This is a genomic window from Curvibacter sp. Hmag1.1, assembly GCF_059769165.1.
The window spans coordinates 281,538-394,818 of the sequence record NZ_JBMBGX010000002.1 but is presented as its reverse complement, the minus strand read 5'-3'; the positions used below and the strand labels follow the sequence as shown (position 1 = coordinate 394,818).

At 55.5% G+C, this 113,281-nt stretch carries 106 protein-coding genes, 6 tRNA genes and 2 pseudogenes; 64 read left to right on the top strand and 50 right to left on the bottom strand.

Annotated elements, in window-relative coordinates; all coding sequences use genetic code 11:
- Positions 1–10: 10 nt before the first annotated feature.
- Complete coding sequence (locus tag ACOAP0_RS02305) at positions 11–952, bottom strand: LysR substrate-binding domain-containing protein (RefSeq protein WP_087494302.1); 942 nt, start codon at positions 950–952, stop codon at positions 11–13.
- A gap of 111 nt (positions 953–1,063) precedes the next feature.
- On the opposite strand from ACOAP0_RS02305, the gene ACOAP0_RS02300 reads away from it, so the two are divergent.
- The 4 genes from ACOAP0_RS02300 to ACOAP0_RS02285 all read left to right on the top strand — a co-directional run bounded on the left by ACOAP0_RS02300 (position 1,064) and on the right by ACOAP0_RS02285 (position 3,747).
- Positions 1,064–1,765 (top strand): pirin family protein, encoded by a 702-nt coding sequence (locus ACOAP0_RS02300; protein WP_498375764.1) that lies wholly within the window; start codon positions 1,064–1,066, stop codon positions 1,763–1,765.
- A 66-nt stretch (positions 1,766–1,831) separates the two neighbouring features.
- Complete coding sequence (locus ACOAP0_RS02295) at positions 1,832–2,365, top strand: flavodoxin family protein (RefSeq protein WP_087494300.1); 534 nt, start codon at positions 1,832–1,834, stop codon at positions 2,363–2,365.
- Positions 2,366–2,476: 111 nt separating this feature from the next.
- Entirely contained in the window at positions 2,477–2,926 is a 450-nt protein-coding gene (locus ACOAP0_RS02290; protein ID WP_428984456.1) for a hypothetical protein, read from the top strand.
- A gap of 14 nt (positions 2,927–2,940) precedes the next feature.
- Entirely contained in the window at positions 2,941–3,747 is an 807-nt protein-coding gene (locus tag ACOAP0_RS02285; protein WP_498375765.1) for a DUF2145 domain-containing protein, read from the top strand.
- A 4-nt stretch (positions 3,748–3,751) separates the two neighbouring features.
- Here ACOAP0_RS02285 and ACOAP0_RS02280 read toward each other — a convergent pair whose 3' ends face one another.
- Both ACOAP0_RS02280 and ACOAP0_RS02275 read right to left on the bottom strand, forming a co-directional pair.
- The gene (locus ACOAP0_RS02280; RefSeq protein WP_498375766.1) at positions 3,752–4,507 is read right to left on the bottom strand and encodes a sulfurtransferase; all 756 of its coding nucleotides are present in this window, start codon (positions 4,505–4,507) and stop codon (positions 3,752–3,754) included.
- 9 nt (positions 4,508–4,516) lie between these two features.
- Positions 4,517–4,960 (bottom strand): hypothetical protein, encoded by a 444-nt coding sequence (locus tag ACOAP0_RS02275; protein WP_498375767.1) that lies wholly within the window; start codon positions 4,958–4,960, stop codon positions 4,517–4,519.
- A gap of 106 nt (positions 4,961–5,066) precedes the next feature.
- Here ACOAP0_RS02275 and dnaE point away from each other — a divergent pair, with 106 nt between their 5' ends.
- The 4 genes from dnaE (at position 5,067) to ACOAP0_RS02255 (ending at position 11,120) form a co-directional block, all read left to right on the top strand.
- The gene (dnaE, locus tag ACOAP0_RS02270) at positions 5,067–8,636 is read left to right on the top strand and encodes a DNA polymerase III subunit alpha (RefSeq protein WP_498375768.1); all 3,570 of its coding nucleotides are present in this window, start codon (positions 5,067–5,069) and stop codon (positions 8,634–8,636) included.
- An 86-nt stretch (positions 8,637–8,722) separates the two neighbouring features.
- Complete coding sequence (locus ACOAP0_RS02265) at positions 8,723–8,965, top strand: FeoA family protein (protein WP_498375769.1); 243 nt, start codon at positions 8,723–8,725, stop codon at positions 8,963–8,965.
- Between the two features lie 15 nt (positions 8,966–8,980).
- Positions 8,981–10,855 carry a ferrous iron transporter B gene (gene feoB / locus ACOAP0_RS02260; RefSeq protein WP_498375770.1) on the top strand — a complete coding sequence of 625 codons (1,875 nt, stop codon included), beginning with the start codon at positions 8,981–8,983 and terminating at the stop codon, positions 10,853–10,855.
- A 4-nt stretch (positions 10,856–10,859) separates the two neighbouring features.
- Positions 10,860–11,120, top strand: coding sequence for a DUF6587 family protein (locus ACOAP0_RS02255; protein WP_498375771.1), 261 nt, complete (start codon positions 10,860–10,862; stop codon positions 11,118–11,120).
- Positions 11,121–11,205: 85 nt separating this feature from the next.
- Here the strand turns inward: ACOAP0_RS02255 and tolA are convergent, their stop codons facing one another.
- From tolA to ACOAP0_RS02205, 10 genes are all read right to left on the bottom strand, one after another.
- Entirely contained in the window at positions 11,206–12,246 is a 1,041-nt protein-coding gene (gene tolA / locus ACOAP0_RS02250; RefSeq protein WP_498375774.1) for a cell envelope integrity protein TolA, read from the bottom strand.
- 21 nt (positions 12,247–12,267) lie between these two features.
- Positions 12,268–12,702 carry a biopolymer transporter ExbD gene (locus ACOAP0_RS02245; protein WP_498375775.1) on the bottom strand — a complete coding sequence of 145 codons (435 nt, stop codon included), beginning with the start codon at positions 12,700–12,702 and terminating at the stop codon, positions 12,268–12,270.
- A gap of 18 nt (positions 12,703–12,720) precedes the next feature.
- On the bottom strand, positions 12,721–13,416 hold the full coding sequence (tolQ, locus tag ACOAP0_RS02240) for a protein TolQ (protein ID WP_498375776.1): 696 nt from the start codon (positions 13,414–13,416) through the stop codon (positions 12,721–12,723).
- A 10-nt stretch (positions 13,417–13,426) separates the two neighbouring features.
- The gene (locus ACOAP0_RS02235) at positions 13,427–14,617 is read right to left on the bottom strand and encodes a pyridoxal phosphate-dependent aminotransferase (protein ID WP_498375777.1); all 1,191 of its coding nucleotides are present in this window, start codon (positions 14,615–14,617) and stop codon (positions 13,427–13,429) included.
- A gap of 17 nt (positions 14,618–14,634) precedes the next feature.
- Entirely contained in the window at positions 14,635–15,168 is a 534-nt protein-coding gene (gene nusB, locus ACOAP0_RS02230; protein WP_498375778.1) for a transcription antitermination factor NusB, read from the bottom strand.
- Positions 15,168–15,635, bottom strand: a complete 468-nt coding sequence (gene ribH, locus ACOAP0_RS02225; RefSeq protein WP_087494287.1) for a 6,7-dimethyl-8-ribityllumazine synthase — start codon at positions 15,633–15,635, stop codon at positions 15,168–15,170. The genes nusB and ribH overlap by 1 nt, the downstream gene beginning before the upstream one ends.
- Positions 15,636–15,655: 20 nt before the next feature.
- A complete protein-coding gene (ribBA, locus tag ACOAP0_RS02220) occupies positions 15,656–16,771 on the bottom strand; it encodes a bifunctional 3,4-dihydroxy-2-butanone-4-phosphate synthase/GTP cyclohydrolase II (RefSeq protein WP_087494286.1) in 1,116 nt (371 codons plus the stop codon).
- A gap of 153 nt (positions 16,772–16,924) precedes the next feature.
- Positions 16,925–17,326, bottom strand: coding sequence for an RNA-binding S4 domain-containing protein (locus ACOAP0_RS02215; protein WP_498375780.1), 402 nt, complete (start codon positions 17,324–17,326; stop codon positions 16,925–16,927).
- Positions 17,327–17,337: 11 nt separating this feature from the next.
- Positions 17,338–18,750, bottom strand: coding sequence for a sensor histidine kinase (locus ACOAP0_RS02210; RefSeq protein ID WP_498375781.1), 1,413 nt, complete (start codon positions 18,748–18,750; stop codon positions 17,338–17,340).
- 1 nt (position 18,751) lies between these two features.
- The gene (locus tag ACOAP0_RS02205) at positions 18,752–19,426 is read right to left on the bottom strand and encodes a response regulator transcription factor (protein WP_498375782.1); all 675 of its coding nucleotides are present in this window, start codon (positions 19,424–19,426) and stop codon (positions 18,752–18,754) included.
- A 110-nt stretch (positions 19,427–19,536) separates the two neighbouring features.
- Between ACOAP0_RS02205 and ACOAP0_RS02200 the strand changes: the two genes are divergently transcribed.
- The 7 genes from ACOAP0_RS02200 (at position 19,537) to ACOAP0_RS02170 (ending at position 26,958) form a co-directional block, all read left to right on the top strand.
- Positions 19,537–20,499 (top strand): Bug family tripartite tricarboxylate transporter substrate binding protein, encoded by a 963-nt coding sequence (locus ACOAP0_RS02200; RefSeq protein ID WP_087494282.1) that lies wholly within the window; start codon positions 19,537–19,539, stop codon positions 20,497–20,499.
- Positions 20,496–21,005, top strand: a complete 510-nt coding sequence (locus ACOAP0_RS02195; protein ID WP_087494281.1) for a tripartite tricarboxylate transporter TctB family protein — start codon at positions 20,496–20,498, stop codon at positions 21,003–21,005. Before ACOAP0_RS02200 ends, ACOAP0_RS02195 begins: the two co-directional genes overlap by 4 nt.
- On the top strand, positions 21,005–22,501 hold the full coding sequence (locus ACOAP0_RS02190) for a tripartite tricarboxylate transporter permease (protein ID WP_087494280.1): 1,497 nt from the start codon (positions 21,005–21,007) through the stop codon (positions 22,499–22,501). The genes ACOAP0_RS02195 and ACOAP0_RS02190 overlap by 1 nt, the downstream gene beginning before the upstream one ends.
- A gap of 208 nt (positions 22,502–22,709) precedes the next feature.
- Complete coding sequence (gene modA / locus ACOAP0_RS02185) at positions 22,710–23,438, top strand: molybdate ABC transporter substrate-binding protein (RefSeq protein ID WP_498375783.1); 729 nt, start codon at positions 22,710–22,712, stop codon at positions 23,436–23,438.
- Positions 23,439–23,447: 9 nt separating this feature from the next.
- Entirely contained in the window at positions 23,448–24,140 is a 693-nt protein-coding gene (modB, locus tag ACOAP0_RS02180; protein WP_498375784.1) for a molybdate ABC transporter permease subunit, read from the top strand.
- Positions 24,137–25,231: a molybdenum ABC transporter ATP-binding protein gene (gene modC / locus ACOAP0_RS02175; RefSeq protein WP_498375785.1), complete on the top strand. Its 1,095-nt coding sequence runs from the start codon at positions 24,137–24,139 to the stop codon at positions 25,229–25,231. Before modB ends, modC begins: the two co-directional genes overlap by 4 nt.
- 98 nt (positions 25,232–25,329) lie before the next feature.
- Positions 25,330–26,958 carry a GGDEF domain-containing protein gene (locus ACOAP0_RS02170; protein WP_498375786.1) on the top strand — a complete coding sequence of 543 codons (1,629 nt, stop codon included), beginning with the start codon at positions 25,330–25,332 and terminating at the stop codon, positions 26,956–26,958.
- A gap of 21 nt (positions 26,959–26,979) precedes the next feature.
- On the opposite strand, the gene ACOAP0_RS02165 is transcribed toward ACOAP0_RS02170, so the two are convergent.
- From ACOAP0_RS02165 to ACOAP0_RS02150, 4 genes are all read right to left on the bottom strand, one after another.
- Complete coding sequence (locus tag ACOAP0_RS02165; RefSeq protein ID WP_498375787.1) at positions 26,980–27,618, bottom strand: LysE family translocator; 639 nt, start codon at positions 27,616–27,618, stop codon at positions 26,980–26,982.
- Positions 27,619–27,633: 15 nt separating this feature from the next.
- Positions 27,634–27,846, bottom strand: coding sequence for a SlyX family protein (locus ACOAP0_RS02160; protein ID WP_481873107.1), 213 nt, complete (start codon positions 27,844–27,846; stop codon positions 27,634–27,636).
- A 155-nt stretch (positions 27,847–28,001) separates the two neighbouring features.
- The gene (gene hemH / locus ACOAP0_RS02155; protein WP_498375788.1) at positions 28,002–29,105 is read right to left on the bottom strand and encodes a ferrochelatase; all 1,104 of its coding nucleotides are present in this window, start codon (positions 29,103–29,105) and stop codon (positions 28,002–28,004) included.
- A 28-nt stretch (positions 29,106–29,133) separates the two neighbouring features.
- Positions 29,134–29,448: a helix-turn-helix domain-containing protein gene (locus ACOAP0_RS02150; protein ID WP_498375789.1), complete on the bottom strand. Its 315-nt coding sequence runs from the start codon at positions 29,446–29,448 to the stop codon at positions 29,134–29,136.
- A gap of 60 nt (positions 29,449–29,508) precedes the next feature.
- Here ACOAP0_RS02150 and ACOAP0_RS02145 point away from each other — a divergent pair, with 60 nt between their 5' ends.
- A complete protein-coding gene (locus tag ACOAP0_RS02145; RefSeq protein ID WP_498375790.1) occupies positions 29,509–30,228 on the top strand; it encodes an HAD family hydrolase in 720 nt (239 codons plus the stop codon).
- Positions 30,229–30,237: 9 nt separating this feature from the next.
- Here ACOAP0_RS02145 and ACOAP0_RS02140 read toward each other — a convergent pair whose 3' ends face one another.
- The 4 genes from ACOAP0_RS02140 to hpnC form a co-directional block, all read right to left on the bottom strand.
- The gene (locus ACOAP0_RS02140; protein WP_498375791.1) at positions 30,238–32,649 is read right to left on the bottom strand and encodes a penicillin acylase family protein; all 2,412 of its coding nucleotides are present in this window, start codon (positions 32,647–32,649) and stop codon (positions 30,238–30,240) included.
- 95 nt (positions 32,650–32,744) lie between these two features.
- The gene (hpnE, locus tag ACOAP0_RS02135) at positions 32,745–34,034 is read right to left on the bottom strand and encodes a hydroxysqualene dehydroxylase HpnE (protein ID WP_498375792.1); all 1,290 of its coding nucleotides are present in this window, start codon (positions 34,032–34,034) and stop codon (positions 32,745–32,747) included.
- Entirely contained in the window at positions 34,031–34,870 is an 840-nt protein-coding gene (hpnD, locus tag ACOAP0_RS02130; protein WP_087494271.1) for a presqualene diphosphate synthase HpnD, read from the bottom strand. The genes hpnE and hpnD overlap by 4 nt, the downstream gene beginning before the upstream one ends.
- Positions 34,871–35,091: 221 nt before the next feature.
- Entirely contained in the window at positions 35,092–35,958 is an 867-nt protein-coding gene (hpnC, locus tag ACOAP0_RS02125) for a squalene synthase HpnC (RefSeq protein WP_498375793.1), read from the bottom strand.
- Between the two features lie 122 nt (positions 35,959–36,080).
- On the opposite strand from hpnC, the gene ACOAP0_RS02120 reads away from it, so the two are divergent.
- From ACOAP0_RS02120 to ACOAP0_RS02065, 12 genes are all read left to right on the top strand, one after another.
- A complete protein-coding gene (locus tag ACOAP0_RS02120) occupies positions 36,081–37,247 on the top strand; it encodes an efflux RND transporter periplasmic adaptor subunit (protein WP_087494270.1) in 1,167 nt (388 codons plus the stop codon).
- 7 nt (positions 37,248–37,254) lie between these two features.
- Positions 37,255–40,404, top strand: a complete 3,150-nt coding sequence (locus ACOAP0_RS02115; RefSeq protein ID WP_498375794.1) for an efflux RND transporter permease subunit — start codon at positions 37,255–37,257, stop codon at positions 40,402–40,404.
- A 112-nt stretch (positions 40,405–40,516) separates the two neighbouring features.
- Positions 40,517–40,603 (top strand) — tRNA-Leu (locus ACOAP0_RS02110).
- A gap of 66 nt (positions 40,604–40,669) precedes the next feature.
- On the top strand, positions 40,670–41,980 hold the full coding sequence (gene tig / locus ACOAP0_RS02105) for a trigger factor (RefSeq protein WP_087494268.1): 1,311 nt from the start codon (positions 40,670–40,672) through the stop codon (positions 41,978–41,980).
- Between the two features lie 134 nt (positions 41,981–42,114).
- Positions 42,115–42,744, top strand: a complete 630-nt coding sequence (gene clpP / locus ACOAP0_RS02100) for an ATP-dependent Clp endopeptidase proteolytic subunit ClpP (RefSeq protein ID WP_255413700.1) — start codon at positions 42,115–42,117, stop codon at positions 42,742–42,744.
- A gap of 103 nt (positions 42,745–42,847) precedes the next feature.
- The gene (gene clpX, locus ACOAP0_RS02095; RefSeq protein WP_498375795.1) at positions 42,848–44,113 is read left to right on the top strand and encodes an ATP-dependent Clp protease ATP-binding subunit ClpX; all 1,266 of its coding nucleotides are present in this window, start codon (positions 42,848–42,850) and stop codon (positions 44,111–44,113) included.
- A 146-nt stretch (positions 44,114–44,259) separates the two neighbouring features.
- Entirely contained in the window at positions 44,260–46,695 is a 2,436-nt protein-coding gene (gene lon, locus ACOAP0_RS02090; protein WP_498375796.1) for an endopeptidase La, read from the top strand.
- Between the two features lie 81 nt (positions 46,696–46,776).
- Positions 46,777–46,852, top strand: a tRNA-Gly gene (locus ACOAP0_RS02085).
- Between the two features lie 69 nt (positions 46,853–46,921).
- A tRNA-Cys gene (locus ACOAP0_RS02080) sits at positions 46,922–46,995 on the top strand.
- A 70-nt stretch (positions 46,996–47,065) separates the two neighbouring features.
- A tRNA-Leu gene (locus ACOAP0_RS02075) sits at positions 47,066–47,158 on the top strand.
- A gap of 15 nt (positions 47,159–47,173) precedes the next feature.
- Positions 47,174–47,800 carry a DUF6806 family protein gene (locus ACOAP0_RS02070; RefSeq protein WP_481873118.1) on the top strand — a complete coding sequence of 209 codons (627 nt, stop codon included), beginning with the start codon at positions 47,174–47,176 and terminating at the stop codon, positions 47,798–47,800.
- Between the two features lie 116 nt (positions 47,801–47,916).
- Positions 47,917–49,155, top strand: coding sequence for an HD-GYP domain-containing protein (locus tag ACOAP0_RS02065; RefSeq protein WP_087494248.1), 1,239 nt, complete (start codon positions 47,917–47,919; stop codon positions 49,153–49,155).
- Between the two features lie 89 nt (positions 49,156–49,244).
- On the opposite strand, the gene ACOAP0_RS02060 is transcribed toward ACOAP0_RS02065, so the two are convergent.
- From ACOAP0_RS02060 to ACOAP0_RS02050, 3 genes are read right to left on the bottom strand one after another with little or no spacing between them, the layout of a single operon-like run.
- Positions 49,245–50,519: an acyl-CoA dehydrogenase family protein gene (locus ACOAP0_RS02060; protein ID WP_498375797.1), complete on the bottom strand. Its 1,275-nt coding sequence runs from the start codon at positions 50,517–50,519 to the stop codon at positions 49,245–49,247.
- A 39-nt stretch (positions 50,520–50,558) separates the two neighbouring features.
- Complete coding sequence (locus tag ACOAP0_RS02055; RefSeq protein ID WP_498375798.1) at positions 50,559–51,644, bottom strand: phosphotransferase family protein; 1,086 nt, start codon at positions 51,642–51,644, stop codon at positions 50,559–50,561.
- A gap of 33 nt (positions 51,645–51,677) precedes the next feature.
- Positions 51,678–52,397 (bottom strand): Crp/Fnr family transcriptional regulator, encoded by a 720-nt coding sequence (locus tag ACOAP0_RS02050; protein WP_087494245.1) that lies wholly within the window; start codon positions 52,395–52,397, stop codon positions 51,678–51,680.
- A 161-nt stretch (positions 52,398–52,558) separates the two neighbouring features.
- On the opposite strand from ACOAP0_RS02050, the gene ACOAP0_RS02045 reads away from it, so the two are divergent.
- Positions 52,559–54,673, top strand: coding sequence for a type IV pilus assembly protein FimV (locus ACOAP0_RS02045; protein ID WP_498375799.1), 2,115 nt, complete (start codon positions 52,559–52,561; stop codon positions 54,671–54,673).
- A 25-nt stretch (positions 54,674–54,698) separates the two neighbouring features.
- On the opposite strand, the pseudogene ACOAP0_RS02040 reads toward ACOAP0_RS02045, so the two are convergent.
- Together ACOAP0_RS02040 and lexA are read right to left on the bottom strand one after the other, a co-directional pair.
- Positions 54,699–55,705: pseudogene (locus ACOAP0_RS02040) on the bottom strand (D-2-hydroxyacid dehydrogenase family protein).
- Positions 55,706–56,103: 398 nt separating this feature from the next.
- Positions 56,104–56,778 (bottom strand): transcriptional repressor LexA, encoded by a 675-nt coding sequence (gene lexA / locus ACOAP0_RS02035; RefSeq protein WP_087494241.1) that lies wholly within the window; start codon positions 56,776–56,778, stop codon positions 56,104–56,106.
- Positions 56,779–56,883: 105 nt separating this feature from the next.
- Here lexA and ACOAP0_RS02030 point away from each other — a divergent pair, with 105 nt between their 5' ends.
- On the top strand, positions 56,884–57,864 hold the full coding sequence (locus ACOAP0_RS02030) for an asparaginase (RefSeq protein WP_498375800.1): 981 nt from the start codon (positions 56,884–56,886) through the stop codon (positions 57,862–57,864).
- Positions 57,865–57,906: 42 nt separating this feature from the next.
- Here ACOAP0_RS02030 and adk read toward each other — a convergent pair whose 3' ends face one another.
- The 6 genes from adk to ACOAP0_RS02000 form a co-directional block, all read right to left on the bottom strand.
- Positions 57,907–58,563: an adenylate kinase gene (adk, locus tag ACOAP0_RS02025; protein ID WP_087494239.1), complete on the bottom strand. Its 657-nt coding sequence runs from the start codon at positions 58,561–58,563 to the stop codon at positions 57,907–57,909.
- Positions 58,564–58,687: 124 nt separating this feature from the next.
- Positions 58,688–59,467, bottom strand: coding sequence for a 3-deoxy-manno-octulosonate cytidylyltransferase (gene kdsB / locus ACOAP0_RS02020; protein ID WP_498375801.1), 780 nt, complete (start codon positions 59,465–59,467; stop codon positions 58,688–58,690).
- A gap of 2 nt (positions 59,468–59,469) precedes the next feature.
- Positions 59,470–59,652 carry a Trm112 family protein gene (locus ACOAP0_RS02015; RefSeq protein ID WP_087494237.1) on the bottom strand — a complete coding sequence of 61 codons (183 nt, stop codon included), beginning with the start codon at positions 59,650–59,652 and terminating at the stop codon, positions 59,470–59,472.
- On the bottom strand, positions 59,633–60,688 hold the full coding sequence (lpxK, locus tag ACOAP0_RS02010) for a tetraacyldisaccharide 4'-kinase (RefSeq protein WP_498375802.1): 1,056 nt from the start codon (positions 60,686–60,688) through the stop codon (positions 59,633–59,635). The genes ACOAP0_RS02015 and lpxK overlap by 20 nt, the downstream gene beginning before the upstream one ends.
- A gap of 3 nt (positions 60,689–60,691) precedes the next feature.
- Entirely contained in the window at positions 60,692–61,117 is a 426-nt protein-coding gene (locus tag ACOAP0_RS02005) for an ExbD/TolR family protein (protein WP_087494235.1), read from the bottom strand.
- Positions 61,118–61,126: 9 nt separating this feature from the next.
- The gene (locus ACOAP0_RS02000; protein WP_498375803.1) at positions 61,127–61,753 is read right to left on the bottom strand and encodes a MotA/TolQ/ExbB proton channel family protein; all 627 of its coding nucleotides are present in this window, start codon (positions 61,751–61,753) and stop codon (positions 61,127–61,129) included.
- A 212-nt stretch (positions 61,754–61,965) separates the two neighbouring features.
- Between ACOAP0_RS02000 and xseA the strand changes: the two genes are divergently transcribed.
- The 3 genes from xseA (at position 61,966) to ACOAP0_RS01985 (ending at position 66,372) form a co-directional block, all read left to right on the top strand.
- On the top strand, positions 61,966–63,267 hold the full coding sequence (gene xseA, locus ACOAP0_RS01995; protein WP_498375804.1) for an exodeoxyribonuclease VII large subunit: 1,302 nt from the start codon (positions 61,966–61,968) through the stop codon (positions 63,265–63,267).
- 46 nt (positions 63,268–63,313) lie between these two features.
- Complete coding sequence (locus tag ACOAP0_RS01990) at positions 63,314–63,895, top strand: superoxide dismutase (protein ID WP_087494233.1); 582 nt, start codon at positions 63,314–63,316, stop codon at positions 63,893–63,895.
- A gap of 239 nt (positions 63,896–64,134) precedes the next feature.
- Positions 64,135–66,372 (top strand): NADP-dependent isocitrate dehydrogenase, encoded by a 2,238-nt coding sequence (locus tag ACOAP0_RS01985; RefSeq protein ID WP_498375806.1) that lies wholly within the window; start codon positions 64,135–64,137, stop codon positions 66,370–66,372.
- Between the two features lie 101 nt (positions 66,373–66,473).
- Here ACOAP0_RS01985 and ACOAP0_RS01980 read toward each other — a convergent pair whose 3' ends face one another.
- A complete protein-coding gene (locus ACOAP0_RS01980) occupies positions 66,474–66,932 on the bottom strand; it encodes a DUF192 domain-containing protein (RefSeq protein WP_498376109.1) in 459 nt (152 codons plus the stop codon).
- A 174-nt stretch (positions 66,933–67,106) separates the two neighbouring features.
- On the opposite strand from ACOAP0_RS01980, the gene icd reads away from it, so the two are divergent.
- The 3 genes from icd (at position 67,107) to clpA (ending at position 71,252) form a co-directional block, all read left to right on the top strand.
- Positions 67,107–68,360 (top strand): NADP-dependent isocitrate dehydrogenase, encoded by a 1,254-nt coding sequence (icd, locus tag ACOAP0_RS01975; RefSeq protein ID WP_313866905.1) that lies wholly within the window; start codon positions 67,107–67,109, stop codon positions 68,358–68,360.
- 147 nt (positions 68,361–68,507) lie between these two features.
- Positions 68,508–68,864 carry an ATP-dependent Clp protease adapter ClpS gene (gene clpS / locus ACOAP0_RS01970; protein ID WP_087494229.1) on the top strand — a complete coding sequence of 119 codons (357 nt, stop codon included), beginning with the start codon at positions 68,508–68,510 and terminating at the stop codon, positions 68,862–68,864.
- A 78-nt stretch (positions 68,865–68,942) separates the two neighbouring features.
- On the top strand, positions 68,943–71,252 hold the full coding sequence (gene clpA, locus ACOAP0_RS01965; protein WP_498375807.1) for an ATP-dependent Clp protease ATP-binding subunit ClpA: 2,310 nt from the start codon (positions 68,943–68,945) through the stop codon (positions 71,250–71,252).
- A 53-nt stretch (positions 71,253–71,305) separates the two neighbouring features.
- Here the strand turns inward: clpA and ACOAP0_RS01960 are convergent, their stop codons facing one another.
- Positions 71,306–71,821, bottom strand: a complete 516-nt coding sequence (locus ACOAP0_RS01960; RefSeq protein WP_498375808.1) for a DUF1499 domain-containing protein — start codon at positions 71,819–71,821, stop codon at positions 71,306–71,308.
- 94 nt (positions 71,822–71,915) lie between these two features.
- Here ACOAP0_RS01960 and ACOAP0_RS01955 point away from each other — a divergent pair, with 94 nt between their 5' ends.
- Positions 71,916–72,842: a patatin-like phospholipase family protein gene (locus ACOAP0_RS01955; RefSeq protein ID WP_498375809.1), complete on the top strand. Its 927-nt coding sequence runs from the start codon at positions 71,916–71,918 to the stop codon at positions 72,840–72,842.
- Between the two features lie 186 nt (positions 72,843–73,028).
- On the opposite strand, the gene ACOAP0_RS01950 is transcribed toward ACOAP0_RS01955, so the two are convergent.
- Positions 73,029–73,574, bottom strand: coding sequence for a phasin family protein (locus ACOAP0_RS01950; protein ID WP_498375810.1), 546 nt, complete (start codon positions 73,572–73,574; stop codon positions 73,029–73,031).
- Positions 73,575–73,871: 297 nt separating this feature from the next.
- Between ACOAP0_RS01950 and ACOAP0_RS01945 the strand changes: the two genes are divergently transcribed.
- The 6 genes from ACOAP0_RS01945 (at position 73,872) to ACOAP0_RS01920 (ending at position 80,140) form a co-directional block, all read left to right on the top strand.
- Positions 73,872–74,315 (top strand): acyl-CoA thioesterase, encoded by a 444-nt coding sequence (locus ACOAP0_RS01945; RefSeq protein WP_498375812.1) that lies wholly within the window; start codon positions 73,872–73,874, stop codon positions 74,313–74,315.
- Positions 74,312–75,007: a nitroreductase gene (locus ACOAP0_RS01940; protein ID WP_498375813.1), complete on the top strand. Its 696-nt coding sequence runs from the start codon at positions 74,312–74,314 to the stop codon at positions 75,005–75,007. Before ACOAP0_RS01945 ends, ACOAP0_RS01940 begins: the two co-directional genes overlap by 4 nt.
- Positions 75,008–75,114: 107 nt before the next feature.
- On the top strand, positions 75,115–76,365 hold the full coding sequence (gene pncB / locus ACOAP0_RS01935; RefSeq protein ID WP_498375814.1) for a nicotinate phosphoribosyltransferase: 1,251 nt from the start codon (positions 75,115–75,117) through the stop codon (positions 76,363–76,365).
- Positions 76,362–77,360 (top strand): 2-hydroxyacid dehydrogenase, encoded by a 999-nt coding sequence (locus tag ACOAP0_RS01930; protein WP_498375815.1) that lies wholly within the window; start codon positions 76,362–76,364, stop codon positions 77,358–77,360. Before pncB ends, ACOAP0_RS01930 begins: the two co-directional genes overlap by 4 nt.
- 132 nt (positions 77,361–77,492) lie before the next feature.
- Entirely contained in the window at positions 77,493–78,902 is a 1,410-nt protein-coding gene (locus ACOAP0_RS01925) for a DNA recombination protein RmuC (protein WP_498375816.1), read from the top strand.
- The gene (locus tag ACOAP0_RS01920; RefSeq protein WP_498375818.1) at positions 78,899–80,140 is read left to right on the top strand and encodes an MFS transporter; all 1,242 of its coding nucleotides are present in this window, start codon (positions 78,899–78,901) and stop codon (positions 80,138–80,140) included. Before ACOAP0_RS01925 ends, ACOAP0_RS01920 begins: the two co-directional genes overlap by 4 nt.
- Here the strand turns inward: ACOAP0_RS01920 and ACOAP0_RS01915 are convergent.
- The 3 genes from ACOAP0_RS01915 to earP form a co-directional block, all read right to left on the bottom strand.
- The gene (locus ACOAP0_RS01915) at positions 80,122–80,991 is read right to left on the bottom strand and encodes an LOG family protein (protein WP_498375819.1); all 870 of its coding nucleotides are present in this window, start codon (positions 80,989–80,991) and stop codon (positions 80,122–80,124) included. The genes ACOAP0_RS01920 and ACOAP0_RS01915 overlap by 19 nt on opposite strands.
- Positions 80,992–81,128: 137 nt before the next feature.
- On the bottom strand, positions 81,129–81,683 hold the full coding sequence (gene efp / locus ACOAP0_RS01910; protein WP_087494218.1) for an elongation factor P: 555 nt from the start codon (positions 81,681–81,683) through the stop codon (positions 81,129–81,131).
- Positions 81,684–81,801: 118 nt separating this feature from the next.
- The gene (gene earP, locus ACOAP0_RS01905) at positions 81,802–83,010 is read right to left on the bottom strand and encodes an elongation factor P maturation arginine rhamnosyltransferase EarP (protein WP_498375821.1); all 1,209 of its coding nucleotides are present in this window, start codon (positions 83,008–83,010) and stop codon (positions 81,802–81,804) included.
- 47 nt (positions 83,011–83,057) lie between these two features.
- Here earP and uvrC point away from each other — a divergent pair, with 47 nt between their 5' ends.
- The 7 genes from uvrC (at position 83,058) to ACOAP0_RS01870 (ending at position 89,910) form a co-directional block, all read left to right on the top strand.
- Entirely contained in the window at positions 83,058–85,028 is a 1,971-nt protein-coding gene (gene uvrC / locus ACOAP0_RS01900) for an excinuclease ABC subunit UvrC (protein ID WP_498375822.1), read from the top strand.
- A gap of 19 nt (positions 85,029–85,047) precedes the next feature.
- Positions 85,048–85,623 carry a CDP-diacylglycerol--glycerol-3-phosphate 3-phosphatidyltransferase gene (pgsA, locus tag ACOAP0_RS01895; protein ID WP_087494215.1) on the top strand — a complete coding sequence of 192 codons (576 nt, stop codon included), beginning with the start codon at positions 85,048–85,050 and terminating at the stop codon, positions 85,621–85,623.
- A 246-nt stretch (positions 85,624–85,869) separates the two neighbouring features.
- A complete protein-coding gene (locus tag ACOAP0_RS01890) occupies positions 85,870–86,142 on the top strand; it encodes an HU family DNA-binding protein (protein WP_066709320.1) in 273 nt (90 codons plus the stop codon).
- A 16-nt stretch (positions 86,143–86,158) separates the two neighbouring features.
- Positions 86,159–86,234 (top strand) — tRNA-Val (locus ACOAP0_RS01885).
- Between the two features lie 64 nt (positions 86,235–86,298).
- Positions 86,299–88,221, top strand: coding sequence for a SurA N-terminal domain-containing protein (locus ACOAP0_RS01880; protein WP_498375824.1), 1,923 nt, complete (start codon positions 86,299–86,301; stop codon positions 88,219–88,221).
- A gap of 38 nt (positions 88,222–88,259) precedes the next feature.
- Positions 88,260–88,335: transfer RNA gene (locus tag ACOAP0_RS01875), tRNA-His, on the top strand.
- 123 nt (positions 88,336–88,458) lie between these two features.
- Positions 88,459–89,910 (top strand): tyrosine-type recombinase/integrase, encoded by a 1,452-nt coding sequence (locus tag ACOAP0_RS01870; RefSeq protein WP_498375826.1) that lies wholly within the window; start codon positions 88,459–88,461, stop codon positions 89,908–89,910.
- Between the two features lie 350 nt (positions 89,911–90,260).
- On the opposite strand, the gene ACOAP0_RS01865 is transcribed toward ACOAP0_RS01870, so the two are convergent.
- Positions 90,261–90,494 carry a hypothetical protein gene (locus ACOAP0_RS01865; RefSeq protein ID WP_498375828.1) on the bottom strand — a complete coding sequence of 78 codons (234 nt, stop codon included), beginning with the start codon at positions 90,492–90,494 and terminating at the stop codon, positions 90,261–90,263.
- Positions 90,495–90,772: 278 nt separating this feature from the next.
- Between ACOAP0_RS01865 and ACOAP0_RS01860 the strand changes: the two are divergent.
- From ACOAP0_RS01860 to ACOAP0_RS01835, 6 genes and pseudogenes are all read left to right on the top strand, one after another.
- Positions 90,773–90,958: pseudogene (locus ACOAP0_RS01860) on the top strand (transposase); the annotation flags it as partial.
- A gap of 240 nt (positions 90,959–91,198) precedes the next feature.
- Positions 91,199–92,896 carry a site-specific DNA-methyltransferase gene (locus ACOAP0_RS01855; RefSeq protein WP_498375829.1) on the top strand — a complete coding sequence of 566 codons (1,698 nt, stop codon included), beginning with the start codon at positions 91,199–91,201 and terminating at the stop codon, positions 92,894–92,896.
- A 12-nt stretch (positions 92,897–92,908) separates the two neighbouring features.
- On the top strand, positions 92,909–95,626 hold the full coding sequence (locus ACOAP0_RS01850; RefSeq protein WP_498375830.1) for a DEAD/DEAH box helicase: 2,718 nt from the start codon (positions 92,909–92,911) through the stop codon (positions 95,624–95,626).
- Positions 95,627–95,655: 29 nt separating this feature from the next.
- Complete coding sequence (locus tag ACOAP0_RS01845; protein WP_498375831.1) at positions 95,656–97,656, top strand: ATP-binding protein; 2,001 nt, start codon at positions 95,656–95,658, stop codon at positions 97,654–97,656.
- Positions 97,657–97,863: 207 nt separating this feature from the next.
- Positions 97,864–98,451: a KwaA family protein gene (locus ACOAP0_RS01840; RefSeq protein WP_498375832.1), complete on the top strand. Its 588-nt coding sequence runs from the start codon at positions 97,864–97,866 to the stop codon at positions 98,449–98,451.
- Positions 98,448–99,380, top strand: coding sequence for a Kiwa anti-phage protein KwaB-like domain-containing protein (locus tag ACOAP0_RS01835; RefSeq protein ID WP_498375833.1), 933 nt, complete (start codon positions 98,448–98,450; stop codon positions 99,378–99,380). Before ACOAP0_RS01840 ends, ACOAP0_RS01835 begins: the two co-directional genes overlap by 4 nt.
- Positions 99,381–99,402: 22 nt before the next feature.
- Here the strand turns inward: ACOAP0_RS01835 and ACOAP0_RS01830 are convergent, their stop codons facing one another.
- The 4 genes from ACOAP0_RS01830 to ACOAP0_RS01815 all read right to left on the bottom strand — a co-directional run bounded on the left by ACOAP0_RS01830 (position 99,403) and on the right by ACOAP0_RS01815 (position 102,272).
- Positions 99,403–99,732 (bottom strand): hypothetical protein, encoded by a 330-nt coding sequence (locus ACOAP0_RS01830; RefSeq protein ID WP_498375834.1) that lies wholly within the window; start codon positions 99,730–99,732, stop codon positions 99,403–99,405.
- A gap of 23 nt (positions 99,733–99,755) precedes the next feature.
- Positions 99,756–100,430 (bottom strand): hypothetical protein, encoded by a 675-nt coding sequence (locus ACOAP0_RS01825; RefSeq protein ID WP_498375835.1) that lies wholly within the window; start codon positions 100,428–100,430, stop codon positions 99,756–99,758.
- A 97-nt stretch (positions 100,431–100,527) separates the two neighbouring features.
- Positions 100,528–101,859, bottom strand: a complete 1,332-nt coding sequence (locus ACOAP0_RS01820; protein ID WP_498375836.1) for a hypothetical protein — start codon at positions 101,857–101,859, stop codon at positions 100,528–100,530.
- A complete protein-coding gene (locus tag ACOAP0_RS01815) occupies positions 101,856–102,272 on the bottom strand; it encodes a plasmid mobilization protein (protein WP_498375837.1) in 417 nt (138 codons plus the stop codon). Before ACOAP0_RS01815 ends, ACOAP0_RS01820 begins: the two co-directional genes overlap by 4 nt.
- 490 nt (positions 102,273–102,762) lie before the next feature.
- On the opposite strand from ACOAP0_RS01815, the gene ACOAP0_RS01810 reads away from it, so the two are divergent.
- Entirely contained in the window at positions 102,763–103,092 is a 330-nt protein-coding gene (locus ACOAP0_RS01810) for a hypothetical protein (RefSeq protein ID WP_283225472.1), read from the top strand.
- Between the two features lie 110 nt (positions 103,093–103,202).
- Here the strand turns inward: ACOAP0_RS01810 and ACOAP0_RS01805 are convergent, their stop codons facing one another.
- Positions 103,203–103,676 carry a hypothetical protein gene (locus tag ACOAP0_RS01805; protein WP_498375838.1) on the bottom strand — a complete coding sequence of 158 codons (474 nt, stop codon included), beginning with the start codon at positions 103,674–103,676 and terminating at the stop codon, positions 103,203–103,205.
- Between the two features lie 416 nt (positions 103,677–104,092).
- Between ACOAP0_RS01805 and ACOAP0_RS01800 the strand changes: the two genes are divergently transcribed.
- The 6 genes from ACOAP0_RS01800 to ACOAP0_RS01775 all read left to right on the top strand — a co-directional run bounded on the left by ACOAP0_RS01800 (position 104,093) and on the right by ACOAP0_RS01775 (position 109,844).
- On the top strand, positions 104,093–104,836 hold the full coding sequence (locus ACOAP0_RS01800) for a LemA family protein (protein ID WP_498375839.1): 744 nt from the start codon (positions 104,093–104,095) through the stop codon (positions 104,834–104,836).
- Positions 104,833–106,554, top strand: a complete 1,722-nt coding sequence (locus tag ACOAP0_RS01795) for an MAG1210 family protein (RefSeq protein ID WP_498375840.1) — start codon at positions 104,833–104,835, stop codon at positions 106,552–106,554. The genes ACOAP0_RS01800 and ACOAP0_RS01795 overlap by 4 nt, the downstream gene beginning before the upstream one ends.
- A gap of 252 nt (positions 106,555–106,806) precedes the next feature.
- The gene (locus ACOAP0_RS01790; protein ID WP_498375842.1) at positions 106,807–107,166 is read left to right on the top strand and encodes a ParB N-terminal domain-containing protein; all 360 of its coding nucleotides are present in this window, start codon (positions 106,807–106,809) and stop codon (positions 107,164–107,166) included.
- A 628-nt stretch (positions 107,167–107,794) separates the two neighbouring features.
- Positions 107,795–108,892, top strand: a complete 1,098-nt coding sequence (locus tag ACOAP0_RS01785) for a hypothetical protein (RefSeq protein WP_498375843.1) — start codon at positions 107,795–107,797, stop codon at positions 108,890–108,892.
- A gap of 203 nt (positions 108,893–109,095) precedes the next feature.
- Positions 109,096–109,395, top strand: coding sequence for a hypothetical protein (locus ACOAP0_RS01780; protein ID WP_498375844.1), 300 nt, complete (start codon positions 109,096–109,098; stop codon positions 109,393–109,395).
- Between the two features lie 74 nt (positions 109,396–109,469).
- Positions 109,470–109,844, top strand: coding sequence for a hypothetical protein (locus ACOAP0_RS01775; RefSeq protein WP_498375845.1), 375 nt, complete (start codon positions 109,470–109,472; stop codon positions 109,842–109,844).
- Between the two features lie 23 nt (positions 109,845–109,867).
- Here ACOAP0_RS01775 and ACOAP0_RS01770 read toward each other — a convergent pair whose 3' ends face one another.
- The 4 genes from ACOAP0_RS01770 to ACOAP0_RS01755 form a co-directional block, all read right to left on the bottom strand.
- Positions 109,868–110,194, bottom strand: a complete 327-nt coding sequence (locus ACOAP0_RS01770; protein ID WP_498375846.1) for a hypothetical protein — start codon at positions 110,192–110,194, stop codon at positions 109,868–109,870.
- 131 nt (positions 110,195–110,325) lie between these two features.
- Positions 110,326–110,691, bottom strand: a complete 366-nt coding sequence (locus ACOAP0_RS01765; protein ID WP_498375847.1) for a helix-turn-helix domain-containing protein — start codon at positions 110,689–110,691, stop codon at positions 110,326–110,328.
- Positions 110,692–110,763: 72 nt separating this feature from the next.
- The gene (locus tag ACOAP0_RS01760) at positions 110,764–111,129 is read right to left on the bottom strand and encodes a hypothetical protein (RefSeq protein WP_498375848.1); all 366 of its coding nucleotides are present in this window, start codon (positions 111,127–111,129) and stop codon (positions 110,764–110,766) included.
- 11 nt (positions 111,130–111,140) lie between these two features.
- Positions 111,141–111,476: a hypothetical protein gene (locus ACOAP0_RS01755; protein WP_498375849.1), complete on the bottom strand. Its 336-nt coding sequence runs from the start codon at positions 111,474–111,476 to the stop codon at positions 111,141–111,143.
- A gap of 213 nt (positions 111,477–111,689) precedes the next feature.
- Between ACOAP0_RS01755 and ACOAP0_RS01750 the strand changes: the two genes are divergently transcribed.
- A complete protein-coding gene (locus ACOAP0_RS01750) occupies positions 111,690–112,208 on the top strand; it encodes a hypothetical protein (protein ID WP_498375850.1) in 519 nt (172 codons plus the stop codon).
- A gap of 280 nt (positions 112,209–112,488) precedes the next feature.
- Here ACOAP0_RS01750 and ACOAP0_RS01745 read toward each other — a convergent pair whose 3' ends face one another.
- On the bottom strand, positions 112,489–112,695 hold the full coding sequence (locus ACOAP0_RS01745) for a hypothetical protein (RefSeq protein ID WP_498375851.1): 207 nt from the start codon (positions 112,693–112,695) through the stop codon (positions 112,489–112,491).
- Between the two features lie 57 nt (positions 112,696–112,752).
- On the bottom strand, positions 112,753–113,148 hold the full coding sequence (locus tag ACOAP0_RS01740; protein ID WP_498375852.1) for a type II toxin-antitoxin system YafO family toxin: 396 nt from the start codon (positions 113,146–113,148) through the stop codon (positions 112,753–112,755).
- Between the last annotated feature and the right edge of the window lie 133 nt (positions 113,149–113,281).

Genomic DNA, 113,281 nt, shown 5'->3' with positions numbered 1-113,281 from the left:
CGTAAATCGTTTATGAAGTGCGGTGTTCCGATATCAGTGCGGCCCGCGTGGTTTCACTCTCCAGCTGATTCAGCCACCACTGCAAAGCATTGCCCTGATTCACTGTTTTGGACAGGCGCCAGGCATAGTGCAGCGGCACCGTGCGCTGGGGTCTTTCTGTTTTTTTGACTACCAAGCGGCCGGTGGTGATGTAACTATCGGCCATGCAGCGGGGCAGGTTGCCGCCGCCCAGCCCGCGCAATTGCGCGTCCAGCTTGGCCTGCATGGTGGGCACGGTAAAGACGTCCTGGCCGCTGAGCAGGCCGTAGGTCTGGCCCGCTCCGCGTTGGATGGAGTCCGCCACGGCCACGGCGCGGTGCTTCTGGATCACGTCATCGGTCAAAGGCTCGGGGGCATCGGCCAGAGGGTGGTGGGGGGCCACGGCATACACAAAAGTCATGCTGCCCAAGGGTTTGCTGTGCACGCCCGCAGTGCGCGCAGAGTCGGGGCCCACACCCAGGGCCAGGTCGGCCTGCCCGGTGAGTAGCGCCTCCAGGGTCCCGGAAAGCGTTTCTTCCCGAATCCGAATGCGGGTAGGGGGCGATTGGCTGAAAAAGCTCTCGCACAGCTCCATAACCACCGGTTTGGAAATCACCGTGTCGATGGCAATGGTCAGTTGCGGCTCCCAGCCAGTGGCCACACGCTTCACACGGTTGGCCACGGCGTCAATTTCTTCCAGCAATCGAGCGCCCTCGCGCAGCAGCTCCGCCCCGGCCGCGGTGAGCTTGGCCTGGCGTGAGCTGCGGTCATACAAGAGTACGTCCAAGGCGTCTTCAATCTGGCGCACCCGGTAGGTCAGGGCGCTAGGCACCATGCCCATCTCGCGGGCGGCTGCGGCGAAGCTGCCAGCCTCTGCGATCGACTGCAACATGGAGAGTGCGTCGGGGGTGAGGAAGTCACGCGCGGTTTGCATGGTCGATGCCATTAAGTTGAGTTTTTTTGAATGATGCCATCAAACGGCATGGATGGAAATCGAGCGCCCGGGGCCTAAAGTTCAACCCATACGAGACCAGAGGCACATCACATGTTGACCGTACGCAAATCGCAGGACAGAGGCTATGCCGACCACGGCTGGCTCAAGTCTTTTCACAGCTTTTCGTTCGCCGGGTACTACGACCCCGCGCACATGGGCTGGGGCAATCTGCGCGTCATCAATGAAGACCGCATCGCTCCCGGCACCGGCTTCGGCACGCATGGCCACCGCGATATGGAGATCATCAGCTACGTCATGTCGGGCAACCTGGCGCACAAAGACAGCATGGGCAATGTCAAAGGCATTCCACCGGGCGATGTGCAGCGCATGAGCGCAGGCACCGGCGTGATGCATAGCGAGTTCAACCACGCCCCCAACGACACGACCCATTTCTTCCAGATCTGGATCGAGCCCAATGTGACCGGCATTCCGCCAAGCTATGAACAAAAGACATTCGCCGCAGCCGACAAGCAAGGCACCCTGAAGCTGGTGGCCTCTCCGGATGGTGCGGAGGGCAGCGTGGTGATTCACGCCGACGCCAAGCTGTACAGCGGTTTGTTGGATGGCGCCGAGGCAGCAAGCCTGGCGCTGGACCCCGCCCGCAAGGGCTATGTGCAGGTGCTGCGCGGTTCGGTATCGGTGAACGGCACGCCCCTGCAGACCGGTGATGCTGCGTTGCTCAGCGCCGAAAGCACCTTGGTGCTGGACGCGGCGCAGGATGCAGAAGTCCTGGTTTTTGATCTGGAAGCCTGATTTTTTTTCTGGTGTCCGCAAGTTGCGGGCATCTTTCTTTGAGTCTTTTTACCTAGGAGTTAACAAATGGCAAAAGTAGCAGTCGTGTTCCATTCCGGTTACGGTCACACCCAGCGAGTAGCGCAATTCGTGGCAGAAGGCGCCAGCGCCGAGCTGATCACCATCGACGCCAATGGCGACATCACCGATGCCCAGTGGGCCACTCTGGATGCGGCAGACGCTGTGATCTTCGGTTCCCCCACTTACATGGGTATGGCTTCTTGGCAGTTCAAGAAGTTTGCCGATGCATCCAGCAAGCGTTGGTTCACCACCGCCTGGAAAGACAAAGTGGCTGGCGGCTTCACCATTTCTGCAAGCCCCAGCGGTGACAAGCTGTCCACCATCCAGTACTTCATCACCCTGTCTCAGCAGCACGGCATGATCTGGGTCGGCCAGCCTGCCATGAACGACGGCACCATCAACCGTATCGGTTCCAACTCCGGCGTGATGGCCCAAGTCGGTCCTACCAGCCCTGCAGAAGACATTCCCCAAGGCGATCTGGACACCGCCAAAGCCTACGGCGCACGCGTGGCATCCATTGCCGCCAAGCTGAAGGCCTAAGGTTTTTCAGACTTCTCCGGTCTGAAAAGCTTGAGCCCGCTTCGGCGGGCTTTTTTGTGTCCGCCGGAAAATTGCGTAAGCTGTGGGCTTTCAGTCAACTGGAGTTCCGTTTTGAAGATCCGCTTTGCTACCAAAGTAATAGCTGCTTGCGCAATTCTGGCGGGCGCTAGCACGCCTTTTTATGCCTATTCACAGACTGACGCTTCTGCGTTCAGTGCCATCAGTGCCATGCCTGTGGCTTCTGTGGTCGGGGCCAGTGCGGGTGCGGTAGTCGCCATTCCCGTCGCGTTTTCTACGGCGGGAGCAGTGTTGGTGGTGAAGGGCGTGGAGGCCTCTGCCAAGGGCACGGTCTATGTGCTGGAGCGTATGTCCGATGGCGCGCGGGCCAGCGTGGAGGTCTCGGGCAAAGCAGCTTCCGGTGCCTCTGCGGCCGTGGGCACAGTCGTGTTTGTCAGCGTGATCAGCACCGGCGTGGTGTTGTCCGTTGCGGGCAAGGTGATCGCCTTTATCCCCAACGAAATCGGCAAGGCCCTGTTGCACAACGAACGCGTCAGCCAGTGAGCCGCCCGAGCTCCATGCAGCGTTGCCTGGCTGCCGGCCTGCTGGTTGTTTCTTTTGCGGGTCAGGTACAGGCCGGCCGCGCTTGTAATGAGCCGCAGGACCTGAAGCCTGAGATCGTGGAGAAGTCCATGACCTTGGCCTGGAAGACACTACAGGCCCTGGATGCCAGCGGAGCCAAGGTGGTAGTCATGGCGCGCGCCGGGCAGGACCTGAGCAAATACGGTGTGCGTTACTCGCACCTGGGGTTTGTGTACCGGCAGGACACCGCGGATGGCGGGCATGTGTGGCGGGTGCTGCACAAACTCAATCTGTGCGGCACAGCGGAATCTGCCATCTACCGGCAGGGGCTTGGCGAGTTCTTTCTGGATGACCTCTGGCAATACGAAGCAGCCTGGGTCGTCCTCAGCCCGCAAGCCCAATCCGCGATGCTGAGAGTGCTGCAGGATGCGCAGCAGTCCCTGGTGCTCCACCAGCCGCGCTACAACATGGTGGCGTATCCGTGGGCAGAAAAGTACCAGCAGAGCAACCAGTGGGCGATCGAAACACTGGCCTTTGCGATGACGGCCGGCACTGCAGAGCCGGTGACCAGCCGCGCTCAGGCGCAGAGCTGGTTACAGCGCGCCGCTTACCAGCCTACGACCCTGACGATCACCCCTTTGGTGCGCCTCGGAGCGCGCATGACCAAGGCGAATGTGGCCTTTGATGACCACCCGGATGAGAAGCGCTATTCCGACCGCATAGAAACCGTGACGGTGGACTCTGTGTTTGCCTGGCTCAAGCGCACCAATCTGTCCGCTGGCGACCCGGTGGTGCAGCGCTAGCCGCTCAGGCTTCGCTGTTGTGCTGCAGGCCGGTCGCCTGCAGATCTGCACCGAGTGCCCGGCGCTCATCGAATACAAAGCAGCCGCCCTTGTAGTGACTGCCGTCGGTTTCCTCGAAGTATTTGAGGATGCCGCCCTCGAGCTGGTAGACGTGCTCCAGGCCTTCTTCACGCATCAGGATGGCCGCTTTTTCACAGCGGATGCCCCCGGTGCAAAAGCTGACCACGGTTTTGTCTTTGAGATCGTCCAGGTGCGCCCGGAAGGCGTCCGGGAATTCGGTGAACTTGGTGATGCGCCAATCGATGGCGCCATCGAACGTGCCTTCATCGACTTCAAAGGCATTGCGCGTATCCAGGGTGACCACCGGGCGGCCATTGTCATCATGCCCCTGGTCCAGCCAACGTTTGACGGTGGCGGGTGCCACCGAGGGCGCGCGGCCATCGGCAGGCTTGATGGTGGGGTGGTTCATGCGGATGATTTCACCTTTGACCTTCACCAGCATTTTCTTGAACGGCTGGGTATCTGACCAGCTTTCCTTGGGCGCGATATCCGCAAACCGGGGGTCTTGCTGGAGCTGGCTGACAAAACTCCGTACATCATCCGCCGGCCCGGCGAGAAACAGGTTGATGCCTTCTTCAGCCAGAAGAATGGTGCCTTTGAGCTGCAGGGCCTGTGCCCGGGCCAGCAAAACCTCGCGCAAGGCCGCAGCATCCGGAAGCGGGACAAATTTGTAGGAAGAGATGTTCAGTACGGTGTTCACCGTCTGATTTTAATTGCCTGCGTCCGGGCCAGCGGTATCCGGCAATTGCAGCTGGGTCTGTATCCAATCCTTGGCGCTTTGGCTGTCGGTAAAAACGCGGGAGGCGATCACGCCATCCAACAGGGTGTCAAACCGGCTGCGCAGCAATGAGGCTCCCTCCACGTGCGGTGCGATCACAAAGGCCACCGCTTTGAGGCGGGAGCCGGCCGGGCGGTTGGCGTAGTCTGCACGTGTCTGGGCATAGATGTCCTGCCCATAGACCAGCGTGTCATGCATGTGGTTGATGATGCCCCAGGGACCGGCGCCGTTCAGGGCCGTCACCTGCTCCTTCATCTGGGCGGCAATCAGGGCCCGCATTTCGGCATTCCAGTCGCCATGCATATGCACAATCAAGATGCCGGGCGCGAGCTCGACCAGGGCGGATCCATGCGGATTGAATAAATGGCTTGTCACGGGGTTCGAAGAGCTTTTTTCAGCGTACCAATGCGGTGCTTCCATTGTGGCGCAGAAGCAGACCCTTCCCCAAGGTCTGCCGTCAATCGAAAACTACAATGACCGGATGTTTGTACACCTGCGCCTTCACACTGAGTTTTCTGTCGTCGACGGAACCACCCGGATCGACGATGTCATCAAGATGGCGGCCAAAGACGGCCAGCCTGCGTTGGCCATCACGGATCTGAACAACCTGTTCGGAGCGATCAAGTTCTACAAAGGCGGCCGTGGCAAGGGCGTCAAGCCGGTCATAGGCGCAGAAATTGTTCTCGAAGGCCTGGGTGGCGACGCCACAGCCGTCACCCGCATCATTTTGCTGGTGCAGAACAAGCAGGGCTACCTGAACATCTCGGAGCTGATTGCCCGCGCCTTCACGCAAAACGTGGTGAAGAACCAGGCCGTCATCAAGATGGCTTGGCTCAAAGAGCTGAATGAAGGCCTGATTGCGCTCTCCGGTGCACAAGCCGGGCCGGTGGGCCAGGCACTGGTGCAGGGCGACACCGCCCGCGCGCACGATGTGGCGCTGCAATTGGCGGGAGTGTTTCCGCATCGTTTTTATATCGAGCTGCAGCGCGCGGGCCGCGCCGACGACGAAGCGCATGTGGTGGCTGCGGTGAAGCTGGCCGCCCGCATGAAACTGCCGGTAGTGGCGACCCACCCCATCCAGTTCGCGGAGCAGGACGACTTTGAGGCGCACGAAGCCCGCATCTGCATTGCCGATGGGGAGATTCTGAGCAACCCCAAGCGTGTACGCCGCTTCACCCGCGAGCAGTACTTCAAGAGCGCAGCCCAGATGGAGGCGCTGTTTGCCGACATTCCGTCTGCCATTGCCAACACCATGGAGATCGCCAAGCGCTGCAGCCTGACGCTGGTGCTGGGCAAGCCGCAGTTGCCCGCCTTCCCCACGCCATTGGTCAACGGCCAGCGCATGACGCCGGAAGAGTACTTCCGATACGCCTCCTTCGAGGGGCTCAAAGAACGCATGGTGCACCTCTACCCCAACGAGCAGGAGCGCGAGGCCGAAATGCCGCGCTACGTGGAGCGCCTGGAGTTTGAGTTGGGCACCATTTTGAAAATGGGTTTCCCGGGCTACTTCCTGATCGTGGGTGACTTCATCAACTGGGCCAAAAACAACGGTTGTCCGGTGGGCCCGGGGCGTGGCTCCGGTGCGGGTTCGCTGGTGGCGTATGCGCTGAAGATTACCGACCTGGACCCCCTGCGCTACAACCTGCTGTTTGAGCGCTTCCTGAATCCTGAACGGGTATCCATGCCTGACTTCGACATTGACTTCTGCCAGACCAACCGGAACCTGGTGATCGACTATGTGAAGGATAAATACGGCAAAGACGCCGTGAGCCAGATTGCCACCTTCGGTACCATGGCTGCCCGCGGTGTGGTGCGCGATGTGGGCCGTGTGCTGGACATGAGCTACACCTTCTGTGACGGTATCAGTAAGCTCATCCCCAACAAGCCGGGCACCAACGTCACGCTGCAGTTGCCACCCACCGATGGCAAGAAGAGCGACAAATATGTTTACGCCACCGAGGCCGAGCCCATTCTGGCGGAGCGCGAGGCCAAAGAAGAAGACGTCAAGACCCTGCTGGAGATGGCCCGCAAGCTCGAGGGCATGACCCGCAACATCGGCATGCACGCCGGGGGGGTGTTGATTGCGCCGGGCAAGCTCACCGACTTCTGCCCGCTCTACCAGCAGCCCGGCAGCGAGTCCGCGGTGAGCCAGTACGACAAGGACGATGTGGAGGCCATCGGTCTGGTGAAGTTCGACTTTTTGGGCCTGGCCACACTCACCATCCTGGAAATTGCCGCCGAGTTCATCCGCAAGCGCCATCCGGGGCAGGAAAAGTTTGCCTATGAAAACCTGCCGCTGGACGACCCCAAGGTCTACAAACTGTTCAGCGAAGGCAAAACGGAAGCAGTGTTCCAGTTTGAAAGCCGCGGCATGCAGGGCATGTTGCGCGACGCCAAGCCCAGCCGCCTGGAAGACCTGATTGCCCTGAACGCCTTGTACCGCCCGGGGCCCATGGACCTGATTCCAAGTTTCGTGGCACGTAAGCACGGGCGCGAGCAGGTGGAATATCCGCACCCTGCGGTGGCCGAGATGCTCTCCGAGACCTACGGGATCATGGTCTACCAGGAGCAGGTGATGCAGACGGCCCAGATTCTGGGCGGCTATTCACTGGGTGGCGCCGACTTGTTGCGTCGCGCCATGGGCAAGAAAAAGAAAGAGGAGATGGACGAGCACCGGGGCATTTTCCGCGCCGGTGCGTTCAAGACCCACGGAATCCCCGAAGAGAAGGCCGATGAGGTTTTCGATTTGATGGAGAAGTTCGCAGGCTACGGCTTCAACAAGTCGCACGCGGCTGCCTACTCTTTGCTGGCCTACCACACCGGCTGGATCAAGGTGCACTACACCGCCGAGTTCTTCTGCGCCAACATGACGGTGGAAATGGATGACACCGACAAACTCAAGGTGCTGTTTGAAGACGCCGAGAAGATGGGCCTGAGCTTTGAGCCGCCCAACATCAACCGCGGCAACTACCGCTTTGAACCTATCTCCAACAAAGAGATTCGATACGGGTTGGGCGCCATCAAGGGCACCGGCGAGCAAGCGATCCTGGCCATTGTGGCCGCGCGCGAGGGCAGGGGGCCGACCGAGGAGGCCGGGCCGTTCAAGAGTCTGTTTGACTTCGCCCGCCGTGTTGACCGCACCCGCCTGAACAAGCGATGCGTGGAAGCGCTGATCAAGGCAGGTGCTTTTGACACCCTGCATCTGAACCGGGCCGAGCTGGTGGCGTCCATGGACCGGGCGTTTGAATTTGCGGCTGCGTCTGCGGCGAATGCCAATCAGGTCGGCTTGTTTGACATGGGCGGGGATGATGACCATGGCTCCAGCACGCAGGAGCCTGATCTGGTGGAAGTCATGCCGTGGGGCGTCAAGGAACGCCTCACGCAGGAAAAGACTGCGGTGGGCTTTTATCTGTCAGGCCATTTGTTTGACGAAGTGGCGACTGAAGTCCGCAAGTTTGCCAAGCGTCCGATTGAAGAGTTGCAGGACTCGCGCGAGCCGCAGTTGCTGGCCGGCATCGTGACCGAGCTGCGGGTGATCAACGGGCAGCGCGGCAAGCTCGCCTTGTTCAAGCTGGACGACAAGTCCGCCATGATCGAGGCACGCGCCAGCGAAGCCTTGCTCAACACCTACAAAGACCTGCTCAAGGACGACGAACTCATCATCGTCGAGGGCAAGGCCATGCCGGACCGCTTCTCGGGCGGCATGCAACTCACGGTGCAACAGATCTGGAGCCTGGAGCAGGCCCGCTGCCGCTTCGGCAAGTACCTGCGCGTACCCGTGCAGTTGGATAGCAAGAACCGCACGCCGGACGTTGCCGCATTGGTGCGCGAGTTTCCGGCCGTGCGCGAGCAAACCGAACATGGCGAGCTCGTGAGGGGCTTGTCGGTCCGTTTGCAGTTGCTCTGTCAGGCCGGTGAAGACGCCGCCGTCCAGCAGGCGGCGGCTGAATTGCACTTGGGCGAAAGTGCCAAGTTCTACCCCACGGATGCGGCTCTTGCGAGCTGGCGCGCACAAGCGTCCGGGGGCGCCGCAGTCATAGCTTACGACTGAAGCTTGCCAATCTAAATGAAGTACAATCTCATTTAGATTGGTGCCGGTGTCGCTTTGGCGTGTGCCGGATTCTCCCGAGGTCAACTATGTTTTTGTCTGATCTGGCCCCCGGCCAGCGTGCGGTGGTTCAAGGCTTGGTGGCCGCCACGGTGGATATCCATGCGTCTGTTTTGCGCCGCTTGGCCGATCTTGGCTTTATCGCCGGGGAGCCTCTGCAACTGTTGCGACGGGGGCCCGGTGGTCGTGAGCCACTGGCCGTGCAAATCGGCGAAACCATGTTTGCGTTGCGGCTGGTCGAAGCCCGATGCATCCAGGTTGAATTGCAATAAGGGCGAACTGACCCCATGAGCGCTATCACCTACAAAACCATTGCCCTGGTCGGCAACCCGAATTGCGGCAAAACCGCCTTGTTCAACCTGATGACCGGTGCCCGACAGAAAGTGGCCAACTACGCCGGTGTCACGGTGGAGCGCAAGGTGGGCAGCCTGCGCTTGAAAAATGGCCAAACCCTGTCTGTTGTCGACCTGCCGGGTGCCTACAGCCTAAGCCCCGCCACTCCCGATGAAGAAGTGACCTTGCAGGTGATTGAAGGCCGCCGCCCCGGCGAAGCTGCTCCCGACGTGATCGTGGCGGTGGTCGATGCCACCAACCTGCGCATGAACCTTCGCCTGGTGCTAGAGCTATTGCGCATGGGCCGCCCGGTGGTTGTCGCTGTCAATATGGCCGACGTCGCCCGAGCCCAAGGACTCAAGCTGGACTTGCAGCGCCTAGAGCTGGAGTTGGGTTGCCCGGTGGTGGAAACCATCGCAGTGCAGCAAAAAGGTCATCTGCAATTGGTGGAGCTGCTCGAGGCCCGCTTCGAGGCCTATCTGTCCACCCAGCGGCCGTCTCTGGGGATGCCTGCGCCAGCCTCGCCGGAGGCGCTGCAACGGGACGTGCGTCGCATTCTGGCCGCGGTGCTCAGCGGTAACGAGAGCCGAGGTCGCTTTCAGCACCGCTTGGATGCAGTGGTCATGCATCCGGTCTGGGGATTAATGGTTCTGGCAACAGTGCTTTTTTTGATCTTCCAGGCCGTGTTCAGCTGGGCCGCTTACCCCATGGACGCGATCAAGGAACTGATGGCGGTGGCAGGGGAGTGGACCTTGGCACAAATGCCGGAGGGGCCTTTGCGCAGCCTGCTGGTGGACGGTGTGATTGCCGGCGTAGGCGGTGTGCTGGTGTTCCTGCCGCAGATTCTGATTTTGTTTTTCTTCATCCTTATGCTGGAAGACTCTGGCTACCTGCCTCGGGCCGCCTTTTTGCTGGACAACGTCATGGGCAAGGTCGGCCTTTCCGGGCGGGCCTTCATTCCTTTGCTTTCCAGCTTCGCGTGTGCAATCCCCGGCATCATGGCCACCCGTACCATTGCCAACTGGAAAGACCGGCTGGCCACCATCATGGTGGCGCCCTTGATGACTTGCTCGGCCCGTCTGCCGGTGTACGCACTGCTGATTGGCGCCTTTGTGCCGGAGCGCACGGTGGGCTGGTTTGACCTGCGGGGCCTGACCCTGTTCGGCCTGTATGTCGCCGGTGTGCTCTCGGCCATGGCGGTGGCCTGGGTTTTCAAGCGGGTGTGGATGAAGAGTAGCTACCAACCCTTGATGCTGGAATTGCCGCCCTATCGCGTGCCCAGTGTGCGCAACCTGGGCTTGGGCTTGTGGGAGCGGGCACGTATATTCATGCGCCGAGTGGGCGGCATCATCTTTGCGCTGATGGTCTTGCTCTGGTTCCTCTCCACCTATCCGGCACCTCCCGCAGGCTGGACCGAAGCGCAGGGGCCCGCCATTTTGTACAGCGCGGCCGGCATGATGGGTCAAGCCTTGCAGCATGTGTTTTCCCCCTTGGGCTTCAACTGGCAGATTTCGATTGCGCTGGTACCCGGCATGGCGGCGCGAGAAGTGGCCGTGGGTGCTTTGGGTACGGTGTATTCGCTCTCAGCTGCTGACAACGCGATGGCGGATGCGCTCTCGCCGGTGATCGCGCAAGGGTGGTCACTGGCTACGGCCTACTCGCTGCTGGCTTGGTTTGTGTTCGCGCCTCAGTGTTTGTCGACGTTGACTGTGGTGCGCCGTGAGACCAACTCCTTACGCTACCCGCTGCTGATGGCGGCGTATCTGTTTGGGTTGGCTTATGCCGCAGCCTTTGCGACCTACCGCACCACGTTGTGGTTGGGAGCCTGAGGTCATGCTGTGGCAAAACCTGGTGGTGGCGCTGGTGGTGATCGTGGCATTTGTCCATGCACTGCGGACCTTGTTGCCTGCAGGGTGGCGTAGCCGGTGGTCTTTGCTGATGCTGCGTTTGCCCTTGCCGGCGGGCGCACGTCGTTGGTTGCAGACCAATTCTTCCAGTTCTGGGTGCGGAGGCGGCTGCAGTGGATGCGGGCCCGCAACGCCGGCCACCCCGGCTGAGAAGCCAGTTACTTTCTATCGCCGGACAAAACACTGATCCCCTTTGGGGTATCAGTGAAAAGTGCCTCTGGCTCATGTGGAATATGCGTGAGCAGCTATAAAATTTATAGCGATCTTGGGGCTTATTGCCCGACCAAGGTCTGGGGCGAAATGACGATGATCATCGGCGACCAGACCTTGCCGTCATCCAACGGAAGCTTGCGGGTCTTGTCGATGGCGTTTTCAGCCGCGTCATCCCATGCTTTGTTGCCACTGCGCTTGGTAATCCGCTTGCTCAAAATTTCGCCGTTGGAAGCGAGCGTGACTTCAATCTCGGTTTTCGGGTTCCCGACGATGGTGTCGGTGAACGTAATGTTGGGCTTCACTGCAGATTGAATACGGCCGCTGTAACTCGCTCCCGGCCCCGAGCTCTTGGCTGCGGTGCCAGTAGAGTTAGCCGATCCGCTGCCTGCTGCGCCGGCCAAGCCGGTCAGACGGTTGAGCTGCTGCTGGCGCTCCTGCTCTGCACGTTTGGCTTCCTCTTTGGCGGCCTTCTCGGCCTTTTGCTTGGCGGCTTCGGCCGCTTTGGCTTTGTCCGCAGCTTCCGCCTTCTTGGCTTTCTCAGCCTTGTCCGCCTTCTCTTTGGCTTCGCGCGCGGCTTTGTCCTTGGCGAGTTTGTCTCTTTCCTGCTGTTCCTTCAGCTTGGCTTGCGCGGCGCGCTCTTTGTCGAGCTTTTCTTTGGCGGCCTGTTCCAGCTGGCGCTTTTCCAGTGCCTTGCGCTCCAGTTCCTGCTTGGCCTGCAGCTCTTTGGCTTTTCGCTCTTCAAGCTGGCGCTCTTTTTCCTTGGCTAAAGCGATGTCGGCTTTGCTCGGGGCCTCAGGCACTGCTTGCTTGACCACGGGTGGTGGCGGTGCGGGCGGCCCAGGCAGGGGCTTGACTTCGGGCTGGGGCGCAGTTTCAGGCTCGGGTGGTGTTTCTTCCAACGGCGGAGGCGCGGCCTCCTGGGGAATGGTGGACCACAATTCAGCTTCTACAGTGGCAGGGGGGAGCTCCCGCTTCCAGGCCACACCGATGGCCAACACCGCCACCAGCGCTGCATGGGCAAGCAGTGCCAACACCAAGGCACGCAACATACCCGGCGTGTGCGGCGGTGCGAATTCCTGGCGGGTGTCTGCGGCGGGCATATCCGGAAGTCAGGTGGCTGATCAGTTCGCCAACTGGACCGACAGGCCCACACGTTGGATACCGGCGCGCTGCAAGGTGTCCATGACCTTAACCACGCTTTCGTATTTCACGTTCTTGTCTGCGCTGATGACCACGGCAGAGCTGGCGGCCGCCACACTGTCTTTGGCGCCTTGCGCCTGCTTCACGGTGGCAGCCAGGTCTTTGAGTAGCACCGTGGAGGTTTGCTCTTTGACCTTGACCTCGAGTGCCTCGGTCTTGGTCAACACCACCTGGATGATCTGATCGGGCTGGCGTGCAGCTTTGCCTACGCTGGGCAGGTCGATCATGCTCGGAGTGATCAGCGGGGCGGTCACCATGAAGATGATCAGCAGCACCAACATCACATCGATGAAAGGCACCATATTGATCTCATTGATGGTGCGACGACCCCGTCCACGACCTGCGACTGCTGGCATGTTGCTTCCTCGGTCTGCTTAGCGGGCCGCGGGTGCGGGTTGGGCACTGACGTTGCGCTGCAGGATGTTGGAGAACTCTTCGATGAAGGTTTCCTGCTGAATGGCGATGCGGTCCAGATCGCGCGCAAACCGGTTGTAGGCCACGACTGCAGGAATGGCGGCAAACAGGCCGATGGCCGTTGCCACCAGCGCTTCAGCGATGCCGGGGGCCACGGTAGACAACGTCACTTGCTGCAAAGACGCCAATCCGGTGAAGGCGTGCATGATGCCCCACACAGTGCCGAACAAGCCCACATAGGGCGACACAGAACCGACCGATGCCAGGAAAGACAGATTGCTCTCCACCTCGTCCATTTCGCGCTGGAAGCTGGCACGCATGGCGCGGCGGGCGCCGTCCATCAAGGTGCCTACATCGCTCACACGGCGCTCACGCAGCTTCTGGAATTCGCGCATGCCGCTGGCAAAAATGCGTTCCATCGGTCCACAGGTTTGGGCATTGCGGCTGGCGGCGTTGAACAGGTCGTTCAGGCTGGAGCCGGACCAGAACTCGCGCTCAAAGGCCTCGTTCTGGGTTTTGACCCGTTTGAGCGAAAACAATTTGCGGAAGATGGCAGCCCAGCTGGCAATGGAGACCATCATCAGTAGCGCCATCACGGCTTGCACCACGATGCTTGCGTTCAGAACCAGGTGCAGGATGGAAAGGTCTTGATTCATGGTGTTTTTGCTAAACGGTTGACAGCATCGCACGCAAACGCTGCACGGCTGTTTCCAATTGTTTCATGGAGCTTGCGGTGGAGAAATGCACAAACTGTGCCGTTTGTGCTGTGCCGAAATCGCGCCCGGGAGTAATCGCTACATGGGCGCGGTTCATCACTTCAAACGCGAACTCCCAGCTGCTCTTGAGCCCCAGTTTGGCACAAAGTTCCGAACAATCGGCCCACACGTAAAACGCGCCATCCGGCTCCACCGGCACGCCAAAACCCAGCTCGCGCAGGGCAGGGATGAAGTAATCCCGCCGGGCCTTGAATTCAGCGCGGCGGGCCTCGTAAAGCGCAATACTTTCGGGTTCGAAGCAGGCGAGTGCTGCATGCTGCGCAATCGTGCTGGGGCAGATGAAGAGGTTCTGGGCCAGGCGTTCGATCACGAGCACCAGCGAGGGGGGCACCACCATCCAGCCCAGGCGCCAGCCGGTCATGTTGAAGTACTTGCTGAAGCTGTTGATGCTGATGATCTGGTCATCAATCGACAGCGCGGTGTGCCCGAACTGGTCGTCGTGGCTGAGGGCCAGGTAAATCTCGTCGATCAGCGTAATGCCGCCTTTGGCCCGCACCACGGCATGGATGCTACGCAACTCGTCCAGGTGGATGGACGTGCCGGTGGGGTTAGAGGGGGAAGCCAGCAACACGCCACGGGTACGCGGACCCCATGCGTTCTCTACTTTGGCGGCGCTGAGCTGAAAGCGTTCTTGTGCGCTGGTTTCCAGCAACACGGCCTTGCCCTCTGCAGCGCTCACGAAGTGGCGGTTGCAGGGGTAGCTGGGGTCCGGCATGAGCACTTCATCGCCTGGCTCGATCAGCGCCAGGCAAGCGAGGTGCAAGGCGGCTGAGGCTCCGGCGGTTACCACAATGCGGTCTGCCGCAATGTCTACCCCAAAGCGACTCCCGTACCAAGCGCTGATGCGCTCGCGCAATGCGGGCAGGCCGGTGGCTGCGGTGTATTGGGTGACGCCATCCCGTATGGCCTTTTCCGCAGCGGCCTGCACCATTGGCGGCGCGGTGAAGTCCGGTTCACCGATATTCAGAAACACCAAGGGCGCATCGGTGTGCGCCACTTGTGCGGCCAGGGCAGAAGCTGCCTTGGCAACCTCCATCACATAAAACGGCTCAATGTTCTGTGCGCGTGAGGAAATGTGCATGCGGGCAGTTCTGCGGATCAGGCTGGTTTCTTGTTACGTTCAGCTTCAATTTCGATAGCGCGCAGCTGCGGTGCAATGCCGTTCAACACGCCGTTGACGTATTTGTGGCCGTCTGTGCCGCCGAACTCTTTGGCAAGTTCTATGCATTCGTTCAGCACCACGCGCCATGGCACGTCCAGGCAGTGCTTCATCTCGTAGGCACCGATCCACATGATCGCGTGCTCGATGGGCGAAATCTCGCTCATGGGGCGATCAAGCGCCGGGGTGATGAGGGCATCCAGGGCTTCTGCTTCAGCTACACAGCCATGCAACAGAGCGTCAAAGTGAACGGCGTCTGCCTTGCTGAAGCCGGCGAGATCTCGGGTGAAGGGATCAATGTCGTCTACCGCGTTCCGCCCTACCAGGCTCTGGTAAAGACCTTGCAACGCAAATTCGCGCGCGCGGGTGCGATTGGACTTGCTGGCGGCCTTGCGTGCGCCGGTGGCGGTCAGGCCGGTGCGGCTCTGACGGGGGGGGCGCTTGGCCGCAGAGTTGCTAGGGGTATCACTCATCAGATGCTCTCCAGCAGATTGGCCATTTCGACAGCGACTTGTGCCGCATCGCGGCCTTTTTCGGTCTGGCGGGCAATGGCCTGTTCCATGTTTTCGGTGGTCAGGATGGCGTTAGCCACGGGCAACTGGTAGTCCAGCGAAATGCGGGTCACACCGGCGCCGGATTCATTAGCCACCAGTTCGAAGTGGTAGGTCTCGCCGCGGATGATGCAACCCAGTGCGATCAATGCGTCGTACTTGCCTTTTTCCGCCATGGCTTGCAAGGCCACAGGCACTTCCAGCGCGCCGGGTACGGTGACGTGGTCGATGTCTTTGTCAGACACCCCCAAGGCCAGCAGTTCGGTCTTGCAGGCCTTGGCCAGCGCATCGGTGATGTCCGCATTGAAGCGGGCCTGCACGATGCCGATGTTGAGTTTTTTGCCGTTCAAACGGTCGGAGGCTGCGGTGCCTTTGTCTGCGCCAAACATGGGTGGTTCCTTGATTCGAATTATTTGCTGATGTAGCCGGTGATTTCCAGGCCGTAGCCGGTCATGCTTGGCATGCGACGGGGGCTGCCCATCAATTGCATTTTTTGCACACCGCACTTGAGTAGGATCTGCGCGCCAATACCGTAGGTGCGCAGATCCATGCGACCGCGTTCGGGTGCCTGGGATGCGCGTGCCGTGCCCTCAAACTGGTCCAGAAGCTGAGCACCGCTTTCGCCGCAGTTGAGCAAGACCACGACACCTTTGCCTTCTTGGGCAATATGGGCCAGTGCCGCATCCAGGCTCCAAGAGTGCATGCTGCGGTTGACCTCCAAAGCGTCCAGAACTGAGAGGGGCTCGTGAACGCGGGCCGGCACCACGGTCTCAGCGGTCCACTCGCCTTTGACCAAGGCCAAATGAACGCCCTGGCCGGTGCTGTCTTTGAAAGCATGGGCAGTGAACTCGCCATAAGCGGTTTTCAAGGGGCGTGTACCCACCTGTTCGATCAGCGACTCCATTTGGCTGCGGTGCTGAATCAGATCCGCAATCGTGCCGATCTTCAGGCCGTGCTCTGCAGCGAACAGCTGCAAGTCGGGCAGGCGGGCCATGGTGCCGTCGTCTTTCATGATCTCGCAGATCACCGCTGCAGGGCTGCAGCCGGCCATGGCGGACAGATCGCAGCCTGCTTCGGTGTGGCCGGCGCGCATGAGTACACCGCCGTCCACCGCTTGTAGGGGGAAAATGTGACCGGGTTGCACCAGGTCCGTAGCTACTGCGTTTTTGGCTACGGCTGCCTGCACGGTCTTGGCGCGGTCGGCTGCCGAGATGCCGGTGGTCACGCCTTCCGCGGCCTCAATAGATACCGTGAAGGCGGTGCTGTACACGGTGCCATTGCGTGCTGCCATGGGAGGCAGCTTCAAGTGTTCACAGCGTTCACGGGTGAGAGTCAGGCAAATCAGGCCACGACCGAACTTAGCCATGAAGTTGATGGCTTCCGGCGTGACATGGTCTGCTGCCAACACCAGATCGCCCTCGTTTTCGCGGTCTTCCTCGTCCACCAGAATGACCATGCGCCCGGCGCGCATGTCGGCAACGATGTCTTCAACGGGGGAGATGGGCACGGGGGAGAGGGAGGTCATGCAGAAGGGCTTTCCAAAACTCGTTCTAAGGCGGGGCCCTGAGGATGCGGCGCTCCTGCAGGATGCACGGTACCTCAGTAGTAACCCCCGATTATCGCCGCTTTCACCCATCTGCCCGCGCAGGCCTGCAGTGAGCCGGCTGCAATAGGGGTATCAGTCCAGCGAGGCGCTCCAGCGCTCGTTCCAACCGGTTTGCAAGGCGCGCCGGTCCCGTTTGGTGGGGCGTCCGCCTGCAATCGTATGCGCGGGCTCCGGACTCAGGCGCTGTTGTTCTGCGGCTGCCAGGCGTTGTTGAACGCTTTCCGGGGTTTCGGCATACATCAACTGCGCCACCGGTGCCGGCCCGCGTTGCTCGCTGATTTGCAGTACTTCGACGGTGCGCTTGACCTTGCCCTGCCAGATGGTGAGTGTGTCGCCGGCTTTGACCTCTTTGGCCGGCTTGACATCCCGGCCTTCCCATTGCACCCGTCCCAGATTGACTTCATCCGTGGCGAGTGAACGAGTTTTGAAAAAGCGGGCCGCCCACAGCCATTTGTCGATCCGGGTGCTTTGCATGCAGGTGTTGTTCAGGACAGGTGGACGGGCAATCGTACACAAGCATCCAGACCTGTGCAGGCGGTACCGGAATACCGGTTGTTGAGCTGGATGGTGCCGCCCAATGCAATCACCATTTCGCGGGTGATCGTGAGGCCCAATCCCGACCCCGAATGGGCGCTACCAGCTGCAAAGGGCTGGAAGAGGCGCATTCGCAATGCCTCGGAAATGCCGGGGCCGCTGTCCGAGATGGTCAATTCGGCCTGGCCGTCTTCCTGCTGCAAGTGGATGTGCAAACGGCCTCCCTCCGGGGTCAGTCGGATCGCGTTGTGGATCAGATTTCTGGCCATCTCCCGGAGCATCCACTCATGGGCACGGACCGGACAGGGCTCGGTAACCAGTTCAAAGTCCAGGTTTTTTTCGGCGATCAAGGCGGAAAGGTCGAGTGCGATGGCCCGCACAGGTTCGGCCCAGTCCATGGCGGCGAAGTCCTGTTGCTGGCGCACTTGCTCCACCTTGGCGAGCGACAACATCTGATTTGCCAGCTGGGTGGCACGGTCGACAGTGGCTTCTATTTCTTCCAAGCCTTGCCGAGCAGGGACGTCCCCCCGCAAGGCGGATTGCACTTGCACCTTGAGCACAGCTAACGGCGTGCGCAGCTGGTGGGCAGCGTCGCGCACAAAGCGCTTCTGGTGGTCCAGCAAGTGCTGTAGCTTGTGCATGACATGGTTGGTAGCCACGGCCAGTGGCTGGATTTCGAGCGGGAGTTCTGCCGCCGGGAGGGCCGTCAGGTCGTCTTCGCTGCGTTGCTCCAGCTCTTCACTTAACTGGCGCACAGGCCGGGTTGCCCGGTCCACCATAAAAAGTACGACGCCCGTGATCACGGTGATGAGGATCAGCTGCCGCTGCAAGGTGTCCAGGAGGATCTGCCGTGCGAGTGTATGGCGCAGTTCCAGCGTTTCAGCGACCTGCACCATGGCCATGGTGCGTTCCCGCCCGCTGGCAACCGGCTGCAACAACACGGCCACCCGCACATCATCGCCGCGGAAAGTGTCGTCATAAAAGTCCACCAAGGCGGCATAGGGGCCTTGGGAAGGTATCTTGCCGGTCCAGATGGCCAGGTCTTGCTCGCCATCAACCCATTGCCCCTGGGCGTTGGAAACGCGGTAACTCATTCGGCTGCGGTTATCAGCTTCAAAAGCTTCCAGTGCCGAGTAGGGCACCTGGGCGCGCAGGCGTGCATCACTCCCGTGGCCTTCAATATCGAGCAGCTCACCAATCGCTTTGGCCGATGCGAGCAGGGTCCGGTCATAGGCCGTGTTCACAGCAGACAGGGCCTGCCGGTACAGGCTGATGGTGTCAACCGCCACAAAAAGCAGGATGGGGATCAAAATGCCCAGCAACAGGCTTTTGCGCAGCGACGGTGTGGTGCCGGTGGCTGCCATGTCACTCAGCTTTGAGCAGGTAGCCCAGCCCGCGCAAGGTAACCAGGCTCACCCTGGTGGCGGTCAACTTTTTGCGCAGGCGGTAGACCACGACTTCGATGGCTTCGAACTGCACATCGGCCTGCCCGGGAAATACCACTTCAAACAGGCGTTCCTTGCTGACCGCATGGCCGGGACGGGACATGAGCGCGCCCATCAGTGCCAGCTCTTTGGGCGTGAGGTCCATCACCTGGTGCCGGTGGTAGATGGCGCCACTGATCCGATCCAGACGCAGTTCACCCACCTGCAGGTCGCTGCTTTGGGGGGGCGGGTTGTCAGCGTTGCGACGGTGCAAAGCCCGGACACGGGCTTCCAGCTCATCGAGGTCAAATGGCTTGGGCAGATAGTCATCCGCGCCGGCATTCAGTCCCAGCACCTTGTCCCCCACGGTGCCGCGCGCGGTGAGTATGAGCACCGGCGTGCGCAGGCCGTTGCGGCGGGCCTGCTTGAGCACATCGAGACCATCGACCCCCGGCAGGCTCAGGTCCAGCACCACCACATCCGGTTGCAGTTCGGTCCATCGCTGCAGGGCCACCGAGCCATCGCTGCAAACGTCTACCCGCATCTGCGCGCGCACCAGACTGCGCTGCAGCGTGGTGTGCAGTGCGGGGTCGTCTTCAATCAAAAGAAGGTGCATGGAACGAAGCGGGGCGCGGGTTTTACGGGTTTCCCCTAGGGTTTTTGGACAGCCGATTGACAGCCACGGCCCGCATCATAGGGCTTGCAATCAACCATAGGAGACTCCCCATGCGTCGCGATACCTTCCTCAAATCCATGGCCGTGATGGCCGCAGCCGGTGCCTTGCCCATGACGGCACGCGCAAGTGCCAACTTGAAAATGATGATTCCAGCCAACCCAGGTGGCGGTTGGGACGGTACAGGCCGCGCCTTGGGCAAAGCCTTGATTGACGCCAAATTGGCTGAAACCGTGCAGTACGACAACAAGGGTGGCGCTGCCGGCGTGATCGGTTTGGCGCAATTTGTGAACTCTGCCAAGGGCGACCCCAACGCACTGATGGTGATGGGCGCTGTGATGTTGGGCGGCATCATTACCGGCAAACCAGCGATTTCCCTGGACAAGGCAACTCCCATTGCCCGCCTGACCAGCGAATACAACGTGTTTGTGGTGCCTGCTGATTCCCCCTTCAAGACCATGAAGGACGTTGTCACCCAGATGCAAAAAGACCCCGGCAGCGTGAAGTGGGGCGGCGGTTCCCGCGGATCCACAGAGCACATCTGCGCGTCCATGCTGGCAACCAAGGTCAACGTGGACCCCAAGAAAGTCAACTACGTTGCCTTCCGTGGCGGCGGCGAAGCAACAGCAGCCATTTTGGGTGGCAACGTGTCGGTGGGTGGCAGCGGCTATAGCGAGTTTGCCGAATACATCACCGCCGGAAAGATGCGCGCGATTGGCGTGACATCCGAGAAGCGTTTGACCGGCATCAATGTACCGACCATGCGTGAGCAGGGCTACGACGTGGTTCTGGGCAACTGGCGCGGTGTGTATGGCGCGCCCGGCATCACTCCTGAGCAACGCGCTGCATTGACAGACATGATCATCAAGGTCACCAAGAGCAAGGGCTGGGCCGAAGCGCTGGAGAAGAACGGCTGGATGCCGGCCGTGTTGACCGGCAAGGCGTTCGACGATTTTGTGGATAGCGATTTCGCCAGCTTGCGCGGCATCATGCACCTGTCCGGAATGTTGTCATGACCCCAGCGCTGAAAGCGCGGCAGGAAGCTGCCGTTGCATTCGGCGTTCTGCTCCTGGCCCTCGGGCTGGGGGCAGGCGCTTGGATCATTCCTTCCGAAGCCGGCTACGCCGGTATAGGGCCTGATTTTTTGCCTTGGGTTGTTTCGATCGCATTGTTTTTGTGTGGGGGCTCCCTGTTGCTGGAAGTCCGCAGAGGCGGCTTTCTCGACATGGACGATGAAGAGGACAGCCAACCTGCCTTTTGGCCGGGTTTCATCTGGATGTCTGTCGGCTTGCTCGTGAATGCAGCGCTGATCACCACCATCGGGTTTATCTTCAGTTGTACCTTGTGTTTTGTGTTTGCCGCGCGAGGCGCGCGCCTGGCACAAGGGCAGGCCGTAGGCGGATACCGGACCTGGGTGACCGACGCCGTAGTGGGCTTGCTGATCGCGACGCCGGTGTTTTGGATGTTTACCAAGTTTCTGGCCATCAATTTGCCAGGTTTGACGCAGGGTGGATGGCTTTAATGGAAATCTGGAATCAACTTCTTCAAGGGTTTGCGACGGCGGGTACGCCGGTGAACCTGCTTTGGGCCTTTGTAGGTTGTGCGCTCGGTACCGCAGTGGGCGTATTGCCTGGCATCGGACCCGCCACGGCAGTAGCCATGCTGTTGCCGATTACCACTCAGGTTGAAGCGACGGCCTCCATGATCTTCTTCGCCGGTATTTACTACGGCGCGATGTATGGCGGCTCTACCACGTCGATTTTGCTGAATACTCCCGGCGAGACCTCCAGTATGGTGACCGCCATGGAGGGCAACAAGATGGCCAAGAGCGGGCGTGCGGGTGCTGCATTGGCAACTGCTGCGATCGGCTCGTTTGTGGCCGGCAGTATTGCGACTGTCGTGGTGACCTTGTTCGCGCCCTTGGTGGCTGAATATGCGGTCAAGCTCGGCCCGCCTGAGTACTTCTGCTTGATGTTGTTGGCTTTCACCACGGTGAGTGCCGTTCTGGGACAGAGCACCTTAAGAGGCCTCACGGCTCTGTTCCTCGGTTTGGCCATTGGCCTGATCGGCATGGACCAGATCACCGGCCAGGCGCGCTACACCGGCAACATGCCGGAGTTGCTGGACGGAATTGAAATCGTACTGGTTGCGGTGGGTCTGTTCGCCGTGGCGGAGGCGTTGCACTTTGTATTGTTCGAAGGCAAGGTCGTTGAGACGGAAAACAAGTTGAGCCGTGTCACTATGACGGCCCTCGACTGGAAGCGTTCCATTCCGGCCTGGTTGCGGGGGGCCGCGATCGGTGCACCCTTCGGTTGCATCCCTGCCGGTGGAACAGAAATTCCGACCTTCCTGAGCTATGCCGCCGAGAAGAAACTGGCCAAGGGTGACAACCTGGCTGAGTTCGGCACCAAGGGCGCTATCGAGGGGGTTGCTGGTCCCGAAGCTGCCAACAATGCCACGGTGACCACCGCCTTGATTCCGTTGCTGACCTTGGGTATTCCGGTATCCAACACCACGGCTGTGTTGCTGGGTGCTTTCCAGAACTACGGGATTCAGCCCGGTCCGCAACTGTTCACCAGTTCATCGGCTTTGGTATGGGCACTGATCGCCTCCTTGTTCATCGGGAACGTCATGTTGCTCGTGCTGAACCTGCCCATGGTGGGTTTGTGGGTGAAGTTGCTCAAAGTGCCCAAGGCCCAGTTGTATGCCGGCATTCTGATTTTCGCTACCGTGGGTACCTACGGCATGCGCCAAAGCGCGTTTGACCTGGTCTTGCTGTATGCCGTTGGCGTACTGGGCTTGGTGATGCGTCGCTTCAGTTTCCCGACCGCGCCGGTGATTGTGGGCATGATCCTGGGCCCCTTGGCAGAGGCGCAGCTGCGCAACGCCATGTCCATCGGTGAGGGCAGTGCCATGATCTTCTTGCAGCGTCCGATGTCGGTGTTTTTGCTGCTGGTCGTGTTGACCGTGTTGGTGTTGCCACGCGTGCTTAAACGCTTTCAAAGCAAGGCAGTCTGAAGGTTATTCAATGGCTAAATAAGCTGCTGGCGCCCATCTGATGTGCGCGGACAGCTATCAAAATAGTAGCGATCGAACGGGGCATCTTGGTGCCCCGTTTTCTTTGGGCCTGAGCCATAGAGGCTTGATGCCGGCACCTTCGCAAGATGCGCTTGGCGGATGCTAATCTCTATCCATGGCAATGAAATGGAATTCAGCTTGGCTGCGCATGGCACTAACGACTGTGTGTTGCACCTGCAGCGTGGGCGCATACGCTGATACCGTGACGGTTGCGGTGGCTGCAAATTTCAGCAGCACGGCGCAGAAGATTGCATCGGATTTCTCGCGTGCATCAGGCCACGAGGTCAAGCTGGTGCCAGGTGCCACCGGCAAACTGTACGCACAAATCAAAAACGGTGCCCCCTTCCATGTGCTCCTTTCCGCGGATGATGAAACGCCTTCGCGATTGGTCAAAGAGGGCGGGGCGCTGGCCTCCAGCCAGTTCACCTATGCCACGGGGCGTTTGGTGCTTTGGAGTGCGCAGACCGGCTTGGTGGACAACCAGGGACAGGTACTGACCACCCCTTTCACGCGTTTGGCCATCGCCGACCCTAAATTGGCGCCTTATGGCGCTGCAGCGATGGAGGTGCTTGCAAAACGGGGTCTGCTGCCGTCGGTGCAAACCCGCCTTGTGCAGGGGGAGAGCATCGCCCAGACCTACCAGTTTGTGGCAACAGGCAATGCACCGCTGGGCTTCGTTGCGCTGTCCCAGGTCATGCGCAATGGCCAGATAGAGCAAGGTTCGGCCTGGCGCGTTCCCGCAGAGTTGCACCAGCCCTTGCGCCAAGATGCGGTGTTGTTGCAGGCAGGTGTCGGCCAGGCTGCCGCTGTCGCATTTCTCGACTACTTGCGCAGCGACGCCGCCCGCAAGGTCATGCAAAGCGCCGGCTACGAATAGGCCTCCGCGATGCCCGAATTTCCACTTACGCTGGACGATGCGCACGCCATTTGGCTGACGCTCAAACTGGCCACGGTCACGACAATCCTGTTATTGGTGTTGGCGACCCCGCTGGCCTGGTGGTTGGCCCGTTCCGGCTCGCGCTGGAGCGGCTTGGTGGGGGCCATGGTGGCTTTGCCGCTGGTGTTGCCGCCCACCGTGCTGGGCTTCTACTTGCTGATCAGCATGGGGCCACAGGGTTGGGTGGGACAGTTCACGCAGTGGTTGGGTGTAGGACTGCTGCCTTTTACCTTTGCGGGACTGGTTGTGGGCTCCGTGCTGTATTCGCTGCCGTTTGCGGTGCAGCCTCTGCAGAATGCGTTTGAGGCTTTGGGAGACCGTCCCTTGGAAGTGGCCGCCACATTGCGTGCCTCACCGTGGGATACCTTCTGGCATGTGGTGTTGCCCTTGTGCAAACCGGGTTTTCTGACCGCTGCGGTATTGAGCTTTGCGCATACGGTCGGGGAGTTCGGGGTGGTCTTGATGTTGGGTGGCAATATCCCCGAATCCACCCGCGTGGTGTCCACGCAAATTTACGGGCATGTGGAGGCTTTGGAATACACCCAGGCCCATTGGCTGTCCGGCGGCATGGTGGTGTTCTCCTTGGCTGTCCTGCTGCTGCTGGGCTGGCTCAATCCGCGCGGGAGCAGGTTGCGCACATGAACGTCATGCCTCACCGCATCGCGCTGCAGATGCACAAACCCGGCTTCGAACTGGACGTGGATGTGCAGCTGCCAGCCCAAGGCATCAGTGTTCTCTATGGGCCTTCCGGGTCGGGCAAGACTACGCTGTTGCGTTGTATTGCTGGGCTGGAACGTGCGAGCCAGGCAAGGGTCCACATACAGGGTCAGGCGTGGCAAGACGATGCCCAAGGCCTTTTTCTGCCGACCTGGAAGCGTCCACTGGGCTATGTGTTCCAGGAGGCCAGCCTCTTTGCCCATCTCGATGTGGCCGGCAACCTGGAGTTTGCACGCCGCAGGGCCGCACCGCCGCGCCAGGGCAGCGCCCTGCTGACGACGGAGTTCGCCGTCCGTACGCTCGGGCTGGAGCATCTGCTGCATCGGCGGACCCCTGAGCTTTCGGGTGGCGAACGTCAGCGTGTGGCCATCGCCCGCGCACTGGCCACCAACCCGCAACTGTTGTTGCTGGATGAACCCTTGGCATCACTGGACGAGGCGCGCCGCTTCGAAGTACTGCCGTGGCTGGAACGCTTGCGGGATGAGTTGCAGATACCCATGGTCTATGTGTCTCACGCAGCGGACGAAGTGGTTCGATTGGCCGATACCTTGGTAGTGCTGGAGCAGGGCCGGGTTCGGGCTTGCGGCCCGCTGCAGGAGGTTCTGGCGCTCACCGAGCCTTTGATTCGCATGGGTGGCGATGTGTCCAGCCTGGTCGTGGGGCAGGTGGAGGGGCATGACAAAACATGGCACTTGACGAAAGTCCGCCTCACTGGTGGCAGTTTCTGGTTGCCGGATTCGGGTCTCGCAGTGGGGCAGACCGTGCGCCTGCGGGTACTGGCGCGCGATGTCAGCATTGCAACGCGCATGCCCACCGATATGAGCATTCAAAACGTGGTGTCCTGCACCGTATCCGAAGTGTTATCTGACCAGCACCCCGCGCAAGCGCTGGTGCGGTTGGACTGTCAAGGCACACCCTTGTGGGCGCGTCTGACCCGGCGCGCCGTGGATCAGTTGGCGCTGCAGCCCGGTCAGTCTGTGTGGGCACAAGTAAAGGCAATGGCTTTAGTCCGCTAGCGCGCAGGTTGCAAACACTTGCAAATTTCACCCGTTCGGGGGATGACAGTCTAGGCTCGCGGACCTACGCTGTCCGGTTGACTGCTCACAGCCTTGTAATGCCCCCAACCACCCCCACTCCGTTCGAAGCTCCGCACAGTACCTTGCTGCACCAAGCGCAAGCGGCATTGCAACGCGGGGATGTGGATTACAGCCAAGCTTTGTCCAAAAGCGCCTTGTTGCATGCACAGCGGCGAAGCGATGCGGGTGGCCAAGCCAGAGCTTTGCTCTACCTCGCACAGGGGGACCGGCAGATGTCCCGCATGCGGCGTGCGCGCGAGACGGCACAGCGCGCGGTCTACCTTTTCCAAACCGAGGGCGATGCCACCGGAGAGGCTGAAGCACTCACCACTTTGTCCCATGTGCTGAGCACCATGGGACATAGCGGCGAAGGCGTGGAAGCGGCTTTGTTGGCCATTAAACTTTGCGAAGATCGTGATCCGATCGGTGAAGCCCTGGCACGCAACTACTTGGGGGTGGCATATGCCCACAGCCAGAGTTTCGACAAGGCAGCTGAAGCCTTGTTCCAGTCCATCCGGCTTCTGGAGGCTGAGGCGTTGTGGCCTGAATCCTGTTTGCCGCGCTTCCATTTGCGTGCGGCAGAGTTGCAGCGCTGTTTCTTTGACCGCTACTACCACGGCGCTTTTTTGACGCTGGAGCGATTGCAAGCGACCCGAGACTTGCCTGAGCTCGCCACTTCTTCGGCCAGCAACGTACGTGCTTTGCAATGCCCCTACCGGAAAACCCGAGCGTTGTTGGAGTTGAGCTTCGGATTTGAGAGCTGTTGGTCCGGCGATCTGGAGGACGCTGCACGGCGCGCCGATGCCGTGTGCGCCAGCGCGGAGAAAGGCACGGACCAACCCTCTGTGCGATTGATGGAGATCTGGCTCCGGGCCGAGATCGCTTGGGCGCAGCAGGATTGGCTGAATGCCGAGTCTCATGCGCAGCGCTTGCAGCAGTTGGCTTTGCGGGCCGAAAACGAGCACCTTCGTGCCACCTCTCACTTGCTATTGGCGCAGCTTTATTCGGCGCAAGCCAAAGATGCACTCGCGCAAACCCAGCTGCGTCTGTTGAAAATGCAAGAGACCCATCTTCGCAATGAAAGTCTGCACAGTCGGGAGGAACGGGTGGAGTGGCAGCTACGTGCCCGTGCCGTTCATGCGGCAAGCAGGCAACTCGAGCTGGAAGCGCGGCGTCTTGAACAACTGGCTTTGCAGGACGCGTTGACAGGTCTCTACAACCGTCGTCATCTGGAACAGATGGTGCCCGGCATTCTGGCGCGGGCGCACGAGAGGGGCCTTACTCCCGCCATGGCCTTCGTAGATGTGGACCACTTCAAACAGGTGAACGATCGCTTTTCACACCGCGTGGGGGATGAGGTGCTAAAGGCTTTGGCCCACATTCTCAGCAGCTTTGTGCGGGAGGGCGATGTGCCGGTGCGCCTGGGCGGGGATGAATTCGTGGTGGTGTTCACCCATGTGGATGCCCACAGTGCGCAAGCCTTGGTCGCCCGCATTCACAAAGCGGTGAATGAATCCGATTGGGGCCATCTGCGCGATGGTCTGGAGGTAACCGCCAGTTGCGGATTGGCTCTGGCCCAGCCCCAGGACACGCTGGAGTCCTGGTTGCACCGCTGCGACTTGTCGATGTACGTGGAAAAAGACTCCCGGCATCAGGACTTGGCCTGACGCCGTTCGCGTGCAGCGGGCTTAGCTTTTCGCAGCCGCCATCAGTGCCGCAAAGCCTACAAACACGCCACCGGTCAGCCGGTTAAAGGCGCGCATAACGCTAGCGCGGCGCAGGTAGTTGGCGAGCTTTTGTCCGCTGGCGGCATAGACAAAGTACCAGGCCACTTCCACCACCGCAAAGGTGCTCAGCAAAATGCCGAACTGGGGTATTTGCGCGGCTTCGGGGTTCAAAAACTGTGGAAAGAATGCGGCTGCAAACAAAATGGCTTTGGGGTTGCTGGCTGCCACCAGGACGCCTTGCCGGTATTGCGCCCAAAAACCGGTGGGGCCTGAAGTCAACGTGGCTGGCGCAGTCGAGCCCTCGGGCTGGTCCTGCACGGGGGAGCGCCAGCACTGCACACCCAGGTAGGCGAGGTAGGCGGCGCCCATCAAACGCAAGGCTTCAAACACCGCCGGAAACGCCTGCAATAGCGCCCCCAGTCCGGCCGCAGATAGGCTGAGCATTAACATCAATGATGTCATGCAGCCCACCATATTGACAACTGCTGCGCGCATCCCGTCACGCGCGCTGGTGCTCATGATCAGCAGCATGTTGGGGCCGGGCGTGGCAGACACCACAAACGTCATCATGACAAACAACCACCAGGTGTGAAGCGACATGAGGAAAATCCTATTTCAATAATGCGGGGGCAACTCATCGCGCAGGTTGCGCGCGGTGCCGGGTTCGGGTGCTTGCTGCCGCAGGTGCGTGAGCTCACGGATCAGCAGATCGATCTGCTCCTGCTGGCGGATGATGATCTTGTCCAACTGGTCCAGCGTGTCTTCGAGGTAGCTCGCCTTGATCTCCAGATCGTTCAGGCGTTGTTCATTGCGGTCGTTCGGTTCCATGCAAGTATTGGACACCAAGTCAGGAGGCCTGCCGCGATTCACCTGGATGAATCGCTTTGCTCCTGATTTGATAGTGCCTTGCGCATATTCCACGGGCGCCATAGGCCAAAAATGCCTTAAATCTCCGGGTTGGTGCACCCGGGCCATTTCCGCTTTTACTGCTTGGCGCCCAGTTCCAGCGCGGCCTTGCGGGAAAGCTCCCGCTCTACCGGGTCCTGCCGCTCCAGAGTGGGCCAGCCACTCAGGTGGGTTTCGGTGATCTTGCACAAGGCGGTGATCCACTCGGGATCATCGTTCAGGCAGGGGATGTAGTGGAACTCTTTGCCACCTGCGTGCAAAAAGGCTTCGCGGGCTTCCATGTTGATTTCTTCCAGCGTCTCCAGGCAATCGCTGGTGAAGCCGGGGCAGATCACGTCCACTCGCTCCACACCGGCTTTGCCCATCTCGATCAAGGTGGGCTCGGTGTAGGGCTCCAGCCACTTAGCGCGGCCGAGGCGGGACTGGAAGGTCACCTTGAACTCGTCCTTGCGCAGGCCCAGCGCCTCAGAAACCAGGCGTGCTGTCTTGAAGCATTCGCAGTGGTAGATGTCGCCCAAGTGCAGGGTGCGCTCGGGCACGCCGTGAAAGCTCATCACCAGCTTGTCGGGGCGACCATGGGCCTTCCAGTGGCGCTGCACGCTGGCCGCCAAGGCGGCGATGTAGCCGGGGTGGTCGTGGTAGTGGTTCACAAAACGCAGCTCGGGGATGGAGCGGGTTTGCTGGCCCCAGGCGTACACCGCGTCAAACACGCTGGCGGTGGTGGTGGCGCTGTACTGCGGATAGGCCGGAACGATGAGTACGCGGGTATAGCCTTCCGCCTTCAGCGCGCTGAGCTGGGAGGGGATGTTGGTGCTGCCGTAGCGCATGGCCCAGCGCACTTTGACCTGATGGTTGCGCTGACCCAGCCAGCCTTGCAGCAGCTTGGCCTGCTTCTCAGTCCAGACCTTGAGGGGCGAGCCCTCCGCAGTCCAGATGCTGGCGTATTTGGCTGCCGACTTGGCGGGCCGGAAGCGCAGGATGATGCCGTGCAGGATCAGCAACCACAGCAGGCGTGGAATCTCCACCACGCGGTGGTCGCTCAAAAACTCGGCCAAGTAGCGGCGCACGGCCGGGGTGGTGGGCTCATCCGGGGTACCCAGGTTGCACAGCAGCACCGCGGTGCGGGCTTCCTGGCCATGGGTGTAGGCGGGTTCGGGAGAAAAAGGGGAAGGGAGTGCCATGGGGGTGATTGTCCGGTAGCTGGGGTTTTCAGGCAGCGTCGGGGTTTTTGGCGGCGTCGGGTGCCTGGGGCTCTCTGGGCACCAGTTGCAAGGTGGGGTGCTGGCCGGTGAGCAGCAAAAACATGGCGAACACCGGTCCTTGCATATTGCGTTCATCGGTGGGGCTCTCCAGCGCCTGCCAAGTGCGCGACTGCACGCCACCCCGGCTGCCCGTTTGCAGCGAATAGCCCATCAGTTCAGCTGCCTGTGCCTGGTTCAAGCCGGCGGCCAGCCGCGCGGCTTTGAGCTGTTCGCCGGAGGGAACCGGCATCGAAAGTGGAATCAACGGGGTTGTGGTGGGCATGGTGGGCAAAAGCGGGAAGGGCACAATGGGATGAATGACACTCCCTATAGTAGCCGCCTCATGCCTAGCCGCCACCTGCTGAACCTGAGCGATATCCGCGCCATCACCCTCGACCTGGACGACACCTTGTGGCCGGTCTGGCCCGCCATTCACCGGGCGGAAGACGTTCTTCACCATTGGTTGTTGGCGCATGCGTCGCTCACTGCCGCGCTCTATGCCGACCCGCACCAGCGCCGCATCTTGCGGGCGGATACGGAGGCCCAGTGGGCCGACCACGCGCATGACCTGAGCGTGCTGCGGCGCGAGTCCATCCGCCTGGCCTTGCAGCGCGCGGGCGAGAACCCTGCGCTGGCGGAGCCGGCGTTCGAGGTGTTTTTCGATGCGCGCATGCAGGTCGAGTTGTTTGAAGATGCCATTCCTCTGTTGGAGGCCATGTCCGCCCGCTGGCCGGTGGTGGCGGTGTCCAATGGCAATGCGGATGTGAATCGCGTGGGCATAGGGCAGTACTTTGCGGCCAGTGTGAGCGCGCGCGATGCGGGGGTGGGCAAGCCCGATCCGAAAATTTTCCACGCTGCCTGTGATGCAGTGGGCGTGCAGCCCTCGCAGGTGCTGCACATCGGCGACGACGCTGCACTCGACGTGCTGGGTGCCCTGGGCGTCGGCATGCAGACGGTGTGGGTGAATCGCGAAGAGCACGTCTGGACCTACGACCAGCACCCGCATGTCACCGTGGGCAGCCTGCAGGAACTGCAGGACTTGCTCAGCGGCGACCGTACTTAAGAACTCCCGTCAGCGCGCCGGCCGCAGCACCAGAGTGCTTTCGGTGTGGGCGGCGATGTCTGCTTCGTCCAGCCACATGCGCACGTATTCGCCCTTGGCGTATTTCTCCGCCTGGTCCGCGTAGTGTTTGTCGGGCCACACGCCGCTCTGGCCCAGCGGATTGATGCCCACAGCTTTGCCGGCATCTGCAAAGTCAATGACCCGCCGCGTCGAGGGCCCATAGGTCACCGCCCAGGGGGCAGGGCCGATGGAGCCTGACAGGTTGTTGGGGGTTTCGCGTCCTCCGGGGACCGGGAAAGGCCCCACGTTAAAAATCTTGTCCAGGGGCTTTTGGCGCCCCAGAGGGTGGCCGTGCGTGAGTGTGTGGGAAGAGCCCCAGCGCCAATCGAGCAGGCTGGTGCCGTACAGGCCTTGCAAATGCTTGAGCGTGTTGGACCATGCAATCCGCACCGTCTCAAAATGGCTTTCTTTGGCGGATGTGCCCACGTCATCCCACCAGGGTGAATTCGGGTCCGCCACCAGCAGGGGCAAGGCAAAGTCCAGCGCGCGGGACTGGCGCAGGTTCTCAAACTGCACCGGGCCCAGCTCATCGGAAAAGGCTGCTTTCGACAGCTCGTACATCATCTGGGTGAACAGGGTGGCGGCGATGCTGTCTTCGGTGTAGGCGCCATCCCATTTGGTCAGCGGCTCCATGAAGGCTTTGTCATTGGGGTCGGTGACCACCGCAGCCATCACGGGCAACAGGTTGCGCAGGATGCGCGGGCCGTAATTGTTGGTAACGTCCAGCTGCAGCTTGCGGGCCTCCGCGCTGTTCCATTTGACGTCCGGAGTTTTGAGCAGGGCGTCCAGGCGCTGGGCACGGTCGGGCAGGTTGTAGTAGCCCGGCACCGGCACGCCGCTTTTGGGTTGGGGCTGGTGGTTGGCCGACATGATGTAGCCCCGCGTCGGGTTTTCCTCTTGCGGGTTGAACTGGAACGCGTAAAAACCCGGCTTTTGGTCTTCGCCCTTGGCGGCATCCAGGATAAAGGTGGGGTTCACCCCCTGCGGACGCTGGGGCAGCAGGCCGGCTGCCCACCAAGCAATGTCGCCTTTGGCATTGGCCCAAACAATGTTCAGGCCGGGCGCGTGGATCTTGCTGGCGGCATTGCGGGCCTTCTCCAGGGTGTCGGCACGGTTGAGTTCATAAAACGCCTGTTGCACCGGATTCTCGGTGGTTAGAAAAGCCCACCACATCGAGATGGGAGTGGCGCCCAGGCTGTCTTTGAATGCGTCGTTGATGACCGGGCCATTCGGTGTGCTGCGCAGGCTGATGCGCACCGGAGGTTCCCCCTTGACCTGAATAAGTTCAGACCGGGTGCCCATGTCGACCCACTGGCCTTGGTGCCAGACCTGCTGCGGGTTGTCGGGATTGACCTTTTCGGCAATCAAATCGATGTCGTCGTTCTGGAACATCGTCAGGCTCCAGCCGAAATCCTGGTTGTGACCCAGGAGCGCCGTGGGGTTGAGCGCCTGAAAGTGGCCGAACAACTCAAACCCTGGGCTGCTCAGGTGGGCCTCGTACCAGACGGCGGGCGCGGAGAAGGCAATGTGCGGGTCCCCCGCCAGCAGCGGGCTGCCGGACTCGGTGCGCTTGCCTGAAATGGCCCAGGCATTGCTGCCCTCCAGAAGCGGAATGCCCCCCAGTTCGGTGGCTTGCAGGCTGACGGCGGCGATGCGGTTCAGGCTGTTCCAGTCGCTGTCGCTCAGGCGTGCACTACCGGCAGTGAGTGGAGTGATCACCCCCTCGGGGTGCCAGTCAATGTCAAAGGCGCGCAGGTAGTTGGGGCCCAATTTGTCGCGGATAAATGTCATCACCGGTTCATTGCGGAAGGCGGCAGCAAAGCTGTAGGCCAGGTAGCCTCCCACGGCATAGGTGTCTTCCGGGGTGAAGGGGTGCGGGGTGATACCCAGAAGGTCAAATTCCAGGGGAACGCGGTGCTTGTCCTGGTACTGATTGATGCCGTCCAGGTAGTTCAACAAAGCCTGGTTGGCCGGCGTGCTGCGGTCCATGGCCGCCACCACTTTTTTGGCGTGCTCCCGCAGGCCCAGCGTGCGGAACAGCTTGTCAACCTCCAGCAACTTGGGGCCCAGCACCTCGGCCAATTCGCCGTTGGCCAGGCGGCGCACCATCTCGAGCTGGAACAGGCGGTCCTGGGCGTGTACATAGCCCAGTGCGCGGTAGAGGTCGGCCTCGTTCTGGGCGCTGATGTGGGGCACGCCGCGCTCGTCATAACGCACCGTGACCTTGTTGCCCAGGTCAGTCAGCTCGATGACGCCGCTGCGTACCGGTTGCTTTTGGTACAGATACCACCCGCCCAAGCCGCCTGCGGCCAGCAGCAACAGGGCCAGCAGCAGGCCCACCAGTTTCAATGCCAGTTTCACAATCAGTCTCCAGATGCTGTGGCTGCCAGTCTAGCGCGCGAAGCTTTGCCCCCAGAAGAGGGTTGTCGCCCAAGTGGCGGCACCCCCGTATTGGATCAAGCGGTGCCGATGGACTCTGCGGCCGCCACGCCACTGCGGATGGCGCCTTCCAGCGTGGCGGGGTAGGGGCCAGCTACGTAGTCGCCGCAGGCCCAAAGGCCCGGGGCTACAGCTTGACCGGGGCGCTGTAGCGCGGGTGTGCAGGCAAAGGTGGCACGTTTTTCGATCACCGTTTGCACAGGTGCGAGTTCCAGCCCCAGCTGCGTGCGGGCCTGTGCCAACACCTGACGCTCCAGCGTCTCTTTGTCGCCGTTGCTGGCACTGACCACAAAAGCGAGCAGGCCACGGGTGCCATCGAGCTGGCCGCGGTCAAACACAAACTGGGCCGGGTGGTCCGCGTCATCGCGCAGCGCCACCATGGGTCGGCTCAGGGCGGCGTTGGGCGCGTAGGCATAGACGGTGGCAATGGCTTCGAACCGCAAGGCTTCGGCCGTAGTTGACCACTGCCGCAAGCTATCTGCTATGGTTTCAGGAGCTGCTCGCGCAGATTCCATGAGCGCAGAGGCCGCATTTGACGATGATGTGGCCCAGATGACGGCGTCAAATGCTTCGCCGTTCACTTGCCAGATGTTGTCGTGTTGAAGGCTTGTCACCCGCATACCGGTGCGCAGCTCTCCACCTCGGTTGACCAGCCACTCTGCCGCGGCGGCTGGAAACATGCTGGAGAGATCGCGTGTGGGCAGCAGCAGGTTGGAGCTACCGCGCCCGCCGAACAGCGAGTCGCGCAGCACGGTCAGAAAGACCTGGCCACAAGCCCGCTCGGCGGGGGTGTTGAGCGCCGAGACGCACAGCGGGGCTATCAACGTGGCATTGATGGTGGGGCTGAGGGTGCGGCACAGGTCCGCCACGCTGGTACCGGTTGCGCATTGGAAGCCCGCGAGTTGCCAGCCCACCGAAGCCCGAAGCAGGCTCCAGCGGTCGGCCCAGGTCCAGCCACGGGCGGTGGCGATGCCCGCCAGCGCGTCCAAGGGGCTGGGCCACATTGGCAAGGCCAGGCCTTCGCCGTCGGCAAAGCGCAAGTCCAAGGGCAGGCGCTGCAGGTGGGTGGCGAGGTCTGCGCCCACAGTGCGCATCAGCTCCAGGGTGCGGGTGTAGGCGCCAATCAGGATGTGTTGGCCGTTGTCCAGCACCACGGGCGTGCCGTCCGGCAATGTGCCGTTCAGGGCTCTGGCGCGCCCACCGACTGCGCGGGCTGCTTCAAAAACGATAGCGCGGTGCCCGGCGAGTGTCGCCGTCACTGCAGCCGCCATCCCGGCCCAGCCGGCGCCGACGATGGCGGTTCTCATAATCTTCCGAGCGCCTGCACCTTCCACGCCAGCCAGAACTTGCGCAGCGGGGTGAGGCTGACGCGCTGGTGCAGCACCTGGAAGTTGTCGCGCTCAATCTCGGTGAGCAAGGCGCGGTAGATGCTGGCCATCATCAGGCCGGGCTTCTGCGTGCGGCGGTCGGCGGCAGGCAGCAGAGCCAGTGCCTCGTCATACAAGCCTTGGGCGCGCTGGGCCTGAAACTTCATCAGCGCCACAAAGCGGTCGGAGTAGCTGCGTTTGAGGATTTCGTGGGCCTTCACATCGAACTGCTGAAGCTCATTGACCGGCAGGTAAATGCGGCCGCGCATGGCGTCTTCGCCCACATCGCGCAGGATGTTGGTGAGCTGCAGGGCCTGGCCCAGCTTGTGGGCGTACTGGGTGGTTTGCGGGTCGGTCTGGCCGAAGATGCCGGCTGCCACTTCACCCACCACGCCAGCCACCAGGTGGCAATAGCGTTGCAGGCCGGGGTAGTCGAGGTAGCGGGTTTGCTCCAGGTCCATTTGGCAGCCATCAATCACGGCCAGCAAGTGGCGGGCTTCGATGTTGTAGGCAGCGGTGTGTGGCATGAGCGCCTTCATCACCGGGTGGGTAACCGTGCCGTTGAAAGATTGCTGAACTTCGGAGCGCCACCAGGCGAGTTTGGTGGCAGCCACTCCGGCGTCGACCATGTCGTCCACCACATCGTCCACCTCACGGCAGAAGGCATAAAAGGCGGTGATGGCGGCGCGGCGCGGGGCAGGCAGGAAAAGAAAGGCGTAGTAAAAGCTGCTGCCGGACGCAGCGGCTTTTTCCTGGACGTATTGCTCTGGGGTCATGGTGGGTATTGTCGTTGAGGCCACGCGCAAACTTTTGGACGCGTCGAGTGCCCTTCTTAGGCGTATGTGGTGGCGCAGACAAGAGGCGGGCTGTGCGCTTTGCTCCGTGTCCCCCGCCCGCTGCGCGGGCTCCTCCTTGACCTACGCAAAACGCACAGCCCGCCTCTTGTCAGCATGGGCACTCATGGGTGGCAGTCAGCAGCTGAACCAGTGCCTTGCATTCACATCCACAAAGCCCGCCACACCATGACCCCGTAATCCCACGCATACAGCTTGGGGCGGCGTTCCAGGGTGCGGTAGTTCATGGAGGCGATCTTGTTCAGAATGCGCAGGCCGCCTTGCACCACTAGGCGCAACTCCCAGCCGGCGCGGCCGGGCAGGCGGTGTACCAAAGGAGCACCTTTTTGCATGCTGGCGCTGGCCAGCTGTGCGCAAGAAGCTATCAATTTAGTAGCGTTTGGGGTCTGCTTGCGCGCCAGAATATCCGCCTGGCTCACGCCGAAGCGCTCACAGGCGTCCTGCGGCAGGTAATAACGGCCACGGGGAATGTCCACACTCAGGTCCTGCCAGAAGTTGATCAGTTGCAGCGCGGAGCAAATGGCGTCGCTCATTTCCAGCGACTCTGTGTCCTGCACGCCGTAAAGGTGCAGCAGCAGGCGGCCCACCGGGTCGGCGGACCGGCTGCAGTAGTCCAGCAGTTCGGCGTGGTCGCGGTAGCCGGTGCCGTCACGGGTCTTCTCGGTGTCTTGCACAAAGGCGTCCAGCAGGGCGTGTAGCAGATGGGCGGGCAGGCCGTGGGCGTTGCGCTGGGCACGCAGCGGGCCGAACACCTGCGGCCAACGGGCCAGTGCCTCGGGCGCGTCATCCAGGCCGCTGCGGTAGAGCGCGAGCTCGGCCAGGCGCTCGTCGGCGCTGGCGTCACCTTCGTCGGCAATGTCGTCTGCGGTGCGGGCAAAGTGGTAGATCGCCGCAATCGGCGCGCGCAAGTGGGGCGGGCACAACACCGAGGCGACAGGGAAATTCTCGTAATGCGTGATAGGGGCGGCGACTGGGGCCAAAGGAGCAGCGGAATCGGGCAGGGCGGGCATGGGCGGCATTGTGCCTGCAGCTTGACAAAGCCCCGTGCGCCGCTTAAATTACTAACCAACTGGTCATTAACTTGTCATTCAAGCTTTTTGGCCCATCCGTCCAACCTCACTCCGCTGTCACCATGTCTCCTCACAAACTACTTCTTGCCACGCCGGTTTTGCTCAGCGCCTTGCTGTTGACCGCCTGTTCCAAGCCTGCGCCTTCTGAGGAGCCGGTGCGTGCTGTCAAGCTGATGACGGTGGGTGTGGGCAGCATCCAGTCGAGCCTGGAGTTTTCTGCCGATGTGCGGGCACGTGTGGAGTCCCGGCTGGGGTTCCGGGTGGGCGGCAAAGTGGTGCGCCGCGCTGTGGAGCTGGGGCAGACGGTCAAAGCCGGGCAGGTGATCGCCCAGTTGGACCCGCAAGATTACAAGTTGGCGGCTGACGCCGCTCGCGCCCAGGTGGCCGCAGCCCAGACCAACCGCGACCTCGCAGCCGCTGACTACAAGCGCTACAAAGAGTTGCGCGACCAGAACTTCATCAGCGGTGCCGAGCTGGAGCGTCGCGACACGGCCCTCAAAGCCGCCCAGGCCCAGCTGGAGCAGGCGCAGGCCCAGCTCAACAACCAAGGCAATCAGGCCGGCTACACCACGCTGGTGGCCGATGTGTCGGGCGTCGTGACGGCAGTGACTGCAGAAGTCGGCCAGGTGGTGGCTGCAGGTACACCGGTGGTGCAGATTGCCCAAGATGGTCCGCGCGATGTGGTGTTTTCTGTGCCTGAAGACAAAGTGGCTTTGATCAAGCAAGGCTCCAAGGTGGATGTGCGCGTGTGGGCGAGCAAAACCCAGGTGGAAGGCACGGTGCGCGAAGTCGCTGCCAGCGCCGACCCGGTGACCCGTACCTTCACCGTGAAGGTGGCACTGGAGGCTAAAGATGCCTTGCCCTTGGGTAGCACGGTGTCGGTGTCGCCCAAAGCCCTGGACCGCGGTGCGGTGCAAGTGATCAAGCTGCCAACCTCGGCACTACTGAAGGCGGGCGAGGGAAGCAGCGTGTGGGTACTGGACAGCGCGACCATGACAGTCAAACCCCAGCCCGTAGTGGTGGCGACGGCAGATGGCAATGACGCCGTCATTACCCAGGGCCTGATGCCCGGCATGCAGGTGGTGGTAGCAGGGGTGCACGTGCTGTCACCCGGCCAGAAAGTCTCCATCTACAAGGAAAAAGGCGCAGTAGCGCCCGCCCCATCTGCGCCAGCAGCTATGGATTCTGTAGCGCCTTCCGCCGCAGCGGCCTCTGCTGCGGGCAAGTGAGGTCGCCATGAACCAAGAACCAAGCAAGGGGTTTAACCTCTCCAAATGGGCGCTGGACCATTCCGCGCTCACCCGCTATTTGATGATCGTGCTGATGCTGTTGGGCGCTGCCGCCTACTTCCAGCTCGGCCAGGACGAAGACCCGCCATTCACCTTCCGAGCCATGGTCGTGCGTACCTACTGGCCCGGTGCCACCGCCCAGCAAGTGGCGGAGCAGGTGACCGACAAGATCGAGCGCACGCTGCAGGAAGTGCAGTACGCCGACCAGATCCGCAGCTACTCCAAGCCCGGCGAGTCCCAGATCATTTTCCAAATCAAGGACTCCAGCAAAGGCAGTGATGTTCCCAACGTCTGGTACACGGTGCGCAAGAAGATCGGCGACATGCGCGGCACCTTGCCGGGCGGGGTGGTTGGTCCGTTTTTCAATGACGACTTCGGCGATGTGTATGGCGTGATTTACGCGCTGGAAGGCGACGGCTTCAACTATGCCGAGCTCAAGACCTTTGCCGACGATGTGCGCCAGCGCCTGCTGCGCGTGCCCGATGTGGCCAAGGTGGAGCTGTTCGGCGCGCAGGACGAAAAGCTCTACATCGAGATTTCACAGAAGCGTCTGGCCCAGTTGGGGCTGGACTTCAACCAAGTGCTGGCGCAACTCGGCCAGCAGAACGCGGTGGAATCCGCCGGTGCAGTGCAGACCCCGCTGGACGTGGTGCAAGTGCGTGTAGGCGGCCAGTTCAATGCGGTCGCGCAGTTGGCTGACATGCCGATCCGCGGCGCCAGTGGCAACCAGTTCCGCCTGAAAGACATTGCCACCATAGGCAAGGGCTATGTGGACCCACCGTCCGTCAAAGTGCACCACCAGGGCAAGGAAGTGATTGCGCTGGGCGTATCCATGGCCAAGGGGGGCGACATCATCGCCCTCGGCCACGCGCTGGAAAAAACGTTCGTAGGCATAGAGAAATCCTTGCCTGCCGGTATCAAGCTGGTGCAGTTGCAGGACCAACCCAAGTCGGTCTCCACCTCGGTGAACGAGTTTGTACGGGTGCTGATTGAGGCGGTGGTGATTGTGCTGGCAGTGAGCTTTATCGCTCTGGGCCTGCACAAGCGGCCCGGTAACCACCCTGTGTGGAAGCGCTGGATCCTGGACGTGCGTCCCGGGTTGGTGGTGGGCATCACGATTCCATTGGTGTTGGCCGTGACGTTCCTCGGCATGTACTACTGGGGCATCGGCCTGCACAAGATTTCGCTGGGCTCGCTCATCATTGCGCTGGGCCTGCTGGTGGATGACGCCATCATTGCCGTGGAAATGATGGTCCGCAAAATGGAAGAGGGCTACGACAAGGTGCGTGCAGCGACGTTTGCCTATGAAGTGACCGCCATGCCCATGCTGACCGGCACATTGATTACGGCAGTGGGCTTCCTGCCCATCGGTCTGGCCAAGTCGGTCACCGGCGAATACACCTATGCCATCTTCGCGGTGACAGTGCTGGCGCTGATCCTGAGCTGGTTTGTGTCGGTGTACTTTGTGCCTTATTTGGGCAACTGGTTGCTCAAGAGCCAGCCGCACCATGCCGGCGAATCTGTCCATCAGGAGCACTTTGACACTCCGTTTTACAACGCTTTCCGCCGCACAGTGAACTGGTGCGTGCAGCATCGCTGGACGACGATTGGTGCCACCATTCTGGTGTTCGCATTGGGTATCGTGGGTATGGGCAAGGTGCAGCAGCAATTCTTCCCGGACTCCAGCCGCCCTGAGGTTTTGGTGGATATCTGGTTCCCCGAAGGCACTTCGTTTGCCAACAACCAGGAAGTTACCCAGCGCGTGGAAGCCCGCCTGATGCAGGAGGCCGGTGTGGCTTCGGTGAGCACCTGGATCGGTTCGGGTGTGCCGCGTTTTTACTTGCCGCTGGACCAGGTGTTCCCGCAAACCAACGTGTCGCAGTTCATCATCATTCCGGTGGACTTGAAAGTGCGTGAGTCCTTGCGGGTGAAGTTGCCGGCTTTGTTGGCCAGCGAGTTCCCCGAGGTGCGTGGCCGCGTCAAGCTGCTGCCCAACGGTCCGCCCGTGGCCTATCCGGTGCAGTTCCGGGTGGTAGGCGGTGATCCGCTGGTTCTGCGTGATCGGGCGGACGAAGTCAAGGCCGCCATGCGCCAGAGCCGCAACACCCGTGGTGTGAACGACAATTGGAACGAGTCCGTCAAGGTTTTGCGCCTCGAGGTCGACCAGGACAAGGCCCGTGCATTGGGTGTCAGCAGCCAGAGCATTGCCCAGGCCGCCAAGACCTTGTCCACCGGCACGACCGTGGGTCAATACCGTGAGGGTGACAAGCTGATCGACATCGTGCTGCGCCAGCCACAGGATGAGCGCAACGCCATCACCGACATCGCCAATGCCTACCTGCCCACCAGTAGCGGCAAGTCCATCCCGATCACTCAGATCGCCAAGCCGGTGTTCACATGGGAGCCCGGTGTGATGTGGCGCGAGAACCGGGATTACGCAATCACGGTGCAAAGTGACATCGTTGAAGGAATGCAAGGCGCAACCGTGACCGCGGAGTTGCTGCCCCAGATGAAAGCGCTGGAAGCGCAATGGGCCACCAAAGGTTTCAATGGCTATCGCATTGAAGTGGCCGGCGCGGTGGCAGAGAGCTCCAAGGGCTCTGCATCCATCGTGGCGGGTGTTCCCATCATGCTGTTCCTGACGTTTACGCTGCTCATGCTGCAGCTGCAGAGCTTCAGCCGGTCGCTGCTGGTATTCATTACCGGGCCTCTGGGGATTGCAGGTGTCGCCGGTGCGCTGATCTTGTTGGGGCGTCCGTTCGGATTCGTTGCGTTGTTGGGGGTGATTGCCTTGATGGGCATGATCCAGCGCAACTCGGTGATCCTGATTGACCAGATCGAGCAAGACAGGGCTGCGGGCATCCCGGCTTGGGACGCCATTGTGGAATCTGCGGTGCGCCGTCTGCGCCCCATCGTGCTCACCGCCGCTGCTGCGGTGCTGGCCATGATTCCGCTGTCTCGCTCTGTGTTCTGGGGCCCTATGGCGGTTGCGATCATGGGCGGCTTGATCGTAGCTACCGTGCTGACTTTGCTGGCTTTGCCGGCCATGTATGCAGCGTGGTTCCGGGTCAAACGCGAGATTCCTGCCGCAACTTGAAAAGAAGGGGCCCGCTTGCAGGTTAAAATAGCGGGTTGACCGATTTCAAACGGGAAGTCGGGGCTTGGCAGACGGGTTCTGCACGGCTCTCGGCTCCCGTGTTTTGTTTTTAGCGCGGGTGGCGAAATTGGTAGACGCACCAGGTTTAGGTCCTGACGGTGGCAACACTGTGGGGGTTCGAGTCCCCCCCCGCGCACCAACCTTACATGGCATCCCAGCGATGCCGCAGGTGAAATCCCTGCCATACCAACATTAGGAGTGAACGATGGCCGTTACTGTAGAAACTCTGGAAAAGCTGGAGCGCAAGATTACGTTGACACTGCCCGTGGGCGTGATCCAGACCGAAGTTGACAGCCGTCTGCGCAAGTTGGCCCGCACCGTGAAGATGGACGGTTTCCGTCCAGGCAAAGTTCCCATGAATGTCGTGGCCCAGCGCTATGGCTATTCGGTCCACTACGAAGTGATGAACGACAAAGTGGGCGAGGCTTTTGCCACTGCCGCTAACGAAGCCAAGCTGCGTGTCGCTGGCCAGCCTAAGATTTCCGAGAGCGAAACATCTCCTGAAGGTCAAATGGCTTTTGATGCGATTTTCGAAGTCTTCCCTGAAGTCAAGATCGCCGATTTGGCGGGTGCCGAAGTCGAAAAATTGACTGCGGACGTGACAGACGAAGCCATCGACAAGACCATTGAAATCCTGCGCAAGCAGCGCCGTACCTTTGCCCAACGCGCACAAGACACCGCGGCCCAAGACACCGACCGCGTGACCGTGGACTTCGAAGGAAAAATCGACGGCGAACCCTTTGCTGGCGGTAAGGCTGCAGACTTCCAGTTCATTCTGGGCGATGGCCAGATGCTCAAGGAGTTCGAAGACGCTACCCGTGGCATGAAGTCCGGCGAAAGTAAGACTTTCCCCTTGGCCTTCCCTGCGGACTACCATGGCAAAGACGTAGCCGGTAAGACCGCTGACTTCCTAGTGACCCTAAAGAAGCTCGAAGCCGCCAACCTGCCTGAAGTGGATGGCGCATTGGCGAAGTCTTTGGGCATTGCCGACGGCACCGTGGAAGCGCTGCGCGCAGACATCCGCAAGAACCTGGAGCGTGAGGTCAAGCACCGCCTGCTGGCTCGCAACAAACAAGCAGCGATGGATGCGTTGGTTGCCAAGGCTGAGTTGGACTTGCCCAAGTCCAGCGTGCAAGCTGAACTGGACCGCATGGTGGAAAACGCACGTGCTGACTTGAAGCAGCGCGGTATCAAGGACGCCGACAAAGCTCCGATTCCAGACGATATTTTCCGCCCACAAGCTGAGCGCCGTGTGCGTTTGGGTCTGGTGGTGGCTGAGCTGGTTCGCTCCAATGACTTGGCTGCCAAGCCTGAGCAAATCAAGGCCCATGTGGAAGAGTTGGCTGCCAGCTACGAGAAGCCCGCTGACGTGATCCGTTGGTACTACGGCGACAACCGTCGCATGGCTGAAGTCGAGGCCGTGGTCATTGAAAACAACGTGACCGAATACATCCTGTCCAAGGCCAAAGTGACTGACAAGTCCGTGTCCTTCGACGAATTGATGGGCCAGAACTAAAGCAAAGCGCAGGCGCAAACTTTGCGTCGCAGCGAAATGGGGCTTGCGCGGGACTTGCAGTCCTGCGTTTAAGCCCCATTTGCATTTTTGTCTGTCTTTTTCTGTACAGTTACACCCTACATTTTGGAGAGCTTATGAACGTGAAATACGGAATGTCCGGCGCAATGGAAACCCAGGCTCTGGGAATGGTGCCCATGGTCATCGAGCAATCGGGACGTGGTGAGCGTTCATACGACATTTATTCCCGTTTGTTGAAAGAGCGGGTGATTTTTCTGGTGGGGCCCGTCAATGACCAGACTGCCAATCTCGTGGTAGCTCAGCTGTTGTTTCTGGAAAGCGAAAATCCCGACAAGGATATTTCTTTCTACATTAATTCGCCCGGCGGCTCTGTGAGCGCCGGCATGGCGATTTACGACACCATGAACTTCATCAAGCCCGACGTGTCTACCTTGTGCACCGGCATGGCCGCGAGCATGGGGGCATTTCTGTTGGCTGCCGGCGCCAAAGGCAAGCGCTTTTCGCTGCCGAATTCCAAGGTCATGATTCACCAGCCTTTGGGTGGTACACAAGGCCAAGCAACAGAGATTGAAATTCACGCTCGTGAAATCCTGAAGACCCGCGAACAACTGAACAAGATTCTGGCGGAGCGCACCGGCCAACCTTTGGAAAAGATTGAGCGCGATACAGAGCGGGACTATTACCTGTCTGCAGACGAGGCCAAGGAATATGGCCTGGTCGATCAGGTGATTGCAAAACGCCCCTGATTACGGCGGGCCAAGCGCCCACCTGAGCGGTGCCTTTCCGACGGACAGGCACCGTTTTCATTTGGTTATCATTGCTTAACTTAGCGAAAAAAGGCAGACATCCATGGCCGAAAAAAAAGGCTCAACCAGCGAAAAAACCCTGTACTGCTCTTTCTGTGGCAAGAGTCAGCATGAGGTGAAGAAGCTTATCGCTGGTCCGTCCGTCTTTGTGTGTGATGAGTGCATCGATTTGTGCAATGAGATCATCCGTGACGAGCTACCGGCGACCACCGAAAACAAGGAAGGGCGCAGTGACCTGCCCACGCCCGCAGATATCAAGGCAAACCTCGATAACTATGTCATCGGCCAGGAACCTGCCAAGCGCACTCTGGCGGTGGCGGTGTACAACCACTACAAGCGCCTCAAGCACAAGGAAAAAGCCAAGAAAGATGATGTGGAGCTCGCCAAGAGCAACATCCTGTTGATCGGCCCCACTGGCTCGGGAAAGACGCTGTTGGCCCAAACACTGGCGCGCATGCTGGATGTGCCCTTTGTGATGGCTGATGCAACCACCTTGACCGAAGCGGGTTATGTAGGCGAGGACGTGGAGAACATCGTTCTGAAGCTGCTGCAGAGCTGCAACTACGACGTAGAACGCGCCCAGCGCGGCATTGTCTACATCGATGAGATCGACAAGATTTCACGCAAATCCGACAACCCCTCCATCACGCGCGATGTGTCGGGCGAGGGCGTTCAACAAGCTCTGCTGAAGCTGATTGAAGGCACCATGGCCAGTGTTCCGCCGCAGGGCGGACGCAAGCATCCGAACCAGGATTTCGTGCAAATTGACACGACCAACATCCTGTTCATTTGCGGCGGTGCGTTTGCGGGCTTGGAAAAGGTGATCGAGAGCCGCACAGAGTCTTCGGGTATCGGTTTCGGTGCTGCGGTAAAGAGCAAGCAACAGCGTGCATTGACAGAAGTTTTCAAAGAGGTTGAGCCTGAGGATTTGATCAAGTTCGGCTTGATTCCCGAGTTAGTGGGGCGTATGCCTGTGGTGGCAACCCTCGCTGAGCTCACTGAAGAAGCCTTGGTTCAGATCTTGACCGAGCCCAAGAATGCCTTGGTCAAGCAATATGCCAAGTTGTTGGCGATGGAGGGTACGGAGCTGGAGATCCGTCCTGCTGCCCTGAAGGCCATCGCCAAGCGGGCTTTGATCCGCAAAACTGGTGCCCGAGGCTTGCGATCCATCCTTGAGCAATCGCTCATTGACACTATGTATGAGTTGCCCAATGCGGGCAACGTTGAAAAAGTAGTGGTGGACGAATCCACCATCGAAGAAAACAAGCCTCCATTGCTCGTTTATCGCGAGTCTGCCAAGAAGGCGTAGCTGGAATGGCCCCCAATAGCCTGATAAGCAAGGGTTTTGGGGGTATTCAATCCCACTTGTGGGGTTGCCCGGTTTTTCATAATCGGGTTGTGCTTGAAATCCGGGCTTTGCAGTCCATATTCCACAGGTAACGTAAAGGTTTTCCTATGTCCGGCCATATTCCCTTGCCTGCAATCCCCTTAGAACTGCCTCTATTGCCTTTGCGCGATGTGGTGGTCTTTCCTCACATGGTGATTCCGCTATTCGTCGGGCGCCCCAAGAGCATCAAAGCCTTGGAAGCAGCCATGGAGGCAGAGCGCCGTATCATGTTGGTGGCCCAGAAGGCGGCTGCCAAGGATGACCCGGTAGTTTCAGACATGTTCGACGTGGGGTGTGTGTCAACCATCCTTCAAATGTTGAAGCTGCCTGATGGCACTGTCAAAGTGTTGGTCGAAGGGCATCAGCGCGCTACCGTCAACCAGATCTCTGAAGGTGAACTGCATTTCACAGCGAACGTTACCCCTATTGAAGTGCCTGCTGAGGCGACGGACGTAAGCCGTAAAGCCGGTAGTGAAGTGGAGGCGCTGCGTCGTGCCGTGATGCAGCAGTTTGACCAGTACGTCAAACTCAACAAAAAGATTCCTCCGGAAATTCTTACTTCCATCTCCAGCATTGACGACCCTGGTCGCTTGGCTGACACCATTGCTGCGCATCTACCACTCAAGCTGGACAGCAAACAAGCCATTTTGAGTCTGCCTGAGGTCAAAGACCGCTTGGAAAATTTGTTTGAGCAGATCGAACACGAAGTCGACATATTGAATGTTGACAAGAAGATCCGCGGTCGGGTCAAGCGCCAGATGGAAAAGAACCAGCGCGACTTCTATTTGAATGAGCAAGTCAAGGCGATTCAGAAGGAGTTGGGCGAGGGTGAAGATGGCGCAGACATCGAAGAGATCGAAAAAAAGATCAAGTCTGCCAAGATGCCCAAGGAGGCGTTGAAGAAGGCCGAAGCCGAGTTGAAGAAACTCAAGCTGATGTCTCCCATGTCTGCAGAGGCGACGGTGGTGCGCAATTACATTGAAGTGCTGACCGGCCTGCCTTGGACTGCAAAAACCAAGATCAAACACAACTTGGCGAATGCCGAGAACGTGTTGAATGAAGATCACTATGGCCTCGACAAAGTCAAGGACCGCATTTTGGAATATCTTGCTGTTCAACAGCGAGTCGACAAGGTGAAGGCGCCCATCCTGTGTCTGGTAGGCCCGCCCGGAGTAGGTAAGACCTCCTTGGGTCAAAGCATAGCTAAGGCCACAGGCCGCAAATACGTACGTATGGCCTTGGGCGGTATGCGCGATGAGGCGGAGATCCGCGGTCATCGGAGAACTTACATTGGAGCGATGCCAGGAAAGGTTCTTCAAAGCCTTTCCAAGGTTGGTACACGTAATCCATTGTTCCTGCTCGATGAAATCGACAAGCTGGGCACGGACTTCCGTGGCGACCCCAGCAGTGCGTTGTTGGAGGTGTTGGATCCAGAGCAGAACAACAAGTTTGGCGACCACTACGTAGAAGTGGACTACGACTTGAGCGACGTGATGTTTGTGGCGACTTCCAACTCCATGAACATTCCACCGGCGTTGCTGGACCGTATGGAGGTGATTCGTCTGTCGGGTTACACCGAAGACGAGAAGACCAACATTGCCATCACGTATCTGTTGCCCAAGCAGATGAAAAACAACGGTGTGAAGGATGCGGAGCTCTCTGTGTCTGAGGATGCTGTGCGCGACATTGTTCGCTACTACACACGTGAGGCGGGTGTCCGATCTTTGGAGCGCGAGCTGTCCAAAATTTGCCGCAAGGTCGTCAAGGGCCTTTTGCTCAAGAAAATGCAGGCGCAAGTGGTCGTGACCGCGGAGAACTTGAATGATTTCTTGGGGGTGCGTCGCTACACCTATGGTCGCGCTGAAGAGCAAAACCAGGTAGGCCAAGTGGTGGGACTCGCATGGACTGAGGTCGGTGGAGATTTGTTGACGATTGAAGCTGCTTTGACTCCCGGTAAGGGTGTCATTACCCGCACCGGTTCATTGGGTGATGTGATGAAGGAGTCTGTGGAGGCTGCGCGCACTGTCGTGCGCAGTCGCGCTCGTCGCTTGGGAATCAAGGATGAAACTTTTGAGAAGAAAGACATCCACATTCACGTACCTGATGGCGCAACACCTAAAGACGGTCCGAGCGCCGGCGCAGCGATGGCTACTGCTTTTGTATCTGCGCTAACTGGTATTCCTGTCCGCGGTGATGTTGCCATGACTGGAGAGATCACCTTGCGAGGTGAAGTCACCGAGATCGGTGGCTTGAAAGAAAAATTGCTTGCTGCTTTGCGCGGTGGAATCAAGACGGTTTTGATCCCTGAGCAGAATGCCAAAGACTTGCAGGACATTCCCGAAAACGTGAAGAACGGACTCGAGATAGTGCCTGTACGTTGGATCGACCAAGTGCTTGAGTTGGCTCTGGAGTCACAGCCGGTTCCCTTGCCTGACGAAGAGCCGGTGCCTCCTTCGGTGCAAGCGGTTTCTCCGGACGCCTCTGCGCCCGCTGTGAAGCATTGAACGTCTGTCGGGGTAATGCAAAAAGTTTTTTGACTTTGCCCCGATAGCTTGAAAATAACGCTATAATTTGAGGCTTGAAACGCGGGAATAGCTCAGTTGGTAGAGCGCAACCTTGCCAAGGTTGAGGTCGAGAGTTCGAGACTCTTTTCCCGCTCCAATTCCGAAAAAGGGAAGCGCCTGCTTCCCTTTTTTATTCCTCTCCCTAGGTTGAGGAAACTGAAAAGTCGGCGCGGTAGCAAAGCGGTTATGCCCCGGATTGCAAATCCGGTTAGTCCGGTTCGACTCCGGACCGCGCCTCCAGATTTATCTGGTCGAAATGCCCTGTCAGCCTCGGTTGGTGGGGCATTTTTGTTTGACAATAGACACCCGTGCCTGAGTGGTGAAATAGGTAGACACATCGGACTTAAAATCCGCCGCTTCGTGAATAACGGGCGTACCGGTTCGATTCCGGTCTCAGGCACCACCCGAAAAGAGTCTTATGTCACGATTCAACGCCACGTTTGAAATTCACGTTCACGGTCAGATCGTGTTGCGGCCCGAGGTTACTTACATCCAGCTGCAGGAAGCGCTTAAGCCGCTATGGCGATACGCTGGTGCCAAATCACTCGCAGACGGTGCAAAAAGCAGCTACGAAGATGAGCCGGGCATTCAGATGGACGCCCAGGAGCATGTTTTGCGTATGTGCTGGACGGTCCCCGGTGATGATGATTTCCGTCAGACGCTGGATGAGGTTTGTATGAACCTCAATGAAGTCGCCTCGTCAGGTGCTGCGATTGAGATCACTTTCTATGATGCTGAATTCGACGAAGAAGACGCTGCGCCCGGCACGGAGTCTCGCGACGATTTTGTGATGCTCTTCGTTGGGCCGGATCCGGCCGCCATCATGCAGGTCCAGAGGGACATTCTTGTGCAGGATATGGTGAATTTGATGGAGCGGCATTTCGATGGCTCCGAATTGAGCGGTGTTGTTGCTGAGATCGACAAACTGTTTTCCCAGCGTTTTGACGATCTGGTGAATTCACTGGAAATTGGCAAGCCGCCCCGCGGCTCCGGCGGCCCATCCAGTGGGCACGGTGGCGGGCGTAAACCCCGGCATTTGCATTGACGCAAATCATGTGCGTCCTGTAGTTTTTTCAGTGCATGGCCTATACTGAAACCCGGCGGAAACAGTTGTCACAACAACGCTCACTCGCACACTCGTTGGTGCATTAGCAGGCCTTTATGCTTAAGAAAATTGCAGTTGAGCAGCTCGTTGTAGGAATGCACCTGAAGGAGTTTTGTGGCTCCTGGATGGAACATCCATTCTGGCGGTCCGGCTTCGTCATTACCGATCCCAAAGACATCACCACCATCCGGGCAAGTGCCATTCGCGAGGTATGGATCGACTGCGGCAAGGGCCTTGACGTCGCGGTGGGTGAAACCGCTGTTTCCGAATCGGATTCTGAAGAGCAGGTAGAGGCGGAATTGCGGGAAGCCGTTTCGTCAAGTCGGGATGTTGCACCTCTCTCGGTGCAAGAAGAGTTGGCGCGGGCGGCAAAGATCTGTCATCAGTCCAAGCAGGCAGTCCTTTCGATGTTCCAGGAAGCCCGCATGGGAAAAACGGTGGACACCGGTGGAGCCAAGCAGCTGGTTCAGGAGATTACGGATTCAGTGACCCGCAACCCGGGAGCATTGATCAGTCTGGCACGCTTGAAGACTGCGGACGACTATACATACATGCACTCGGTGGCCGTATGCGCCATGATGGTGGCGCTGGCCAAGCAGTTGGGTTTGAGTGAAGAGGAAACCCGCTCTGCAGGGATTGCCGGCCTCATGCACGACCTTGGTAAAGCCGCAATGCCCATGGATGTATTGAACAAGCCAGGCAAGCTGACTGATGCCGAGTTCGCAATCATCAAGAAGCACCCGGAAGAAGGTTATCGCTTGTTACAAACAGGCAATGCAGTGGATCCCATGGTGCTGGATGTGTGTCTGCATCACCACGAGAAGGTGGACGGGTCCGGCTACCCGAAAGGCCTGAAGGGTGAGCAGATCAGCCTGTTTGCCAAGATGGGTGCAGTGTGCGACGTCTACGACGCGATTACCTCCAATCGCCCCTATAAGTCGGGTTGGGATCCTGCTGAGTCCTTGCGGAAGATGGCGGAGTGGGCGAGCGGCCACTTTGACGGCAAGGTCTTCCAGGCGTTTGTCAAAAGTTTGGGTATCTATCCCATCGGTTCATTGGTGCAGCTGAGTTCCGGTCGCTTGGGGGTGGTGGTGGAGCAGACGGCCAAATCTTTGACGACGCCCTGTGTCAAAGTCTTTTACTCCACCAAATCCCATATGCGTATCGTTCCCGAGATCGTGGACCTGTCCCGCCCCGGGAATTCCGACAAGATCGTCAGCCGTGAGGACCCGGCGAAATGGAAGTTCCCTGATCTCGATGAGCTGTGGTCCGGGATGCCCAATTCCCCTTGGTAATTCGACATCAAATCGCCTTCTAGCGCCCGCGCGCTGTGCGTGGGCAGCTATAAAAAAAAGAGCATCCGCAATTGGATGCTCTTTTTGTTTCAGCAGCCTCGGGTGATGGGCATCTCCACCGGCTTGGGATTCACGGCGTATTTGCCCAGCTCCAGTTTCGCAATGGCATTGCGGTGCACTTCGTCCGGGCCATCGGCAAACCGGAGCGTGCGCGCACAGGTATATGCATAGGCCAACGGGAAGTCATCACACATGCCACCGCCGCCATGCGCCTGCATGGCCCAATCAATGACTTCGCAAGCCATATTGGGAGCGACGACTTTGATCATGGCAATTTCATTCTTGGCGAACTTGTTTCCGCCCATGTCCATCATCCAAGCTGCTTTCAGCGTCAACAGCCGCGCCATATCGATCTTGCAGCGGGCCTCTGCAATGCGCTCCTGTGTCACGGTCTGGGCTGCCACCGGCTTTCCGAAAGCAATCCGGCTGCTGGCGCGTTTGCACATTAGTTCCAACGAGCGTTCGGCCAAGCCGATCAAGCGCATGCAATGGTGGATGCGACCGGGTCCGAGGCGCCCTTGGGCGATCTCAAAGCCGCGTCCTTCACCCAGCAAGATGTTGCCGACCGGCACACGGACGTTGTCAAACACCATTTCCATGTGGCCGTGTGGCGCGTCGTCGTAGCCGAAAACGTTCAATGGGCGCAATATTTTGATGCCCGGGGTGTCTGCCGGCACCAGTACCATGCTTTGTTGCGAATGGCGCGGGGCATCAGGGTCCGTTTTTCCCATAGTGATGTAGATCGCGCAACGAGGATCACCAGCCCCTGAAATCCACCATTTGCGACCGTTGATGACGTATTCATCGCCTTGGCGTTCGATGCGCGTCTCGATATTGGTGGCATCGCTGGACGCGACTGCCGGTTCGGTCATTGCAAATGCTGAACGGATTTTTCCGTCCATCAGCGGCTTTAGCCAGCGCTGCTTGCTCTCTTCCGAGCCATACCGGGCAATCGTTTCCATATTGCCGGTGTCAGGTGCCGAGCAGTTGAACACCTCGCTGGACCACATGACCCGTCCCATGATTTCGGCCAACGGAGCGTATTCTTGGTTGGTGAGTCCAGCACCATGAAAACCAGCCGCTTCGGCACTGTCGACTGGCAAAAACAGATTCCACAGCCCTGCTGCCTGCGCTTTGGGTTTGAGTGTCTCTATGGTTTGCAGTGGTGTCCAGCGCTTGCCTGCGGCAGTGTTGGCCGCGATTTCAGCGTGGTACGCACTTTCGGCGGGGTAGATGAACTCATCCATGAAGCGCAGCAATCGTTGTTGCAACTCTTTGGTTTTGGGCGAATAGTCAAAGTCCATGGTGTCTCCGTTGGGAATCTGTCGGGGGAAGTTTGGGTTTCAGCTGCGGGATGCAAAGCTCCAAGCCAGTTGCGCCAGGGGCTTGGCACCAGCTGCGGAGCTCACGGCTTGTGCACTGGATGCTGTTCCCGCTTCAACCCGTTTGGCGATGCCTTGCAGGATGGCTGCAATGCGGAACATGTTGTAGGCCATGTAGAAGTTCCAGTCCTCCTTCAATTGATCAGGAGTAGCCAGACCCGTGCGTTCACAGTACTTCGCGATGTAGTCCGACTCGGAGGGGATTCCGAGATCTGCGTGATCCAGTCCACCAATGCCCCGGAAGGCGCCAGGTGGAATGTGCCATGTCATGCAGTGGTAGCTGAAGTCTGCCAGCGGGTGGCCCAGAGTGGAAAGCTCCCAGTCCAGCACCGCCAAAACCTTGGGATCTTCAGCGGAGAACATCAAGTTGTCCAAGCGGTAGTCACCGTGAACAATGCTGACCATGGATTCATCCCGAGCCATGGGTGGAATATGGGAGGGGAGCCACTCCATCAAACGGTCCATTTCCGGAATGGGCTGCGTGATGGATGCGACGTATTGCTTGCTCCACCGGCCAATCTGGCGTTCGAAGTAGTTCCCGGGTTTGCCGTAACTTGCCAACCCTTTTTCGGCAAAAGGCACGGTGTGAAGCGCCGAGATCACACGGTTCATTTCGTCGTAGATGGCAGCGCGTTGCGCACGGGTCATGCCGGGCAGAGATTGGTCCCACAGTACCCGGCCTTGCATGAACTCCATGACGTAAAAAGCTCGCCCGATGATGGTTTCGTCTTCACACAAACACAGCATCACCGGAACCGGTACAGCGCTGTCCTTGAGCCCCTGCATCACCGCATATTCACGCTCGATGGCATGGGCGGAAGGAAGGAGCTTTGCAGAAGGCCCGGGTTTGGCCCGCATGACATAACTTCGCTGGGGCGTGTTGAGCTTGTAGGTGGGATTGGATTGGCCCCCCTTGAACATTTCGATAGCCAATGGCCCGGCGTAGCCCGGAAGATGTTGGAGCAGCCATTGATGCAGGGCTGCCTCGTCCAGGGCATGCGAGCCTGACACACTGCGTGTGCCTACAAAATGATCGAATTCACTCATGCACGTGCAGTGTGTAGTTTATGGAAAAAAGGGTTAACTGTCGGACTCGATGACCCGCATGAGCGCAGCCCGATCCCGGATGACCAGGCCACCCGGTTCTATGCGAATGGCCTCTTCGCGTTCCATGGCTTTGAGCTCCTGGTTGACGCGTTGACGTGAGGCACCCAGCAACTGCGCAAGTTCCTCTTGGGCCAACTGAAGACCGATGCGAACCTCGCTGCCGTCGCTCAGCGAAGGAACGCCATAGCTGCGCACCAAATGCAAAAGCTGTTTGGCGAGCCTCGCCCTGAGTGGCAGGGTGTTCAGGTCTTCGACCAAGCCGTACAGTTGCCGAATACGTCGCGCGTGCAGACGCAGCATTGCTTCGTAAAGCTCGACATGGGTCGCCAGTATTTTCTTGAAGTCTGCCTTGGCGACGCACAGAACCGTGGTTTCCCCATGGGCATATGCATCGTGTGTGCGCCGGTCCCCGTCGAAAATCGACACATCCCCGAACCAGATGCCAGGCTCGACGTAGGTCAACGTGATTTGCTTTCCAGAGATGGAAGTCGAACTCACCCGCACAGCCCCTTTCGCGCAGGCGATCCACTCTTCCGGTGGTTCCCCGCGAGCAGCGATCAGGTCGCCGTCTTTGAAGCGTTTGACAAATGCGCATCGAAGGATGTCGTGTTTGAGTGAAGGTGAAAGCGTTGAAAACCAGCGCCCACCATTGATGGCAGAGCGTTCTTCGATAGTAAGAATGGGTTCGTCCATAGCCTGTCTTTTGCGTGACTGAATTCGGAAGCTGCAGGTGGGAATTGTCACCCCGGGGACCGCCGCGCGGAGCATTTGTTGTCTCGTTGGCGTCTGGGGGGGGTGGGGGCCCATTCTGCTCTGCCATTCGCCCCGACTTTGTTCTTTGGGCATCTCGTTTTTTGACCGCGGGTCTGCTTGAAGAACCTTCGTTGAGGGGCAGTTTTCCCTCTTATTTCATGGCGCGAACCTTGCAGGGAGATGTGCGAGAATCATTTGTAACAATGAAGCCCGTATTCAAATTCAAATCTTGCGCATTCGCGGCCATGTTGCTTGTCTTGTCGATGAGCAGCAACGCACTCACATTAGGCCGTGCGAAAGGGGCGGCCATCGTTGCTCAGCCACTCATTCTTTCCATCTCCCTATCAGCGGCCCCTGACGAGGATGTGTCTGATCTTTGCTTCGAGGCAGATGTCTTTTATGGCGAAAACAAAGTGGAAGGCGGCAAGGTTTCTGTCAACAGTGAGCCCGCTGTGGCAGGGCAAACATGGCAGGTTCGCATCAGTTCCAAGCTCCCCGTCGATGAGCCGGTAGTTACTGTTTATTTGCGCTCAACCTGCGGCGCTAAAGCGTCACGTCGATATGTATTGTTGGCTGATGTGGCTTCAGAAGTCTTAACCGGTTCCACTGTTAACAACGCATCTACCGCGATAAGTCCTCCTGCAAGACCTGCGCAAATCGATATCCTTCCCCAAGCTCCGGCCCGTAACTCGTCTGCGCCTTTGGTGGGCAAAGAAGGGGTGAGATCAACTCCCAAGGCCCAAGTCAGCGCAAGTAAGTCGGCTTCTCAGTCCACGGCGCTGGTAGCCAAGCCAAGCCCGTCCGGTAAAGCAAGGCTCAAGCTTGCCCCACTTGACCTTTCGGTTGAGCGTGATCCCACATTGAAGGCGACCCCCGAGCTGCTCAGCACACCGACGGAGGATGCGCAGAAACGCGGCGAGGCCGCTGCCCTCTGGCGCGCGCTCAATCTCACTCCGGAGGATGTACTTCAAGACGCTGCGAGACTCAAAAGTTTGGAGGCCAGCATTCAGAAGTTGAGCGAGGCTTCTGGGCAGAACCAACGCCAGGTCAAAGATTTGAGCGAGCGCTTACAGCGCGCAGAGAGCGAGCGTTATTGGAATCCCGTGGTGTTCGGGCTAGGCGCCTTGATCCTGCTGATGGTAGGTGGGGGCTTTTGGATCATTCGCCGTCAGCAACGGGCGGCAGAGGGTAGTCCTTGGTGGCGGGGTGAGGCGGGGGCGATTTCGGGCCCCGAGTCTGCATTCAAGCCGGATGCTGAAGTTGCCCAAGGGCTGGATGCCGTTCCAGAGCCCATCAGTCAAGCCAATGTGAGCGTCGATACCGCTGTTCCCAAAGTCACAGCACCACCGAAAGCCCTCGGCGTAGATCTTGAGCTTGATTTTGACTTGCCATCAGAAAAAGCGGTGCAGGGGTCTGTTTCTCAGGATGTGGCGGCTACACCAGTGTTGCAAAGCCCCAGGTCATCGCGGTTGATGGGTTTGCGTGATTTCTCCAACAGCCTGTCGGGTAGCCTCCGCGCGATAAACACCCAAGAGATGTTGGACATCCGCCAGCAAGGCGAGTTCTTCATGACCTTGGGGCAGTACGAGGATGCCATTGAACTTTTGGAGGGGCATGTTGCTGATTCGGTCGACTTCAATCCGCTGGTGTGCCTGGATCTGCTGAAGATATTCCACACCTTGAGCCGGAAGGACGAATTTGACCGCTACCGCGAAGAATTCAACGCCGTGTTCACCGGGCAAGTTCCGGGTTACAGCGACTTCCTGAAGTCAGGTGAGGGCCTGGAGGCCTATCCTGAGTTATGCGCGCACCTGGTGAAGCTATGGCCTTCTCGAGAGGCTCTCGACTTCCTGGAAATTTGTATGGTGCGTCAACCCGATAGTGCGGCCCATCTGGAGTTCGAGCTGGACGCTTTCAAAGAGTTGTTGTTGCTTCACGCGATTGGTAGCCGTCTGGTCAATGCATTGGACGGTGCACCAGCCGCATTCAGTGCGAGCAAGGTTGCAGCCAAGGACGTTCCGGCACAAGCTACCTCCACGGGTCCGATTGAGGTTGCGTTGCCTACCATTAAGCAAACTTCCCAAGAAGTGGACCTTGAGTTGGACATGCCGGACATGCCGGACATGGTCCTGGTACCGGACAGCCCAGCGGCGGACAATCTGATTGACTTTGATATCTCCGGAATTGCACCTGCGACGGGTAAACCTCCGCGTTGAGTGAATCCTTGGGCCAGCCGTTGCTTTAACGACGGACCTGTAAAGCGCCTGGATTGATGATGTTGGACGGTGTTCCCTTGATGTAGTTGACTACGTTATCGAAGGCGGCGCCGAAGTACAGCTCATAGCTGTCCTGCTCCACATAGCCGATGTGTGGCGTGCAAATACAGTTTTCCAAGCGCAGCAAAGCGTGACCTTGAAGAATGGGTTCTGCTTCAAACACATCGATGGCAGCCATTCCCGGCCGCCCACGGTTCAAGCCGCCAATCAATGCATCGTTTTCTATCAGCTCAGCGCGTGACGTGTTGACTAGCAACGCAGTTGTCTTCATGCAAGCCAAATCAGCTGATGTCACGATGTTTCGGGTAGCGTCGTTCAGGCGCAAATGCACAGAGACAACGTCGCAGTGCGAGAAAAAAGACTCCCTGTCTGCAGCAGCTGCGTAACCATCAGCTGCTGCCTTCTCGCGGGAGCTTTCACTTCCCCAAACTACGACGTGCATTCCAAATGCTTTGCCATAGCCCGCAACGAGTTGACCGATACGGCCATAGCCCCAGATCCCCAGTGTTTTACCGCGCAGAACGCTGCCGATACCGAAGTTGGGCGGCATAGAACCGGCTTTCAAGCCGGACTGCTGCCAGGCGCCATGCTTTAAGTTGCCAATGTATTGTGGCAAGCGACGCATCGCCGCCATGATGAGGGCCCATGTGAGTTCTGCAGGAGCGACTGGTGAGCCTACGCCTTCAGCGACGGCGATGCCTTTTTCGGTGCAAGCCTGCACATCCAGATGCCCCCCACTTTGCCCGTTTGGGCGATCAACTTCAGCCGGGGTAGCTTGTCGATGAGGGCGCGGGTAATCTGTGTACGTTCCCGGATCAGGACGATGATGTCTGCGTCCTTCAAGCGGACGGAGAGTTGCCCAAGTCCTTTGACGGTGTTGGTGTATACCTTAGCCTGGTAGGCGTCGAGCTTAGAGGCGCAATTCAGCTTGCGCACTGCATCCTGGTAATCGTCAAGAATCACTATATTCATAGACGACATTGTGCCTTGCGGTGACGCAAGGGTGCGGGATTGACTGTCCGGCTGTTCAGGCGGCTTCGCAGGCAGCGAGGCGATCAAGCTCCGCGCATACATCTGCCATGCGACCTGAAATCACCATACGTCCCACATTGCCGCGGGAGTGCCCGCGTTCAATGACTCGCACGATACGCAAAGGGGTCGGCTTTAAGGGTGAGAGGGCGTTGGCGCCCGTGCGGTATGCGTCAGCTGCTACAAAGGGGATAGCATTTTGTGCCGCATGTGTCGGGCTTTTGTGATTTACGGCTGTGTGGTACCGGGATTTTGGGTGATCTCCGGCGAGCCACTTCAGCGGAAGGACGCATTCCAGCAGACTGAAGGCGAGGGTACTTATGGTCATGGTTCGCTCCCGTTCACATCAACATGGTGTTACGAATCAGGCCTACGGCGAGACCTTCAATTTCAAATGGTTCACCCGGTTCAACCACGATGGTTTGGTAGTCCGGATTTTCAGCATGGAGCTCGATAAGGTGCTTGTTGCGGCGGAAACGTTTGACCGTTACTTCTTCCCCCAAGCGGGCCACGATGATTTGTCCATTCTTGGCATCCTTCGTAGCCTGCACCGCCAGCAAATCGCCGTCCATGATGCCGGCATCACGCATGGACATGCCGCGTACCTTCAGCAGGTAGTCCGGTTGACGCTGAAACAGGCTGTTCTCCACGTAGTAGGTTTGATCCACATGCTCCTGGGCAAGGATGGGTGAGCCGGCTGCTACACGTCCGACCAGAGGAAGCGCCAATTGCGCAAGGCCTGGCAAGGGTAGTGAGAATTGCTTCAGCCGTGATTCCTGAATGGAGCGCAACGCATCGCTCTTGAGCCGGATACCGCGTGAGGTACCACTCACAAGTTCGATAACACCTTTGCGCGCCAGGGCCTGCAAATGCTCTTCGGCCGCATTGGCGGATTTGAAGCCGAGCTCACTGGCAATCTCTGCACGCGTGGGCGGCGCACCCGTTCGGGCGATAGCGCTTTGAATCAGATCAAAAATCTGTTGCTGGCGGGCAGTGAGTTTCGGACTTTCAAGCATACTGGCTCCTTGAGTTCTGGATGGGGCTGTGTGTCTATACACACTGTTTTCTTATCCAGTAACTGTATTTTCAACCAGTTTTTTGATTTTGGCAAGCGAGGGTGTATGACTTCCAGAAAAGTCGTGGTTTTGGGCACAGGGGGCACGATTGCCGGTCGGGCGAGCAGTGGTTCGGACAATGTGGGTTACAAAGCCGGCGAGGTGAGCGTTGCCGATTTACTGGGGGCTGTGCCGGGGATGTCCGACCGCCTGCAGGGCTGTGATCTCGTTAGCGAGCAAATTGCGCAAATAGATAGCAAAGACATGGAGTGGTCCGTGTGGTTGGCTTTGCAGCAGGCCTGTGTGAAGCACCTTTCCGATCAGTCTGTAGCAGCCATCGTGATCACCCATGGAACGGACACCCTAGAGGAAACGGCTTTTTTCCTTCATCTCTGCCTCTCCGGGGTGGGGCGTGGCAAGCCCGTGGTCTTGACTTGTGCCATGCGACCCGCAACTGCGTTGACTCCGGATGGTCCGCAAAACATTCTGGATGCTGTCACTGTAGCTTTGGATTCCCGCAGCACTGGAGTGCTAGCGGTTTGTGCGGGTGCTGTGCACGCGGCACAACATGTCCAAAAAGCCCATACCTACCGCGTCGACGCTTTTGATTCCGGTGATGCGGGGCCAATGGCATGGGTGGAGGAGGGGCGTGTGCGCTGGTGTCAGTCCCCTTTGCCTGCGGAAGGAAAACCCAAGTCGGTGTTTGCACTCGATACAGGGGCAGTGCAGGCCCCGCGGGTTGAAATCGTGATGAACTATGCCGGCGCGGGTGATTCACTCGTGAATGCATTGTGCGCAACGTCTGCAGCTGCAGCGTCACCCTTGAAGGGCATAGTGGTTGCAGGCACAGGTAATGGCACGGTGAATGCAAGCATGCGATCTGCCTTGGAGCATGCTGCGGCAAGTGGCATTCAGATCGCGCTGGCCAGCCGGTGTTCCAAGGGTGGGGTCGTACGCAGCGGCGCTTTGCCGCAGGGTTTCAGGACCTATCCCGGCCTTTCGGCGGTCAAGGCAAGGGTGCAATTAATACTGGAGCTGTTGACGTAAAAAAAGCCGCTTGCGCGGCTTTTTTTTGCGAGAGGTCCATGCTTATTTGGACAGGGCTTCCAGAACGCGTGCAGTGATATCGCCTACATCGCCCATACCACTGATGGCACGGTAGCGTGGTGCAGCCGCAGGCTCGTTTTTTGCCCAAGTGGAGTAGTACTCCACTAAAGGTCGGGTCTGCGCGCTGTAGACCTCCAAGCGTTTTTTGACAGTTTCTTCCTTGTCGTCATCGCGCTGGATCAGGGGCTCACCGCTTACGTCGTCCACGCCTTCCACCTTGGGCGGATTGAATTTCACGTGGTAGGTACGACCCGAAGCCGGGTGGGAGCGGCGGCCGCTCATGCGCTCGATGATGGCCTCGAATGGCACATCGATTTCCACCACGTAGTCCAACGCAACACCGGCTGCCTTCATCGCGTCGGCTTGGGGAATGGTGCGGGGGAAGCCGTCAAACAGGAATCCGTTGGCGCAATCAGGTTGGGTCAGGCGCTCTTTCACCAGGTTGATGATGAGTTCATCACTGACCAGCCCGCCAGAGGCCATGACGGCTTGGGCTTGCAGGCCCAAGGGCGTGCCGGCTTTCACGGCGGCACGCAGCATGTCGCCGGTAGAGATTTGGGGAATCCCGTACTTTTGGCAGATGAAAGTTGCTTGCGTACCTTTGCCAGCGCCTGGTGCGCCCAACAGAATCAGTCTCATGAATACCTCGGATTGAATGAAAAGCCAGCGCGTCTCCGTGGGCGCCTTGTTCAGCGCGCTCTTTTATGACGGGCGATTAGCTCAAGAGAATATCACGCCCTCACCGGCATCAAACTTACAGACGCTACACAGCCATGGAGCCTTTGTCTTGGATCAGGCGGCGCACCCGCTCCAGGTCTTCCGGGGTGTCTACACCGGGGCCGGGTGCCGTAGGACTGACGTGCACCGCAATGCGGTGGCCGTGCCACATGGCACGCAGCTGCTCCAGCGCCTCCACCACTTCGATGGGGGCCTGGGGGAGGGTGGGAAATGTCTTCAAAAAGCCCACGCGGTAGGAGTAGATCCCCACATGGCGCAGCGGAGCCGGATCGGGCAAAGTGTCAATGCCATTGGCAAAACCATCACGCCACCACGCGATAGGCGCGCGGCTGAAGTACAGGGCCAAGCCGCTGGCGTCGGTGACCACCTTCACCACATTGGGATTCTTGAAGTCAGCAACGTCGTGGATGGCATGCGCGGCGGTGCCCATGGTGGCATGCGGGTGGGCCTGCAGGAGGTCGGCCACTGCGGAGACCAAGCCGGTGTCGATCAAGGGCTCGTCCCCCTGCACATTGACTACAACAGAATCATCTGAGAGCCCGAGCAAGGCGCAGGCTTCTGCCAAGCGGTCACTACCGGAGGGATGATCCACCCGCGTCAGCAGGCATTCAATCTGGTGGGATTCACATGCCGCAACAATGCTGGCGTCGTCGGCGGCCACCACCACACGGATGGATGCATCGAGTCCCGCTTTGACGCGCTGTGCCACGCGCACCACCATAGGCAGGCCCGCGATGTCCACCAGAGGCTTATTGGGCAGCCGGGTAGACGCCAATCGGGCGGGGATGAGGACCGTGTAGGTCATGTTCAGGCGTCCAGTTCCGCGTCAGTCAGCACCCGCGCCTCGTTTTCCAGTAGTACGGGAATGCCATCCCGTACCGGGTAGGCCAAGCGGGCGCTGCGCGAAATCAGTTCTTGCTTCTCGCGGTCAAATTCCAAAGGCCCTTTGGTGACGGGGCAAACCAGCAATTCAATGAGTCGTGTGTCCATGGGGGGATGATACCGGTGGAGTGTGCTGCGGCAGGAGCGCTTGGTCCATTGCCGCCAGAAACGACGGGGGCAAGGTTTGTAGCAAAGGCACGGCCCATGCGTCCGGACGGTGTCGCCACAGTTTGGTTGCGTCTTTTTCTGTGCAAATAAGCACTTCGCGCCCGTCAGATTTGCGCGAGTAGCTATCAAAATCATAGTGATCTGGTAGCCCCTCAGTTGTCTGGAGATCCAACCCCTTCGCTTGCAGCATCCTGAAGAAATTGTCCGGCTGCGCAATCCCCGCAATCACGTGAAGAGGAGTCCCGGATTGCCGGAGCGCATCGAGCGCTATGGTTTGTCCGTGTCCATTGATGGCGGTTTCCGATAAGGCACGCGTTGCCAAGTGCCCTTCTAGGTCGGACTGACCGGTCTTCAACACCATCAGTCCTTGGGTGGATTGCCCGGCTGCGGTCACGGGTGTGCGGGGCCATGGTTGCCGCAACATGCCTGCGGGAAGCAAACGTCCATTGCCCAAGCCGCGGGAATCAAATACGCAAACTTCCAGGTCACGAAAGAGCCGGTAGTGCTGCAAGCCGTCGTCACACACGATGTGGGTAATGTCCGGATGGGTCTGCAGTAGCAGCTTGCCAGCTGCGACGCGGTTGCGCGCCACCACCACAGGAACACCGGACGATCGCCACAACAGCAAGGGCTCATCGCCCACATCGTGGGCTGTACTGGCGTCTGCGACCACGGTGGGTGACTGGTGACTGCCGCCATAGCCTCGAGAAATGATGGCGGGCTTGAAACCCAGGTTTTGAAGGTGGGCTATCACGCCCAGCACCGTGGGGGTTTTGCCGGCCCCGCCCGCGATCACATTGCCCACCACGATCACGGGAACCTGCAGCTTTTCGCTGCGTTTCAGACCGGTGGCGTAGGTCCAGCGATGCACCGCCGTCAGCGCTCCGTAGATCCATGAAATCGGAAGCAGGGCAGTACTCAGTACGCCGCGGCCTTGCCAGGCCCGTGTGATAGCTGCTTGCAGCGCTGCTGCCATGCTCTATTTGCCGGCGTTGCCGGAAGACTGGGTCGCGAAAGTGATTTGGTTCAAGCCCGCGCGGCGTGCCGCCTCCATCACCGTTACCACAGCCTGATGCCGGGCGCTGGCGTCGGCGCTGATGATGATCACGGTGTCTTTGCCTGCCTTTGCGTTTTCAGTGAGCGCGGCAGACAGGCTGTCCAGACTGCGACCGGCCAGCAATTGGCGGTTGATGCTGTAAGCACCGTCAGCGCTAACCGCCACGATCAGCTCTTTGGGGTAATCGCGCTGGGCATCCGCATCAGCAACGGGTAGCTTGAGCTGCAGTTCTGTGAATTTGCTGTATGTGGTGGAGAGCATCAAAAAAATGAGCACCACCAGCAGCACGTCAATGAACGGGATGAGATTGATCTCGGGCTCGTCCTGATGTCGGCGGCGAAAGTTCATAGCCGGGCCTTATTTACGCAGCGACTTGAGGTGACGGACCAGGTGCTCTGAGCTCAACTCCAACGTGAGCAGGTAAGCGTCCACCCGCCCGCGGAAGTAGCGCCAGAAAATCAGAGACGGAATGGCGACCACCAGGCCGAAGGCGGTGTTGTAGAGGGCAATCGAGATGCCATGTGCCAGTTGCGCAGGGTTTCCGCCGCCTGTGCTGCCAGGTGCTTGCGAGCCAAAGATTTCTATCATGCCGACCACCGTGCCGAACAAGCCCAGCAACGGCGCTGCGGACGCGATTGTTCCCAACGCAGTCAGGTAGTTTTCGAGTCGCTGCGCAACCAGCCGGCCGGCGCCTTCCATGGTGGCGCGAAGGTCGTCCTCCGAGCAATGCGGGTCGCTATTGACGGCACGCAAAGCGGAGGCAAGCACCTCGCCCAAGGCGGAGTTCTTCTCCAGTTGGCTCACCACATCCGGGCCCGGTACCGATGTTTTGGTCACGCTCAGTACTTCATCCAATAAGCGGGGAGGCGCCACTTTGGCCGTTTTGAGGCTGATAAAGCGCTCGATGATGATGGCCAGAGCGAGGATGGAGCAGGCAATCAGGGGCCAGATCGGCCAGCCGGCAGCTTGAATGATGGAAAACAAAAGGGGATCTCCGCGCAGTTGAAAGCTTGCGGATTATGGCCCAGTGCCTTGGCTTGCTGTGGTTTGGCAAAGCCCAAAGTGTGACAACTTGAGGGCCTGCGGGTGGGATGCTGCTGCTGAGGGCATACTCCCGCGCTTATGAGGTGCACGTTCATGACATTTTTGCAGCATCGCTCCGGGGCGCTTGCCCTGTTTTTTCCCATGGAGCGACCATGATGGAAGACGCCAACCCATTGCGCCGTGTTTGGCGGGTGGACGCACTTTGCAGGGCACTTGCAGACACTCTGAATGCCCGGTTCAACCCCGTGCGCGTGACCGGTGAGTTATCAGGCTTTTCGCGCGCGGCCAGCGGACATTGCTATTTCTCCTTGAAAGACCAGGACGCGCAGATCCGCTGCGCCATGTTCAAGCGTGCTGCCACAAACCTTGACTTTGCGCCTCGGGATGGAGAGTTGGTCGAGGTTTCCGGACGGTTGGATATCTACGGCCCACGCGGCGACCTTCAGTTGATCGTGGAGAGCATGCGTCGCCAAGGGCAAGGAACCTTGTTTGAGGAATTTGTGCGCCTCAAGGCTCGCTTGGAGGCCCAGGGGCTGTTCGACCCGGCCCGCAAACGTCCCTTGCCAGCCATGCCGCGCAGTATTGGCTTGGTGACGTCTCTGGGTGCGGCCGCATTGCATGATGTGGCAACCACTTTGCGCAGGCGCGTGCCGCACATTCCCGTGTTTCTTGCTCCAGCTGCGGTGCAAGGGGACGCGGCACCTGGTGAGTTGGTGCAGTCCCTGCAGGCCTTGATGTCACGCGCGGTTGATGTCGACGGCCGGGGCACTCCGCTGGATGTCATACTTTTGGTGAGAGGCGGCGGCTCCATGGAGGACCTGTGGGCCTTCAATGACGAACAACTGGCATTGACGATCAGTGGAAGCCCGGTGCCCGTCGTCAGTGGGGTGGGGCATGAAACTGATTTCACCATTGCTGATTTTGTGGCGGATGTGCGCGCGCCCACTCCTACTGCCGCAGCGGAGTTGGTGGCAACCCCTGGCGCGGTGTGCGAAGCGGCCGCGGACTTGCTGATGGACCGCTTGGTGAGTGCGACACACCGGGTGTTGGACACGCAATCCCAGCGATTGGACCGGGTGGCAGCGCGAGCCGGACGCCCCTCCGGGTTGGTGGCGGCCCATGCCATGCGCTTGCAAAGTTTGGGGCATGGTTTGCGCAGCGCTTTGTTTGCGAAAGTCAGGGCAGAGTCTGCGCGAGGTCAAGCCCTAGGCTTGAAGTTGCCGAGCGTTCGGCAGGCATGGTCGCGGGGCCAAGCGGAGCGTTTGCAGCGAGCCGAACTGCGGCTCGGCCTCTTGGATCCCTCTCTGGTTTTGAAGCGCGGCTACGCTTGGTTGACCGATAAACAGGGTGTGGCTGTCACGGGGGTCAAAAAATTGGAACCTGGCGAGCAGGTGCATGCAACCCTCTCCGACGGTACGGTTGATCTATCGGTTCAAGCAACCCGTCTCAATTAGTTTCTACAATCAGTTTTGTCATTAACCCACCCACTACGAGGATTTCATGGAACACACCTTGCCCCCACTGCCGTACGCGATTGATGCACTGGCACCCGCCTACTCCCAGGAAACGCTGGAGTTCCACCACGGCAAGCACCACAACGCGTATGTTGTGAACTTGAACAATCTGCAAAAAGGCACTGAGTTCGAGAGCATGTCTCTGGAAGAAATCATCAAAAAGTCCAGCGGTGGCGTGTACAACAACGCAGCCCAGATCTGGAACCACACTTTCTTCTGGAACTGCATGAAGCCTCAGGGCGGCGGCGAACCCACAGGTGCATTGGCTGCTGCCATCAACGCGAAGTGGGGTTCCTACGCAGCGTTCAAGGAAGCGTTCGTAAAGTCTGCAGTAGGAAACTTCGGTTCCGGCTGGACCTGGCTCGTGAAAAAGGCCGACGGTTCTGTGGACATCGTCAACACCGGCGCAGCGGGCACCCCCCTGACTACTGCGGACACGGCCTTGTTGACCGTCGACGTTTGGGAACACGCCTACTACATCGATTACCGCAATATGCGCCCCAAGTTTGTCGAAACATTCCTCGACAAGCTGGTCAATTGGGACTTCGCTGCCAAGAATTTCGCCTGATTTTCTTGCGGTCCGAAAAGGCTCGAAGGGCAACCTTCGAGCCTTTTTTTATGGCGATGCTGCGCTGCACAAGGAAAATAATTTCCTTGAGGCGGTATTAAATTTCACATTGCGGTAATGCATTGCAAAAATTGCATTTCGGGTCAGACCACTGAAAGCACAATCACGCACTATCCGGCGATTGCTGCCAGTTTCCATAAATAGGGCAGCAACAAAACATCATTTTTTGGAGATAAGAGATGAGCACCCAGCAACCGACCATCATCTACACACTGACCGACGAAGCCCCCCGTCTGGCCACTGCTTCCTTTTTGCCCTTGATCCGGACATTCACTGCACCAGCAGGCATTAATGTCGTGGAGTCGGATATTTCTGTGGCTGCCCGCGTGTTGGGCGAGTTTTCTGACTTCCTGAAAGACGACCAGAAGGTCCCCAACACCCTGGTGGAACTGGGCAAGAAAACCCTGCAAGCAGATGCCAACATCATCAAGCTGCCCAATATAAGCGCCTCTGTGGGCCAGTTGGTGGCTTGTATCAAGGAACTCCAAAGCAAGGGCTACGCAATTCCTGACTACCCTGAAGCCCCCAAGACGGATGAAGAAAAGGCGATCCGTGCCCGCTATTCCAAGTGCACCGGTAGCGCTGTGAACCCCGTTTTGCGTGAAGGTAATTCAGACCGCCGCGCGCCCAAAGCAGTCAAGGAATACGCTCGCAAAAATCCCCACAGCATGGCCGAGTGGAGTCAGGCATCACGCTCACACGTGTCGCACATGCACCATGGTGACTTCTACCATGGGGAAAAGTCCATCACCCTGGACCGCGCACGGGACGTGAAGATGGAATTGATCACCAAGAGCGGCCAGACCATTGTGCTCAAGCCTAAAGTTTCTTTGCTGGATCGCGAAGTGATCGACAGCATGTTCATGAGCAAAAAGGCATTGCTGGAGTTCTATGAACGTGAAATTGAGGACGCACGCAAGACCGGTGTGATGTTCTCCCTGCACGTCAAGGCGACCATGATGAAGGTGTCCCACCCCATCGTGTTCGGCCACTGCGTCAAGATTTTCTACAAGGATGCGTTTGAAAAACACGGCGCCCTGTTCAAGGAACTCGGCGTGAATGTGAACAACGGCATGGCGGACCTGTACGGCAAGATCGCCACATTGCCCCAAAGCAAGCAAGACGAAATCAAGCGTGACCTGCATGCTTGCCACGAGCACCGTCCTGAGTTGGCCATGGTTGACTCAGCCAAGGGCATCACCAACTTCCACTCCCCCAACGACATCATCGTGGACGCTTCCATGCCCGCCATGATCCGTAACGGCGGCAAGATGTGGGACGCCAACGGTCGCCTGAAGGACGTCAAGGCTGTGATGCCTGAATCCACTTTTGCCCGTATCTACCAGGAGATGATCAACTTCTGCAAGTGGCATGGTGCATTCGATCCCAAGACGATGGGTACCGTACCCAACGTGGGTTTGATGGCCCAGCAAGCCGAAGAGTACGGTTCTCACGACAAGACTTTTGAAATCACTGAAGACGGCGTTGCCAACATCACTGATCTGGCTACTGGTGAAGTTCTGTTGAGCCAGGACGTGGAAGCGGGCGATATCTGGCGTATGTGCCAGGTCAAGGATGCTGCCATCCGTGATTGGGTCAAACTGGCAGTCAACCGTGCACGTAACTCCGGCATGCCCGTGGTGTTCTGGCTGGACTCTTACCGTCCTCACGAAGCTCAGTTGATCACCAAGGTCAAGATGTACTTGCATGAGCACGACACCACTGGTCTGGATATTCAGATCATGAGCCAGGTACGTGCGATGCGCTACACACTGGAGCGCGTGATTCGTGGTCTGGACACTATCAGCGCAACCGGAAACATCTTGCGCGACTATTTGACAGACTTGTTCCCCATCATGGAGCTGGGCACCTCGGCCAAGATGCTCTCCATCGTGCCTTTGATGGCGGGTGGTGGCATGTACGAAACCGGCGCGGGTGGTTCGGCCCCCAAGCATGTGCAGCAATTGGTGGAAGAAAACCACTTGCGTTGGGATTCCTTGGGTGAGTTCCTTGCTCTGGCGGTGTCTCTTGAAGATTTGGGTCTGAAAACCGGAAACGCCAAGGCCAAGGTTTTGTCCAAAACTTTGGACGCTGCGACCGGCAAACTACTCGACAACAACAAGAACCCGTCTCCCAAGACAGGTCAGTTGGACAACCGTGGCAGCCAGTTCTACTTGTCCTTGTACTGGGCACAAGAGTTGGCGAGCCAGACGGAAGATGCCACTTTGGCAGCCCAGTTTGCACCGTTGGCGAAGGAGCTCGCAGCGAAAGAGTCTGCCATCGTTGCAGAATTGGCTGCCGTTCAGGGCCATGCAGTGGATATCGGCGGTTATTACTTGCCCGATGCCGCCAAGCTGGACGCCATCATGCGCCCTAGCGCAACCTTGAATGCAGCACTCAGTTCGGTAGCGGTGTAAACCTGATGTAGGCCAATAAGCCTGCATACATCGGATAAGAAAGGGCGGCAGACCAAGGTCTGCCGCCCTTTTTGCGTTTTTAAGCCATTGAAGTGGCCTTTCTATTGAGTGCGCGATTCAAAAGGCGCACCGGTTAGTTTGGTGCCGGCCTTCAATCCACGTTTGGCGAACCAGCCCTGATTCATTTCGAGCACATAGCGCACAGGACGCAGGGCGCAATGAGAGTCGGTCGTTTGAGGCTTCATGTCCGCAAGATTCACGATGCTGCCATCGTCTGCGATAAACGCTGCGGTCAAAGGTATCAATGTGTTTTTCATCCAGAAACAGAGCCCAGACGGTTGCTCAAAGACGAAGAGCATGCCTTCGTATTGCGGCATCTCTTTGCGGTACATCAGGCCGATAGTACGCTGATCTGAAGTGCGGGCTACTTGGGCTTCTATCTGGTACATACCTGCACCCAATTTGATGCGGGGCAAATTCATTTGAGGGGCCACTTGCGCCCCAGAGAAAGCGGCGGCGGCAAGCAGTGCCGCCGCAAGTAACAGTTTCAGATGTTTCATTCGGCAGAGGCCATACAAACTGGCAATTGATTGAGCCCTGATTGTGGGCCATGGAAGAATTACGGTCGCTTACTTTACAACTAGAATGAAATCTCAATTTGCACTTGGAGGCCGCCAGGCCTTGAGAGTATTTCATTCGTCGACGACATCCAGGGAAACCGGAGCTTAGTTCTTATGTATCAGCATATTCAGGTACCGTTGCAAGGTCAAAAAATAACTGCCAATGACGACAAGACATTGAATGTGCCCGATCACCCGATCATTCCTTACATCGAGGGTGACGGCATTGGTGTGGACATTACGCCTGTCATGTTGAAGGTCGTTGATGCTGCGGTGGAAAAAGCCTACGGTGGTACTCGCAAGATCGAGTGGATGGAAATCTTTGCAGGCGAAAAGGCAACGCGTATTTATGGTCCTGATGTGTGGTTGCCTCAGGAAACATTGGACGTTGTGCGCGACTACTTGGTCTCTATCAAGGGTCCGCTGACAACCCCGGTCGGTGGAGGTATCCGTTCATTGAACGTGGCGCTGCGTCAAGAGTTGGATTTGTATGTGTGCCTTCGTCCGATCCAGTATTTCAAGGGCGTTCCCAGCCCCCTGAAGGAGCCGGAGAAGACCAATATGGTTGTTTTCCGTGAGAACTCTGAAGACATCTATGCCGGTATTGAATTTGAGGCGGGCTCCGAGAAAGCTAAACGGCTCATCAAGGTATTGAGCGAGGACTTCGGTATCCAGAAAATCCGTTTCCCCGAGACCTCGGGTCTGGGTGTAAAGCCAGTGTCCCGTGAAGGCACAGAACGTTTGGTCCGCAAGGCAATTCAGTATGCAATTGACAATGACAAACCCAATGTGACGATTGTTCACAAAGGCAACATCATGAAGTTCACTGAGGGCAGCTTCCGTGATTGGGCTTATGCCTTGGCCCAGCGTGAATTTGGCGCCCAGCCGATTGATGGCGGCCCGTGGTGCCGGTTCAAGAACCCGAATACGGGTAAAGACATCATCATCAAGGACAGTATTGCAGATGCATTCCTGCAGCAAATTCTTTTGCGGCCGGTGGAATACAGTGTTATTGCCACCTTGAATTTGAACGGCGACTACATTTCCGATGCTTTGGCCGCCCAGGTGGGAGGTATCGGCATTGCGCCGGGCGCCAATCTCTCCGATACGGTGGCGATGTTTGAGGCGACCCACGGCACTGCCCCCAAATATGCGGGCAAAGACTATGTCAATCCGGGCTCAGAGATTCTCTCCGCAGAGATGATGTTGCGCCATATGGGTTGGAAGGAAGCTGCAGACCTGATCATCCGATCGATTGAAAAGTCGATAGCAAGCAAAAAAGTGACTTACGACTTTGCCCGACTGATGGACGGTGCCCAACAAGTGAGCTGTTCCGGATTTGGCAAAGTCATGATCGACAACATGTAAGCGCAACGGTTCCTTGACCTGTAGCCGTAAAAACCGCGTACAGCGCACGTTGTACGCGGTTTTTACATCACCCATTGAAAACACATGTTTACGCCTCATTTGTCCTACAACGGCGGGGCTTGCTGTCTTGCTCGATAGAATCATTTCATGGCTACAAACATCCCCAAACCTCCTGCTGTGAAGCCGCCCCCTGCCGGTGGCGATGATGGAACGGTCGTACTGGAGCGCTTGTCCCAGCGCGTTCAACCCCCCTCCATGTACCAAGTGGTCATGTTGAATGATGACTACACACCCATGGAGTTCGTGGTGGTGGTCATCCAGGAATTTTTCGGCAAAGACTTGGAAGCGGCGACCCAGATCATGCTCAAGATCCATTTGGATGGGCGGGGTGTCTGTGGTGTGTACCCAAAAGATATTGCAGCAACCAAGGTCGATCAAGTGCTCGAAGCTGCCCACAAAGCGGGGCACCCATTGAAATGTGTCAGTGAGCCCGTAGATCTGTAGGGGAAAGCGAAAACTTCGGCCCAGCTCCCCAGAAATCGGATTACAGTTAATCAACACAAGGCAAAAAAAGGAATTCATATGATTGCCCAAGAATTGGAAGTCAGCCTGCACATGGCTTTCGTGGAAGCCCGTCAGCAGCGCCATGAGTTCATTACCGTAGAGCACTTGTTGTTGGCCTTGCTGGACAACCCCAGCGCGGCAGAAGTACTGCGTGCATGCGCCGCAAACATTGACGATTTGCGCAAATCGCTGACCAATTTCATCAAAGACAATACGCCTCAAGTTGCAGGCACGGACGAAGTGGACACCCAACCAACCCTGGGCTTCCAGCGCGTCATTCAGCGTGCCATCATGCACGTGCAAAGTACCGGCAGTGGCAAGAAGGAAGTAACCGGCGCCAATGTTCTGGTGGCGATCTTCGGTGAGAAAGATTCGCATGCGGTTTACTACCTCCATCAGCAGGGCGTGACCCGTTTGGACGTGGTGAACTTCATTGCTCATGGCATCAAGAAGACTGATCCGCCAGAGGCTACCAAGTCCAATGAGAGCCCCGCTGAAAGCGAAGAGGGTGTGAGCGAAAAGAGCGAGAAAGCCTCGCCCTTGGAGCAGTACACACAGAACCTGAATCAACTGGCCAAAGAAGGCAAGATTGATCCTCTGATTGGTCGCGACTACGAAGTTGAGCGTGTCATCCAGATCCTGTGCCGTCGTCGCAAAAATAATCCCTTGTTGGTGGGTGAGGCGGGTGTTGGCAAGACCGCAATTGCAGAGGGTCTGGCATGGCGCATTTCCCAGAACGATGTGCCTGAAATCCTCGCGGACTCCGTGGTGTATTCGCTCGATATGGGCGCATTATTGGCAGGCACCAAGTACCGCGGCGACTTTGAACAACGCCTGAAGGCAGTGCTCAAATCGCTGAAGGAAAAGCCCAATGCTGTGCTGTTCATCGATGAAATTCATACCCTGATTGGTGCCGGCGCAGCATCGGGTGGCACTTTGGACGCCTCCAACCTGCTCAAGCCCAGCCTGAGTTCCGGTCAACTCAAGTGCATCGGCGCGACCACCTTCACCGAATATCGCGGCATTTTCGAAAAAGACGCAGCGTTGTCCCGTCGTTTCCAGAAGGTCGATGTGGTCGAGCCGACCATTGACCAGACAGTGGAAATCCTCAAGGGCCTGAAATCCCGCTTTGAAGAGCACCACAACGTCAAGTACGCTGTGGCTGCGCTGCAAGCGGCCGCTGAGTTGAGTGCCAAGTACATCAATGACCGCCACCTGCCTGACAAGGCGATCGATGTGATTGATGAAGCTGGTGCTGCCCAACGTATCCTGGCACCGAGCAAACGCAAGAAGACCATCAGCAAGACTGAGGTAGAGGAAATTGTGGCGAAGATCGCCCGCATTCCCCCGGCCAATGTGTCGAATGATGACCGCAGCAAGCTCAAGACCTTGGAGCGTGACCTCAAGAGCGTGGTCTTTGGCCAGGACAAGGCTTTGGACGTATTGGCCTCGGCGGTCAAGATGGCGCGTTCCGGACTGGGCAAAGGAGACAAGCCGATTGGCTCATTCCTGTTCAGCGGCCCCACGGGCGTCGGCAAGACAGAAGCGGCCAAGCAGTTGGCCTACATCATGGGCATCGACCTGATTCGCTTTGACATGAGTGAATACATGGAGCGTCATGCTGTCAGTCGCTTGATCGGTGCGCCTCCTGGCTATGTGGGTTTTGATCAAGGCGGCTTGTTGACCGAAGCCATCACCAAGAAGCCGCACGCGGTGCTGTTGCTGGATGAAATCGAAAAGGCGCATCCGGACATCTTCAACGTGCTGTTGCAGGTCATGGACCATGGCTCGTTGACAGACAACAACGGCCGCAAGGCTGACTTCCGCAACGTGATCATCATCATGACTACGAATGCAGGGGCTGAGACCATGAACAAGGCCACCATCGGCTTTACCAACCCGCGCGAAGCTGGTGACGAAATGATGGACATCAAGCGCTTGTTCACGCCGGAGTTCCGTAACCGCTTGGACGCGATCGTCGGATTCAAGGCTTTGGACGAAGTCGTGATCTTGCGTGTTGTCGACAAGTTCTTGTTGCAACTGGAAACCCAGTTGGCCGAGAAGAAAGTGGAAGTGACTTTCACCGACAAGTTGCGCAAGCACCTTGGTAAGAAGGGCTTCGATCCACTGATGGGCGCCCGCCCCATGCAGCGTTTGATCCAGGACACGATCCGTCGTGCCTTGGCTGACGAGTTGCTCTTTGGGCGTTTGGTGGACGGTGGTCGCCTGACAGTGGATCTGGATGAGAAGGACGAAGTGGTACTCGATATTCAGCCCTTGCCCAAGAAAGAGGGCAAGTCCAAGCCTGAAGAGGCTACTGCCGGCTGATCGGTTAGAAAGCTGTAAGCCCGCTGCGCAAACGCTCAGCGGGCGACAAGGGCTCAGTTCTGCTGGAACTGGGCCCTTATGTTTTCTACACGGGTACGGTTGGCAGCAAAGTCTTTGCGACCGATACGACTTGCCGAGCGCACGTGAATCACGTTTTCTGCAGGGCTTAACCAGAACTCCACATCATCTGTGAACTTCAAGGTCGGTGTGGTGCTCTGAGCGTATAGGTAGTCCGCAGTTTCAGTTACCAATACTGTTTTTGGCATGCTGCGCAGAATCCTAGCGAGTTTTTTTAGTGCCGCTTGGCCATCACCACTGAACGTGAAAGGTGCAATGTCTGCATACCCACGTAAGGGGTGATCCGGGTAGAGCTTGGCCTGGCTGCTCACACTGTTTGGCGTATTCGAAGGGGGTTTCAATCTCCCGTCTTTCACGCCAAGGTCCTGCGGTACTTTCCCGGTGAGAAAGCCGAGCTGTCCGGCAAAAAAGATCAGGGTGGGCAGTACGATTGCAATAAAACCGATGAACCAGATGGCTTTCACGAGGACTCCTTTGATGCGGTGTTTCATGGCTTGATGGTATGTGAATGTGGATGGTTTATCGAGTGGGCGTGACCGGCTGGTGACAGTGGTCGTGTGCAGAGGTTCTTCAAGGTGTTGTTCGATGTTGATATTGAGAAAAATACGTCTATCCTGGGCATTGCTCCCGGTCGTACTGTTAGCAGGGTGCGCATCAGTGCCTTCCGTAGACAAGGGCACCGCCGTGGTCGGCCCGGATATGACTGCGCCGGCGGGTACGGTTCCCAAGCCACCACCCAAGATCGGTCTGGCGTTGGGTGGAGGGGCCGCGCGCGGCTTTGCCCATGTAGGCGTCATTCAGGTGTTGGAAGAGAACGGCATCAAGCCCACGCTGGTTACCGGCACCTCGGCGGGTAGTCTGGTCGCTGCCATTTACGCCAGTGGCAAAAATGGGACTCAGCTTCAGCGCGTGGCAGAAACCATGGAGGAGGCAGCCATTGCAGATTGGACACTGCCCATCTTCAGCCGTGGCATGCTGCGTGGTGATGCCTTGGCCAAGTATGTCAATGGCCAAGTGAGCGGTAAGCTGATTGAAGAGTTACCCATGCCCTTGGGTATCGTTGCCACTGACCTCAACAATGGCAACGATGTGCTGTTCCAGCGGGGCGATACCGGCACGGCCGTCCGGGCGTCCAGCTCTGTGCCTGCAGTGTTTCAGCCCGTCAAGATCAACGGGCGTGAATATGTGGACGGAGGATTGGTGTCTCCCGTGCCCGTAGCTGCAGCCCGGCGCATGGGGGCGGATTTTGTGATTGCGGTGGATATTTCCAGTCCGCCAGAAGGCAGCCTGACAGGCGGAACCCTCGACATCCTGCTTCAGACCTTTTCCATCATGGGCAAGAGCATCAACCGGTTTGAGCTGAGGGAAGCTGATGTGGTGGTGCGCCCGGCACTGCAGGGCATCAGTAGTTCAGACTTCGGTGCACGCAAACGTTCTATCGAAGCCGGCCGCCAGGCCATGCTCAAATTGATTCCCGAGCTTAAGGCTGCATTGGCAGCCCGCGGCAAATAAAAAAAAGGCCCCGTTTTACAACGAGGCCTTGAAGGGATCCCTGAACCTGAAGGTTTCGAAAGGACCCGAGGAGACAACCGGTAGAAACAAGGGAGTTTCTGATGACTGGATTATCTCAGGGTTTTCCCTTGGTAGCTAGTGGTTGGGACAAAAAAACCTAAATTGTTTTAGTGCCCCGTACCCAAATTAGCGCTTTTTCGCAGTAGCAGCCTTGGTAGCGTTGGTCGCGGTAGCGGCCACAGCATTGAAGTTAGCTTCGGCAACTTCAGTCGCTTGCTTAACTGCTTTTTGCACAGATTCCAAAGCATTGTTGGCAGCAGCCACAGAGCTCTTCATGATGGCGACCACAGATTCAGAACCTGCAGGGGCGTTTTTGGCAGCGCTGTCGACCAGGCCGGCAAACTTTTTCTGAGCGTCAGCAGCTTGTGCTTCAGCATTCTTGGAGAATTCAGCGCCAGTGGAAGTAGCGATGTCATAGAGGTGACGGCTGTAAGCAGCAGTCTTCTCAGCCAGAGGCTGCAGCAGGCCGGATTGCAGGGCCAAGAGCTCTTGGGCGTCTTTCACGCTCAACATGGTTTGTGTGTGGGTAGCGGCTTCTGCCAGAGCTGCTTTGGAAGCAGTCAGGTTCAATTCCACAATCTTTTCCACGCCTTCGAAAGCTTTGTTGGTCAAGCCAAACAGGGTTTCGATGTTGGCTTTGTGGGAAGCGATAACTTGTTCAACGGTCAGCATAGAGATCTCCAAGAGTTAAGGTAAAAAATCACCATCTGCGCCGTAAGCATCTGTCCCAGTGGACTTTATGTTGCAGTGCAGCATGGTTCGAATTATAGAGAGCCCGTGTGTCAATGCAAGCACTTTTTGTTGCACTGCAACAAATTAGTGCAAATTTCCTAATTCGGGCCGGGCGAGGCGATTTTTCACGGGCGCGTCATGAATGTTGGAGTGCATTTTTTGGATATATCCATCTCGCCCGCCCCAATATCAGGGCCTGCGCCTGACGGTGCCGGTATCGCTGGCAAAATGGTTCACATGCAGCTGAACGCGCCCCTGAAGCCCCACGCCGAGCCGCGAAGTGCCTACCGGGTACTGCGCACCATTCCCACCCGTTGGAGTGACAACGACGTCTACGGCCACGTCAACAACGTGGTGTACTACAGCTGGTTTGATACTGCGGTGAATGCCTACCTGATGGAACAGGGCGTGCTCGACATCCATGCGGGCCACACCATTGGACTGGTGGTGGAAACCCAGTGCAACTACTTTGCTTCTGTGTCCTTCCCCGAGGTGGTGCAGGCCGGCATTCGGGTTGCCAAACTCGGTACCTCCAGCGTGCGCTACGAGATCGGCATTTTTGGTGAGGGTGAGTCCACCGCTGCCAAAGGCCACTTCATCCATGTCTATGTGGACAGGCTCACCCGCAAGCCGGTCCCGCTTCCTGATGCTTTGAGACAACTACTGGAGACCTTGCAATGACTGCAGCTATCGTCGATGACGCCATCCGCTCCCGCATGTCCGCCCGGGCCTTTCTGCCCAAGGCTGTTGCCCGGGGAGATATTGAAGCCATTCTGGACGTAGCCAGCCGCGCGCCTTCCGGTACCAACTGCCAACCCTGGAAGGTTTATGTGCTGCAAGGTGCGAGCCGCGATGCGCTGGTAGATAAAACCTGCGCCGCGCACGATGCCATCCGCGCCAACCCGGAGCTGGCTGCGCAATACCAGGAGGAATACGATTACTACCCTGCCCAGTGGCTCAGTCCCTATATAGACCGCCGTCGCGAGAACGGTTGGGGGCTCTATGGCTTATTGGGAATCGGCAAGGCCGACAAAGACAAAATGTACGCCCAGCACCAGCGCAACTTCCGCTTCTTCGATGCGCCGGTGGGCCTGATGTTCACCGTCGACAAGGTCATGGGGCGCGGCTCGTTGGTGGACTACGGAGCGTTTCTGCAAAACATCATGGTGGCAGCGCGAGGGCGCGGCCTTCACACCTGCCCGCAGGCGGCGTGGAACGGCTTCTCCAGCATCATCCTTCCGCACATCGGCGCGGGCGAGGGCGAAATGCTGGTCTGCGGCATGTCGCTCGGTTATGCCGACCCGGATGCGCCGGTCAACACCTTCCACACTCCCCGCGTTCCGGTAGCCGACTTCACCCGCTGGGTGGAATGACGGAGATGTGAATGAAAATGGCTGCTGGCGCACATTCTGTATGCGCGAGCAGCTCCTGAATTGATAGCAATTTTCCTCGCGGCTACGCATGGCCGCTTGAACGCCTCATGATCATCACCAGTCTGCTGGACACCGACCTCTACAAATTCACCATGATGCAAGTGGTGCTGCATCAGTTTCCGGGGGCGCAGGTGGAGTACCGCTTCAAGTGCCGCAACCCGGGCATGGATCTGGCAGCCCATGCGGCAGAAATCCGCGAGGAAATCCGTTCCCTGTGCAGCCTTCAGTTCCAGGAGAGCGAGCTGGCCTATCTGCGGTCCATGCGCTTTATCAAAAGCGACTTCGTGGACTTTCTGGGGCTGTTCCGCCTGAACGAAAAGTACATCACCGTCACCCCCCTGGCCCATGGTGAGTTGGACATCAGCATCGTCGGTCCGTGGCTGCACACCATCTTGTTTGAAATTCCGGTGTTGGCCATCGTGAACGAGGTGTACTTCCGCAACACCCAGCGCGTGCCGGATTTTGTGGAAGGGCGCAAGCGCCTGGAAACCAAGATCGAGCAGTTGCGTGCAGACGGGCTGGAAGACCTGAAGATCGCCGATTACGGCACCCGCCGCCGCTTCTCCCGCGCCTGGCACGACGAAGTGCTGCGCGTGCTCAGCGCCAAGCTGGGCACCCTGCAAAGCCCCGGCAATGCGGTGGGACGCCCTGGTCAGTTGGCCGGTACCAGCAATGTATTGCTCGCCATGAAGCTGGGGCTCACGCCTTTGGGCACCATGGCCCACGAATACCTGCAAGCCTCTCAGGCTTTGGGCCCGCGCTTGCGGGACAGCCAGATATTCGCCTTTGAGTCCTGGGCCCGGGAGTACCGCGGCGACCTGGGCATTGCGCTCAGCGATGTGTACGGCATGAATGCCTTTCTGCGCGACTTTGACATGTTTTTCTGCAAGCTCTTCGACGGCGCGCGCCACGACAGCGGCGACCCGTTCACCTGGGGCGAGCGCATGATCGACCACTACTTGCGCAACCGGGTCAACCCGCGCACCAAAACCTTGATCTTCAGCGATGGCTTGACCATTCCTCGCACCATCGAGCTCTACCAGCAGTTCCGCGGGCGCTGCCAGCTAGCCTTCGGCATCGGCACTAATCTGACCAATGATCTCGGCTACACGCCGCTGCAAATCGTCATCAAGATGGTGCGTTGCAACGGCCAGCCGGTGGCCAAGCTCTCCGACACACCGTCCAAGAACATGTGCGATGACGAGAAATACCTGGCCTACTTGCGCCAGGTGTTTGAAATCCCGAGCCCGGTGGAAGTCTCCGCCGTGCCCGCCACCCAACCCCCTGTTTCAGCATGACATCATCAAGTTCCAAGCCCCGCATCCTGGTCAGCCGGGCCATCTTCCCGGAAGTGCTCGCCCAGTTGGAAGCGGTGTTCGAGGTAGAACACAACCAGGCGGACGCTGTCTGGTCTGCTCAGGACTTGACCACCCGCCTGCAAGGTAAAGACGGGGTGCTCACCACCGGTGGCGAGCGCATCAGCGCCGAGCTGCTGCAGGCCTGCCCGCAGCTCAAAATTTGCGCCAACATGGCCGTGGGCTTTAACAACTTCGATGTGCCGGCCATGACGGCCAGCGGTGTGCTGGGCACCAATGCCCCGGATGTGCTCACGGAGACCACCGCCGACTTCGGCTTCGCGCTGATGATGGCCACCGCCCGCCGCATGGCCGAGAGCGAGCACTTTTTGCGCGCCGGTTTGTGGAAGCGCTGGAGCTACGACATGTTTTGCGGCAGCGACATCCATGGCGCCACTCTCGGCATTCTGGGCATGGGGCGCATCGGCCAGGGCATTGCGCGGCGCGGTTTCCACGGCTTCGGCATGAAGGTGATGTATCACAACCGCAGCCGGTTGGATGCGGGGCTGGAAGCGGCTTGTGGCGCGCAGTATGTAGACAAAGCGACGCTGCTTGCACAAGCCGACCATCTGGTGCTGGTGTTGCCGTACTCGGCCGAATCGCACCACAGCATCGGTGCGGCGGAGTTGGCGCAGATGAAGCCCACTGCCACCCTGACCAACATTGCGCGCGGCGGCATTGTGGACGATGCGGCGCTGGCCCACGCCCTGCGCAGCGGGCAGATTGCCGCGGCCGGGCTGGACGTGTTTGAAGGCGAACCCCAAGTGCACCCGGAGTTGCTGACAGTGCCCAACGTGGTGCTGACCCCGCATATTGCCAGCGCGACCCTGGCCACGCGCCGAGCCATGGCCCAGCTGGCCGCTGACAACTTGCTGCGCTTTTTTGCGACCGGCGAGGTGCTCACCCCGGTGAACACACTAGGCGCCGTGCGGCGTTGAAGCTTGGGCGGAGGGCAGGTTCACGCAAGTGCGCATCATGCCTTGTGTGTGGTTTTGCTATTTAATTGATAGCTGCTCACGCATATTCAATGAGTGCTAGCGGCCAAAATGATGCATAACTAGAAGGAATCTATGACGGAATGGATGGTGGTGGCGGGAGTGGTTTTGGGCCTCTTGCAACTTGTGTTGCTGGTGCTGCTGTTGCGTAGCCGCGCTGGCAACGACCCGCAGGCTCGTGCCCAAGAAGCAGCCCAACTGGAGGCCCAGCGCCAGGAGCTATTGGCTCGCCTGCAAAGCAGCAGCGAGCGCGTGGAGCGCGAGCTGCGCCGCGAGGTGCAAGAGAGCGCGCGCAGTGGTCGTCAGGAGCTGGCACAAAACCTTGCCACTTTCCAGCAAAGTCTGGTGCAGCAAACCGCCGAAGCCACCCGCACCCAGAACACCCAGATCGACGCCTTCGGCCAGCAACTCGCGCTCTTGCAGAAGACCCTGTCCGACACCCTGGCCAACCAGCTCAGTGCCCTGAGCGAATCGAATGCCCGCCGCATGGCCGAGGTGCGCCAGACCCTCGAGGCCCAATTGGCCCAGCTGCAGACCACCAATTCCGCCAAGCTCGACGAGATGCGCGCCACGGTGGACGAGAAGTTGCAGACCACCTTGCAAGCCCGTTTGGGCGAGAGCTTCAAGCAAGTGGCCGAGCGGCTGGAGCAGGTGCACAAAGGGCTGGGCGAAATGCAGTCGCTAGCCCAAGGCGTGGGCGACTTGAAACATCTGCTCACCAACGTCAAAACCCGTGGCATGTTCGGTGAGGCCCAATTGGCATCGCTCTTGGAGCAGGTGTTTGTGCCTGACCAGTACGCCACGCAGGTCGCCACCCGTCCCGGCAGCAAGAATGTGGTCGATTTCGCCATCAAGCTGCCCGGCAAATCGGACAATGGTGAGCCCTTGTGGCTGCCGATTGACGCCAAGTTCCCCAACGAAGACTACGAGCGGCTGCTCGACGCGCAGGGCAGGGCGGATGCCGCCGCTGCCGAGGCCGCCGGCAAGGCGCTGGAAATGCGTATCAGGCTGGAGGCCAAGTCGATTTCCGAGAAGTATGTGGAGCCCCCGCACACCACCGACTTCGCCATCCTTTTCCTGCCGACCGAAGGCCTGTACGCTGAAGTGCTGCGCCGCCCCGGCCTGATGGAAGCTTTGCAGCGCGAGCACCGCATTACCCTGGCCGGGCCCACCACCTTGTTGGCCATGCTCAGCTCGCTACAAATGGGCTTTCGAACGCTGGCCTTGGAAAAGCGCTCCAGCGAGGTGTGGCATGTGCTAGGTGCTGTCAAAACCGAGTTCAGCAAGTTCGGCGATGTGCTGGCCAAGGTCAAGTCGCAAACCGAGACCGTGCTCAAAACCCTGGACAGCGCCGAAGTGCGCAGCCGCGCCATGGGGCGGGCACTCAAAAAGGTGGAGGCCCTGCCGGACACCCAGGCGCAAGCTTTGTTGCCCATAGATCGTGATCCTGATCTGGACCGGGAAGCCGACGGCGCCGGACTATGAGCGGCCTGCACGCCCCTGCACATTCAGCAGTTAGCGCCCCCCCCAAAAGCCCTTGGGCTTTGCTGCGCCTGATCAGCGGTCATGTGTGCCTGCATGCCAGCATGGCGGGCATGCGACTGGCTGCGCCGCTGTGGGCCTTGCAGCAGGGCTACGGACCGTTGGCGGTGGGTTTTTTACTGGCCTTGTTTTCTTTGTCGCAGGTGTTTCTGGCGTTGCCGGCCGGGCGCTTTGCGGACCGGCATGGCTTGCGCAAGCCGGTGTCCTGGGCGGTGGTGGCGTCGATTACCGGGGCCACTGCGGCTGCCCTGTATCCGCAATTCGCCGTGCTGTGTTTTGCGGCGCTGATGATGGGTGGCGCTACCGGTTCTGCCGCCATTGCCTTGCAGCGCCACGTGGGGCGGGCGGCCGCGGACGCCACCGATTTGCGCCGCGTGTTCAGCTGGCTGTCCATCGGGCCTGCGATCTCCAACTTCCTGGGCCCGGTGTGCGCAGGCTTGTTGATTGACCATGCCGGTGTGTGGCTGGGCGGCAAGGTGGCCGACCACAACGGCTTTATGGCTGCGTTTGCGCTGACGGCGCTGCTGCCATCGTTGGCTTGGTGGTGTGTGCGGACCACGCGGGAGCTGGAACCCGTGGTGCATGCGGGTGGCGTACCACCCAGTGCCTGGCCCCTGTTCAAAGAGCCGATGATGCGCCGCCTGTTGCTGGTGAACTGGTTGCTCTCCAGCTGCTGGGACGTGCACACCTTTGTGGTGCCGGTACTGGGCCATGAGCGCGGCTATAGCGCCTCGGTCATCGGCACCATCCTCGGTGCTTTTGCGGTGGCAGCAGCGGTAGTGCGGGTGTTTCTGCCGCTGCTGGCGTCGCGCCTGCGCGAATGGGCGGTGGTCACCACGGCCATGGTGGTGACGGCGCTGCTATTTGCGGTCTATCCCTTGATGCCCAGCGCCTGGGCCATGGGCGTGTGCTCAGTGTTGCTGGGGCTGACGCTGGGTACGGTGCAACCCATGATCATGAGCACCCTGCACCAGATCACGCCGCATGCCATGCACGGCCAGGCGATTGCGCTGCGTCTGATGACCATCAACCTCTCCAGCGTGCTCATGCCCATGCTCTTTGGCACGGCGGGTGTGGTGGTGGGGGTGTCGGTGGTGTTCTGGACCGTGGGTGCCCTGGTGGGGCTGGGTTCACACGCAGCCTGGGGCCTGCGTGCAGGGCCTCAGACGGGAAGTCCGTAAAAGTTGCGGATGGTGTCCCAGGCGTCCTGCGGGTCGTCGGTGTAGTGCAGCAGGTTCAGGTCTTCGGGCGAAATTGCGCCTTCCTCCACCAGCACATCAATGTTGATCAGGCGTTTCCAGTAGTCCGTACCGAACAGGATGATGGGCACCGGCTTGGCCTTTTTGGTCTGTACCAGCGTGATCACTTCAAACAGCTCGTCCAGGGTGCCGAAGCCGCCAGGAAACGCCACCAGCGCTTTGGCACGCATCATGAAATGCATCTTGCGGGTGGCGAAGTAGTGGAACTTGAAGCTCAAGGACGGTGTCACGTAAGGGTTGGCCCGTTGCTCATGCGGCAGGGTGATGTTCAGGCCGGGGGTGAGTGCACCCATCTCGTGGGCGCCTCGGTTGGCCGCTTCCATGATGCCGGGGCCGCCACCGGTGCAGATGAACAGGCGCTCCTCGCGGGGTTTGCGGGCGCTGTGGCCCGCAACCAGGCGGGCAAACAGGCGGGCATTGTCGTAGTGCTTGGCGTTGCGCAGATGGCGCTTGGACAGGGCAATTTGCTGTGCATCGCCAGAGGCCTCGGCAGCTTGTGCAAAGGCTTCCGCATCTTCGGGTGAAGGGAAGCGTGCGCTTCCAAAGACCACCACGGTGTTGTCCACGCCCTGAGCGGCCTGGTCCAGGTCGGGCTTGAGCATCTCCAGCTGGATGCGGATGCCACGCGTTTCGCGGCGGAGCAGGAACTCAGGGTCTGCAAAGGCCAGGCGGTAGGCGTCCTGGTCCAGGGCGCCGCCCTGGTCAGAATGGTTTTGCAGGTCCGCCCAGGCGTTGGCGATACGGCTTTCGTTGAGGTTTTGCGTGTTTTCCATGGCTTCATTGTGCGGCAGTTTCGTGGCACTCTGAAGGCAAGAGACGTGCCGTTTTTTGCAGCTTGTTTGCGGCCATAAAAAAAGCTCCCGAGGGAGCTTTTTCTGGAGCGCCCCTAAGGGCCAGTGCAGTGCGTGGATTAGACGCGCTTGCGATATTCGCCGGTACGGGTGTCGATTTCAACGCGGTCGCCTTGGGCTACGAAGATTGGCACGCCGATTTCGAAGCCGGTGGCGATTTTGGCAGGCTTGAGCACCTTGCCGGAGGTATCGCCCTTCACAGCAGGCTCAGTCCAGGTGATTTCACGTTCCACGCTGGTGGGAAGTTCTACGGAGATGGCTTTGCCTTCGTAGAACACCACTTCGGCGGTCATGCCGTCTTCCAGGTAGTTCAGGGAGTCGCCCATGTTTTCGGCTTCGACTTCGTACTGGTTGTAGTCGGCATCCATCCAGACATACAGGGGATCAGCGAAGTAGGAGTAAGTGCAATCCTTCTTGTCCAGAATGATCTGGTCCATCTTGTCGTCGGCCTTGAACACCACTTCGGTACCGAAGTTGGCGATCAGGCTCTTGAGCTTCATGCGCACGGTGGCAGAGTTGCGGCCGCCGCGGCTGTATTCGGTTTTCAGGACGACCATGGGGTCTTTGCCGTGCATGATCACATTGCCGGCGCGGATTTCTTGTGCGATTTTCATAGGGTTGCGAGGACGTTTGTCGCGTACAGCGACTGTAGGCCGCAGTCTGCGGCGGGGCATGATTTGCACCCCTTAAACCTACGCAGTTCAGGCGGCAAATTCAGCAAAGCCTCGTATTTTATCGCCTTTTCTCCACAAATCTGAGCAGCCCGCTCACCAGATCCGGCTGCTGGCGCAGCCGGTTGCGCCAGCCTTGAACTTGTTGACGCCATGCATCCAGTGGCAAGCGGCCCCAGTCCGGTGCGGTTTGCAGGCCTGGGGCGTTGTGAATCGGTGGCAGTCCATTCCATGCCGCATGGAGCTGACGAACGGTGGCGTCTGCACCCATGCAGTCCAGAAAGGCGGCGAGTTTCTCGGCGTGTGCGCCATCGTCCTGGGGGTAGATGTGCCAGACAAACGGTTGGCCGGCCCAGAGGGCGCGTACCAGTGAGTCTTCTCCGCGCACGAAGTTGAGGTCGCAGCACTGCAGCAGGGCGTCGAACTCGGGGTGGCTCAAGGCTTCGAGGTAGTGAAGGCGCAAAGGGCTGTTGTGAAGACTCAGCCCAGCCAAGGCTTCTGCATTGGGCAACACCTCAGTTACCGCGCGCCTTGCCCGCCCCGGTGTCACCAGCAGCAAGGTCGGTGTGTCGGCGCGCATCCAGTCTGCCAAGGCCTGCGCAAGGGCGGCCGGTTCATAGCAAAAGAGGCTGATCAGGCGCTCCCCTGTCCAGGCTACGCCTTGGTCGGCCAGCCGGGCGCCGCGCCAGGAGTCATCCAGCCCGTGTTGCCATTCTTCCAAGGCCGGCTCGCGCAAAAGGCCTCCAGTGCCTGCAGTGAAGCCGGGGTAATAAAAGTGCTTGGTCCAACCTTTGGCAGGGCCCTGCATGACCGGGGAGGGCAGGGCGTGGCAGCGTTTCACATAGTCTTCGGCTGACAGGTATTCCAGATTGATCCAGACTGGTGGTCTAGTGTCATTTAGGGCGTTAGCGCTGATGGAATGTGCGCGAGCAGCTATAAATTCAGGAGCAATATGGCATCCGAAACCTTCAATCCACACATCGGCCGGCGGGAGATCACGCAGCTTGGCAGCGTCCGCGGCTTCTTCCCATGCCCGCACACTGATGCCGGGCCATTGGCCTTGGCGCGCTCCGGGGGCCATCCAGTCCAGCGCGCTGCTGTCATCCACCCAGAGGCGCACGGTGTGGCCGCGTTGTGCAAGGTCAGCGCACAAGCGCCAGCACACGCCGATATCGCCATAGTTGTCGATGACTTGGCAGAACACATCCCATAGCCATACAGGGGCTGGGGTGTGTGGCTTGGGGAGCGGGCTGGCGGGCTTGGAGGACATGTCGCCGATTGTGCACAAGGGCGCTGCGTGGGCCGACAATAGCGCCCATGAGTGATACCCATCCTGAAGAGTTGCTGCGCGAAGTGGCAGCGCTCCCGTCCCTGCCCGGCGTGTACCGCTATTTCGATGCCGACGGGCAGGTGCTTTATGTCGGCAAGGCCATCAGCCTGAAAAAACGGGTCAGCAGCTATTTCCAGAAAAACCATGGCGGCACACGCATCGGGCACATGGTCAGCAAGATCGTGCGCATGGAGACCACCGTGGTGCGCTCTGAGGCGGAAGCGCTGCTGCTGGAAAACAACCTCATCAAGACGCTGAACCCCAAGTACAACATCCTGTTTCGGGACGACAAGAGTTACCCGTATTTGAAGATGACCGGTACTCCGCCGGTACCCAAGAACATGGCTCCCGCTGCTGCTGCTGTTACGGCGCGCGCGCCACAGCCGGCGGAGTTCGCCCGCGTGTCCTACTACCGTGGCGCGGTGGAAAAAAAGCACCGCTACTTCGGCCCTTACCCCAGCGCGTGGGCGGTGAAGGAGGCCATCCTGCTGATGCAGAAGGTGTTCCGCCTGCGCACTTGTGAAGATTCGATTTTTGCCAATCGCACCCGGCCCTGTTTGCTGTACCAGATCAAACGCTGCTCCGGACCGTGTGTCGGCCACATCCAGCCTCTGGACTACGCGCAGGATGTAGCGAATGCAGAGCGCTTTCTGCGGGGAGAAGCCCAGGATGTGATGCGCGGGCTGGAGTCCCGCATGATGGCGCACGCGGAGAAGCTGGAGTTTGAGAAGGCAGCTGAGTTGCGCAACCAGGTAGCTGCTTTATCGAATGTGTTGCACCAGCAGTCGGTGGACAACGTGTCGGACCGGGATGTGGACATCCTGGCCGTGAAGGTGCAAGGCGGCAAGGCCTGTGTAAACCTCGCCATGGTGCGTGGGGGCCGCCATCTGGGCGACCGGCCTTACTTTCCGGTGCATGTGGAAGACGCCTCAGCCATGGAATCTGCCGAAGAAGGCTTGGCCACTGCATCGGTAGAAGTTCAGGTGCTCGAAGCCTTTATTGCCCAGCACTACATCCAGGTGCCCATGCCCTCGGTGTTGGTGGTGAGCGAGCCCGTGAGCAAGGGCCTGATGCAGGCGCTGGCAGAGCAAACTGGTGTGAAGGCCTCAGCGATTCATCAGCCCCGCGAGCAGCGGCGCGCGTGGTTGGACATGGCTCAAACCAACGCCGGCTTGCAGCTGGCACGCTTGTTGGCCGAAGAGGGTTCGCAGCAGGCGCGTACCCGCGCGCTTGCAGATGCCCTCGACCTTGCGCTCGAAAACCTCGACGAATTGCGTATCGAGTGCTTTGACATCTCCCACACTGCAGGCGAGGCTACGCAGGCCTCTTGCGTGGTCTTTCAGCAGCACAAGATGCAAAACGCTGAGTACCGGCGTTTCAACATCGACGGCATCACCGGCGGGGACGACTACGCCGCCATGCGGCAAGTGCTCACGCGGCGTTACAGCAAGATTGCCGAGGCGATCCGGGAGGCCAAGCACAGCGGCACCCCGCCCAGCAATAGTGCGCGCCTACCTGACTTGGTGTTGGTGGATGGCGGCAAAGGGCAGGTGTCCATGGCCAAAGAGGTTTTTGAGAGCTTGGGGCTGGACCTGTCGCTGATTGTGGGTGTTGAAAAAGGCGAGGGCCGCAAGGTCGGGCTGGAGGAGCTGGTGTTTGCCGATGGGCGCGATAAGGTCTATCTGGGTGCCGATTCAGCGGCCCTGATGTTGGTGGCGCAAATCCGCGATGAGGCCCACCGCTTCGCGATTACCGGAATGCGCGCTGCGCGGGCCAAGGTACGCACCGGCGGCAGCAAGCTGGAGGAAATTCCCGGGATTGGCCCCAAACGGCGCGCCAGGCTGTTGCAGCGCTTTGGTGGCGTGCGCGGGGTGGAGCAGGCCAGCGCACAGGACATCGCATCGGTCGAAGGCATATCGCGTGAACTTGCAGAGGAAATCTACCGGGCGTTGCACTAAGGCGTGCCACAATCCAGCCATGTTTACCACCATCCCCACCATCATGACCTGGACGCGAATTTTCGCGATCCCCCTCATCGTGGGCGTGTTCTATCTGCCCGATAGCATGGCCAGCATCCACGAACGTAATCTGGTCGCCACCGTCATGTTTGTGGTGTTTGCGCTGACAGATTGGTTGGATGGCTACCTGGCTCGCAAGCTCAACCAGACTTCGTCTTTCGGAGCATTCCTCGACCCGGTGGCAGACAAGTTTTTGGTGTGCGCGTGTGTGCTGGTACTGGTGCACTTGCAGCGAGCCGACGTATTTGTGGCCTTGATAATCATCGGCCGTGAAATTGCCATCTCCGCCTTGCGGGAGTGGATGGCGCAGATCGGTGCCAGCAAGAGTGTGGCAGTGCACATGATCGGCAAACTCAAGACCGTGGTGCAGATGGTGGCGATTCCGTTCCTGTTGTTTGACGGTATGTTGTTCGGGCTTATCGACACTCACGTATGGGGTGTCTGGTTGATCTGGATAGCTGCAGTGCTCACCGTGTGGTCCATGGTGTACTACCTGCAAAAGGCCCTTCCGGAAATTCGTGCCCGCGCCCAATAAAGTTGGCTGGTTTGCCATTCTGTCAACCTGTTTCGGCATGACAATCGCTCACAAATAAAAAACTTTGAAGAGTGCAGGAAGGTCGCAGATTTACGTCTAGAATTCGCCTCCGCGCTGCTTTAAAAGCCGCGGCAATATTGTGTGAGTTCCGTTGAAAATTTGTGCGTCGCGCAAATCATCCGGTACTTGATACATCAGAAATTTGAAGAGACATCGTCTAACTCCGCTTCCGACTAAGGGGTCCTTGTGAATAAAACAGAATTGATCGAGCACATTGCTAAGCACGCTGACATTTCCAAAGCAGCTGCTACACGCGCTTTGGAATCCACCATCGGCGCAGTGAAGACCACCTTGAAAAAGGGCGGCACAGTGTCCCTCGTGGGTTTTGGTACATTTGCGGTTGGTAAGCGCGCTGCTCGCACAGGTCGCAATCCACGCACCGGCGCTGCGATTAAAATCAAGGCTGCCAAGGTTCCAAAGTTCCGTCCAGGCAAAGCATTGAAAGATGCCCTGAACTGAAATCCGGTTTTCGGGGGGGTGATTAGCTCAGTTGGTAGAGCGGCGCCCTTACAAGGCGTAGGTCGGCGGTTCGAGCCCGTCATCACCCACCACCCCCACCCAGCAAAGGCGAACAAATTGTTCGCCTTTTTTGTTGTTCACATGGAGAGTTAGCGCATGTTTGATTTTGTTCGCAAGCACACGAAGGTCTTGATGTTCCTCATGTTCTTGCTGATCATCCCCGCCTTCGTTCTGGTCGGTGTGGACGGCTACAAGAGCATGGCCGGTGGTGGGGCAACAGTCGCAACCGTTGGTAACGCCAAGATCACTCAAGAAGAGTGGGACTTTGCCCACAAAAATGAGGTGGATCGCCTGCGTGCCTCCGTGCCGAATCTGGACCCCAAATTGTTGGATTCTGCCGAAGCCCGCTACACCACGCTGGAACGCTTGGTTCGTGAAAAGGTCATGGCCGAAGCGGTGCAAACCGCCCACATGACTACCAGCAACGCCCGATTGGCCCGTGAGCTGCAGCAAAACCCTACCATCGCCAGCTTGCGCAAACCCGACGGCACGCTGGACATGGAGCGTTATCGTCAATTGGCTGCGAGCCAAGGACTGACCCCAGAAGGTTTTGAGGCCCGTGTACGGCGTGATCTGTCCTTGATGCAGGTGGAGTCCGCCGTAACGGGTACCGCGTTTTCTCCCAAGGCACTATCGGACTTGGCTCTGAACGCATTTTTTGAACGCCGTGAAGTACAGGTTTTGCGTTTCAGCCCTGCGGATTACGCCAGCAAAATCAATCCATCAGATGCCGATATCGATGCTTACTTCCAAGCGAATTCGGCCCTGTTCCAGTCCACTGAAACCGCCAACGTGGAGTACGTGGTGCTGGACTTGGAAGCCGTCAAAAAGACAGTGTCCGTGAATGAAGCCGACCTCAAGTCCTACTTTGAGCAAAATGCCAGTCGCTTGAGTGCGAAAGAAGAGCGTCGCGCCAGCCACATCCTGATCAATGCTCCCAAGGACATGCCGGCCGCTGACCGCGCCAAGGCCAAAGAGCGTGCGACGGCTTTGCTGGCCCAAGTGCGCAAGGCGCCGGATTCATTTGCCGAGGTGGCCAAAAAGAACTCTCAAGACGTAGGCTCAGCGCCTCGCGGTGGAGACCTCGATTTCTTCGGTCGTGGGGCGATGGTGAAGCCCTTCGAAGATGCTGCGTTCTCCATGAAGAAGGGCGAAATCAGCGACTTGGTGGAGTCCGATTTCGGCTTCCACATCATCAAGCTGGCAGATGTGAAGGGTGCAAAGCAGCCCACATTCGAAGAGGCCCGTGTCAGCCTAGAGCCCGAATTGCGCGCTCAATCGGCGCAGCGAAAGTTTGCTGAAGTGGCAGAGGCCTTCACCAATGGTGTGTACGAGCAATCTGACAGCCTGAAGCCTGTTGCCGAGCGTTTAAAGCTGGAAGTCAAAACAGCCACCAATGTGCAGCGCCAGCCCCTGCCCGGCGCAGCCGGCCCCTTGGCGAATCCCAAGTTGTTGGAAGCCATTTTTAGTACCGATTCTCTGGAGAAGAAGCGCAATACCGAAGCTCTGGAGCTGGGCGCTAATCAACTGGTTTCTGCCCGTGTGGTGGCATATAGCCCGGCGCGTCCCTTGGCGCTCAATGAGGTGAAGGCCCAGGTCCGTGAACGTTTGGTGGCAAGCCGCGCTCTTGAGCAGGCCAAAAAAGAAGGCACCGAGAAGCTGGCCGCTTTGCAAGCCAATCCTAATGCCGTGGCCATGCCCGCCGCTGTCACGGTGTCCCGCGACGCCGCGCAAGGACTGGCAGGTGCTGTGGTGGATGCTGCATTGAAGGTCAATCCGGCCAAGCTACCCGGCTTTACCGGTGCCGATGTGGGCGGCCAAGGCTATGTGGTGGTGCGTGTCAATAAGGTATTGCCACGCAATGCAGTGGAAGAAGCCAAAGGCAAGCAAGAGCAAGCGCAGTATGCGCAATGGGTTGCTGCGTCCGAGAGCAGCGCCTACTATGAAAGCTTGAAGCAGCGCTTCAAGGTGCAAATCAAGGTTCCGGCCCCCGGTGCTGCCAAAACAGCCCAGAATTGATCTGGAGCCTGAAAATCAGGTTATAATTTTTGTCTACGGTGGCTGTAGCTCAGTTGGTAGAGTCCAGGATTGTGATTCCTGTTGTCGTGGGTTCGAGCCCCATCAGCCACCCCATTTTCTAAAAGTCTTTGTAAATCAAGGACTTAGGTAAGTAGAGAGTTGATCGGTGTAGCACTTGGTCTAGCACCCGGTGTAGCACTCCAAAGTGTTCGCAAGCTCCAATATGGAACTTGCACAATGCGCAACACTTACCAGAATCGGCACGGAACCTTCTACATTCGCTTGAAGGTTCCCAAGGTTCTTCTCCCCCATGTCAGTCGTCCAGCAGTGATCCAGAGTCTCAGGACCAAGGAACACCGTCAGGCATACTTGCGTTCATTAAAGATCAGCATGGCCTTTGAACAATGGGCGATTGATATGAAAAAGAATCTTGGCATTGGTGACGACTTTCGAGAGCTCGTAGTAAGTCTGCCCAACGGGGTAAAAATTGACTTTGACTTGCAAAAGCAGCTTGAAAAAGAAGCCTATGAATCCCTCATAGAGCAGTTTGACACTCCAAACCTCTCAGAACAGCCCCAGCAGACTTGGACGCCTACGCCCCTACCTTCGGTACCAGATTGGGCCAAAAGAACCCGCCTGATTGATATTTTTGACTCCTACAAAGCTGCGAAGGCTAAAACTTTCGCGCCAGCTACACAGGACGGTTACTTTCCACGTGTTAAAAAATTCATTGATTTTTACGATGCAAAAGGGGTGATCTACCTGGACGAGATCAGGAAGCCCCATGCCAGTGATTACCGGGAAGAAGTGATCAGGTTGCAGGAAAGTCCCTTGACTGTGGACAACTACACCAAGACTTTAAAAGGCTTCTTTGATTTTGCTATTGGGGCAGGGAAGTACACGTTTGAAAATCCGTTTGCAAACATGCACCTTGTGAAAAAATCAGAGCGTGATAAACACACAGACTCATGGATTCCCTATACGGAAAATGAAATTAAAAGGCTGTTTGTAGAAAACTTTGATGCCTATTGCAAAAGGTTCAAAAAGCCTGATCAATTCTTCGCGCCGTTGATTTCATTGTCAACAGGTATGCGGGTTGATGAAATTGCACAGCTTCGCATTAGTGACATTTATCAAGATAAAGGCATTTGGGTTTTTGATATTAATGACAATGGTGAAGACAAGGAAGTAAAAACACCTTCTTCGATTAGAAAAATGCCATTAACAAGTGGCCTTCTAAAAACTAACTTTTTAGATTACTTTAATCTGGTTAAAGGAAAGTATGGTGAAAATTCTTTGCTTTTTCCGTATTTGGTTAAAACTGCCTCTAATGGGTATGCAAAGAATATTTCCTACAATTGGACTCAATACAAGAAAGAGTTAATTACAGTAGATGAGTCCCAAAAGGTTTTTCACAGTTTGCGGAAAAACGTTGGTGCAGCAATGGTTGATAATTTAGTTGACCTGGTTCTGCGAAAAAGAATTCTTGGCCATAGCATGGATGGTGACATTACCCATACAGTGTATGGTAAAGAATTTGCACTGGAAAACTTGCGCAATATTTTGGAAGAAATTGAATGGGGAATTGATTTCTCAAAGTTTCAGTTCCATATCAAGAGTGAAAATGTGCTTGCTGGATGGGTCAATTCCAAAGCAATTAAGCAACGGAAGAAGGCCATAAAAGGCTAAGACAGCAATTAAGAAAAAGATTGCTTAAACTGATTCTTTGAATCTATCGGGGAAGGGCAGGGCCTTCTCAAAGATCAGTTTTATGCCTCACATTGGCCAGTATTAATATGAATGACCTAAGGGGTGGGGGTTGTGAAACAAGTTCTAATAACTGTCGGGGATGGCAGTGTAAATATCAATAACGAGGTTATGGTTTCTATTGGGGCTGTGTGCGAGGTTATATATGACAGGGCGAATCTTCGAGGATTTGTCAAGATTGAAATTGGCGGGGTTATAGAGGAATTCTCTATATCTTTGAAGGCGGCCTATATGCTGGTTATGCTACTGCCGCCCAAGTCATGGGTTGATATTTAAAGTCCAAGACCTGGGTCTTTGGATAAAACTGCCTTGAAGTAGTTGAAATAGTTCATTGCAATTCTATGTTTCGTCGTTGATTCGTGATCGTATTCAGCAATAAATCCCGCATGAGTTCTGTAGAGTTCTGCAAGTAATTTCTTAGAAAATTCGAAATAGACTTCTTCGGCAATGTCTAATGATTCTGCTGATACTTCGTCTGTGATGATTATTTTGTTTGACAAATCCATAATTAATTCCTTTTTTAATTTAATCTATGGAAATGGAATTCTTTGTCAAGCACCTTGGTGTTTTTTAGCTTGCTTATCTGGATTCATGCGGCAAAGCAAAATTCTTGGTCTATGTGACTGCTAAAAAAACTTGCTGAAATAGGCTTTAGGTTCTTGCTGTATAGCGCAATGCACACTTCCACCACCAGCGGCAATGGCGTCCATATTTAACTGTTCCACAGACGTCCCCTAGATTTGAGTAGCGCCTAAGCTCGGAGTCCAATCCCTTAGACAGGAAATTGGACGTTAAGAAGAGAATTACCGAAGAAAAGATCAATGTCTTCTTGCCCGAATCGGAGGCGGGCCTGGCTGTAGCCGAGTTGTGCCGCAGGCGCGGCTTATTGGAGACGTGTGACTACCTCGTGCGCAACAAGTTTGGCGGCATGAATGTGTCAGATGCCAAGCACCTGAAGGAGGTGGAAACTGTTGCCTTCTGTCATGTCAAGCACACAAGCGGCAGCTTTTACGCAAAGCTACCAAGGGGAAACCGACGATCTATTTCAAATAGTGTTTACTGGCGAACAATCTGCGTAGCGTCACCCGCGTCAAAGAACTAACGTAGTGATGCCTTTTGCAGAGCAACTTTAAACCAACTGGCCTCCACGAAACCCGGGGCGATTCAGTTCTGGTGCAAATTTTCCAGGGATTTATAAAAAGATAGATATATGCCAACACTTCACTGGGTCGGGAAAAATAAGGTGGTCAACCACCATCATGATGTTCCATTCCGTTTGCTAGATAAGCAATACAGCTTCAATGCTAAAGAAGACTCCCCCGCGAATTCCACGAACAACCGAATCATTCATGGTGACAATTTAGAGGCATTGAAAAGCCTTCTTCCCGAATTTGAAGGAAAGGTGAATTGCATTTATATTGATCCACCTTACAACACTGGTAATGAAGGCTGGGTGTACAACGACAATGTAAATGACCCAAAGATCAAGAAATGGCTTGGTCAAGTGGTTGGCAAAGAAGGCGAAGATTTAAGCAGGCACGATAAGTGGCTCTGCATGATGTATCCCCGCTTGAAACTTCTGCATCGCTTGTTGGCTGATGACGGTATATTCTTCGTTAGTCTGGATCGCAATGAGATGGCGACATTTAAGCTGTTGCTTGAAGAAATATTTGGAGCTGGCAACTGGGTTGGAGAAATAGTTTGGAGAAATGTCACAGATAACAACCCGACGAATATCAGTTTGGAACATGAGTACATCTTGTGCTACGCAAAATCCAAGAATCTGATTGGTCCAATTTGGTCCTCCCCATATTTAGAGGTCAAAACAAAACTAATTGAGCTTGGTGAAGAATTGGCTGAAAAACACAAAGACTTGGATGAACTAAAGTCTTCATATACTGAATGGTATCGTGAACACAAATCAGAGTTGTGGCCGTTCCAAGACTACAAGTTCATAGATCATGATGGAATTTACACAGGAAGCCGTAGTGTCCATAACCCTGGAAAAGAGGGTTATCGCTATGATGTTTTTCATCCTGAGACTAAGAAGGCATGCAAGCAACCATTGATGGGTTATAGGTTTCCGCCTGAGACAATGCAAAAGCTTTTAGATGAAGACCGCATTTTGTTTGGCGAGGATGAATCTAAGCTCATCGAGTTAAAGCTTTATGTAAAAGACTACAAAGCAAAGCTGGCTTCACTCATTGAATTAGATGGTCGAACTGGAACAATCGAAATTAAAAACATTTTTTCAGATGGATCAAAACCGTTTGATTACCCGAAGCCGTCAATTTTACTTGAAGATTTGTTTGGCTTTGTAATGAAGTCAGAAAGTATTATTCTTGATTCCTTTGCTGGTAGCGGAACAACAGCCCATGCTGTTTTAAAGCTAAATGCGCAGGACGGCGGCAATCGCCGCTTCATTCTTTGCGAAATGATGGACTATGCAGAAAGCATTACTGCTGAACGTGTGCGCCGTGTGATTGACGGGTATGGAGATGGAGCAAAAGCTGTACCTGGAACAGGTGGAGCGTTTGATTTCTACACGGTGGGGCCTACATTATTTAACGAAGTTAAAAACCTCAATGAAGAGCTTGGTCTCGATGTCATTCGGGACTACGTTGCTTACACCGAAAGAATTCCCAAAGAAACGCGATTTGAAAAGCAAAACAAAGTAAGTCCTTATGCCATAGGAACCACAGCTACAGCGTTATGTGTTTTTTACTATGAACGAGATCGAATTACATCTCTGGATATTGAGTTTTTAGCAGCTTTGAATATCAACCATCTCCAATCAAGGCCTGAGCATTTTGTGATTTATGCTGATAAGTGTGCTTTAGATAAAGACTTTCTCTACAAGCATGGAATCACATTCAAGCGTATTCCGCGCGACATCACACGATTCTAATAAAAAGAAAAAATGGAACTAAAAGACTATCAAGCTGATGTTCTAACAGACCTCAACAAATATTTGGGATCTCTGCTTGAGTGCAAGGGTCATCTTCCCAATGCTTTTATCAGTTATTGGAAAGATCGTGGTGTTCTCAATCAAGAATACAAGAATAACATCAAGGAAGTTCCGCATGTGTGTGTGAAGGTTCCTACTGCTGGTGGCAAAACATTCATTGCAGTAAATGCCTTGGACAGAGTTTTTTCTGCCTTTGCAGAGTACAACCCTACACGTCCTAAGTTCGTGGTTTGGCTGGTTCCTTCGCTGACCATCCTTGAACAGACAGTTAAGAACCTGTCCAACATTGATCACCCGTACCGTCAGCGATTGAATGACCTGTTCAATGGTCGTGTGCAGATTTATGAGAAGGCTGATGTTCTTCAGGGTGCAGGGTTCAATGCGGACACTGTGAAAGAGCAGCTATCGGTGGTTGTGATGTCGTTTGACTCACTCAAGGCCACCAACAAGGAGAACCGCAAAGCGTTTCAAGAAAACGGCTACCTTGCTTCTTTCTTGAATGATGAAAGTGAAGTTGTTGAACCATTGGAAGGGACCGATCCTTCAGCGCTCATCAATGTCATGCGGACCCTCAAGCCCATTGTGGTTGTGGATGAAAGCCACAATGCTGAAAGCAAGTTGTCGGTGGACATGCTTTGCAACCTTAACCCAAGTTTCATATTTGACCTGACTGCTACACCACGAGATAACAGCAACATCATCAGCTATGTTGATGCCTTGCGCCTCAAAAAGCAAAACATGGTCAAGCTCCCTGTGATTGTTGCCAATCAACGGAGTCAAGAAGATGTGATCATGGCGGCCCTAAATATGCGGCGTCAGTTGGAAGAGTTCGCTAAGAAAGCTGAAGAAAAGGGCGGTGGTTACATTCGACCCATCGTGCTGTTCCAGGCTGAACCGAAGAACAAGGACGACACCACCACCTTTGAGAAGGTGCGTGAAATTCTGCTGGATTTGAACATTCCCAAAGAACACATTGCCATCAAGACTGCCAACATCAACGAGTTGAAGAATGTGGATTTGATGAGTCGTGATTGCTCTGTGCGATACATCATCACAGTCAATGCGCTGAAAGAAGGTTGGGACTGTCCTTTTGCCTATGTGCTTGCGACACTGGCAAACAAGTCGTCTGTGGTGGATGTCACTCAGATTCTGGGGCGTGTACTTCGCATGCCTTACACCAGAAAGCACAGCATTGAGCTACTGAACTTGAGCTATGTGTTTACCTCTTCCAGCCACTTTCAGAGCACCTTGACCCAAGTGGTTGAAGGTTTGAATAAGGCTGGTTTTTCCAAGCGGGACTATAGAGAGTTTGACCTATCAGCGATTGAGCAAGACCGGGGTTTTACACCGTCACCAGGTCAAGAACAACTAAACCTGACTTCTCCATTTGAAGAGGAAAAGCCTACTGAAGCCTGTGATGGACAGGATCTCGAGATTGAAAAGAGCAAGCTCAATCCTGACTGGGAGCAAAGCGCTGTAGAGCAAGCGGCTAGCACGGGTGCCTATGAAGATCAGCAGCCGGCTGCATCTGTATATGACGCTACTGGTGTTGAAGCTATCAAGGCCCAAGCTGTCGCGCAGGCTCAACAATTTGAAGAACAGGCAAGTGCTATAGATGGGGAATGTTGCCCAGAAGAACTGAAGGCGCATATGAATGAGCACAGGATGAAGCCAATCTTTGAAGGGTCGGCAAAAGCAATTCAGCTACCTCAGTTTTTCATTAAGCTGCCCTCTGATGGTGGCTTCTTTGACAGTGGTGACGAATGGCATAAGCTGGCCAAAGAAAACCTGTTGTCCAACTTCGTTTTGGCGAACCTCGATGCCACAATCAACTTCACTTCAGTTGAATCTGATGTTTATGCAGTAGACGCTGAAGAGATTGGCAAAGGGGAGAGCGCCCCGGCTTTCAAGGCGGTGAAGAAAGCTGAGAAGGAAAAGCTGAACCGCATCATCAAGAGTCAGCCGGCTTCAGGTCAAATCACTTCTATTGTTGGTAGGCTCTTTAGCCTTATTGGGAAGAATACTTTCTATCCTATTGAAGACAACGACGTCAAACATTACCTGACTCGTATTGTTGAGGCCATGAATGCTGATCTACGTGCTGATTGCCTTGAGCGTGATTACGATTATGTCAAGCTGATTAAGGCCAAGATTCAGAGCCTTGCAAATGAATATGCTGCAAAGGAATTTGGCAACTGGCTCACCACTCAGAAAGTAAAACTTCGTCCGTCATTCTCGTTGCCTGCAACGATTGCACCAAGTGAAAATGCTCCTGCTATCAGCAAGAGCCTCTATGTCACCGAAGGCAGTGTGAATAACTTGGAAAGCAAGGTTATCCGTGGTGTTGCAGAACTGGAAAACATTGTCTGGTGGCACAGAAACCTTGAGCGTGGCAAAGGCTTCTTGCTGAATGGTTTCCTGAATCACTACCCTGACTTCATTGTTCTCACTGAGAGCAAGAACATCATTGTGGTGGAAACCAAGGGTGATGATAGGGATAACTCTGACTCCAAGGACAAGCTGAAGGTTGGAAAAATTTGGGAGTCTCAGGCTAACCAGATTGCGCATGAAACCGGGTTCCGCTATCACTACATGATGGTATTTGAGAGCAACCCTATTGATGGGGCATCGCTGGTAGGGGATGCGTTGAAATTGGTTGGGAATCTTTAACTCGACCAGCAATATGTAAAGGGGACTACATGCTCGCAAACATCAAGGGATTAGTTGACCGTCTGGAGCTTTCGCAAGCCAAAGCAATGATGCCGCTGTTTGAGGCCATCTCCAACGCAATCGACGCAATTGAAGAACACCGCGATGGGTTTTTGAGTCACGCCATTCGCATTAGGCTCATAGCAGCCCATGATTTAGCTCACCAAGGCGGTGATGAAGTTCTTATTCTGGATGGCTTCGAAATTTCCGATGATGGAGTGGGGTTTGACGATATAAATCTAGCTTCTTTTCAGGAGGCTCATACTCTTTCCAAAGTCAAAGTTGGCGGCAAAGGTGTTGGCCGTTTTACCTTCTTGAAAGTATTTTCAAACGTCCGCATCCGCAGTGTATTTCAGCGACAAGGCGAAACCCTGCTGCGTGAATTTGATTTCTCTATCGCAGACGATTTAAAGGGTGCTGACAAAGTTACGCCAGTGAAAGAGACACGGGGAACTGCAATATCAATGCGTGGAATGGACAGCAAGTTTAAAGGTGGCTGGTCGCATGACCCTGCCATCATTGCCGAGAGAATCCTTGCGCACTTCTTAATTCGGTTTGCAGCACGCTCTTGTCCCCCAATGATGTTGGAGTCACCGGGACACGCGCCTATTGATTTACACAAACTTTTTGAATCGACTGTCTTGACTCACATTGAGGAAAGATTTTTTGATGTACTTGGGCACACTTTTGCTTTGCAAGCCTATAGGCACCGGGATGGCCGTTCAAGGCACGAACTGCATTTGTGCGCAAATGGGCGGGAAGTTACATCGAACAAATTACGTGACTTATTGCCCGAATTGCCGGAAAAGTTGCTTGACGCTGACCAAGAGCCTTACACGCTGATTGTTTTGGTTACTGGCGAATACCTCGATGACCATGCTAATCAGGAGCGCACCAGAATTTCCTTTCAGCCAGACGATGAACCCGATATTGATGAAACACTGGTTTCTCGACAATCGCTCAATCGAGGAATAACAGACACATTGCGCCCACTCCTTGCAGATGACCTGCAATCTACGAATGAAGAAAAGCGGTCACAGATCGAAAAATTTGTAGAGCAAGCGCCTGAATATCGTGCTCTTACCCATCCTCGCTACAAGGATCTGATCGAGCAACGAATTCAGCCCGGCTTAACCACTGAAAAGCTAGACGAGGCACTGCTGCATGTTAAACGCGATGTTGAAGACTCAGTTCGCAAAGAGGCGCGACATGTAGCCGCGCTTTTTGAAACCGAAACCTTCGAGCAGTATCAAGAACGATTTCAGATTGTTGCTGAACAAGCCAATGAAATTGGGAAGGCGCAATTGGCGGCCTACGTTGCCCACCGTAGAACCATACTCGACCTCGTAAGCCAAAGCTTGAAGAAAGTTCGCACCGACGACAAATACCCGTTCGAGCGCGTACTCCATAAGATGATTTTTCCGATGGGTGCTACTTCAAAAGATATTTTCTTTGAACAGCAAAATCTGTGGGTTATTGATGAACGACTCTGCTATCACACCTTGCTGACATCAGACAAAAAACTCAACAGCGTTCCGGGACTAAAAGGCACTTCCGGCAAAGAGCCTGACATTTTTGCGTTCTTTTACGACACGCCCATTGGAGTGGCTGAGTCAGACAACTTGCCCAGCGGGGGTGTCATCATCATCGAATTCAAACGCCCTGGACGGGACGACTATGACAAAGACCCCGCCGACCAAATCATTCAGCGATTCAGGGAAATCAGCGACGGCAATGTGAACGATATTGAAGGACGGCAAATAAACCCCGCGAATCTTCGTTACACCGGATACCTAATAGCTGACCTGAAGCCATCACTGCACAAACAGGTCTATGGCCGTTATCACCGCACAGCGGATAACGAAGGGTACTTTTTCAACCTTGCGGCTGGGAATGGATGCATAGAAATTATTTCCTACGACAAGTTGATTAAAGACGCGGGGCGACGTAACCGAATTTTGTTCGACAAGTTGGGCTTGCACAAGCACTGAATCTCAATTGTCTATGTATCAGCTGCACTGCACCAAAAAATTGCTTGATCACATCAAATCATCGGTCATTGCACCTGATAGTGTGCTTGCGTCTGTTTCTTGGCAAGTGGTACACAGCGGAGTTGCGAAGTGCCTGCATAGTTTTTGTACAAATCCAGTATTCGGCGGCGCTCAATGGCGACTGCATATTCTGAGTGAGGATTCGATATGAAAATGCGTCTGCTTCCAGCCTTGATTCTTTTTCTAGGATCATATTTCCCATTGAGTTTGATTTTTGTCGTTCAAGATATCAAAGACTCTTCGTGGAAAGAGCCCATTTGTACAATAGCTACGATATCCACATGTCACCTTCCAGAGCTGGCAAATCCAGGCCGTGCACTCACTCTGTTGGCAATATGCGCATTTAGCTTAGTACTTTTCTTCGTTCTGATGAAGGGACTTTCTGCCTACTCGAACCTTGAAGTTATTGATTCCAAGTCTGTTCCAAATGATCTTATCAACTACGTGTTCCCCTACGTTGTTTCCTTTATGGGAGTAGATCTTGGTGCAGAAGGAAAGTTCTATGGATTTCTGCTCTTTATATTGTTGATGTTTGTAATCACATATCGTTCTGGTCAGATTCTTATGAATCCATTCCTTTTGGTAACTGGCTGGCAACTGTATGAACTCAATATATTGACCGAAGGGCAGAAGCGGTGCGTTAAGGCGCTGTCACCAGATCAAATTCAACCGGGCGACCAACTTGAGTCATGCCTGATTCACGGAATCTACGTTTTGCACAAGGGAGAAAAATGACAGTAGAAATTGACTTGCAAGCATTTGGTGCTTTCGATGTTGCCCAATCTGCTGCTTCACTTTGGATATTTAAAAAGCGCATCACAAACTCTGCGGTAAATCCATTTTCAGCAGTGTCTGTCGTGATGAGTGATCCTCTTAAGACTGAGCTGAAAGCGTTGGCGGTGAGTTACCAAGGCAGTCACACATTTTCTGAGGCTTATAGCTTACTTAGCCAACCCACTGAGGATGGTTTTTTGTCGGTGTCTTCAGACGATACTCTATTCCTTAATCTTAAGACACTCGTAGATAAACCTATGGAAGAGTGTCTGGTCACAAACGTCAAGCAACTCAATAACGCCGCAGGATATGTTTTCCGCTTGCGCCATGATAATGAAATCATTTATTGCGTGAAGAAGACCAATGCCGATTGGGCAACTCGCAAGAAAAGAGGAATGATGAATATTGTCTTTAGTCAGGCGGGCTTGGACATTGTTGAAAATCCGTCGTTCACGATAGCAAGGAATTTTGATTTCTTTATGAGTGGCTCTCATGTATTCTTAGCAAACAAGCCCGCATTCGAGTCGCTGCTTAGTCACAAAGACACCTATGAATCAGCGTATGTTGAGTTGAAACAAGAGCCAGGATTCTCGGCGGCAATAGCCAACATCGACGTTTTTGACACATTTATTGGGAAAAATGCGACACATCTTCGTCGCATGGCAGTTATCAAGGCAAGAGGCTATTACAACAACCCGGCTTACATGACGCGGCTACGTGAAATAAATCAGCTGCGAGCATGGGGGATTCAGTTTGACGATCAAGGTCGCATCGTCGCCACACCAGACAAAATGCGCGATATCTTGCACGTTTTGTTGGATCATCGTTTGCGGTCTGAGTTATCAGAAAATCAATATGATGTACCTTCAACATCTCTCTTAGGTTCTTGAAAAGCTCTTGACTAATGGTTTTTTATGCTTGACTTTCCTTGATCCATTGATTGAATTGGTCTTCGTTAAGCTGTTGACCGTCAATCCACCATTCCTTGTAGCCAGTTCCCCATTCAACGGCAGGGCCATTTTCACGGTGCCATTTGCCATTGATAGACCATTTTTTAATGGTACAGCCAAGATACGGTGCAACCAAATCAATAGCGGGTCCATCAGTGCGATGCAAGAGGCCATGAAAATACCAATGCTTGCTGCCATTTTCCCATTCAATAGCGGGACCGTCTTCACGGTGTAATTGATTGTTTTTGTAATAAACGGTGTTGTCTGAGCTTTTAAATACTCCCTCTTTCATATTATTCTCCTGTGGTTGTGGTTCTATATTTTTACTAGCTTTCTTTTGATCTGAATTGACTTTGGAGCCAATTTCTCTTCAAGGTATAGATTGCTGGAAAGCTTCATGATTTCGCTGTCAAGATCCTTGTCGCTAACCAGGTTGTGAAGAAATATCTCAGCCATTTGAATAGCATTTTTCACATTCGTTTGCATGAAGTTAGGTGCTTGATGAAAGTATTCATAATTCACAATGTCACCAATCCAGTGCTTCACTGAAATTTTCCCAAGTTTCTGATTTCTCCTGGCTACATCTGCCTTGCTCATGTCGGGTGTAATAGGAAATATGGTTTTGTAGCCATCAAGAACGAATTCCTTCAGTGGTGATTCCTGCTCTTTGTAGTCTTTGACTATCTCGTAATAATCTGCGCCGAAATATTTCTTGGTTAGATAATTTTCTTTGACTGATTCAAGAATTGTTTGATATGCTTTGTTGGTCTGGTTCTCTTTTAAATACTTGCAAGATTCCTTGATGAAGTATTTATAAAAACTCTTTGCGTTGAGTTTTTCAACATCCATTATTTCCAAAAGATCAGTGCAATACACAAGGTGTATGTGGACGAGTTTTTGAGGTGAAAATTCAGTGGCCTGCTGAATGATTGTCAACTTAGCTATGTTGTCCTTTATTTGCTTATATGCATTTGATTCTTTCTTGATCATTTAATTTCTCCTGATATATAAATGGCAGAAGTAAATGCAATGTCAAGTTAAAATCATATGATTTTAACTATTTGTCTAAAGGGTACTATGAAGGTGCTTATTTAATCCTTAAATCTTTATCGCCTTTGTGCTGTGCTTTTTTCTTTTCCAGCTCAAGATTTAAAGCAATCAGCTTCAGCTCCAATGCCATAAGCTGGCTTTTGATCTGTGAAGCTCTTTGGCCTTTAGCGCTGGCAAGTTGAAGAAGCAGGCTGTGATACTGCATAGATAGACTGCCAATCTGAGCTTCCAGTCCACCAAGTGCTGCACCAGCACCCATGAATCCAGACAACGGTCCTTCACGCTCTTGCTGATCTTGGCGTCGTGCAACGTGGTGAGGAAGGTTAGCCGTTGGTAGTTTGGTCGCAGGATCAGACTGCTCTTTCAACTGCGTAAGCTGTTCCTCCAATCCGCTGCGGATCACATTGGTTGGGACTGGCTTATCTTCATGATCCTTGGTTACATGCGAAGCCTTCTTGAGCGGCTTGTGAGTGCGTTTCGCACCGGGTCTAGGTGTCAGGTATCGGCGCTGATTGAAGGCCGCTCTTGCCTCGATATGGTCGGTTAGCTTGTCTTTTTGTGACTGTGCTTCGTCAGGGATTAGGAACTTCGGGATCTTGGACTGGTGGTGTTCATTCACCAGTGCGGCATAGTCTGAATCCCTCCTGAAAAGTGGCCCCTTCAAGCGGGTGTTCTTCTTGGCACCAGGTAGGCGAACGGTGATGAAGTCGTCACCAATTTTCGGAATGTCCATGCCGTTCTTCTTCATGTATCCGATGAGCTGATTTCGATTCGTAATGAAGCCACCCACGATCTCAGAGTGAAGAACCTTGGCAAAATCGTCCTTAGCTTTCTTATCCTTTTTCCCATTGGGTGACTTGGCCTCAAACGGTTTTAAACTGATTTTCAGTGGATCGGGCACCACTTGTGCGAATCCAAAGTTGTCATTCATTACGCTCACAAATGTGTTGAAAAACTGAATGTTCTTTTCACCGGGCGGATGAATGTTTAATTGAGACATGCTGGCCAACTCGGTATTGGCGTACAGAAAATGAAGTTCAATATTTTCTTTATCTTTGTGCATGACCCAGAAGTCAGAAAAGTTTTCGTCAACGGTCAGACTTGGTAAAAATGTTGAGCGGAAGGTTTCAATCAGCGTCGTGATCTGCTCTGGGGTGACAGATTCGTTATCACGAAAGGCGATGACACCAGAGGTGTACTTGTGCTGTCTCTTGGTGGAGTTGGCTATTTCAGTAAAGGTGTTTGGATCGCCAAAGAGAATTTCAGGCAGGACAGAACGTTTTTTCTTCTCGTGATCAACTTCACTGAGTAAATATTTAACGGATGATTCTGAACCTCCTTTGCCAGTTGGGAAAATAGTTATGTTCATTTTTTCCCCTTAAATAGATCTGCAATAGTTCGAACTCCTTCCTGAATCTTGGTGAGTTCTTTGAACATTCCTTCGGTTGATTCATTCCAAACTTTCAAGCGATTCAGAGATCGAGCGATCTGATTTATATTGCTACCAATTTTTCCAAGAGAGGCCAAAAGCTGAACACGCAATTTGTGCTCTGCTTTGGTTTCTTGGTTGGATTGATCGTGTGCTGGAAGTAGAACAGCACGGGCCCAGATGGCAGTAGAAGAAGCGCCAGTTTCAGCGGCCCTTCCTTGAAGAGCTATCCATTCTTCAGGTGTGAATCTGATTTCAAAACGCTTGGTGCGAATTTTTTTATTGGCTTCTACACCTGCTTGGCCCGCTCTTTTTTTGAGAGTCGGGTCTTTTTCTTTTTTTATGGGTTCCATTGGAAGCCTCCATTTTGTTATTTTTATCGAGCTTCGCGCAGCAGGGGGTATGGGGGAACCCCATGATATTCAACCTAAAGTTAGCCCGAAAGGGATAACGTAGGATTGATTGACCTTGCTTTATCTCCCTTTTCTCTGTTTTTTGAATTTGCAGGGGGTAGGAGTAACGGTGCTTTTTAATACATTAGCAGGCCAAAAATAGAAGTCAACTATTTGAGTTTAGGCTGTCGAAATTTGGAGTGTTAAAAGTCCGACTGTGAACATGTAAATACTTTGGGTTAGAAGAATTTGCGATGTTAACAGTCCGATTGTGGACAGTTCAATCAGATACCTATGAACAACTTGGAATGTTAACAGTCCATATTTAAAAATACGCAACATTAATGTTTGGCCTATGCGCATAGGATGATAGGCTAAAGCTGGAATTTCTAAATGCCTGTTGACAACAAAATTTAAGCTGCTATTCATTGATTAAATTAGGAGAAAATCAATGAAGAAAAATACAAAAATGAGTTCAACGAAGGTGAGCGTTGAAACAAGAATAAGTGCAAGGGTGCCAAATTCTTTATATCTTGCAATGAGATTTATAGCTACAAGTCAGTCTATGACTATTGAAGAAAAAATTGCAGAGCTGTGCAAAAATGAAGTTGCCTATGTCTCTAAGCAAAAGTGGTTCATAGAATTAATTGAAAAAGGTAGTGCTGATGACATAATTCCTTTGCTTGAATTATTGGATAGAAGGAAATTAATAATTGCTGGTAAGGATTTAAAAAAAGCTACAAGTGATTTTGATTTAAACAATATTTCTAAGAGTGATTGAAATACCATCAGCGCACTCGCCTTGTGGCGGCCCCGGCCTCACGTGGTTAAGGAACGACGGAGCGTTCTCACTCGCGTGATCATGTCATTTATTGAGTGTTTTTTGTAAAATTACGGCATGGCTTTTAAGTTATTGACATATAAATCCCAAAGCCTCATACATTCTCTTGCAAGATCTAAAGCATCGATTAATTGAGTGTTGCTTAAGATAGTGTATTCACATTTCATAACTTCACCACCACCACTGCTTGTCAACCAAGTAGAGGTTTCTCGTGTTTTTCCTGCTATATGTGGTTTGCTACCACTTCGTGTGGTTCTAGTAAGTTTGCAATGTTTCGAACCATTAGCCAGATCAGCACAAATTTTTAAATCATGATGATTATTAATGTAGGAGTCTATTTCTTCGGCTGTTATGCCCTTTAAGTTAAGCTGAATGATCCAGTCTCTTATGTGGTAGCAATGAATGAAGAATGAAATTACATCATCATCGTAATCAAGCTTATTGTGTCCCGATGAAGAAAATATACCTTCATAAATATTTTCTATTCTTTTTAAATATCTCTTTGATCTTTCAATTTGCTCCATTGCTATATCCCAATATCTAGTACGGTTTAACGCTCTTCATATGCTTCTTGTGGGATAGGGCGCATATCTTTTCCACAATCTTGACGATTTCATCCCTGTCGCTGCTGGATACGCCATCAAGCATGTTCGCAATGTACTGGGCTTGTCCTATCAATCCTGTGCTGGTTTCAAGTACTAGTTCATCGATGCCACATTGAAACAGTGTCGCCATTTCGCGCTGTATTACCTCGGTAGAGCCAGACTGTCCACCGTCCTACCTTTTTGTCAAAAAAAGGGCGATTAACGTGGTCGTCTCGTTCTTTTTCGGTGGGCGATAACTAAAACTGTCCTCCTGTGAACAATGATGGGCTTTCGTTTCGCCAATTTTTCCTAGCCTCTTCCTCTAGTTATATAAAAATTTATAGAGAAAGGTAAACATGGCAAACGATCTGGACGAAACAACTGGTCCCATTAACCAAGAGGGGCGAGACGTAAATGTCATCAACAAGCAAATTCCCGTTACGGTCGGTATAGGCTCCCTGTTGTTTGAAATTTCACTTTGGACAGTATTAGCTATTCCTGGTCTTATTTCCCTTGTGGCTGGGTTCTTGCCAAGAGTCGAAAGCATTGTGCTTTTGGTTATAGGTGTTTTGCCGGGGCCAATCTTTTTGTTCATGAAGATTAACGCACTTGCCTATTTGCGCAAGTTGCAACAAAAAATCCAAGCGGACGCGTCTCAGATTGATAACTATCTGGAACAGCGTGTTGTCATCCTCAACAACGTAGTTGGGCTGATAGCGAAGTCAATCGATGTGGATAAAGATGTCATGAAGTCAGTGGCGGCTTATAGGAGTGGCCGCGATGGAGGTGCTGATTCCAAACGAAATGAGACTTCTCAACAGATTGACGGAATTTTTTCGCGTATCAATGTGGCTTTTGAGTCCTATCCAGACCTGCAGTCGCAAGCGGTCATTGCTGATGCGATGAGACAAAACAGCTATCTACAAAAGGAAATCACTGCGGCACGTACCCTGTACAACGATACCGTTGCAATGTGGAATCAAGAAATTTTTTCTTGGCCGACGAAGCAGATTGTTGCTGCTAGGGCTGGTTTCACAACTCGTATTCCTTTTACAGCTTCAGCTGAGACTAAGGCTGCTGCAAGGGGTACCTTCTTTTGATAGACGATATCCATGAACCGCTGGAGCAGTTCCAGTCCCATTTCAAGACTGCTTACATCAATAACACGTCTGATTTCTTTGAGGATTTAGTTCAGCAATCAGGCGTTGATGAAATTGAAAATGCAAAGACTGTTAAGCAGCTTCGGCAATTAGAGCAGCAAGCTGGCGGCGCTAATGCAATCAATAAGTGGTGGCGGATCTTGCGGGGCTTGGTCATCGCGGCAGCAGTGTTTACGCTGTTGTATGTTGCGGCGCACTATTCCTGGTGGTGGCTGATTGTGCCGGCTACAGTGATTGCACCTTTGATTTATTGGTTGAATAAGATCATTAACGATTCCCAAGCGAGGGCAAAAGATTTAGAGCGAGCCTGCGGAGAGATGCGCGCTGAAGCTTGGGGACAAATGGCACCACTCAATCGCTTGTTTGACTGGGATATCCTGGCTAAGTTGATGCAAAAGACTGTTCCGCGTATTGCATTCGATCCGTACTTCACCAATGGCCGGTTGGCAGAACTTCGTGACACCTTTGGTTGGTCTGGCGAGCTAGGGAATGAACATTCGATAGTCTGCTCCCATACAGGTGTTATCAACGGCAACCCATTCATCTTGGCGCGCACTCTGTCACATTGGATGGGTTGCAAGACCTATCACGGGTCGTTGCAAATAAGTTGGACGGAGCAGGTTCGTGGCTCCGACGGTAAGTGGCGGACGGAGACACGCCATGAAACGCTTCGCGCGTCAGTTGAACACCCATATCCTGAATATGAAAACCAGACCTTCATTGTATATGGCAATGAAGCCGCACCTGATCTTGTTTTCAACCGTAGGCCGTCCAAGCTTTCGAAGTTGGACAATGGTTTCTTTGACAAGATCCGAAAAAATATGGCTATCAAGAGGCTGGAAAGCAAGTCTCGTGACATGGCCGAAGGAAATACCTTTACGGTAATGGCCAACCGGGAATTCGATGCGTTGTTTGATGCAACGAATCGCAACCACGAGGTGCAGTTCCGCTTGTTGTTCACACCTTTGGCACAGCAGGAAATGTTGAAGTTACTTAAAGACAGTCAAGTTGGATACGGCGATGACTTCAGCTTTGAGAAGAAGTACATGATTAATGTGGTGGAGCCTGCGCACATGCGGCATACCGACATTGGGATGGAGCCGGAGAAGTTCCACTTCTATGAGCTGGCCCAAGCACGTGTTTTTTTCAACGGCTACCACAATGATTTTTTCCGATCTTTTTATTTCGGAATTGCTCCACTGCTTGCTATTCCGCTGTATCAACAGCACCGTCCTCACTCAGATATCTACAAGGATACATACTCCAGCAGGTCGTGCTTTTGGGAGCATGAGTCAGTTGCCAATTACCACGGCGAGTCCAAGTTCAAACACGCGGAATGCGTTACTCGGAGTATCTTGAAGACCGTCGCTACAGTTGAGTCAGACGGAGTGCAGCGTGTGCGCGTGACGGCTGCGGGGTACAGAAGTGTTGAACGAGTGGACTATGTTGCTGTGCGAGGCGGTGACGGACGCAGCCATCAAGTGCCTGTTCATTGGACTGAGTATTTCGATGTAAAAAATGAATCCAACATGGTTGTTCGTGAAAGATTGTCTTCCGACAACGAAGACGCGGCATCTACTGCTTTTGAACAACGAGGTATCGAGTATGGGGATGCAATTGTTCGCCGTTTGATCGCTTCCGCTGTGTTGCCCGACTAATGCTAGTACTGCCTTACATCACTGATTGTTGTGACCACTGCACCTAGTGTGCAGTTTCGGCGGGTACTTTAAGACACTGCAACGGTGTCGCTCGTCATTGTTAAGGGGCCTAAGTTGGCGACGTAAATAGATGATCCTTTGATCGGGGTGTGGAATTCGTCAGCGGCTTGGGCACTACGCATTTATTTATTTGATGGTGAATTTCAGAAAAATGTCGCCGCACAAAATGAAGGCGGTATTTAGAAACCTACAGTGACACTACAAATTGCAACCATTGCGAATTTCACGGAAATTCCACAATCGCGCGCTTCCGCTTATGTTCCCTTGAACAAACTTGTACTAGCTAAAGAACAGGTGCGTTCAACGCCAATTTCGGAACAGAATCTCACTGAGATAGCAGAAATACTCTTGGCACAAGGCCAGCTCAATGCATTGCAGGTGTCACGAAATTGCGAAACAGGGTTGTACTCTGTAAAAGACGATGGTCTACGCCTGCGTGGACTTCAAAAACTAGTGTCCGATGGAAAAATCATGCCCGACTTTCCTATTGAGTGTATCGAGGTGGATGACGAAAATGCCACTGTATTCGGCTTTACGAAGAACACTTGTTAGTAAGCAAGCCTTGAAGGTTTAGATTTTCACGGAGACTCAATATGGTTTAACACTCTTTAAATCATTCTTGTGGGAAAGGGCGCATATCTTCTCAACAATTTTAATGATTTCATCTCTGTCGCTGTTGGATACACCGTCTAACATATTCGCAATGTATTGGGCTTGTCCTGTCAATCCTGTGCATGTTTCAAGTACTAGGTCATCGATGCCACATTGAAACAGTGTCGCCATTTCACGCTGTAATCCCTTGGTAGAGCCAGACTTTCTACCGTGCTACCTCTAAGTCAAGAAAAGGGCGATTGACGTTGTTCTCTCGGTTATGGTCGGAAGTGAGATGATTAAAACTGTCTTCCTGTGAACAATGGCGGGCTTTCGTTTCACCAATTTGCCCTACCGTAATCGGCCGTCTGTTAAAAACTTAATCGGGGAAAGTAACCGCGCGTTTTGACTGCCAAACTGGTTCAGTCCAGAAACAGGCGTTGGCTTCACATCCTGTGATTATGGTGACTGCGTTTGGTTTCTATTGCATGTACTCGGCTAGAAAGATAAAGCGCATTTATTCCTGGAATACGTAAAAAAGTGGCCGTCAGGCTCGAAAGCTCCCCCTCAACTTCCTACCTGCTTCATCATGAAATCTAAGCTCATCATCGCGTCAATGCTCACGTTGCTCACGGCGCACGCCTTCGCCCATCAGCTGTCCCCCGTGGGAACCCAAGCTGAGCGTAAATTTGCAAAGCGGTGGGGGACAATGATCAGGGCAGAAATTGCTATAAGTGAATCCGCGTTGCACAACTTCTCAGATCCGGTGCATGAAACGCTTACGCAGAGAATCTTTGGCTGTGATGGGGACTGGAATGATTGCGCGGATTCCGATTTGGAATACGCGGGCCCCTATGTCATAGCCGGTCTGCGATGGAATGATGACCCGGTATTTATGCTGACACCGGGCGAAGCCACTAATTTGCCTTGCAACACAAAAGATACCGTCAGCTTCATAACTCAAACACGATGCTGGGTGGGATTGTTTCGCGATGCTGAAAAAAAATCAGCAGCAGATCCGACCTATTTCAAACAGCCAGGCAAAGGCTCATATCTGACCCGTTCGCACTTTGGGGATCTGCAGTTCTTGCACGCAATGGCTTCTGAGGATGGAGAACCTGCCAGCGTTACCAAAGCAAAAATCTTGATGTGGGCTCAGTTTACGTGGGGCGTTGTGGAAGGCAAGTACCGTTTGGACACACCTCTGCGTGATATTCCAATTGATGGTTGGAGAACGCATTTTTCCAATGGCCACACAGTGCAAGACTTGTTCACGATGGGCCGTCCGTGGCTACGTCCCCATGTAAAGGCACTGGCCCTAGGCAGTCTGATGCATTTGGTTCAAGACAGTTTCGCGCAAGGGCATGTTGATCGAAAAGAACCAGTATATGGGCAGACGTGTTTGAATGGGTCATCTCCGTTGTTTGGCCAAGTGCGTGAGTTCCATTCGTATGCCAAGCAAGATCATGCAAAGCACAAGGACTCCGACTCTAACAAGAGCGCACAAATGCAGGTTCAGCTGAATGACCCTGATGTGATTGATGCAGGCAAGAAAGTGCGTCAGTTTTTTGACCACCAAAGCGCCTGGCCTGAAGTTGAGCAGTATCTTTCGCAGTGTGTGTTTGTCTTGGAGGACGAAGATAAACCGTCTTCAGCAGGAGATAACTACTCAATTTCTGCTCGATAGCAATGCTGTGCTGGTTTAAGGCACTAGATCTGCAATAGATCATCCAAAATCTCGGCAAGACGGAGTAGTCACTCAACGTCTGGTGAATTTCTGGGCGATCCGCTGTCCTACGATTTGCCTTAGTCGAAATGACCTGCTCATATTGTTCAATGTCCAGCTAAATCCAGAGAAGTTTGACCGGACATTACCGGCATAAATCAAACTTGGAAGAACACGCCAGACAAAAAATGATTTTCTTTTCTTGGAGTCGTGAAATTAAGCAAGAATTAAAGTGCGTTGTAAATAACAATGTGAAAGCTTGGAAAAAGAATGGACTGCTTCACCGTGAGGATGGGCCTGCTGTCATTAAAGGTAGTGGTGAGAATCGAGTTGAAGAATACTGGTTTGAAGGATGCTTAGTGTCAGCTGCCATGTTGGAGTGGGAAAAGACCCTAACTCCAGAGATCAATGAAATAATTAAACGCCGAAAAATAGTAAGCCTTGATTCAATAAGATTAAAGTAAGAGTAATTAGTTTAAATAAGAGGTTGACACTTGCCTTTGATTTCGTATGTTTTTCTCAAATAGGAGATCGGCGTATGAGATGGTGGGGAAATTTATGGAATAAATTGGTTAAATGGTTTGAAGCGATGAATTGTGAGAAGAGAGCCATTCGTAAATTAAAAAAGCTGGTGTTGCCTTTTGAGCCCGTCACTTCAGAAGAGACACTAAAAATTAAAAACTTGTGTTCAATGGGTCTCAATCTGCCTTGGTATCTGATAGCAGATCTAGTGTTCCAAGAAAGAATTATGAAGAAGGCGATTGATAAAGTGTCAGCCGATATTTCCAATTTAACTGATGAAGAACTTGAATGGATATACGATTGCTTGAAGTCGTCCCAATGGGGAGTCGACGACCTTATTCAATTTTTGCGAAAATCTAGAAGTAGCGGTACGACCCTTCCAACTCCATAAAAAGCACCTCGAAGGTGCTTTTTTTACGGTTTGAACTTGATCTGTTTGACTTCTCCGAACGCTGGAATCGCTTCAACTTGCTTCTTCTTTTCGTAAATGATTTTTTGCAAAGCATTAAAGCCATCTAATAGATATTTTCTGTCTTCTGATCTAATCGTTCCATTGAAAACAGTATTTCCCTTGATGGCCAAATCTAGAAGATCGCCAAAACTAGATTCATTTTCAAAGAATGGATCTTCGGTGGCTGAGATATGTAAAGTTTGCCTAAATGTGGGTGTGTTAATCCCAGACTTTACCTCAAAGTAGATTCGTTGGGATGAATCAAATTTTATAGTTGTTTTATCTTTCATAATTTCTCCTGTTGCTAATATTTATATCAAAGATAAATTTATAGTCAACAGGTAAACGAAAATTTCTAGACGGAAGGTTTTAATTGAAAATTTCTTGAATGTTTTTTGAAAACATAGATTTCTAGGGCGACTCAATAAGGCTTAATGCTCTTTAAATGCTTCTTGTGGGACAGGGCGCATATCTTCTCAACAATCTTGACGATTTCATCTCTGTCGCTGCTGGATACACCGTCTAGCATGTTCGCAATGTACTGGGCTTGTCCTGTCAATCCTGTGCTGGTTTCAAGTACAAGTTCGTCTATTCCACATTGAAATAGTGTGGCCAGCTTGACCAGGCGAGAGACTGTTAGAGGTGTTACACCCCTCTCAATGCGTCCGTAACTCTCGGTGTTCAGGTTGAGCCGACCTGCTACGTCTTCTTGTGTCAATGACACTGCTTCGCGCTTCTTGGCAACCAGTCGGCCAACGATCTTGTTGATTTGAACTTGCCTGCTCATGGGTGTTGCTTGATAGTTAAATTCATATGAATTTAACTGAAAAAGCACCCATATTTCGATGGGTGCTTTATTTTATGCAACAAGAGCTTCAAGTTTTCGTCGTTGCTTTCGTGTCAATTTTGACATCAACATTCCGAAGTTTCGATTGATGGTTTCGATCAACTCTTTATGAAAGGTGTTGAAAGAAGGGGCATTCATCAATGTCCATGCTGTATGTTGATTCAAACTGATCCCAATAGTCTCGGCCATTGCTTGTGCAAGAAAGACTGAGTTGTATAGAACCACATTTTCACGGATTCTTTCAAATGAAGTTGAACCCATATGCTTGATAAATTTCAAACTATTCTTTCCATCATTGGTGTTTGAGAAATCAATTAATTTTTGATTCATACCTCCGATGCAGAATTCAAGGCAATTCATTTCGAAATGTTTGTTCATTGTTCGTCTCCTTATTTAGATAAAATTTCAAGAAACATTGCTTTATCTTCGGCGCTGAGATTTTTAATAATTTCATCGTAACGGTGTGTGAGAATTTTGATTCCGAAATCAACGAGAACTTCATCGCCTTCATTTGTGTTGAAATATTCTTCGTATCCCAACACTTGAACTTGAGCCTTCATATCAAGAATTTGATAGCCCAATAGGATGGTTGGCAATTTTTGCTCTACTGTAATATTTTGATGCTTTAATTTTTTCACTGTTTCTTTAAACATCTTTGACTTCAAATATTGCTCTGTAGAAATGCAGCCATTTGGGATTGTTGCGAACTTGATGCTGATACTCATACTAATTTCCTTTTAATTTAAATTTGGCCACTCAAATTAATGACTTATTTCATTGATTTGATTTGTTGTTGGCATGGTTGTATTTTTATATTTTTAGAAAATTAAGTACATGAAGCAGTGCGTCGTGATCCTACGTGGCACGTTGGGTTGCGCTCTATATTTGACTTTTATTTGTTTTTTTTGTAATTGAAAAAGCTTTGAAGGAAAATTGAAATGAAAAATGGAAAATATATGGAAGAGGGGGTTGAATACTGGTATTTCAATGACCAGCTTCACCGTGAAGACGGTCCTGCCTGCACCGAATCCGATGGTTCGGTGTCTTGGTATCTATTTGGGGAATTGCACCGTGAGGATGGGCCTGCTGTGGAATGGGCCGACGGTGGGAAGGAATGGTGGATGCGTGGCAGAAGGCACCGTAAAGGTGGTCCTGCTGTGATATTTTCAGACGGAAGCCATTCCTGGTATCTCAATGGTCAGAGACACCGAATTGGTGGTCCAGCCATTGAGTTCATGAACGGTGCTCAAGCTTGGTACATTAATGGCTTAGTTCACCGTGAGGACGGTCCAGCCTTGGTTGGAATTGATGGCACCTTGGCTTGGTACCTCAATGGAAGGGAAGTGCCTCAAGAAGCTTTGTTGGTTGGAGTCAGCGCCCAAAAGCCTGTAGTCACTATGCTGGCCATGAGAAAGAAATACCTTGGGGTTCAGACACCAAGCGTGAAGGGGGCTTGAATAAAAAAAGCACCCGTAAGTGCTTTTTTTAATCCAGAGACTTTAGGTAGAGATTCATCATCCATACTGGAAGTCCCCAAACCTCTGGGCACCAGTGAGCGATTCCAATTCTGTCTTTCGCCCATTTAATGCAGAACTCTTTACTTCCATCTAAGTCAGCCTCAAGGAATAGAAATTTTTTTGGCTTCCATTCGCGCCTAACTAGCCACATCCAAAATATTAAAGGTAATCGATAAATTATTTTTCTCATTCTCCATATTTAACATGCAAAGAACGATTGTCAAGACCCCCATCCCTGTTCGATGTGACCGCATTCAATGGCACATAATTTTGCAAGCAATCCTTCTTTCGGAACATTTGCTTTTAGGTGAAACTCATTTTCAGTAGGCGCAAGCTTTATGATTTTAGCTATTAGGTCGCTTTCTGCTATGGAAGAATATTTCTGTCTGCAATTTTCATTGCAATCTTTAATATTTAGGTCAGTCATGTAAATATTTATTTAGCTTTTACCGACAGGTGGTGCGTACGCTGTTCAACAATGCTCTTACGGAACGGTTCCTGCAAACACGAAGTTGTCTGCAACAATTTCATAATTCAGCAATTGCTGCTTCGCTTCCGGCTTCCATAAGTCATGGGCACCAGGATCGAAAATCACATCTATGAGTAGATAGCCGTGATTTTTTTCGTAGGCATAAAGCACATAGCAATCGCTGCGCCTTCTGTGGGGCTGTCGCTGTGACCAGAAATAATCCCACTTATCTTTAGTCTCACCGGGAGTGACCGGGGCCATATGTGTATGGGTGAGGTCATTTTCTGTTTTGGTTTGACCAAACCAGTAACTGCCATACTCGCCCCCAAGCTTCCACTCTTTGAAGCGCGTGATAAGCAAATTTGGAGTTAATTGACTTCCTTGGAGCTTCAGCGTTAGCTGGCTCGTCATCCTGACATTAACCATCGGCCCCTGACTATTTTTGGGGGCGCAATCTTGTCACACCGGCATACATTCCGGCGGATTTCTCAAGAGTGAACATGCCACTGGATCTGATGGAGTCCAGTGCTTTAACGTCGGCCTC

Coding starts and splice junctions, on each gene's coding strand:
- lpxK (WP_498375802.1), bottom strand. CDS start 60,688: ATGGCAGCAGCGCTGCAAGCAGCTATCACACGGGCCTGGCAAGGCCGC.
- dnaE (WP_498375768.1), top strand. CDS start 5,067: ATGTTTGTACACCTGCGCCTTCACACTGAGTTTTCTGTCGTCGACGGA.
- hpnD (WP_087494271.1), bottom strand. CDS start 34,870: ATGACCCCAGAGCAATACGTCCAGGAAAAAGCCGCTGCGTCCGGCAGC.
- modC (WP_498375785.1), top strand. CDS start 24,137: ATGAACGTCATGCCTCACCGCATCGCGCTGCAGATGCACAAACCCGGC.
- modB (WP_498375784.1), top strand. CDS start 23,448: ATGCCCGAATTTCCACTTACGCTGGACGATGCGCACGCCATTTGGCTG.
- ACOAP0_RS01770 (WP_498375846.1), bottom strand. CDS start 110,194: ATGAAAGATAAAACAACTATAAAATTTGATTCATCCCAACGAATCTAC.
- ACOAP0_RS02030 (WP_498375800.1), top strand. CDS start 56,884: ATGACTTCCAGAAAAGTCGTGGTTTTGGGCACAGGGGGCACGATTGCC.
- ACOAP0_RS01750 (WP_498375850.1), top strand. CDS start 111,690: ATGAAAAATGGAAAATATATGGAAGAGGGGGTTGAATACTGGTATTTC.
- ACOAP0_RS02005 (WP_087494235.1), bottom strand. CDS start 61,117: ATGAACTTTCGCCGCCGACATCAGGACGAGCCCGAGATCAATCTCATC.
- kdsB (WP_498375801.1), bottom strand. CDS start 59,467: ATGACCTACACGGTCCTCATCCCCGCCCGATTGGCGTCTACCCGGCTG.
- ACOAP0_RS02145 (WP_498375790.1), top strand. CDS start 29,509: ATGCCTAGCCGCCACCTGCTGAACCTGAGCGATATCCGCGCCATCACC.
- clpP (WP_255413700.1), top strand. CDS start 42,115: ATGAACGTGAAATACGGAATGTCCGGCGCAATGGAAACCCAGGCTCTG.
- ACOAP0_RS02285 (WP_498375765.1), top strand. CDS start 2,941: ATGCAGCGTTGCCTGGCTGCCGGCCTGCTGGTTGTTTCTTTTGCGGGT.
- ACOAP0_RS01835 (WP_498375833.1), top strand. CDS start 98,448: ATGACAGTAGAAATTGACTTGCAAGCATTTGGTGCTTTCGATGTTGCC.
- efp (WP_087494218.1), bottom strand. CDS start 81,683: ATGAAAATCGCACAAGAAATCCGCGCCGGCAATGTGATCATGCACGGC.
- ACOAP0_RS02055 (WP_498375798.1), bottom strand. CDS start 51,644: ATGAGTGAATTCGATCATTTTGTAGGCACACGCAGTGTGTCAGGCTCG.
- tig (WP_087494268.1), top strand. CDS start 40,670: ATGGCCGTTACTGTAGAAACTCTGGAAAAGCTGGAGCGCAAGATTACG.
- ACOAP0_RS01870 (WP_498375826.1), top strand. CDS start 88,459: ATGCGCAACACTTACCAGAATCGGCACGGAACCTTCTACATTCGCTTG.
- ACOAP0_RS01805 (WP_498375838.1), bottom strand. CDS start 103,676: ATGGAGCAAATTGAAAGATCAAAGAGATATTTAAAAAGAATAGAAAAT.
- ACOAP0_RS01950 (WP_498375810.1), bottom strand. CDS start 73,574: ATGCTGACCGTTGAACAAGTTATCGCTTCCCACAAAGCCAACATCGAA.
- ACOAP0_RS01940 (WP_498375813.1), top strand. CDS start 74,312: ATGACTGCAGCTATCGTCGATGACGCCATCCGCTCCCGCATGTCCGCC.
- ACOAP0_RS01955 (WP_498375809.1), top strand. CDS start 71,916: ATGTTGATATTGAGAAAAATACGTCTATCCTGGGCATTGCTCCCGGTC.
- ACOAP0_RS01925 (WP_498375816.1), top strand. CDS start 77,493: ATGACGGAATGGATGGTGGTGGCGGGAGTGGTTTTGGGCCTCTTGCAA.
- pgsA (WP_087494215.1), top strand. CDS start 85,048: ATGTTTACCACCATCCCCACCATCATGACCTGGACGCGAATTTTCGCG.
- ACOAP0_RS01775 (WP_498375845.1), top strand. CDS start 109,470: ATGAGATGGTGGGGAAATTTATGGAATAAATTGGTTAAATGGTTTGAA.
- ACOAP0_RS02050 (WP_087494245.1), bottom strand. CDS start 52,397: ATGGACGAACCCATTCTTACTATCGAAGAACGCTCTGCCATCAATGGT.
- clpS (WP_087494229.1), top strand. CDS start 68,508: ATGGCTACAAACATCCCCAAACCTCCTGCTGTGAAGCCGCCCCCTGCC.
- ACOAP0_RS01980 (WP_498376109.1), bottom strand. CDS start 66,932: ATGAAACATCTGAAACTGTTACTTGCGGCGGCACTGCTTGCCGCCGCC.
- ACOAP0_RS01845 (WP_498375831.1), top strand. CDS start 95,656: ATGCTCGCAAACATCAAGGGATTAGTTGACCGTCTGGAGCTTTCGCAA.
- nusB (WP_498375778.1), bottom strand. CDS start 15,168: ATGAGTGATACCCCTAGCAACTCTGCGGCCAAGCGCCCCCCCCGTCAG.
- ACOAP0_RS01800 (WP_498375839.1), top strand. CDS start 104,093: ATGGCAAACGATCTGGACGAAACAACTGGTCCCATTAACCAAGAGGGG.
- ACOAP0_RS01865 (WP_498375828.1), bottom strand. CDS start 90,494: ATGGATTTGTCAAACAAAATAATCATCACAGACGAAGTATCAGCAGAA.
- ACOAP0_RS02165 (WP_498375787.1), bottom strand. CDS start 27,618: ATGTCGCTTCACACCTGGTGGTTGTTTGTCATGATGACGTTTGTGGTG.
- ACOAP0_RS01755 (WP_498375849.1), bottom strand. CDS start 111,476: ATGAGTATCAGCATCAAGTTCGCAACAATCCCAAATGGCTGCATTTCT.
- ACOAP0_RS02255 (WP_498375771.1), top strand. CDS start 10,860: ATGCTGTGGCAAAACCTGGTGGTGGCGCTGGTGGTGATCGTGGCATTT.
- ACOAP0_RS01840 (WP_498375832.1), top strand. CDS start 97,864: ATGAAAATGCGTCTGCTTCCAGCCTTGATTCTTTTTCTAGGATCATAT.
- ACOAP0_RS01760 (WP_498375848.1), bottom strand. CDS start 111,129: ATGAACAAACATTTCGAAATGAATTGCCTTGAATTCTGCATCGGAGGT.
- ACOAP0_RS02215 (WP_498375780.1), bottom strand. CDS start 17,326: ATGCAAAGCACCCGGATCGACAAATGGCTGTGGGCGGCCCGCTTTTTC.
- xseA (WP_498375804.1), top strand. CDS start 61,966: ATGATGGAAGACGCCAACCCATTGCGCCGTGTTTGGCGGGTGGACGCA.
- ACOAP0_RS02265 (WP_498375769.1), top strand. CDS start 8,723: ATGTTTTTGTCTGATCTGGCCCCCGGCCAGCGTGCGGTGGTTCAAGGC.
- ACOAP0_RS01825 (WP_498375835.1), bottom strand. CDS start 100,430: ATGATCAAGAAAGAATCAAATGCATATAAGCAAATAAAGGACAACATA.
- clpA (WP_498375807.1), top strand. CDS start 68,943: ATGATTGCCCAAGAATTGGAAGTCAGCCTGCACATGGCTTTCGTGGAA.
- ACOAP0_RS01855 (WP_498375829.1), top strand. CDS start 91,199: ATGCCAACACTTCACTGGGTCGGGAAAAATAAGGTGGTCAACCACCAT.
- ACOAP0_RS02120 (WP_087494270.1), top strand. CDS start 36,081: ATGTCTCCTCACAAACTACTTCTTGCCACGCCGGTTTTGCTCAGCGCC.
- ACOAP0_RS01815 (WP_498375837.1), bottom strand. CDS start 102,272: ATGGAACCCATAAAAAAAGAAAAAGACCCGACTCTCAAAAAAAGAGCG.
- ACOAP0_RS02200 (WP_087494282.1), top strand. CDS start 19,537: ATGCGTCGCGATACCTTCCTCAAATCCATGGCCGTGATGGCCGCAGCC.
- ribBA (WP_087494286.1), bottom strand. CDS start 16,771: ATGACCTCCCTCTCCCCCGTGCCCATCTCCCCCGTTGAAGACATCGTT.
- ACOAP0_RS02015 (WP_087494237.1), bottom strand. CDS start 59,652: ATGGACACACGACTCATTGAATTGCTGGTTTGCCCCGTCACCAAAGGG.
- clpX (WP_498375795.1), top strand. CDS start 42,848: ATGGCCGAAAAAAAAGGCTCAACCAGCGAAAAAACCCTGTACTGCTCT.
- modA (WP_498375783.1), top strand. CDS start 22,710: ATGGCACTAACGACTGTGTGTTGCACCTGCAGCGTGGGCGCATACGCT.
- ACOAP0_RS01945 (WP_498375812.1), top strand. CDS start 73,872: ATGCAGCTGAACGCGCCCCTGAAGCCCCACGCCGAGCCGCGAAGTGCC.
- hemH (WP_498375788.1), bottom strand. CDS start 29,105: ATGGCACTCCCTTCCCCTTTTTCTCCCGAACCCGCCTACACCCATGGC.
- feoB (WP_498375770.1), top strand. CDS start 8,981: ATGAGCGCTATCACCTACAAAACCATTGCCCTGGTCGGCAACCCGAAT.
- ACOAP0_RS02115 (WP_498375794.1), top strand. CDS start 37,255: ATGAACCAAGAACCAAGCAAGGGGTTTAACCTCTCCAAATGGGCGCTG.
- ACOAP0_RS01820 (WP_498375836.1), bottom strand. CDS start 101,859: ATGAACATAACTATTTTCCCAACTGGCAAAGGAGGTTCAGAATCATCC.
- ACOAP0_RS02195 (WP_087494281.1), top strand. CDS start 20,496: ATGACCCCAGCGCTGAAAGCGCGGCAGGAAGCTGCCGTTGCATTCGGC.
- lon (WP_498375796.1), top strand. CDS start 44,260: ATGTCCGGCCATATTCCCTTGCCTGCAATCCCCTTAGAACTGCCTCTA.
- tolQ (WP_498375776.1), bottom strand. CDS start 13,416: ATGAATCAAGACCTTTCCATCCTGCACCTGGTTCTGAACGCAAGCATC.
- hpnC (WP_498375793.1), bottom strand. CDS start 35,958: ATGCCCGCCCTGCCCGATTCCGCTGCTCCTTTGGCCCCAGTCGCCGCC.
- ACOAP0_RS01745 (WP_498375851.1), bottom strand. CDS start 112,695: ATGACTGACCTAAATATTAAAGATTGCAATGAAAATTGCAGACAGAAA.
- ACOAP0_RS01915 (WP_498375819.1), bottom strand. CDS start 80,991: ATGGAAAACACGCAAAACCTCAACGAAAGCCGTATCGCCAACGCCTGG.
- uvrC (WP_498375822.1), top strand. CDS start 83,058: ATGAGTGATACCCATCCTGAAGAGTTGCTGCGCGAAGTGGCAGCGCTC.
- ACOAP0_RS02295 (WP_087494300.1), top strand. CDS start 1,832: ATGGCAAAAGTAGCAGTCGTGTTCCATTCCGGTTACGGTCACACCCAG.
- ACOAP0_RS02305 (WP_087494302.1), bottom strand. CDS start 952: ATGCAAACCGCGCGTGACTTCCTCACCCCCGACGCACTCTCCATGTTG.
- ACOAP0_RS02190 (WP_087494280.1), top strand. CDS start 21,005: ATGGAAATCTGGAATCAACTTCTTCAAGGGTTTGCGACGGCGGGTACG.
- ACOAP0_RS01880 (WP_498375824.1), top strand. CDS start 86,299: ATGTTTGATTTTGTTCGCAAGCACACGAAGGTCTTGATGTTCCTCATG.
- pncB (WP_498375814.1), top strand. CDS start 75,115: ATGATCATCACCAGTCTGCTGGACACCGACCTCTACAAATTCACCATG.
- lexA (WP_087494241.1), bottom strand. CDS start 56,778: ATGCTTGAAAGTCCGAAACTCACTGCCCGCCAGCAACAGATTTTTGAT.
- ribH (WP_087494287.1), bottom strand. CDS start 15,635: ATGTTTGGCGCAGACAAAGGCACCGCAGCCTCCGACCGTTTGAACGGC.
- tolA (WP_498375774.1), bottom strand. CDS start 12,246: ATGCCCGCCGCAGACACCCGCCAGGAATTCGCACCGCCGCACACGCCG.
- ACOAP0_RS01785 (WP_498375843.1), top strand. CDS start 107,795: ATGAAATCTAAGCTCATCATCGCGTCAATGCTCACGTTGCTCACGGCG.
- ACOAP0_RS01960 (WP_498375808.1), bottom strand. CDS start 71,821: ATGAAACACCGCATCAAAGGAGTCCTCGTGAAAGCCATCTGGTTCATC.
- ACOAP0_RS02235 (WP_498375777.1), bottom strand. CDS start 14,617: ATGCACATTTCCTCACGCGCACAGAACATTGAGCCGTTTTATGTGATG.
- ACOAP0_RS01740 (WP_498375852.1), bottom strand. CDS start 113,148: ATGACGAGCCAGCTAACGCTGAAGCTCCAAGGAAGTCAATTAACTCCA.
- ACOAP0_RS01830 (WP_498375834.1), bottom strand. CDS start 99,732: ATGAAAGAGGGAGTATTTAAAAGCTCAGACAACACCGTTTATTACAAA.
- ACOAP0_RS02060 (WP_498375797.1), bottom strand. CDS start 50,519: ATGGACTTTGACTATTCGCCCAAAACCAAAGAGTTGCAACAACGATTG.
- ACOAP0_RS02210 (WP_498375781.1), bottom strand. CDS start 18,750: ATGGCAGCCACCGGCACCACACCGTCGCTGCGCAAAAGCCTGTTGCTG.
- ACOAP0_RS02070 (WP_481873118.1), top strand. CDS start 47,174: ATGTCACGATTCAACGCCACGTTTGAAATTCACGTTCACGGTCAGATC.
- ACOAP0_RS02160 (WP_481873107.1), bottom strand. CDS start 27,846: ATGGAACCGAACGACCGCAATGAACAACGCCTGAACGATCTGGAGATC.
- earP (WP_498375821.1), bottom strand. CDS start 83,010: ATGTCCTCCAAGCCCGCCAGCCCGCTCCCCAAGCCACACACCCCAGCC.
- ACOAP0_RS02205 (WP_498375782.1), bottom strand. CDS start 19,426: ATGCACCTTCTTTTGATTGAAGACGACCCCGCACTGCACACCACGCTG.
- icd (WP_313866905.1), top strand. CDS start 67,107: ATGTATCAGCATATTCAGGTACCGTTGCAAGGTCAAAAAATAACTGCC.
- ACOAP0_RS01920 (WP_498375818.1), top strand. CDS start 78,899: ATGAGCGGCCTGCACGCCCCTGCACATTCAGCAGTTAGCGCCCCCCCC.
- ACOAP0_RS02170 (WP_498375786.1), top strand. CDS start 25,330: ATGCCCCCAACCACCCCCACTCCGTTCGAAGCTCCGCACAGTACCTTG.
- ACOAP0_RS02245 (WP_498375775.1), bottom strand. CDS start 12,702: ATGCCAGCAGTCGCAGGTCGTGGACGGGGTCGTCGCACCATCAATGAG.
- ACOAP0_RS01985 (WP_498375806.1), top strand. CDS start 64,135: ATGAGCACCCAGCAACCGACCATCATCTACACACTGACCGACGAAGCC.
- ACOAP0_RS01990 (WP_087494233.1), top strand. CDS start 63,314: ATGGAACACACCTTGCCCCCACTGCCGTACGCGATTGATGCACTGGCA.
- adk (WP_087494239.1), bottom strand. CDS start 58,563: ATGAGACTGATTCTGTTGGGCGCACCAGGCGCTGGCAAAGGTACGCAA.
- ACOAP0_RS02150 (WP_498375789.1), bottom strand. CDS start 29,448: ATGCCCACCACAACCCCGTTGATTCCACTTTCGATGCCGGTTCCCTCC.
- ACOAP0_RS01850 (WP_498375830.1), top strand. CDS start 92,909: ATGGAACTAAAAGACTATCAAGCTGATGTTCTAACAGACCTCAACAAA.
- ACOAP0_RS01765 (WP_498375847.1), bottom strand. CDS start 110,691: ATGAGCAGGCAAGTTCAAATCAACAAGATCGTTGGCCGACTGGTTGCC.
- ACOAP0_RS02065 (WP_087494248.1), top strand. CDS start 47,917: ATGCTTAAGAAAATTGCAGTTGAGCAGCTCGTTGTAGGAATGCACCTG.
- ACOAP0_RS02300 (WP_498375764.1), top strand. CDS start 1,064: ATGTTGACCGTACGCAAATCGCAGGACAGAGGCTATGCCGACCACGGC.
- ACOAP0_RS01810 (WP_283225472.1), top strand. CDS start 102,763: ATGAAGAAAAATACAAAAATGAGTTCAACGAAGGTGAGCGTTGAAACA.
- ACOAP0_RS01930 (WP_498375815.1), top strand. CDS start 76,362: ATGACATCATCAAGTTCCAAGCCCCGCATCCTGGTCAGCCGGGCCATC.
- hpnE (WP_498375792.1), bottom strand. CDS start 34,034: ATGAGAACCGCCATCGTCGGCGCCGGCTGGGCCGGGATGGCGGCTGCA.